Origin of the sequence: Pseudomonas sp. LAMO17WK12:I5 (genome assembly GCF_900215165.1) — a bacterium.
GTDB classification, from domain to species: Bacteria; Pseudomonadota; Gammaproteobacteria; order Pseudomonadales; family Pseudomonadaceae; genus Aquipseudomonas; species Aquipseudomonas putida_A.
The window spans coordinates 1-114,091 of record NZ_OBDS01000006.1 but is presented as its reverse complement, the minus strand read 5'-3'; the positions used below and the strand labels follow the sequence as shown (position 1 = coordinate 114,091).

Sequence of the window (114,091 nt, the reverse complement as noted above, 5' to 3'; positions counted from 1 at the left end):
GTTGATCTCGTTGAGCTGGAACCAGAAGGTGCCGATCAGGTTTTTCGAGATCTGCCCGGTGGTCAGTTCGGTGAAATAGCGGGTTTCGATCAGGTGCGCGGTGTCGAAATCAACCTGCGCGCCTTCCACCGCCGCACACAGAATCTTCTCTGGCGCCGGCAGCGTGCCCTGAGTCTTGCTGCGCAGGATCGACGGCGCTATCGCCAGCATCTGCGCGACTTTCGGATTCGACGGTGTGCCGCCGGGGATCTGATAACCCTTCACGTCCCAACGCTGCACCGCGCCCGGGTTGGCGACAATCCAGGCGCGCGCCTTGGCCAGCAACTCGTCACGATCCGCCGCCAGTTCATCGATCAGACCGGCCTGCAATGCCTGTTGCGGGCGCAACTTTTTGCCTTCGAGCAAGTACGGCAAGGCTTTTTCGATGCCGAGCATACGCACCATGCGCACCACCCCGCCGCCGCCCGGTAGCAGGCCCAGTGTCACCTCCGGCAGACCGAGTTGCACCGCCGCATCGTCCAGCGCCACCCGGTGATGACAGGCCAGACAGATTTCCCAGCCACCGCCGAGCGCGGCGCCGTTGATCGCCGCGACCACCGGTTTGCCGAGGGTTTCCAGGGTGCGCAACTGCCCCTTGAGGCTCAGCACCATGTCATAGAACGCTTTGGCCTCGGGTTTGCCGACCTTGATCAGCTCATTGAGGTCGCCGCCGGCAAAGAAGGTTTTCTTCGCCGAGGTGATGATCACCCCGGCGATGCTGTCTTTTTCCGCCACCAGCCGCGCAACGCAGGCGCCCATGGCATCGCGGTACACGGCGTTCATGGTGTTGGCGCTCTGGCCCGGCATGTCGATGGTCAACACGACGATGGCGTCCTGGCCTTTTTCGTAACGAATGGCTTCGCTCATAACAAGGTTTCCTTGAATTCGGGGCTCAGAGGCGTTCGATGATGGTGGCAATGCCCATGCCGCCGCCGACGCACAGCGTCGCCAGGCCGTAGCGCAGGCGCCGGGTTTCCAGTTCATCGAGCAAGGTGCCGAGGATCGCGCAACCGGTCGCGCCCAGCGGGTGGCCCATGGCGATCGAGCCGCCGTTGACGTTGACTTTGTCCGGGTCCACCGCCATGTCCTTGATGAACTTGAGCACCACCGAGGCAAATGCCTCATTGACCTCGAACAGGTCGATGTCTTCCACGCGCAAACCCGCCTTGGCCAAGGCCTTGCGGGTGGCCGGTGCCGGGCCGGTGAGCATGATGGTCGGGTCAGTGCTGGTGACCGCCGTGGCGACGATCCGGGCCCGTGGTTGCAGGCCGAGCGCACGACCCTTGGCTTCGGAGCCGATCAACATCAGCGCCGCACCGTCAACGATCCCGGAGCTGTTGCCCGGCGTATGCACGTGGTTGATCCGCTCGACGTGGCTGTAGACCCGCAGCGCGGTGGCATCAAACCCCATCTGGCCGATCATTTCGAAACTTGGCTTGAGTTTGCCGAGGCCTTCCATCGTCGACTCGGCGCGAATGAATTCGTCGTGATCGAGCAGGATGATGCCGTTCTGATCCTGCACCGGCACCAGCGACTTGTTGAACGAGCCGTCGGCCCGCGCCCGTGCGGCTTTTTGCTGCGAGTGCAACGCGTAGGCATCGACATCCTCACGGCTGAAGCCCTCAAGGGTGGCGATCAGGTCCGCACCAACGCCCTGTGGGGTGAAGTGGCTGTGCAGATTGGTTTGCGGATCCAGTGCCCAGGCGCCGCCGTCACTGCCCATCGGCACCCGCGACATCGACTCGACGCCACCGACCACTACCAGATCCTCGAAGCCCGAGCGCACTTTCATCGCGCCGAGGTTGACCGCTTCCAGACCCGAGGCGCAAAAACGGTTGATCTGCACGCCGGCCACGCTAACGTCCCAATCCGCCACCTGCACCGCAGTCTTGGCAATGTCCGAGCCCTGATCGCCAATCGGCGTGACGCAGCCGAGCACGACGTCATCGACCTGGCTGGTGTCCAGCGCAGTGCGGCTTTGCAGCGCGGTCAACAACCCGGCGACCAGATTCACCGGTTTGACGCTGTGCAGCGCGCCATCGGCCTTGCCTTTGCCGCGGGGCGTGCGTAACGCATCGAAAATCAAAGCTTGGGTCATGACGTCCTCGAACCTGTGCGGTGAGTGAATTTCGTAGTGTCACTGTTGTCCCGAGCGCGCATGGATTCAATGACCACAGCGCTCAATGACGTTGACGTGCACGCTCAGACGGACGGTCATCCACCCTCAGGTGAACCGGTTCAGGTCAGCGAGTTGTCTAGCAAGCGGGCGGCGAAGAAGCTGGCAATAAGCCTCATGCCGTTTTTATCGCAAACGGCAGCAAATACATATGAAATGGATCTAAGCCAAGCGTGACGCGGGCTCTAAGGTAGTAAATGTACGTCAGGGTCGTCGGGTTTTGCCGGGGCCGACGTTCTTCAACAGGAAGTGCAGCGTTTGCCGTCATGGATATGCAGGCAGACATCAGGAAATAACAATAAAGGCGGTCAAGCCATGTTCAAACAACCGAAAGTTCGTCAAGCAGGACTCATTCTTTTCGCCACCACGCTGCTGTTGATTTTGCCCAATCTGACCAAGGTGATTGGCTGACTCAAGCGGCAGGCGTCCGTTATCGCCAGACAAAATGTGACTGGCCCGCTACCCGGGCCAGCGTGGCTGTGCGAACCTTTGCGCACTTCCACGACAGGGACGGCGATCATTTGAAAACGCTCATTGTGTTCTGGGCCTTGCTGCTGAGCATGCCCTTGTCTGCGGCGCAGCTCACGCTGGAGCTGGGCGCGAACAGTCGCACCTGGCAGACCGAAGAGTTGCTCAAGCATCCGCAAGCACAAACTCTGACCATCAAGAACGATGTGTCCTACAAGAAAGACATGACGTATCGAGCCGTGCCCGTGGCGGCGCTGCTCACCGGGATCAAACCGGCCGATCACCTGCAAGCGGTGGCACTGGACGGGTTTGCCGCCGAACTGGCCGCTGCGCCGTTGCTCAACAGCAAAGGCGCGCAGGCCTGGCTGGCGATCGAGGACCCGACGCAGCCGTGGCCGCCGCTGTCCGAGGGTAAACACAGCGCCGGGCCGTTCTATCTGGTGTGGACTGACCCGCAAGCCGGCAACATCAGCCCTGAGCAATGGCCGTTCCAAGTGGCGAGCATCAAGCGCATGGCGCCGGTGGCCGAGCGCTTCCCGGCGCTGTTGCCGGATCCCAAGCTGAAAGCGGATGACCCGGTGAATCAGGGTTTTGCGCTGTTCCAGAAGAACTGCCTGGCCTGCCACCGGTTGAACGGTGCGGGGGATGCGCAGTTCGGGCCGGATCTGAATATTCCGTACAACCCGACCGAGTATTTCGGCGCGGATTTTCTCAAGCGCTACATTCGCGATCCGCAGAGTTTGCGCCAGTGGCCTCAGGCGAAGATGCCGGGGTTTTCGGCAGAGGTGTTGCCGGAGAGGGATTTGCAGTTGTTGATCGGCTATTTGCAACACATGGCTGGGCGCAAGGTTAAGCCCTGATGCAACTCCCCATGTGGGAGCGAGCCTGCTCGCGAAAGCGGAGTTTCAGACACCACATTGCTGACTGATAAACCGCTTTCGCGAGCAGGCTCGCTCCTACAGGGTTTTGTGTGAAGCAAATTACTGTTGTTGCACGGAGATAACCGGCGTCGGCGACACGAACACCTTCGCATGCATCTGCTCACAACCACCGCCCCGGCGCATGCCGCGCACCGGGCAGGCATCCAGATAATCCAGGCCCACCGCCAGTTTCAGATGGCGCTCCGGGCGGGCCAATTGGTTGGTCACATCAAAGCTGTACCAGGCGTCATCCAGCCACGCTTCGGCCCAGGCGTGACTGGCCAGGTGCTCGGCGTCCTCGCTGTACAGATAACCCGACACATAACGCGACGGAATCCCCAGGCTGCGTGCACAAGCGAGAAACGCATGGGTGTGATCCTGACAAACCCCGGCGCGCCCGGCAAAGGCTTCGGCGGCGCTGGTGTCGACTTCAGTCGAACCCGGCGTGTAGCTGATGTGCTGGTTCAAACCATGCATCAGGTCGATCAGCGCAGTGCGATCGCGCCGCTGTTTGCAGGATTTGTCGGCAAACGCCCGTAGCGCTTCGTCGGCCTCGGTCAGCCGGGTGAAACGCAGGAACGGCAGCGCCGACTGGCTCTCATGCTCAGCCTCGCGCAATTCGTCGATATCGACCTGGCCACGGGCGCCGATAATGATCGCTTCGTGCGGCTCGTCCATGGTCAGCACATGCAGGATGTTGCCGAACGGATCGAGCTGGGCGCGCACCGGACGCGGCAGGTCGAGCTGCCAGCTCAACACGTGCTGACGCTCGCTGTCGTGCGGGGTCAGGCGCAGATACTGGATGCTCGCCCGCACCTGATCTTCATAGTGATAGGTGGTCTCGTGGCTTATGGAAAGTCTCATGCAGCCTCCAGGTATGAACTGTGAATCGCGTTGCCCAACTGGCGCACCAGCGGGATGAATTCGGTGAGCCAGGCGTGCAGGCCTTCGGCGAGGATTTCGTTGATACCGGTGTAGCGCAGACGCGCGTCCATTTCGGCAGCAAGGCGTTGTGCCGGACGGCCATTGGCGCCGGGCAACTGGGCGAGGATCTGGTCGATTTCCTCGGTGCAGGCGCGCAGTGAGCGCGGCACATCGGCGCGCAACAGCAGCAGCTCGGCGACATGCCGGGCGCCGGGGGCGTCGCGGTAGATCTCGGTGTAGGCCTCGAACGATGACAGCGCTCGCAACAGTGCACTCCACTGGTAATAGGCGTGCGCCGTACCGTCACTGACAGCCTCGGCCTGATCGCCGGCCATTTCATAGCGCGCATCGAGCAGGCGCAGCGTGTTGTCCGCACGCTCGATGAACGTCCCCAGACGAATGAAGCGGAACGCATCGTTGCGCATGATCGTGCCGTAGGACGCGCCACGGAACAGGTGCGAGCGCTCCTTGATCCACTCGCAGAAACGGCTCATGCCGTAACGGCTGAGGCCCTGTTCGGCAATGCCGCGAATTTCCAGCCAGGTAGCGTTGATGTTCTCCCACATGTCCGCGGTGATGCGCCCGCGCACCGCATGCGCACTGGCCCGCGCCGCGCCGAGGCAGCTGTAGATGCTCGCCGGGTTGGCCGCGTCCAGGGCGAAGAAGTGCAGCAGGCGTTCGGCATGCAGTTCGCCGTGACGCTCCAGGTAATCGTCGAGGGTGCCGGTGATCAACAGCGGCATGGCCAATTCGTGCAAACCGTCGCCGCGACCGTCCTGCGGCATCAGCGACAGCGAATAGCTGATATCGAGCATCCGTGCGAGGTTTTCCGCCCGCTCCAGGTAACGCGACATCCAGTACAGATCCGAGGCAGTTCTACTTAACATGGCAAGCTTCCTTCAATCCTCGACCACCCAGGTGTCCTTGGTTCCGCCGCCCTGGGAGGAGTTCACCACCAGGGAGCCTTCACGCAGGGCGACACGGGTCAAACCGCCGGGCACGACCCGGGTTTCGCGGCCAGACAATACAAACGGACGCAGGTCGATATGACGCGGCGCAATGCCGTTTTCGACAAAGGTCGGACAGGTCGACAGCGACAGCGTCGGCTGCGCAATGTACGCGTGGGGCTTGGCCTTGATCCGCTCACGGAACGCATCGATCTGCGCCGTGGTTGACGCCGGCCCCACCAGCATTCCGTAACCGCCGGAGCCCTGGGTCTCCTTGACCACCAGATCCGGAAGATTGGCCAGCACGTGGGAAAGTTCCGAGGGGTTGCGGCACTGCCAGGTCGGCACGTTCTTCAGGATCGGTTCTTCATCGAGGTAGAAACGGATCATCTCGGTGACAAACGGGTACACCGATTTGTCATCCGCCACGCCGGTGCCAATAGCATTGGCCAGCACCACGTTGCCCGAGCGATAGGACGAGAGCAGCCCCGGCACACCGAGCATCGAGTCGGGGTTGAATGCCAGCGGATCGAGGAACGCGTCGTCGAGACGGCGGTAGATCACGTCCACCGCTTTCGGCCCGTCGGTGGTGCGCATGTACACCTTGTCGTCACGCACGAACAGGTCGGCGCCCTCCACCAGTTCAACGCCCATTTCCCGCGCCAGGAAAGCGTGTTCGAAGAACGCACTGTTGAAGCGCCCCGGCGTCAGCACCACCACGCTCGGGTCGTCAATCGGGCTGGAGCTCTTCAGGGTGTCGAGCAACAGATTCGGGTAGTGGTCGATGGGCGCGATGCGCTGGGCGGCGAACAGCTCCGGGAACAGACGCATCATCATTTTGCGATCTTCGAGCATGTAGCTGACGCCGCTCGGAGTACGCAGGTTGTCTTCGAGCACGTAGTAAGTGCCATCGCCGTCGCGCACGAGGTCGACGCCGGAGATGTGCGAATAGATGTCGCGGTGCAGATCCAGGCCCTGCATCGCCAACTGGTACTGCTCGTTGGCCAGCACCTGTTCGGCGGGGATGATCCCGGCCTTGATGATGCGCTGCTCGTGATAGAGGTCGGCGAGGAACATGTTCAACGCCTTGACCCGCTGGATGCAGCCACGCTCGACGATCCGCCACTCGCTGGCGGGAATGCTGCGCGGAATGGTGTCGAACGGAATCAGGCGCTCGGTACCCTGCTCGTCGCCATAGAGCGTGAACGTGATCCCGGCCCGGTGGAACAGCAGATCGGCCTCGCGTCGCCGTTGTGCCAGCAACTCGTCAGGCGTGTCGGCCAGCCAGCGGGCGAACTCCCGGTAATGCGGGCGGACCTGGCCGCCGGCATCGTACATTTCATCAAAATAGGTGCGGATCATGCCGTACTCCTTGTCACCCGGACCTACAGGCCTTCGCAAGGCCCGTGCCATCGGCATAAACGCTTTGATTTCAATCGGTTGGATAATCACGCCGCGAGCACCGCACCATTCCTGTGCGGCAATGGCCCCAACCGGATTGCTCCCGCTTCATTGCGACGCATTGCATCGCCTATCACCAGCATAGTCAGAGTTGATTTCACCGCTCGCACCGAGCTGCGGATAATCGGCGCATTCGCTGAAAACTTCCCCGGTGAAGGTTTCAGCTCCACTGACCCGGACTGCCCGCGCAGTCCCCGCAGGCCGTAACCCTGACCGGTTTCCTCTCCTTATCGGTCTTCCCTTTAGCCACCCTCTCCGGTGGCTTTTTTTTGCCCGGGATTCTTGTTTCAGGGTTTTGCCACGGGCTATCCGGCGGCCAGAAACGACAACGGCCAACCCGAAGGTCAGCCGTTGCTCAATACCTGAAACCAGAGATCAGTTCAGACGATGGCGGTTACGCACCTCCTGCTTGACGCCCCAGCCCTCGATGATGCCGCCCAGCGGCTCGACCACGGCAGAGAAGCCCTGCTCGAAATCGCCAATGTCGTCATAGGTTGCGTACATCACTTTGCTCAGTTCCAGCGACCAGGCGCCATCGTCGCGCGCACTGACCTGGGCATTGATGGATTCACCACGAAATTTGCCTGCCGCCCTGCGCGCCCGCTCCTCGTCCGGGAAAATGGCGTAGAACTCGATCGGATGGAACCGGGAAAAGTCGAAACCGCCTTCTTTCATGCGGCGCAGAACATTGCTGCTGATGTCTTCTTGATAGGCTGTGCTCATGAATCGTCCCCCTCGGATAGATGGATAGACTTTCCGTATTCCCGCCCCGGGCCTTACAGGCCAAAGTACTTCGGCAACGTGGTTGCACGCGGGAAACAAGCATGTAGCTGACAAGACCAGACCTTAGCGATTGTTTCGCTGATCTCGCTTGCAGAGTAGCCCCAAGATAGAGCTGCTGCCAAGGCCTGGTGCTTCAAGTGACAGGAAGAATTTCAGATTGGCGTGATACTGCGGATTTCGATGCTGTTCTGGGTTTTCAGGCTTTTCACGCCAGCATCGGTGGTGCGCCCTTCAAGATCGTTCATATCCAGTTCGGCGGCCACCGGCAGGAGCCGTTCCTTGATCAGGCGTGCAGCCTCGTCGTCGCTGGGGCATTCCGCGCGCTCGAACACCTCATCGACAATTTCACCATGATCGTCCACGAAAGTGACTTTCCACTTTTGCATCGGTGCCTCCTCGATCAAACCCGCAAATGGGCTTACTACCATCTCGACTTTTGGCGAGATTGATCGTTCAAAAGGATTGCAGCGGACCAACATGAAAAAAAATTAACCGATGGGGAAACAGGCTTGTGTGGCGAGGGGATTCATCCCCGATGGGCGCGAAGCGTCCCTGAATTCGGCGAACGCATAGTGTCAGTTCCAACGCGTCTGCCGATTTTACGACTGCTGCGCAGCCGGTCGGTGATAAATCCCCTCACCACAGGGGATCTATCACCGATCCGGGAATAGTGCGTCAGTCGTTGCTTGGCTTGTTGATCGCCTGCAGCACGTACTGCGGCAGCGCGAATGCGCCGATGTGGATTTCCGGGTTGTAATAGCGGGTGACGATGCCGCTGCCGATGAACCGCTGTTGCAGGGTTTCACGGCTCAGCTTGCGGTAGGCCGGGTTGGTCGAGCCCCAGGCGAAGGTCATCGAACCGCCGATGTAGGTCGGCACCGCTGCCTGATAGAAGTGCCAGTCCGGGAACAGGCTGCGCAGGCGACCGGCAGTGGTTTTGACTTCATCGATCTGCATGAACGGCGTGCCGTTCTGGGTCACGAGGATCCCGCCTTCGTTCAGGCAACGGTGGCAGGCCTGATAGAAGTTCTCCGAGAACAGCACTTCGCCCGGGCCGATCGGGTCGGTGGAGTCAGAGATGATCACGTCGAATTTTTCCGTGGTGGTGGCGACGAAACGCATGCCGTCGTCGATCACCAGGTTCAGCCTTGGATCGTCGTAGGCACCCTTGGAGTGGTTCGGCAGGAATTCCTTGCACATGTCGACCACGGTGCCGTCGATCTCGACCATGGTGATGTGCTCGACGCCGGCGTGCTTGGTCACTTCGCGCAGCATGCCGCCGTCGCCGCCGCCGATGATCAGCACGCGCTTGGCAGTGCCGTGGGCGAGGATCGGCACGTGGGTGAGCATTTCGTGGTAGATGAATTCATCGGCTTCGGTGGTCTGGATCACGCCGTCCAGCGCCATCACCCGGCCCATGCGCGGGTTCTGGAAAATCACCAGGTGCTGGTGTTCGGTGCGCACTTCGTGCAGCAGTTTTTCCATGCGAAAACGCTGGCCGTAGCCTTCGTAGAGGGTTTCCAGGTACTCGCTGGTTTTGGTGACGGTCATGGTCAAGTGCTCCGATGAATGCGCGGGCGCCAATCGTGGGGGACGATTTCCCGGGAAAGGCGCGCATTCTACGTTGCCGAAGATGACAGGTCGAACCTTCCTCCGACAGAGCACACTCTGGAGGTATCGCAAGACCAATGTGGGAGCGGGCTTGCTCGCGAAAGCGGAGTGTCATTCAACCTGTGTTTCGACTGAACAATCGCCTTCGCGAGCAAGCCCGCTCCCACAGGGGATCAGCGTGTTTTCGGGAAAGCGTCAGACCCGCACATTGCCCCGTGGCCCGGCGATCGCCCAGATGATCAGGCCCAGTACTGGCAGGAGGATGATCAGCAGAACCCAGAGGATTTTCATCCCGGTCTCGGCGCCGCTTTTCAGTACGTTGATGATCGCCCAGATATCGAGGGCAAGAATGATCAGACCAATCAGACCGTTGAACGTGGAACCCATGGTGTCGCTCCAGAATAGTGGCATGCACTTTTAGGATAGACGGTCGCGCGCAGGGTTCCCTTTTATTGCGTTCAGACGTGAACGGCGACTTTCAGCGCTTCCAGCGAAGGCGCGGCAGCGATGCCGACTTCGGCGCACAGCTCCAGCACCCGTGGCACGTCGTTGCCGTAGACCAGCACCACTTGCAGCTCATCATCGAGCAGTTGGCTGAAGTTCATCAGCGTGTAACCGCCGTTTTCCTTGTTCAGGCTGCTCATCTGCACCTGGATGCGGTTGAGCGCAGTCAGCGCTTCGGTCTTGGCCAGTTGCTTGGGCTTGAGATTGAAATCGACGCCCGGGCCGAACGAGGCGACGATCTGCGCGAACAGGTCAGCGTAGGTATCAGCCTGGAACAGCACGGTTTCCGGCAGGCTGCCGACCACCACCCACTCGCCCAGCGGGATCGGGAAGGTGTCGTCGTAGTTGATGTCCGGGTTGGCTGCCAGAAAGGCGTCGGCATCAGCGTAGGCCTGCGCCGCTTCGTCCGCCACATTCAGGATCTCGTCCTCGCCCATGCAGCCGGAGCTGATTTTGCTGATGAGTTCGACGAGTGCGGCTTTCATGAGGGCGGATCCTGTGGAAGGTTGAATTTGAGGGCGCGGAGGATAGCGCACAAAGCAAAAGATCGCAGCCTGCGGCAGCTCCTACAAGTTCCGCGCCCATTTGGCGAACGAATGTGAGACCTGTAGGAGCTGCCGCAGGCTGCGATCTTTTGACCTTATCAGGCCAGCAGTTTTTCCAGCTGTGCCGTGGTATCGACCGCGCCCATGGTGCGGGCCGCGTCCAGCGCGGTGATGCCGTTGGCATCCTTGGCTTGCGGATCGGCGCCCTTGCTGATCAGGTATTCAACGATTTCAACACGGTTGAACATCGCCGCCATCATCAACGCGGTGCGGCCGTCGAAGGACGAACCTTCGATCTCGGCGCCCGCTTCCACCAGCGCCTTGACCACCGCCAGATCGCCCTTGAACGCGGCGCCGGCAATCGGGCTCTGGCCGTTGCCGTTACGCATTTCCGGGTCGGCCTTGTGCTTGAGCAGTACCTGGACCGCGTCAACGTGGCCGTAATAACTGGCGAGCATCAGCAGCGTGTCGCCCTTGCTGTTTTTCAGGTTCACCGGCAAACCGGCGCTGATCAGCCGATCAAGCATCAGCGCATCACCCTCGCGCGCCTTGTTGAAAACCTGCTCGGTGAATTCGGCAGCTTCTTCAGGGGTCATCTGGCGGCTCTGGTCAGACATAGGGCAACTCCACTTTCGGTTATTCGCAAAGCCGACAGTTTCCCGAGCGCGACGATAGCTGTCACCCCCTTTTTCTCAAGTCAGGCCATAGCCAATCTCAATAGCGGTATTTGCCTTGATGAATATCGGCCAGAATTTCGTCCGTCACTTGCACGTAAGTCTGGGTGCCAGGCAGCCACGCGTAAATCGGATCATCACCTGTCTGGCCGGGGTCGAAGCCCTCGTTTTTCAGCCGGGTCTTCTGGTATTTGAAGGTCCCGGTGGTTTCCATTTTCACCTTCACCCGCAAGAACAGCGGCACCGCATAGGCCGGCATACGCTGGCGGGCGAACGCCAGCAATTCGGCGAAATCCAAGGTCGCGAGGGATTCGGCGGGCGTGATTGCGGCCATGCCGGCGCGACCGTTGGTGTTGCGCACTTCGACGCCGTAGGCGACGGCCTCAGAGATATGCGGATGCTGCAGCAGCAGGTTTTCCACTTCAGTGGTCGAGACGTTTTCGCCCTTCCAGCGATAGGTGTCGCCGAGTCGATCGACGAACTGCGCGTGGCCGAAGCCAATATTGCGCAGCAGGTCGCCGGTGTTGAAGAAGCGGTCGCCCTTGCTGAACACGTCGTGCAGTACCACCCTGGCGGTTTTCTGCGGGTCGGTATAGCCATCCAGCGGTGCCTTTTCATCAATCCGCGCCAGCAGCAAGCCCTGCTCGCCCTTGCCGACCTTGCGCATGAAACCATCGGCGCTGCGCAACGGCTCACCGCTGTCGTGGTCGTACGCCACCAGCTCCCAGGCCATCAGCGAAAAACCGATGGTGTTGTCGAAGTTGAGAATGTTGCTGAAGCCGATGTTGCCGTCGCTTGCCGCGTACAGCTCACAGATGTGCTCGACGGCAAACCGGGTCTTGAATTCGGCCCAGGCGCCGGGACGCAAGCCGTTGCCGATCATCTTGCGCACCGGGTGACGGCTGTCGTCGGCGCTGGCCGGTTGATCGACCAGATAACGGCACAGCTCGCCGACATAGCCGATGGTGGTCGCGCGATAACGGCGCACGTCATTCCAGAACTGGCTGGCGCTGAACTTGCGACGGATCGCGAACCCGGAGGCGCCGTTGATCGCCGAGCCCCAGCACACGCATAGGCCGGTGGCGTGGTACAGCGGCAAGGTGCAATAGACGACGTCGTCGGGGCTCATGTTCAGGGCGATCATGCCGAAGCTGGCCGAGCTGCGCATCCAGCGGCCGTGCTTGAACACCCCGGCCTTGGGCAGGCCGGTGGTACCCGACGTGTAGATGTAAAAGCACGGATCGTTGAAGAACACTTCGCCGCTGCTGGGCGGGTTTTCAGCGCAAGCGTCGGCACTGGCGCTGATCAGGTTGATGTAGCCCTCGGGCGCAATACCCGGGTGGCTATAGGTGTCACGGTCAGCGATGAACCAGGTGCGCGACGCGGCGATCGACACTTGCTCGCGGATTGCAGAAAACGCTGGCTGCAGTTCCTCGCCAAGCACAATCGCCACCGGCGCCACCAGGTTCACGCTGTGGATCAGCGTGTCGCGGGTCTGCGAAGTATTGAGCAGCGCACTGACCGCGCCGAGTTTGGCCAGCGCCAGAATGGTCACCAGCAGCTCGGGACGGTTTTCGATGAACACCGCGACCACATCGCCCTTGCCGATCCCCTGCGCGCTCAGATAGTGGGCGATGCGATTGGCCCACTGGTTGACCTGCGTATAGGTCAGCAAGACATTGTCCTGCAGGATCGCCAGACCCTCGGGGTTGCGCAGGGTTGCTTGCTCGAAGGTCCAGCCGAGGCCACACGTTTGGGTCGGATCCGTGACATTGGCGACTTTCATGCCCTTGACCACCCGTGGAATGGTTTTGGCGATGGTCGGCAGTTTGCGGAGCATCATGCCCCAGGTAATCGTGTCGCTCGACGCGTGACGCATGGCTGCTCCCCGGTCGGCCTGGTCGGCCGTTTTTTTATTGTTCGGGCTGTGGGCATGACCTGCGTGGTGGGCAAGGTCGAGATCGAAAATACGTCAGCGCTTCGCGGGCTGTACACGCGGTTTTTGCAATGTTTTGTATCCGCCCTGTCACGCCTGGTGGCAGTGATTGCGCCTTTGCCGTTTGGTTCCGTTCAACTCATGAGAATCCCGCAAAATGCAGGATGCACGATGGCCATTCATGCAGATTGCACGAGCCATGCAAATTTCACGATTTTTAACTTATTGATTTATATACGTTTTTATTTTTCGGCGTGCTGGCACAATCGCTGCAACCTCCTCTGCATGCTTGCCATTCAAGTGCATACGGAGCTGAAAGACATGAGCCTGATCCAAGAAAAATTTACCTCGCTGTTCTCCAACTTCAACGTCACCACTGCGCCACGTCCCGATGGCGGGATCCTGCTGACTCTGCGCAGCAGCGAAGGCAAAGTGTTCAAGCGCGCCCTCACGTATCAGCAAATGCACAACGCCGACCAACTGTCGTGGGCGATCAGCGCGATCCGTCGTGACCTGGCGGAAGAAGCCAGTGAGCTGCCGCAGATTGCGATGCTGCAAAGCCAGCAGCGTTTTGCTCTGCCGACGTATCACTCGCTGTAAATATGTAAACGCATTAAACAAAAAAGGCCGTGGAGCATCTGCTCCACGGCCTTTTGTTTGTACGCGATTCTTATGTAGGAGCTGCCGAAGGCTGCGATCTTTTGATCTTGATCTTTTAAATCAAAGTCAAAAGATCGCAGCGTTCCGCAGCTCCTACAGAGACTTGTGTGGTTAGAAGGCTTCGGGTTCGATGCCGGTGAAGCTGTCGACGGTGATATGGCTTCCCAGCTCCCCACCCTCGCGCGCCAGGCCGCAGGTCTGCAGGCCTGCCGATTGAGCGGCATCCAGCTCCTCAACAATGTCGGACAGAAACAGAATGTCCTGCGGCTCGACACCAATCGCCTGTTGAATGTTGGTGTAAGACTGCGCCTCACGCTTGGGCCCCGACGTGGTATCGAAATACCCGCTGAACAGCGGTGTCAGATCTCCCGCCTCGGAGCAGCCAAAGATCAGCTTCTGCGCCTGGATCGAACCCGACGAATACACAAACAGTTGATAACCGGCCTGATGCCAGCGCTTGAGCGCTTCAACGGCATCCGGGTACACGTGGCCCTTCAACTGCCCGGCGTGATAACCCTGCGCCCAGACCATGCCTTGCAAGGCTTTGAGCGGCGTGGCTTTGCGATCTTCCTCGATCCAGCTCAAGAGAATTTCAACAACCCGTTCAACATCGGCCTGCGGTGCATTGCTGTCGCGGCGCACGGCGTCGAGTTGCTCAGCCACATCGGCACGTTCGGCGTTCTGTCGCACGAAGTCCGGCAGGTGTTTGGCCGCATACGGGAACAGCACATCAAAAACGAAACTCACCGCGCTGGTGGTGCCTTCAATGTCAGTGACAATGGCTTTGATCGGCATCGGCTCAGTCCTCCAGACGTGGGAAGCGCCCGGCGATGTCTTCGCCGGTGAAATTCGCGACCCAGCCTTCCGGGTTGTTGAACAGGCGAATCGCCACGAAGTGCGGGTGCTCGCCCATGTCGAACCAGTGCTTGGTACCGGCCGGCACCGAGATCAGGTCGTTCTTCTCGCACAACACCGCGTAGACATACTCGTCGATGTGCAGGGTAAACAGGCCACGACCGGCAACGAAAAAGCGCACTTCGTCTTCGCCATGGCGGTGTTCTTCAAGGAACTTGGCGCGCAGTTCGGCTTTTTGCGGGTGGTCGCTGTTGAGGCTGATCACATCGACGGTGATGTAACCGCGCTCGGTCATCAGTTTGTCGATCTGCTCCTGATAGGCGCTGATCACTTCTTCCTGGCTGGCACCGGGCTGGATCTTCGCCGCGGCTTGCCAGCGGTCGAAGCGCACGCCCTGCTCGGCGAGCGTCGAGGCGATGTCTTCGAAATGGGTCAGCACCTTGTTCGGAATCTCGGGGCTGGATACGTGATAGACGGACAGGCTGCTCATGGGCAATTCCTCGGTATCGGCCTTGCCGTCCGGCTCTTGCAGACCGGTCGGGCAGTGCATTTGATCAGGCAAATGGGCGGCTTCTGGTGAAGTCAGCTTTGGCGGTTCATGACGCTGCGGGTTTTCAACTCGCATTCAAACAGGAATTCGAAGGCCTCGATCTGCCGCAGGGCATCGCTCATCTGCGCGCCCCAGGTGTAGAGGCCGTGGCCGCGAATCAGATAACCGACGCAATCGGGATGGGCGTCGAGCCAAGGCTGCACCTTGGCGGCGAGGCGCGCAATGTCCTGATCGTTGTCGAAAATCGGCACGCGCACCCGCGATTCGTGGGTGGAGATGCCGCTGAAGGCTTTTTGCAGCTCGTAGTCTTCGAACTCGATGAAGTCTTCCGGCGTCAGGCGCGACAGCACTGTGGCGTTCACCGAATGGGTGTGCAGCACCGCGCCGATTTCCGCGCGCCAGCTGTAGAGCTGAGTGTGCAGCAGGGTTTCGGCCGAGGGCTTTTTGCCCGGTTCCAGGCTGTTGCCGGACAAATCCGTGGCGAGCACGTCGTCCAGGCCCAACTGGCCCTTGTGCTTGCCGGACACGGTCAGCAGCGCTTCGCTCGGCGACAGACGCGTCGAGTAATTGCTGCTGGTGGCCGGTGACCAGCCGCGACCATAAAGAAAACGCCCGGCGTCGACGATTTGCTGGGCGAGTTGTTCACGCGTAAGGCTCATGGCCTGTCCTCTTGCATACGTGTGGCAATGATAACGGCAGCAGCGAGCGCCGCGAGACTGGCAATACTAAAGGTCAATGTGGCGCCGAGGGCATTCCAGCTGTAACCGGAATACAACGCGCCGAGCGCGCCGCCAGTACCGGCCAGCGCGGCGTACAGCGCCTGGCCCTGACCTTGCTGACGCGCACCGAAACTACGTTGCACGAAGGCGATGGCAGCCGCATGAAAGCTGCCGAAAGTCGCCGCGTGCAGCACCTGCGCGAACAACAGCACCCAGAGGAATTCGGCGAACGAACCTAGCAGCAACCAGCGCAGCGCCGCCAGCAGAAAACTCGCCATCAGCACCCGGCGCAAGGAAAACCGCGCGAGAATCCGGCTCATGGCCATGAACATCAGCACTTCGGCGACCACGCCCACGGCCCAGAGCATGCCGATTGTGCCGCGTGTGTAACCGAGGCGTTCAAGGTGCAAGGTCAGAAAGGTGTAATACGGGCCGTGGCTCATCTGCATCAGCGCGACACAGGCGTAAAACGCCAGCACACCGGGGCTGCGCAGCTGCTTGAGAAAGCCCTCCCCGCTCGGCCGATTACCTTGCGGTGGCTGCGCGTTCGGCACCCACAGGCTGCTGAGGACGATGCCGGCCATGATCAGCACCAGCGCCGCCGGGTAGATGTCGAGGCTCAGCCATTCGAACAAACGGCCCAGCGCGACCACGGTGATGATGAAACCGATCGAGCCCCACAGGCGAATCTGGCTGTAGCGCGCGGTTTGCCCCTGCAAGTGCGCGAGCGTGATGACTTCGAATTGCGGCAGCACCGCATGCCAGAAGAACGCGTGCAACGCCATGACCATCGCCAGCCAGGCGTAGGTCTTGCTGACGAAAATCAGCGAGAACGTCAGCAGCGTACACACCGCACCGAAGCGCACGATGGCCAGGCGTTTGCCGGTGTAGTCGCCGAGCCAGCCCCAGATGTTCGGCGCCACACAGCGCATCAGCATCGGGATCGCCACCAGCTCGCCGATGCGCGCGGGGCTGAAGCCGAGGTGATCGAAGTACAGCGCCAGAAACGGCGCTGTCGAACCGAGCAAGGCGAAATAGAACAGATAGAAACTGGACAGCCGCCAGTACGGGAGCGCCGCCACGGTCAGACCGCGACGGCTTGGCGATCAACCATCAAAGCTGACCCAGCACCGGGGTGCTGACGCGCACGTCGGCGTTCTGCCCACGATGACGCAGCAGGTGATCCATCAGCACGATGGCCATCATCGCTTCGGCAATCGGCGTGGCGCGGATGCCGACGCACGGGTCGTGACGGCCCTTGGTGATCACGTCCACCGGGTTGCCGTGGATGTCGATCGAACGGCCCGGGGTGGTGATGCTCGACGTCGGCTTCAACGCCAGGTGCGCGACGATCGGCTGACCGGACGAGATGCCGCCGAGGATGCCGCCAGCATTGTTGCTGAGGAAACCTTGCGGGGTCAGTTCATCGCGATGCTCGGTGCCGCGCTGGGCGACGCAGGCGAAACCGGCGCCGATTTCCACGCCTTTCACCGCGTTGATGCTCATCAGCGCATGCGCCAGTTCAGCGTCGAGGCGGTCGAAAATCGGCTCGCCGAGGCCCGGCATCACGCCTTCGGCGACTACGGTGATCTTCGCCCCGACCGAGTCCTGATCGCGGCGCAACTGGTCCATGTAGGCTTCCAGTTCCGGGACCTTGTCCGGATCCGGGCTGAAGAAAGCGTTCTCTTCCACCGAATCCCAGGTCTTGAACGGGATTTCGATCGGACCGAGCTGGCTCATGTAGCCACGGATGACGATGCCCTGGCTGGCCAGATACTTTTTGGCAATCGCACCTGCCGCTACACGCATCGCAGTTTCCCGCGCCGAGCTGCGACCGCCACCACGGTAGTCGCGCTCGCCGTATTTGTGGTGGTAGGTGTAGTCGGCGTGCGCCGGGCGGAACAGATCCTTGATCGCCGAGTAGTCCTTGGACTTCTGGTCGGTGTTGCGGATCAGCAGGCCGATCGAGCAACCGGTGGTGCGGCCCTCGAACACGCCGGAAAGGATTTCGACCTCATCGGCTTCCTGACGCTGGGTGGTGTGGCGGCTGGTGCCTGGCTTGCGCCGATCAAGGTCGCGCTGCAGGTCTTCGAGGGAGATCTCCAGGCCCGGCGGGCAGCCGTCGACAATGGCGACCAACGCCGGACCATGGCTCTCGCCAGCGGTGGTGACAGTGAACAACTTGCCGTAGGTATTGCCGGACATGCAGGACGCTCCGTGAAATCAAACCCGAATTCGTGATGCGCGCCAGTATACGCAGGCTAACCGAGTAGTTCATCCTCGAACCTTAGTGGTGTTGGTGAGTCCAACCGGCACCTTGGCGAATGATGGCGTGATGATGCTGCGAGTTCTGATCTTGAGTCTTACCCTGTTTACCGGCTTTGCCCACGCGACTGTCCTGCAGCGCCCGATCTCTCTGGATACCGGGAGCGGTGAACTTTTCGGCTCGCTGTTGCTGCCAAAATCCGACAACCCAGTGCCGGTTGTCCTGATCCTTGCCGGCTCCGGTCCTACAGATCGTGACGGCAATAACCCCGATGGCGGGCGCAATGACAGCCTCAAGCGGCTGGCCTGGGTGCTGGCCAAGCACAACATCGCCAGCGTGCGCTACGACAAGCGCGGGGTGGCTGCGAGCCGGCCGGCCACACCTGACGAGCGCAATCTGTCGGTGGAAGGCTACGTCGACGACGCCGTGGCGTGGAGCCAGAAGCTGAAAAGCGACCCGCGTTTCGGCCCGTTGATTCTGCTCGGTCACAGCGAAGGTGCACTGATTGCCACCCTCGCCGCCCCGCGTGCCGACGCCGCTGCGCTGATTTCGCTGTCCGGCAGTGCCCGCCCGGTGGATCAGGTGATCCGCGAGCAACTGGCGCGCAGCCTGCCGCCACCGTTGATGTTGCGCAGCAACCAGATTCTCGACAGCCTCAAGGCCGGTCACACCGATGCCGACGTGCCGGCGCCACTGCAACCGATTTTCCGGCCGAGCGTGCAGCCGTATCTGATTTCGCTGTTCCGCCAGGACCCGGCCAAGGCTTTTGCGCAACTGAAGATGCCGGCGCTCATCGTCCAGGGCAGCAACGACATGCAGGTCGGCGTCGGCGATGCGCAGGCGCTGAAAGCCGCCAAACCCGACGCCGAACTGGTGGTGATCGAAGGCATGAACCACGTCATGCGCATCGTCCCCGCCGATGTGAAGCGGCAATTGGCCTCGTACAAGGACCCGAATTTGCCACTGGCGGCGGAGCTGGGCGGCAAACTCATCGAATTTATTGCCGGACTTCGCAGCCGTTAAACGGTGTTTACCCTCCAGTCCTGAAAAAAACGGCCGATAAGCCTTTGTCGCCAGCGTACCGGCTGGCGACAAGCAGGGCTTGGACAGGATCTCGCCGTTATGACTGATACCCCGACTTCACCCGACACCACCGCTGAAAAAGACGCACCGCCAGCGGTCGAGCTGCCATGGGCGGACGTCAGCGTCGAGCACCACAAGATGCTCCGCCTGGCGCCGTTGCAGACTGACCGTCACACCGGTGGCCGGCCGTTGCGCTTTGTCGAGTTCGGCTACGCCGAGCGCAACAACAAAGAACACAGCCTGATGCGCATGGCGATCAAACTGCCCGGTCAGCGCGTGCGCAAAGAGCAGAACCACCTCGACGTGTGGGTCGATCACACCAGCAAACGTGTGCACTTCGGCCCCGACAGCGGTTTGCAGATCGAACCGTTGAACCGTGGCATCGGCCGTTTCATGGCCGCGCAAGGCATCAACTGGGCGAAAAAACGCTGGCCCGCCTACACCGTCGACGGCATGGACCTGAACAACAAGGACGCGCTGAACGAAGACACCCGTCTGCGTCGCGATCACTTCTTGCGCGTGCATGGTTTTGACGTGGTCTACGCCGACGCCCAGCATTTGAAGGGCAGCGTCAAAGAGGTGCAGGTCGGTGACCTGCTGGGCGACTGGAACAGCGAAAAGCTGCAGATCGTCGAGATTCTCGAAGCGGCGCAGATGCTGCAACAGGCCGAGCAGAACCTGGCCGAGCAGGAAGTGAAGCTGAAGAAGCAGGAAGAGAAGGTCAGCAAGTTCAAGCGTGAAGACGCTGGATTGCGCTTTACCATTACCTGTCTGGTGGCGTTTGCGGTGTTTCAGGCAGGGTTGTTGATCTGGATTGCCACGCACCGCTGAAATCAGCGTTGACCTGTGGCGAGGGAGCTTGCTCCCGCTCGACTGCGAAGCAGTCGTAAAACATGCACATGCGGTATGTCTGGTGCACCGTCATTGCATATTTTGGGTCTGCTTCGCAGACCAGCGGGAGCAAGCTCCCTCGCCACAAAAGTCAGTCAGGTCAGACGCGGGAAGCGAACAAGGCCTGATGATCGCGGCACTGCTCCGCCGTCAGCATGAACACGCCATGTCCGCCGCGCTCGAAATCGAGCCAGGCGAAGTCGACTTCCGGGTACAACGCTTCGACGTGTACCTGACTATTGCCCACTTCAACGATCAACAGCCCCTTCTCGGTCAGGTGATCCGCCGCTTCGGCGAGCATCCGCCGTACCAGGTTCAGACCGTCATCTCCGCAGGCCAGACCCAGCTCCGGTTCGTGCTGGTATTCGTCCGGCATGTCGGCGAAATCTTCGGCATCAACGTACGGCGGGTTCGACACGATCAGGTCGAAACGCTGCCCCGGCAGGCCATCGAAACCATCGCCCTGCACGGTGTACACACGCTCATCGACGCCATGGCGCTCAATGTTCTGGTTGGCCACTTCCAGCGCTTCGAACGACAGGTCCGCCAGCACCACTTCGGCGTTCTGGAACTCGTAGGCACAGGCGATACCGATGCAGCCCGAGCCGGTGCACAGGTCGAGGATGCGTGCCGGCTCGTCGCCGATCCACGGTGCGAAGCGGTTTTCGATCAGCTCGCCAATCGGCGAACGCGGGATCAGCACGCGCTCATCGACGATGAACGACATGCCGCAGAACCACGCCTCGCCCAGCAGGTACGCAGTCGGGATGCGCTCTTCGATGCGGCGCTTGAGCAGGCGTTGCAGGTTGACCAGTTCGTCGTCTTCCAGCGCACAGTCGAGGTAGCTGTCGGCGATCTCCCACGGCAGGTGCAAGGCACCGAGCACCAACTGCCGGGCTTCATCCCAGGCGTTGTCGGTGCCATGGCCGAAAAACAGATCCTCCCCATGGAAGCGGCTGACGGCCCAACGGATGTGGTCGCGCAGGGTACGAAGTCGGGAAGTGATCACGGGGCAGAACTCCAGAAAAAACGACTGGCGATTCTACCAGCCAAAACGCGTCACGACGACGCGGGAAACATTCGCGGCCGACAGTAGGACTTTTCTGTTTTTTGCATCAGCTATTGAACAGAACGTGTAACTTGACAAGGCTGCAGGCCAATAACGACGCTGCCTACGATGGTAGCGGTTCACAGAACCGCTCAGCCAGAGGACAATGCCGCAAAAGCCCCACCCCAAGGAGCCCCGAATGTCCGTTCCAAAAACGATGTTTCAACTCAGCGGCCGCGGTTACGCAGCGGCCACACTGAGCCATGCCACCGTGGTCATCATCGATGCCCAGAAAGAGTACCTCAGTGGCCCGCTGGCCCTGAGCGGCATGGACGCGGCCGTCGCGAACATCAAACAACTGGTCGCCGCGGCCCGTGCAGCCGGTCGGCCGATCGTGCACGTGCGTCATCTCGGCACCGTCGGTGGCCTGTTCGACCCGCAGGGCGAACGCGGCGAATTCATCCCCGGCCTTGAGCCACAGGGCGACGAAACCATCATCGGCAAACTGCTGCCGAGCGCGTTCCATGGCACCGAACTGCTCGACCGTTTGCAGAATCTTGGCTCGCTGGACCTGATCGTCTGCGGTTTCATGAGCCACTCCAGCGTCAGCACCACCGTGCGCGCGGCGAAGAACCTGGGCTTCCGTTGCACCCTGGTCGAAGACGCCTGCGCCACCCGTGACCTGCCGTTCAAGGGCCGCGTGCTCAGTGCCGCCGTGGTCCAGGAAGCGGAAATGGCGATCATGGCCGACAACTTCGCCACCCTTGCCCTGACTCAAGATCTGATCTGATCTGCTCTGATGAGCGGCTCACCGCGCCGCTCATCCGCAAAAGCCTCGCATTTGCTTCAATTGCCTTAGCCTCAGGAACAACCCGGTCAACTCCCGGTCGAAGGGCCGATACCCATTGAGGAAGGTCGGAATGAAGTTATCCGATGGATTTGACGCACGCCGCTTGCGGCCCAAAGGCCAAAGCAACTGGCGTTTTCGATTCGGCGCAGCGATCGCCGCCATTCTGGCGACGTTCGGTGTGCTGCTGGCGATGGCCGGTGCCGCCAGCCTGCTGGGACGCCCGCCGGCGCTCGGCGATTTGAATGCCACGCCGATGGGTTCGGCGATCATTCTCGCGATCGGCTTGTTGTTCCTGTATTTCGGTGTGGCGCTGTGGCGTCGATGCCGGCGTCGCGCCAGGCAATCGCGGGAGCTGAACATGTCCCCGCACCTGATGAAAAAACACGACTGACTCCACGGCCTGGCTTTTTGCCGGGCCGTTTTGTTTCGACTTGGGTAAACTGGCCGCCCTTCGCGGAGGCTGACATGCAAGACGACGATTTTTCCCTGTTCAAAAGTGCGATCCAAGGCGTCAAGCCGATCAAGCACGACCGCGCCGACACTGGCAAACCCAAGGCTGACCGCGCGCAGATCGCCAAACTGCGCCAGTCCGCCACCGTGCGCACCGACACCACCACCGTGGATGGCCTGTCCGATCAGTTCGTGATCGACGTCGGCCCCGAAGACGAGCTGATGTGGGCCCGCGACGGGGTGCAGGAAAGCCAGATGCGCAAGCTCAAGATCGGCCAGATCCCGTTCGAAGGCAGCCTCGACCTGCACGGCATGAACGTCGAAAAAGCCCGCGAGACCCTCTGGGCCTTTCTCGCCGAAGCGACCAAATTCGAAATCCGCTGCGTGCGCGTCACCCACGGCAAGGCCGTGCGCCTGGACGGCAAGCGGCCGATGATCAAAAGCCACGTCAACACTTGGCTGCGTCAGCATCCGCAAGTGCTCGGTTTCACCTCGTGCCAGGCGAAACACGGCGGTGCCGGTGCGGTGTACGTGATGCTCAAACGCACGATGATGGAAGGCCGCGACGAATAATCGCGTTACACCGAACTTGCAGGGTTGTGTCCGCCACCGTACCCTTGCCCTTTGCGAAAATCCCCACAGGTAGTTTCATGTCCCTGGAACAGAATTACACCGCGATTCTCGGCCAATTGGGCGAGGACGTGTCCCGCGAGGGCCTGCTCGACACGCCAAAGCGTGCCGCCAAAGCCATGCAGTACCTCTGCCGCGGTTATGAACAGACGCTCGAAGAGGTCACCAACGGTGCCCTGTTCAGCTCCGACAACAGCGAGATGGTGCTGGTCAAGGACATCGAGCTGTACTCGTTGTGCGAACACCACCTGCTGCCGTTCATCGGCAAGGCGCACGTTGCGTACATCCCGAGCGGCAAGGTGCTGGGCCTGTCGAAGGTCGCGCGGATCGTCGACATGTACGCCCGCCGTCTGCAGATCCAGGAAAACCTCAGCCGCCAGATCGCCGATGCGGTGATGCAAGTCACCGGTGCGCTGGGCGTGGCCGTGGTGATCGAGGCCAAGCACATGTGCATGATGATGCGCGGTGTCGAGAAACAGAATTCGTCGATGATCACTTCGGTGATGCTCGGTGAGTTCCGCGAAAACGCGGCGACTCGCAGCGAGTTCCTCAGCCTGATCAAGTAATCGGCTGCAGAAAAAAACCGGCGTTGATCGCCGGTTTTTTTTCGTCCGTGAAAAATCGGGTAAGCTGCGCGCCCTTCTCTCTTTGCACCGTGAGGCTTTCAACGTGTTCGTAAAAGCGCTTCGTGTCGGCCTTGGCCAACTGATCATCTTCATCGACTTCATCACCCGCCCGGGCAAGAAACAGCGCCCGGCGGAGGTACAGGCGCAAGTCAACGCCGCCGCCAAAGGCCTGACCCTGTATCAGTTCCACGCCTGCCCGTTCTGCGTGAAAACCCGTCGTACGCTGCGTCGCCTGAATGTGCCGGTCGCACTGAAGGACGCGAAGAACAATGAACAGGATCGCCAGACCCTGCTGGACCAGGGCGGCAAGATCAAGGTGCCGTGCCTGCGCATTGAAGAGAATGGGCAGACGACCTGGATGTATGAGTCCAAGGTGATCATTGATTATCTGGATAAGCGGTTTGCGGCGGTCTGATGATTATGTGGTGGGTTGATTGACGCCTTCGCGAGCAGGCTCGCTCCCACCCTTTGGAATGCATTTCCACTGTGGGAGCGAGCCTGCTCGCGAAGAGGCCTACTCAGCCACCACAAATTCCAGTCAAAAATAAACCGGCCCTCGAGCCGGTTTATTTTTTTCAGGCTGCTTTGTCTAGTTGCGCCTGCCTCACCACCGCCGCCAACCGCTTCAACCCTTCATCCAGTCGCGCCGGGTCGATGTGGCTGAAATTCAAACGCAGGTGCCCGAGGTTTTTATCCGGTTCGGGAAAGAACGGCTCGCCCGGCATGAACGCCACATCATTGGCCAGCGCCTCGTTGAGCAACGTCCGCGTATCCAGCGGTTGCTTCAGCGTCAGCCAGAAAAACAACCCGCCCTGTGGCATGTTCCAGTCCGCCAGATCGGAAAAATGCGTTTCCAGCGCTGACTGGAAAGCATCGCGCCGCTCACGGTAGAACCCACGCAACTCACTCAAATGCTGCTGATACTTTTCCGTGCCGATCCATTGCAGCGCCTGCCACTGGCCGATGCGGTTGGTGTGCAGATCTGCCGATTGCTTGAGCTTGAGCAGGTGTGGAAACAAGTCCGGGCTGGCGATCAGGTAGCCGACGCGCAAACCCGGCAGCAAGGTTTTCGACACGGTGCCGGTGTAGATCCAGCTGGCTTTCTGCAAACGCCCGGCAATCGGTTTGGCGCTGCCGCCATCGAACGTCAATTCGCGGTACGGCTCGTCTTCGATCAGGGTCACGCCGAATTCATCGAGCAATGCGGCGACGGCGGCGCGCTTGGCTTCGCTGTAGCGCACGGCGGAGGGGTTCTGGAACGTCGGGATCAGGTAGATGAACGCCGGGCGATGTTGCTCAAGGCGACTGCGCAGTTGGGCCAGATTCGGGCCATCGGCCTCTTGCGGCACGGTCAGGCACTCGGCGCCGAACAGCTGGAAGATCTGCAGCGCGGCCAGATAGGTCGGCGCCTCCAGCAGGATTTCGGTGCCTTTGTCGATGTATAACTTGGCCGCCAGATCCAGGGTCTGCTGGGAACCGCTGACCACCAGCACCTGACTCGCCGTGCACTCCAGCCCCAACGCTCGCGCCTGCGCCGCCAGCGCTTCACGCAGCGCCGGCTCGCCTTCGCTCATGCCGTATTGGCCAAGGGACAGCGGCATGTCGGCCCATTCGACTTTCGGCAGCATGGCTTCGGCCGGCAAGCCGCCGGCAAACGACATCACCTCCGGGCGCTGGGCGGCGGCGAGGATTTCACGGATCAGAGAACTTTTAAGACGCGAAACACGTTCGGAAAAAGCCATGGGAGTCACCGGTAGCGAGGCCTGGGAAAAATGAGTCAAACTGGTTGACTGAAACTACGACAGCTTGAGCGAGTACGTCAACATGCTTGACCTTAAAAACCCCGCCAGCCAGCAACAGGCGATGGAAGCGTTTTTCTTCGGCTATCAGGCGTTCACCGCCAAGGCTGATGAAATGCTCGAGCGGCGCGGCCTGTCCCGGGTGCATCAGCGGATTGTGTTCTTCATCGCGCGTTATCCGAATTTGAGTGTGAAGGAATTGTTGGGTTTGCTCGGCGTCAGCAAACAGGCGCTGAACATGCCGTTGCGCCAGCTGCAGGAAATGCACCTTGTGGAAAGCGTGGCGTCGGAGGCAGACAAGCGTAAGCGCCTGCTGGAGCTGACTACTGAAGGTGAGAAGTTTGAGCAGGCGTTGCGGCGTGAGCAGGTGAAATTGCTCGAGCGGGTGTTTGCTGAGGCTGGGGAGGCGGCGGTGAATGGGTGGTTGGCGGTGAATATGGCACTTGGGAACACTCAGTCACTTCTCGATTGACTGGACTGGCCTCTTCGGGAGCAAGCCCCCTCCCACAGGGCTCTGCTGATTACCCATTATTCGGGTCCACTGGAGATCCACTGTGGGAGGGGGCTTGCTCCCGAAGAGGCCAGAACAGGCGATATATCCCTATCGCCTGACCTTTCGTAAACAAAACCAAAAACAATATTTGCTTTATTTGTACACAAAAGCATAATCCACTGCGTGCGAGTTCCTGACCGCATGGTCAACAAATTCGCGTATGCCTCAAAGGGCTGCTGCCACCCCTCATGGGTCCGGCCCTGGAAATAACAATAAAACTCTTGAGGAGTACTCGCTGTGGAAAGCCGCAAATCCGAAGCATCGACGCTGGAACTCTCGCCGCCCTTACGCACAGGCGTGCTGGAGCGCATCTTCAAACTCAGCTTGCATGGCACCACGGTGAAGACCGAGCTGATTGCCGGTCTGACAACCTTCATCACCATGGCTTACATCATCTTCGTCAACCCGAACATCATGGCCGATGCCGGGATCGATCACGGTGCAGCCTTCGTCGCCACCTGCATCGCCGCCGCACTCGGCTGCCTGCTGATGGGCCTGTACGCCAACTGGCCGGTGGGCCTGGCACCGGGCATGGGCCTCAACGCCTTCTTCACTTACACCGTGGTCGGCACCATGGGCTACAACTGGGAAACCGCGCTTGGTGCGGTGTTCGTTTCCGGTGTGTTGTTCATGATCCTGACCTTCTCGCGGATTCGCGAATGGCTGCTCAACAGCATCCCGGTCAGCCTGCGCTTTGCGATGGGCGCTGGCGTCGGCCTGTTCCTCGGGCTGATTGGTCTGAAAACCGCTGGCATTGTCGTCGACAGCCCGGCCACCCTGATCAAACTCGGCTCCCTGCGTGAACCCGGCCCGCTGCTGGCGGCGATCTGCTTCCTGATGATCGCGATCCTCAGCTACCACAAAGTCTTCGGTGCGATCCTCATCAGCATCATCACCGTGACCCTCGCCGGTTGGGGCCTGGGCATCGTGCACTACGAAGGGATCATGTCGACCCCGCCAAGCCTGGCGCCTACGTTCATGGCAATGAACGTCGCGGGCGTGTTCAACGTCAGCATGATCAGCGTGGTGCTGGCTTTCCTCTTCGTGCACATGTTCGACACCGCCGGCACCCTGATGGGCGTCGCCCAGCGGGCCAATCTGGTCAACGCTGACGGGCGTATCGAAAACCTTTCCCGGGCGATGAAAGCCGACAGCGCCTCCAGCGTCTTCGGCGCGGTGGTCGGTGTCCCTCCGGTAACAAGCTATGTGGAAAGTGCCGCTGGCGTAGCCGCTGGTGGTCGGACTGGTCTTACCGCAGTCACCGTGGGTGTGCTATTTATAGCCGCGATGTTTTTCGCACCGCTGGCCGGGATGATTCCGGCTTACGCCACCGCCGGTGCGCTGATTTATGTCGCGATGCTGATGATGGGCGGCATGGCCCACATCGAATGGGATGAAGCCACTGACGCCATCCCGGCGATCGTCACCGCGATCATGATGCCGCTGACCTTCTCGGTCGCCGACGGCATCGCGCTGGGCTTCATCACCTACGTGGCGTTGAAGGCCGGCACCGGCAAGTACAAGGAAATTTCCGTCAGCCTGTGGGTGCTCTGCGCGATCTTCATCGCCAAGTTCATCTTCTTGTAAGCGTCACGCGGTTCAAGCGTCAAACCAGCCTCACCCTCGCGGGTGGGGCTTTTGCACATTCTTGAGTACAACAAAAAAGGAGCAAAGTGATGAGTCTGGAAACCTGGCTGCTGTTCAGCGGCGCGGCATTGGTGGTGATCCTGATTCCGGGGCCGCTGTCATTGCTGATGATCAGCAACAGTCTGAACTACGGCTTGCGCCGCTCTTACCCGGCATTTCTCGGCGGCGTGATCGCCTCGATCTGCCTGCTCAGCGCATCGGCGCTGGGACTGGGCGCCCTGCTGCTGGCCTCGGAACAACTGTTCAGCGCCCTGAAAATCGTCGGCGCGCTGTACCTGTTCTACCTCGCCTGGCAGAGCTGGCAGCAATCGCGTCAGCCGTCGGTAGGCGCCGAAGTGCCGCAAGCCGCACCGCTGCCGCGTTTTCGCACCCTGTTCGGCCGCGCTTTTGTCTTGGGCGCGAGTAACCCGAAAGACATCCTGTTCTTCGCCGCATTTCTGCCGCAGTTCCTCAGCGCGGAGCAGCCCTTCCTGCCGCAGTTGCTGATCATGATTGCAACCTGGACGGTGCTCGACCTGTGCTGCAAGCTGGCTTACGGGCTGGGTGCGCACGGTGCGGCGCGGTATCTGCGCAGCGGCAAGGGACAGAGCTGGTTCAACCGGGTGAGTGCCGGATTGTTCAGTGGTGCGGGCGCTGCGTCGCTGCTAAGCCGCTGACAGCAAAAGCTTCGCGAGCAAGCCCCCTCCCACATTTGGAATGCATTCCCTTGTGGGAGCGAGCTTGCTCGCGAAGGCGTCAGACCAGACACCACTTTCTCAGGGCCGAAAAAAAGCCCGCAGTGTGAGCGGGCGAAAGACCAAAGAAGCTATATGCGCAGTCGCTTCCCGGTAGGGGCTGCTGCTTGGGGTCAGCTGCCCCGATAGGTGGAATAGCTGTAAGGCGAAATCAGCAGTGGCACGTGATAGTGATCCTGTTCGGCGGAGATGCCGAAACGCAGCACCACCACGTCGAGGAACGCCGGTTCCGGCAGTTGCACGCCACGGGCGCGGTAATAATCGCCGGCGTGGAACTGCACCTGATAGACCCCGGTGCGGTAGTCATCGCCTTGCAGCAACGGCGCGTCGACCCGGCCATCGCTGTTGGTAACGGCACTGGCGACCAATTCCAGATGCGAACCTTCAACGCGGTACAGCTCGACCTTGATCGAGCTGCCCGGGCAACCATGTGCAGCGTCCAAAACGTGTGTTGTCAAACGTCCCATTGATTCTGCGCGCCTGGCCGCAAAGAGCAGTCAGACTTCGCGCCTCCCGAAGTCAGATAAAAAGGAGACCGCACCGATTCGGAGCACGAAAAGTTGCGGCGAGCGACTGATTAAGACACTTTTCAAAAAAATTGTACACAATAAAAACGACATTTTTCACCTCACCCCCGCCATTCGGGCGTTTACTGCCGATCTGCCCCAAAAGCGCCTGACTATTGAACCTCACATCCATTAGCTGACTGATCAGGCAGGTTTCTTGCAGGTTTACGCCATTACTAGCAAAAGATGACAGTCGGTGAAAAATGCGAAAATTCAGGCTTACAAATTGCGAATAAAGTTGTATACAATCAGCCCATCGCTGTGACGCCAGCCTGTGCAGGCCGTTACACAAACCTGTCAACGAATAAGAAGGAAGACTGCAGTGAGCGCTGACTACCCACGCGACCTGATCGGTTACGGCAGTAACCCTCCTCACCCACACTGGCCGGGCAACGCGCGCATCGCCCTGTCCTTCGTGCTCAATTACGAAGAAGGCGGCGAGCGCAACATCCTGCACGGCGACAAAGAATCCGAAGCTTTCCTCTCCGAGATGGTCGCTGCTCAGCCGCTGCAAGGCGCGCGCAACATGAGCATGGAATCTCTTTACGAGTATGGCAGCCGTGCCGGCGTCTGGCGGATCCTGAAACTGTTCAAGGAATTCGACATTCCGCTGACCATCTTCGCCGTGGCCATGGCCGCCCAGCGCCACCCGGATGTGATCCGCGCGATGGTCGAAGCCGGTCACGAGATCTGCAGCCACGGCTACCGCTGGATCGATTACCAATACATGGATGAGGCGCAGGAGCGCGAGCACATGCTCGAAGCGATCCGCATCCTCACCGAACTCACCGGCGAGCGCCCACTGGGCTGGTACACCGGCCGCACCGGCCCGAACACCCGACGCCTGGTGATGGAAGAAGGCGGTTTCCTCTACGACTGCGACACCTACGACGACGACCTGCCCTACTGGGAACCGAACAACCCGACCGGCAAGCCGCACCTGGTGATCCCGTACACCCTCGACACCAACGACATGCGCTTTACCCAGGTGCAGGGTTTCAACAAGGGCGACGATTTCTTCGAATACCTCAAAGACGCATTCGACGTGCTCTACGCCGAGGGCGCCGAAGCGCCGAAGATGCTTTCGATCGGTCTGCACTGCCGGCTGATCGGCCGTCCGGCGCGTCTGGCGTCGCTCAAGCGCTTCATCGAATACGCCAAAAGTCATGAACAGGTGTGGTTCAGCCGTCGCGTCGACATCGCGCGTCACTGGCACGAAACCCACCCGTACCAAGGGGCCGCCAAATGAGCCGCTTTCAAACCCTGCAACCGTCGACCCTGAGCCGCGACGCTTTCGTCAAAGCCTTCGCCGACATCTATGAACATTCGTCATGGGTGGCCGAAAAGGCCTACGACCTGGGCGCGGACGCGTCGATCGACGAGATCGAAACCCTGCACCAGCGCATGAGCGACATCCTGTTGAGCGCCGATCACGCCAGCCAGCTTGCGCTGATCAACGCTCACCCGGACCTGGCCGGCAAAGCTGCCGTCCAGGGCCAACTGACCGAAGCCAGCACCAATGAACAGGCTGGCGCCGGTATTCACCAATGCACGGCCGAAGAGTTCCAGCGCTTCACCGAGCTGAACGACGCCTACAAGGCCAAGTTCAAGTTTCCCTTCATCATGGCGGTAAAAGGCAGCAACCGGCATCAGATCCTCGCGGCGTTCGAAACGCGCATTCACAACTCGGTCGACACCGAATTCAAATGCGCGCTGGCGGAGATCAACAAGATCGCCCTGTTCCGTTTACTGACTCTTTAGCGAAGCCTGACCCGAGTACATCAGACGCGGAGAGTACCCAGGGTCTTGCAAGCATCCCCAGCCAACTTATTAAAGGCAGACAAGAAGAATGAAAGCTTACGCCGTACCTTTCGAGAAGTTCGTCAACCTGGCCGATGCCCGTCTGGGCACCAAAATCATTTCGGTCACCGATGACTGGTTCGCAGACGCCAATCGTCTGTTTCAGCCGACCCCGGCCGTGTGGAAGGAGGGTGTGTTCGACGACAACGGCAAGTGGATGGACGGCTGGGAATCGCGTCGCAAGCGCTTCGAAGGCTACGACAGCGCGGTAATCCGCCTGGGCGTACCGGGTTCGATCAAAGGCGTGGACATCGACACTTCATTCTTCACCGGCAACTACCCGCCATCGGCCTCGCTGGAAGCGTGCTTCCTGGCCTCGGGCGAGCCGGACGAAAACACCCAGTGGACTGAAGTGCTGTCGGCCGTCGAGCTGCAGGGCAACAGCCACCACTACCACGAAATCAGCAACGACCAAGCGTTCAGCCACCTGCGCTTCAACATCTACCCGGACGGCGGCGTGGCCCGTCTGCGCGTGTACGGCATCCCGTTCCGCGACTGGTCGGCTGTTGGCGACAACGAACAGGTCGACCTGGCTGCAGCCCTCAACGGTGGCCGCGCCCTCGCCTGCTCCGACGAACACTTCGGCCGCATGAGCAACATCCTCAACCCGGGCCGTGGCATCAACATGGGCGACGGCTGGGAAACCGCACGTCGTCGTACCCCGGGCAATGACTGGGTGATCGTCGCGCTGGGCCACCCGGGCGAGATCGAAAAAATCATCGTCGACACCCTGCACTTCAAGGGCAACTACCCGGACACCTGCTCGATCCAGGGCGCGTTCGTCAAGGGCGGCACCGACAGCCAGATCGAAACCCAATCGCTGTTCTGGCGTGAACTGCTGCCGAGCCAGAAGCTGGAAATGCACGCCGAACACACCTTCGTCGAGCAGATCAAGGCGCTGGGACCGATCACCCACATCCGTCTGAACGTGTTCCCGGATGGTGGTGTGAGTCGCCTGCGCGTTCTCGGCAAGGTCACTAAATAAGCAGTGAAACCATTCGCGAGCAAGCTCGCTCCCACATTGATCGCAATTCCTGTGGGAGCGGGCTTGCTCGCGAAGGCGTCAGAACAGTCAACACAGAATTCGGATAAGAAGAACAGCATGCGCACACTACAGATTGAACCGCTGACCAAAGAAGCCTTCGCCCCCTTCGGTGACGTGATCGAAACCGACGGCAGCGACCACTTCATGATCAACAACGGTTCGACCATGCGCTTCCACAAACTGGCGACGGTCGAAACCGCAACGCCTGAGGACAACGCGATCATCAGCATCTTCCGCGCCGACGCGCAGGACATGCCGCTGACCGTGAGCATGCTGGAACGCCATCCGCTGGGCAGCCAGGCTTTCATTCCGCTGCTCGGCAACCCCTTTCTGATCGTGGTCGCGCCACTTGGCGATGTACCTGTATCAGGCTTGGTCCGCGCCTTCGTCACCAACGGCAGGCAGGGCATCAATTACCATCGCGGCGTCTGGCACCACCCGGTGCTGACGATCGAAAAGCGGGATGACTTCCTGGTGGTTGATCGCAGTGGCACAGGCAATAACTGCGATGAGCATTTTTTCAAAGAGGATGAGCGTTTGATCCTCGCCCCCCACCAATAAGAGAAGGTCTGATCACTCGACAACAAGAGTGACAGGCGAGAGGTAAAGACTGTGGAAGCACATCTGTTGGAATGGCTGAACCTGAGCGTGCGCTGGGTTCACATGATCACTGGCGTGGCCTGGATTGGCGCGTCGTTCTACTTCGTCTGGCTGGAGAACAACCTCAACCGCGTCAACCCGAAAACCGGTCTGGCCGGTGATCTGTGGGCGATCCACGGCGGCGGTATCTATCACCTGGAAAAATACAAACTGGCCCCGCCGGCGATGCCGGAGAACCTGCACTGGTTCAAATGGGAAGCCTACTTCACCTGGATGTCGGGGATCGCGCTGCTGTGCGTGGTGTTCTACTCCAACCCCGTGCTCTACCTCGTGGCACCCGGCAGCGGCCTGACCGGCCCTGAAGGCGTGGCCATCGGCATCGGTTCGCTGATCGCCGGCTGGTTCATCTACGACTTCCTCTGCGATTCGGCCCTTGGCAAGAAACCCGCCCTGCTCGGCTTCATCCTGTTCGTGCTGATCATCGGCGCGGCGTATGGCTTCAGCAAGGTGTTCAGCGGTCGGGGTGCGTATCTGCACGTCGGCGCGATCATCGGCACCATCATGGTCGGCAACGTGTTCCGCATCATCATGCCGGCGCAACGTGCTCTGGTTGCGGCGATTGCCGAGAACCGCACGCCGGACCCGGCGCTGCCGGCCAAGGGCTTGCTGCGTTCGCGTCACAACAACTACTTCACCCTGCCGGTGCTGTTCATCATGATCAGCAATCACTTCCCGAGCACTTATGGCAGCCAGTACAACTGGTTGACTCTGGCCGGGATCGCGGTGTTGGCGGTGTTGGTGCGTCACTACTTCAACACCCGTCACGACAGCCACAAGTTTGCCTGGACCCTGCCGGTGGCAGCGGTGGGCATGATCAGTCTGGCGTACGTCACCGGCCCTGCGCCGATGTCGACCGCGCCGGACGTGGCCAAGGCGCCAGCGAAAATCGAGTACCAACCGCTGCCGGAAACGGCACTGGGCGGTGGCGCGAAACCGGCTGAAGCGGCGGCACCTGCAGCGCCAGCTGCTCCGGCTGCGGCACCGGCGCAGGCGTCCAACGCCGGCCCTGGTTTCGACAAGGTGCATAACGTGATCCAGGAACGCTGCGCGGTCTGCCACTCGGCGAAACCGACCAGCCCGCTGTTCAGCGCCGCCCCGGCCGGGGTGATGCTCGATACCCCTGAGCAGATCCGCCAGAACGCGGCGCGAATCCAGGCGCAAGCCATCACTACACAGATCATGCCACTGGGCAACATCACCCAGATGACCCAGCAGGAACGTGACCTGATCGGTGCATGGATCGCGCAGGGAGCCCAGACCAACTAAGCAACACAAATTGTGGCGAGGGAGCTTGCTCCCGCTGGGTCGCGAAGCGGCCCCTCTCTTTGCCTGAAGAGCAGGGACTGCTACGCAGTCCAGCGGGAGCAAGCTCCCTCGCCACAGACCTGATGCAAAAAAACAGCTGTGAGCCACCCGGCAGCTGTTCAATCACAAGAATAAAAAAGATCCGAGGTGTTGCATGTCCGAGCTGTCCAAAGCGCGCATCCCCGACGCACCCGCCATTCAGCGTTTGCCCTTTTTGCAACTGATCCTGGTCGGTTTGCAACATGTTCTGCTGATGTACGGCGGTGCCATCGCGGTGCCGTTGATCATCGGACAGGCCGCTGGCCTGAGTCGTGAAGAAATTGCCTTCCTGATCAATGCCGACCTGCTGGTCGCCGGTATCGCCACCATCGTCCAGTCGCTCGGCATCGGCCCGATGGGCATCCGCATGCCGGTGATGATGGGCGCCAGTTTTGCCGCTGTCGGCAGTATGGTCGCCATGGCCGGCATGCCCGGTATCGGTCTGCAAGGGATCTTCGGCGCCACGATCGCCGCCGGGTTCTTCGGCATGCTCATCGCGCCGTTCATGTCCAAGGTTGTACGTTTCTTCCCGCCTTTGGTGACCGGCACGGTCATCACCTCGATCGGTCTGTCGCTGTTCCCCGTGGCCGTGAACTGGGCCGGTGGCGGTGCCGCTGCGGCGCAATTCGGTTCACCGATTTATTTGGCCATCGCCGCTCTGGTGCTGGCCACCATTCTGCTGATCCACCGCTTCATGCGCGGCTTCTGGGTGAATATTTCCGTGCTGATCGGCATGTGCCTGGGCTACGTGCTCTGCGGTGCGATCGGCATGGTCGACCTGAGCGGCATGGCCAGCGCGCCATGGGTTCAGTTCGTCACCCCGCTGCACTTCGGCATGCCGAAATTCGAACTGGCACCAATTCTGTCGATGTGCCTGGTGGTGGTGATCATCTTCGTCGAGTCCACCGGGATGTTTCTGGCGCTGGGCAAGATCACCGGTCAGGAAGTCTGCCCACGGATGCTGCGGCGCGGCCTGCTGTGCGATGCCGGCGCTTCGTTCGTCGCCGGTTTCTTCAACACCTTCACTCACTCCTCGTTCGCGCAGAACATCGGCCTGGTGCAGATGACCGGCGTGCGTTGCCGTTCGGTGACCATCGTTGCCGGCGGTTTGCTGATCGTGCTGAGCCTGCTGCCGAAAGCGGCGTTCCTGGTGGCGTCGATTCCGCCGGCGGTGTTGGGCGGTGCGGCGATTGCGATGTTCGGCATGGTCGCGGCCACCGGCATCAAGATCCTGCAAGAAGCCGACATCGGTGACCGTCGCAACCAGTTGCTGGTCGCGGTGAGCATCGGCATGGGTCTGATCCCTGTGGTGCGTCCGGAATTCTTCGCGCACTTGCCGATGTGGATGAGCCCGATCACCCACAGCGGCATCGCCATGGCCACCCTCAGCGCGCTGACCCTGAACCTGCTGTTCAACATCCTCGGCGGCAAAGAACGCGCAGCGATCAACGACTGCCACGCGCATCAGCATTAACAGCAACACCGATTTAACCCTGCAGGAGTGAGCCTGCTCGCGATAGCGGTATGACATTCAACACTTGAGTTGACTGAAAGAACGCCATCGCGAGCAGGCTCACTCCTACAAAGGGAAACAGCTCTGCGCCTTAAAAATAAAAACAAGAGGGAGCAACCGATGATTCGCACGCAAACCAGCGTTCTGTTGAGTGGCGGCCTGCTGGCCGCGAGTCAGGCCATGGCCGGCGATTTACTGCTGTGGCAGACCAACAGCCTGAGCTATCTGTACGGCAAGAACTTCGCGATCAACCCGTCGATCCAGCAGACGGTGACGTTCGAGCACGCCGACAAGTGGAAGTACGGCGACAACTTCCTGTTCGTCGACAAGATCTTCTACAACGGCCAGGAAGACCGCAACAAAGGCCCGCACACCTTCTACGGCGAATTCACCCCTCGCTTCTCGTTCGGCAAGATCTTCGACCGGAAAATCGAGTTTGGCCCGATCAAGGACGTGCTGCTGGCGATGACCTACGAGTACGGCGAAGGCGACAGCGAGGCCTACCTGATCGGCCCCGGCTTCGACCTGAAAGTACCCGGCTTCAACTACGTGACCCTGAACATCTTCCGTCGCCACACCGAAGGCCCGCGCCCCGGCGACGGCGTCTGGCAGATCACCCCGGGCTGGTCGTACAGCGTGCCGCTGGGCAATTCCGACCTGTTGATCGACGGCTATCTGGACTGGGTCGTCGACAACGATCAGAACTCGCGCGGCACCTACCACGCCAACCTGCACATCAATCCACAGATCAAATACGACCTCGGCAAAGCCCTCGGCTGGAGCCACAAGCAGCTGTATGTCGGCACCGAATACAGCTACTGGAAGAACAAATATGGCGTCGAAAGCAGCCACAACCTCGACACCAACCAGAACACCGCCAGCCTGCTGGTGAAGGTGCATTTCTGAGATGGCCCGCAACCGTGCCCCATACCTGTCGTCGGTGCTCTGTTGCGGGGCACTTGAGAGCTGGCCGAGGAGTCAGTATTCTCCGCGGCCTCTTGAATTCGGTCTAAAAAAAAGCCCGGATTTAATTCCTGACCGACAAGCCAACTTATCCCGGCCCCGGTCAGTACCGAGGCATCCCGAAAACACGCGCAATCGACTGTTTTTCAGCAGCCGAACGGGCGTTTTTTTGCTTTTCGAAAGCGTTGGCCCAGCTCTTGCTATCACCAGCGAAGCTGACCGATCGGATGACTTTTGCAGCGACGAAAAAAGGCGCCACACCAGAGCGCCGATCTTAAAAAAATAAACGTGGAACACCTACTTTGGGAGCAACCGAATGAAACGTATGTGCACCAGCCTGATGCTCGCGGGATCGATGCTGGCCGGCGGCGAGGCCATGGCCGACGGCCTACTGCAATGGCAGAACAACAGCCTGACCTACCTCTACGGCAAAGACTTCAAGGTCAACCCGGCGATCCAGCAGACCGTCACCTTCGAGCACGCCGATGCCTGGAAGTACGGGGACAACTTCCTGTTCGTCGACAAGATCTTCTACAACGGCAAGCCGGATGGCGGCGTCGGCAACAACACTTACTATGGCGAATTCAGCCCACGCCTGTCGCTGGGCAAGATCCTCGACCAGAAGATCGAATTCGGTCCGGTCAAGGATGTGCTGCTGGCGATGACTTACGAGTTCGGTGAAGGCGACGTCGAGTCGTACCTGATCGGCCCGGGTTTTGACCTGGCGATTCCAGGCTTCGACTACTTCCAGCTGAACTTCTACCAGCGCCACACCGAAGGCTCGCGCGCCGGTGACAACGTCTGGCAGATCACCCCGGTCTGGTCCTACACCATTCCGGTTGGCGACTCGAACATCCTGATCGACGGTTTCATGGACTGGGTGGTCGACAACGACGTCAACAGCAAAGGCGAATACCACGCCAACCTGCACTTCAACCCACAGGTCAAATACGACCTGGGCAAGGCGCTGAATTTCGGCGAGAAGCAGCTGTATGTCGGTGTTGAATACGACTACTGGAAAGACAAGTACGGGATCGACGACACCCGTGCGTTCACCACCAATCAGAACGTGACCAGCTTCCTGGTGAAGTTCCACTTCTGATCTTAAAAGCTTCGCGAGCAGGCTCGATCCCACATTCGACCGAGTTCCAATGTGGGAGCGAGCCTGCTCGCGAATGGCTTCAGCACAAATATCAGGTGGGCGCGACCGCCTCGGTGATCCCGAGAAACCGGCACAACTCCTCACGCTTGGCCAACGCGTCGCGCCGTCCCAGGTCGATCAGTTCGCTGCAATACCCCGCCTCGAACAGCAGATAACTCAGCACCCCTGCCCCACTGGTCTTGGTCGCCCCCGGCCCACGCAAAAACAGACGCAACGCCGCCGGCAATTCCTGGCGATGTCGCGCTGCGATTTCATCGATCGGCTGACTCGGCGCAATCACCAGCACCTCCACTGGCGCCACGCCCAACTCACGAGTCGGCACGCCCTCGGGCATCAGGTGGCTGAACTGGTTCAGACGCTGCAGCAACTCGATGTCGCTCTCCAGACTGTCAATGAACGTGCTGTTGAGCATGTGTCCGCCAATCTGCGCCAGCGTTGGCTGCTGACCGGTGTAGGCGCGCTCCAGCGGCTGCTGCGGATCAAACCCGCGCGGGTTGCCGCTGACGCCCACCACCAGCACCCGACTCGCACCCAGGTGCAGCGCCGGGCTGATCGGCGCCGACTGGCGTACCGCACCGTCGCCGAAATATTCCTCACCGATTTTTACCGGGGCAAACAGCAACGGGATCGCCGAACTTGCCAGCAGATGGTCCACCGACAATTGCGCCGGCACGCCGATCCGCCGATGGCGCAACCACGCATCGATCGTGCCGCCGCCCTGATAGAAGGTCACCGCCTGCCCCGACTCGTAGCCGAACGCAGTCACCGCCACCGCATGCAATTGCTTGCGGGCGATGGATTCGGCGATACCGGGCATGTGCAGTTTTTCATTTAGCAGCTCGCGCAGCGGCGAACTGTTGAGCAGCGCCACCGGCAGTTGGCGACCGATGCCGAGCAGGCTGTGACTGACAAAGCGGCTGGCCTGACGGATCACCCCCGGCCAGTCACTGCGCAACACCCGATGGCTGCGAAAGCCCTGCCAGAACAGCGTAAGGCGTTCGATGGCGGCGCGAAAATCGGTGGCACCACTGGCGAGGCTGACCGCGTTGATCGCCCCGGCCGAGGTGCCGACGATCACCGGAAACGGATTGTCCGCGCCCAGCGGCAGCAATTCGGCAATCGCCGCCAGCACCCCCACCTGATACGCCGCCCGAGCCCCGCCGCCGGAAAGAATCAAACCTGTGACCGGTTCCGCTGGGCTCATCGCAACGCTCCATGGTGCTTGAAAGGGTGAGTGAATCAGCCGCGCCGTTTCGGGTAAAGCTTCGGCTCGCCCGGTGGACGACTCTTGAAGCGGCGATGCGCCCACAAGTATTGCTCAGGGCAGGCGCGCAGCGCACTTTCCACCCACTGGTTGATGCGGAGGCAGTCGGCCTCTTCGGTTTCACCCGGGAAGTCTTCCAGCGGCGGATGAATCACCAGCCGGTAACCGCTGCCATCCGCCAGACGTTCCTGAGTGAACGGCACCACCAGCGCCTTGCCCAGGCGGGCGAACTTGGTGGTCGCGGTCACGGTCGCCGCCTGAATGCCGAACAGCGGCACGAAGATGCTTTGCTTGGCGCCATAGTCCTGATCCGGTGCGTACCAGATCGCCCGGCCTGAACGCAGCAGCTTGAGCATGCCGCGCACGTCGTCACGCTCCACCGCCAGCGAATCGAGATTGTGCCGCTCACGGCCCCGACGCTGGACGAAGTCGAACAACGGGTTCTTGTGCTCGCGGTACATGCCATCGATGGTGTGTTGCTGACCGAGCAGCGCGGCGCCGATTTCCAGGGTGGTGAAGTGCGCGGCCATGAGGATCACGCCCTTGCCTTCGCGCTGGGCCTTTTGCAGATGCTCCAGGCCTTCGACATGCGCCAGTTTGGCCAGACGCTCACGGGACCACCACCAACTCATCGCCATTTCAAAAAAAGCGATGCCGGTGGAGGCGAAGTTTTCCTTGAGCAAGCGTTTACGCTCGGCGGCGGATTTTTCCGGGAAGCACAGCTCGAGATTGCGCTTGGCGATACGCCGCCGGTCGCCGGCCACGCGATACATCAATGCGCCCAAAACACGACCGATCGTCAGTAAAACCGCATATGGCAACTGCACGACCAGCCACAACAGCCCCAGACCGCACCAGAGCGGCCAGAAGCGGGGAGAAAGAAAGGCTCTTCGAAAACGCGGGCGATCCATTAAAGCTTCCGTAAATTCAGTGGCCGCGCATTCTACATCGTTCGACCCGGCTTGCGGCTCGCGGGCGTTCTCGTTATAAGTCTCGGCACTTTTAGTGACAAGCCGTTGTATGCCGATATGAGCCAAAACGAATCGCCAGACCGAGATCCCGTGTTCCAGTTGAAGGGCAGCATGCTGGCCATCACGGTGCTGGAACTGTCCCGCAACGACCTCGACAGCCTTGATCGGCAACTGGCCGCCAAAGTCGCCCAGGCGCCGAATTTCTTCAGCAATGCACCGCTGGTCCTGGCGCTGGACAAACTGCCGCCCGGTGAAGGCGCGGTCGATCTGCCCGGCCTGATGCGCGTATGCCGCCAGCATGGTCTGCGCACCCTGGCGATCCGCGCCAGCCGTATCGAAGACATCGCTGCCGCCATCGCCATCGACATCCCGGTGCTGCCGCCGTCCGGCGCCCGCGAGCGACCGCTGGAAGCGCCGGAACCGGAAGTCAAAAAGAAGCCGGAAAAGCCGCCGGAGCCAACGGTCAAACCGACCCGCGTCATCACCACGCCAGTACGTGGTGGCCAACAGATATATGCCCAGGGTGGCGATCTGGTGGTGGTGTCCTCGGTCAGTCCGGGGGCGGAACTTCTGGCCGATGGCAACATCCATGTATACGGCCCGATGCGCGGTCGCGCACTGGCCGGCGTCAAAGGCGACACCAAGGCCCGGATTTTCTGTCAGCAATTGAGCGCTGAACTGATCTCCATCGCCGGGCATTACAAGGTCTCCGAAGATTTGCGCCGCGATCCACTGTGGGGCTCCGGCGTCCAGGTCAGCCTGTCGGCCGACGTGTTGAACATCATTCGGCTTTAACGGATACTGCCGCATTTTCCAAGCATCTCTAAAACGTAGCGAAAACGGCTCAAACGAAGTAGGAAAAAGGAACAAGCAGCGTTTGCCCCCGGCAATTGCGACTTGCGCCGAATTCCAGCCAAGGCTGTCCGACTGCAGTAGTTTTCAAGAGATGTTTTTCAGGGGCTAAAAAGTCCTTCTTCCTTAGGGGTGAAACACCTTGGCCAAGATTCTCGTGGTTACATCCGGCAAGGGTGGTGTGGGTAAGACCACCACCAGCGCCGCTATCGGTACCGGCCTCGCACTGCGCGGCCACAAAACAGTGATCGTCGACTTCGACGTGGGCCTGCGTAACCTCGACCTGATCATGGGTTGCGAGCGTCGCGTGGTGTACGACTTCGTCAACGTGGTCAACGGCGAAGCCAACCTGCAGCAGGCCCTGATCAAAGACAAGCGCCTGGAAAATCTCTACGTGCTGGCCGCCAGCCAGACCCGCGACAAAGACGCGCTGACCCAGGAAGGCGTGGAAAAAGTCCTGATGCAGTTGAAGGAAGACTTCGACTTCGTGGTCTGCGACTCCCCGGCGGGCATCGAGAAAGGTGCGCACCTGGCCATGTATTTCGCCGACGAAGCGATCATCGTGACCAACCCGGAAGTGTCCTCGGTACGTGACTCCGACCGCATGCTCGGCCTGCTGGCCAGCAAATCGCGTCGTGCCGAACTCGGCGAAGAGCCGATCAAGGAACACCTCCTGCTGACCCGTTACAACCCGCAGCGCGTCAGCGATGGCGAAATGCTGGGCGTCGAAGACGTGAAGGAAATCCTGGCCGTGACCCTGCTGGGCGTCATCCCTGAGTCGCAGGCGGTCCTGAAGGCTTCCAACTCGGGCGTCCCGGTGATTCTCGACGACCAGAGCGATGCCGGTCAGGCCTACAGCGATGCCGTTGATCGTCTGCTGGGCAAAGAAAAAGAACATCGTTTCCTCGATGTTACGAAGAAGGGATTCTTCGAGCGCCTGTTTGGAGGTAGGTAATGAACCTTTTTGACTTCTTTCGTGCCAACAAAAAGCCAAGTACCGCCTCGGTAGCGAAAGAGCGTCTACAGATCATCGTGGCGCATGAGCGCGGCCAGCGCAGCACGCCGGATTACCTGCCAGCCTTGCAGAAGGAACTGGTCGACGTGATCCGCAAGTACGTCAACATCGGCAACGACGACGTACATGTTGCACTGGAAAGCCAGGGCAGTTGCTCGATTCTGGAACTCAACATCACCCTGCCCGATCGCTGAGTCGATCCGGCAGGAACGACGGCGGCTCAGGGCCATTCCCATCGCGGAATGGCCCTGAGCCGCCGTTGGCATTTGTTACGAGGCTGTTTTAATGCCGTTGTCCAACATCCGCATCATTCATCAGGACGCCGCCGTACTGGTGGTCGACAAACCGACGTTGCTGCTCTCGGTGCCCGGTCGCGCCGACGACAACAAGGACTGCCTGATCACCCGCCTGCAGGAAAACGGCTACCCGGAAGCGCGCATCGTCCATCGCCTGGACTGGGAAACCTCCGGCATCATTCTGCTGGCCCGTGACGCGGATACTCACCGCGAACTGTCGCGGCAGTTTCACGATCGTGAAACAGAGAAAGCCTACACTGCGCTCTGCTGGGGTCAGCCGGAGCTGGACAGCGGCAGCATCGACCTGCCGCTGCGCTACGATCCACCGACCAAACCGCGGCACGTGGTCGACCACGAATTCGGCAAGCATGCGCTGACCTTCTGGCGCGTACTGGAACGTTGCGGCGACTGGTGCCGCGTCGAACTGACGCCGATCACCGGTCGCTCGCACCAGTTGCGTGTGCACATGCTGTCCATCGGTCACCCGCTGTTGGGCGACGGGCTGTACGCCCATGAGCAGGCCTTGGCGGCCTGGCCGCGTCTGTGCCTGCACGCCAGCATGCTGAGCTTCACCCACCCGCAAACCGGCGAGCGTTTGCGCTTCGAATGCCCGGCACCGTTTTGAGCGCTGCCTGAGTGGCAGTGCTGTTTATTTGGACAAGGATTCTGTTTTCGGATGAGTTGTATTGATTCCCTGGTAACCCCCCTCACGAAAGTTCGTCATCAACTGCTTTACCTGGTTTACGGCAATCAGGATGTGTACCGGCGCGAAGCCAAGTTCAGCATCCTGACCGTCCTGTCCCAGGCTAAAAACGGCGAGCGACCGGCGATCCGCATTCTCACTGATCGCCCCGACGACTATGCGGGCTGGCCGGTCGACACGGTGTTGCTGGATGAAGCGACTCTGACCCGCTGGCAAGGCACCCACGGCTATCACCACCGCCGCAAGGCCTGCGCCATCGCCGCGGGCATGCAGTGGGCGGAAAAAACCCTGTTCGTCGACACCGACACCCTGTTCACCCGCCACCCGAGCCAACTGTTCAAATTCATCGAGCCGAATCGCTCGGTGATGGATCGCTTCGAGTACGACTGGAAAGATGTGCACCAGCGTCCCGACTATCAAAAACTCGGTCGCGACCTGCGCAACCACGGCGTGACGCCGGATAACGGTTTCAAGCTCTACAACAGCGGCTTGTGCGGCGTGACCGACAGCGACTCAGCGCTGTTCGAAGAGTCGATCCGCCTGATTGATGAGTGGACACTCGGCGGCTTCGAAATCCACACCATCGAACAGATCGCCCTGTCGTATGCCATGCGCGAGCGTCAGGTGGTGGAAGCGCGCAAACACGTCTACCACTACTTCGCGGAAAAACGTTTCTTCCACGCGATGCAGACGTACTTCTTCTCCCAGCACGGCGAGCAGTTCAGCCAGCGCCTGGTGGATCTGTGCAGCGATGTGCCACGGGTCAAACCGTTCCCCTCGGCCTGGCGCCGATTGAAAATCAAATGGAAGCTGCGCCACCAGAAAGGTGCCCTGCGCAAGGTCGGTCGTGATCTGCTGTACGGCAGCGCCGCGCCGGAAGATCCGTACTACAGCGTTTGCCGACACGAATGGTGGGAATGCGCCTCGCGGGAAATTCTGCGTTGGGACGAGAGCCAGCAGAAAAAACTGCTGAGCCAGAAGTCCTGGCCGCAACAGCTGCCGCGTCCGGATAAACCGGAAGATGAAAAAGTCATCATGAACTATTTGAAAAAACGCGTAGCCGCCCGCTGATCCACATTACTCCCTGTGGGAGCGGGCTTGCTCGCGAAAGCGGTGGGTCATCCAAAAATCTGCATCTGACCCACCGCTTTCGCGAGCAAGCCCGCTCCCACCCCGATCCTGCCCGGATTCAATTCCCGGGCCGATGCGTTAAACTCGCGCCCATTGCTGTCTGGAGCTTCTTATGCGCGAAGAGTTGAACCAAGGCCTGATCGACTTCCTCAAGGCCTCCCCTACCCCGTTCCACGCCACCGCCAGCCTTGTTCAGCGTCTGGAGGCCGCCGGTTACGTGCGCCTCGACGAGCGCGAGCCGTGGACCACCGAGGCCAACGGCCGCTACTACGTCACCCGTAACGACTCCTCGATCGTCGCGATCAAAATGGGCCGCAACTCGCCACTGCACGACGGGATCCGTCTGGTCGGCGCCCACACCGACAGCCCGTGTCTGCGGGTCAAGCCGCAACCGGAACTGCAACGTCAGGGCTTCTGGCAACTGGGCGTTGAAGTCTACGGCGGCGCGCTGCTGGCGCCGTGGTTTGACCGCGACCTGTCGCTGGCCGGGCGCGTCACCTTCCGTCGCGACGGCAAGGTCGAAAGCCAACTGATCGACTTCAAGGCGCCGATCGCGATCATTCCCAACCTGGCGATTCACCTGAACCGTGAAGCCAATCAGGGCTGGGCGATCAACGCGCAGACCGAGCTGCCGCCGATCCTCGCGCAATTCGCCGGTGACGAACGTGTCGACTTCCGCGCCGTACTGACTGATCAACTGGCCCGCGAACATGGCCTGAACGCCGATGTGGTGCTGGATTACGAGCTGAGCTTCTACGACACCCAGAGTGCGGCGATCATCGGCCTGCATGGCGACTTCATCGCCGGTGCGCGCCTGGACAACCTGCTGTCGTGCTACGCCGGCCTGCAAGCCCTGCTCACTGCCGACACCGAAGAAACCTGCGTGCTGGTGTGCAACGACCACGAAGAAGTTGGCTCCTGCTCGGCCTGCGGTGCCGATGGCCCGATGCTCGAACAGACCCTGCGCCGCCTGCTGCCGGAAGGTGACGAGTTCGTCCGCACCATCCAGAAATCGCTGCTGGTCTCGGCCGACAATGCCCACGGCGTGCACCCGAACTACGCCGAGAAGCACGACGCCAACCACGGTCCGAAACTCAACGCCGGCCCGGTGATCAAGGTCAACAGCAACCAGCGCTACGCCACCAACAGCGAAACCGCCGGGTTCTTCCGCCACCTGTGCATGGCCGAAGAAGTGCCGGTGCAGAGCTTCGTGGTGCGCAGCGACATGGGCTGCGGCTCGACCATCGGCCCGATCACCGCCAGCCACCTGGGCGTGCGCACCGTCGACATCGGCCTGCCGACCTTCGCCATGCACTCGATCCGCGAACTGTGCGGCAGCCACGATCTGGCGCACCTGGTCAAAGTGCTGAGCGCGTTCTACGCCAGCCGCGAGTTGCCTTAAAAGCTTCGCGAGCAGGCTCGCTCCCACAGTTTGGAATGCATTCCAGGGTGGGAGCGAGCCTGCTCGCGAAAGCGGTAGTCCAGACAACACAATTTCATCATTGGACTGACTCAATTCTGATACACATCAGAACCGCTCCGCCAAAAGCGACCTAGACTTAAATCATCCCCTTCGACAAGGCAGTCACCATGATTTCGATGTCCTCCTTCCACGCCATGCTCATTCCGATTCTGTCCGGGATGATCCTGCTGGCGATCGGCTTCAACTTCCGCGACAAGAACGCCGGTGTGTTTGCCATGTGGGTCGGCATGCTGATGATCCTGGCGACCGTGGTCTACAAGATCCTCGCCAAACTCAACGAATAAATCCGCGCCCGGCTCGCATTGATTCTGGCTGCCTCGTACACTCGCTCAATTCGCCCCTTTGCGAGGTTGACCGCCTAGTGTTCGCTCGTCTGTTTGCTCTGCCCTGCCTGCTCCTTGTCTGCCTGATGACGCTGCTGCCGTTGGCCCCTGCCCAGGCGGTCGGTCTGCCGGGGCTGCTGAACACCACCAAGACGCAGCCGGAGGCGCAAGAGCCGCTGGGCCAGTCGCTGGATGAAGTCATCAAGTCGCTGGAAAACGACAAGCAACGCACACAATTGCTCAGCGATCTGAAAAAGCTGCGCGACGCCACCAAGAAAGCCCAGGCTTCACCGGAAGAAGGCGTGCTGGGCCTGATCGGCGGCACCCTGGCCAGCTTCGAGAAACAGTTCTCCGGTGACGACAGCCCGCTGACCCGCTGGTCCGACGAGTTCGATCTGGCCAGGGACGAACTCGACAACCTGATGTTGCCGGCCAGCGAATGGCTGCCGATCATCTTCGGCTTCGCGGTGATCCTGATGGTCTGGAGCCTGCTCGCCGCCGCGCTGATCTGGCTCGGTCACCGGGTGCGCATGCGCTTCGGCCTGACCGAAGAACTGCCGCAACACCCCAAGGCCCTCGACATGCTGCGCTTCGCCCTGCGCAAGCTCGGGCCGTGGTTGATTGCATTGGTCATCACCGTTTACATGAGCTACGCGCTGCCGTCGTCATTGGGTAAAAGCCTGGCGATGGTGCTGGCTTATGCGCTGGTGGTCGGCACCTGTTTCTCGGCGATCTGCGTGATCGCCTTCTCGCTGCTCGACGGCCCGCACCGGCACCGGGCGCTGTACATCCTGCGGCATCAGGCCTTCCGTCCGTTGTGGCTGATCGGCAGCTTCGCCGCATTCGGTGAAGCGCTGAGTGACCCGCGCCTGGTCGAAGGCCTCGGCGTGCACCTGGCGCACACCACCGCGACCATCACCAACGTGCTCGCGGCGCTGTTCACCGGGCTGTTCATCCTGCGTTTCCGCCGGCCGATCGCGCACCTGATCCGCAACCAGCCGTTGTCCCGCCGCCTGACCCGCCGCGCCCTCAGCGACACCATCGATATCCTCGGCACCTTTTGGTACGTGCCGGCGCTGGTGCTGGTCGGCATCTCGCTGTTCGCCACCTTCGTCTCCGCCGGCGACACCAGCACCGCTCTGCGTCAGTCGCTGATCTGCACGGTGTTGCTGGTGATGTGCATGGTGATCAACGGCCTCGTGCGCCGTCATTCACTCAAACCGCAGCGCGGGCCGAAGCGTCATGCGCTGTATTCGGAGCGTCTGAAAAGCTTCTTCTACACCCTCGCCCACCTGCTGGTGTGGCTGATCTTCATCGAGCTCGGTCTGCGCGTGTGGGGCAAATCGCTGATCGGTTTCGCCGAGGGCGAAGGGCATGACGTCAGCGTCAAACTGTTCAGCCTGATCGGCACGCTGATTTTCTCCTGGCTGATCTGGATCCTCGCCGACACCGCCGTGCACCACGCCCTCACCCGCTCGCGCAAAGGCCTGGCGAATGCCCGCGCACAAACGATGATGCCGCTGATCCGCAACGTGTTGTTCGTGGCGATTTTCATCATCGCGCTGATCGTCGCCCTGGCGAACATGGGCATGAACGTCACGCCACTGCTGGCCGGTGCCGGTGTGATCGGTCTGGCCATCGGTTTCGGTGCGCAGTCGCTGGTGGCGGACCTGATCACCGGTCTGTTCATCATCATCGAAGACTCGCTGGCCATTGATGACTACGTCGACGTCGGCGGCCACCTCGGCACCGTCGAAGGCCTGACCATCCGCACCGTGCGCCTGCGCGACATCGACGGCATCGTCCACACCATCCCGTTCAGCGAAATCAAAAGCATCAAGAACTACTCCCGGGAATTCGGCTACGCGATCTTCCGCGTCGCGGTGCCGTACAACATGGAAATCGACGATGCGATCAAACTGATGCGCGAAGTCGGCCAGAAAATGCGCACCGACCCGCTGCAACGGCGGAACATCTGGTCGCCGCTGGAGATTCAGGGCGTGGAAAGTTTCGAATCCGGCAGCGCGATCCTGCGCGCCCGCTTCAAGACCGCACCGATCAAACAATGGGAAGTTTCCCGAGCGTTCAACCTGTCGCTCAAACGCCATCTGGACGAAGCCGGACTCGATCTGGCGACGCCACGCATGAGCGTGCAGGTCATCACTGCCGGCGGTGGCCAGCCGAAGGAATAGCACTTCGCGCAGACACTCGGGTCACAGGCAGGGAAGCCAGAAAAACAATAACCATGGAGACACCCGATGCAGCTGACACGTATCGCCCAGTCCGTTCTGCTCACTCTGCTGGCCGGCACCGCCAGCGCCGCCACCCTGGACAGCACCCGCGAACAGATCGCCACGCAAGCCAAGGCACTTGAACCGCAACTGCTGGAAACCCGCCGCGACATCCACGCGCATCCGGAACTGGGCAACACCGAGAAACGCACCGCGGAACTGGTCGCCAGACAACTGAAGGCCATGGGCCTGGAAGTCAAAACCAACGTCGCCCGCACCGGCGTGGTCGCGATCCTCAAGGGCGCCCTGCCCGGCCCGACCGTGGCCTTGCGCGCCGACATGGACGCGTTGCCGGTCAAGGAAGTCGCCGACCTGCCCTTCGCCTCGAAAGCCAAAGGCACTTATCTGGACAAAGAAGTCGACGTGATGCACGCCTGCGGCCACGACGCCCACACCGCGATCCTGCTGAGCACGGCGAAAATTCTCACTGGCCTGCGCGACACCCTGCCCGGCACCGTGGTCTTCTACTTCCAGCCCGCCGAAGAAGGCCCGAGCGACTTCATCCCCGACGGCAAAAACACCTGGGGCGCGAAAATGATGGTGCAGGAAGGCGTGATGAAATCCCCCAAACCCGACGCTGTCTTCGGCCTCCACGTCTGGGCCGGCGTCCCCGCCGGCCAGATCGCCTACCGCCCCGGCGCCACTCTGGCCAGCTCCGACGACCTGCGCATCAAAATCCTCGGCAAACAGACCCACGCCGGCCGCCCGTGGGACGGCATCGACCCGATCACCGTCGGCGCACAAACCATCGTCGGCCTGCAAACCGTGGTCAGCCGCCGCACCGACATTTCGTCCTACCCGTCGGTGGTCAGCATCGGCACCATCAACGGCGGCACCCGCTACAACATCATTCCCGAATCCGTGGACATGAGCGGCACCATCCGCTCCTACGACTACGGCATCCGCCAGAAACTCCACGCCGACGTACGCCAGACCATCGAAAAAATCGCCGAAAGCGGCGACGCGAAAGCCGACGTCACCATCATCGAAAAATACGACCCGACCATCAACAACCCGGCACTGACGGAGAAAATGCTGCCGACGTTGAAGTGGGCAGCCAAGGATGACGTGGTCAATGCGCCGCTGGTGGGCGGCGCGGAAGACTTCTCGTTCTTTGCCAAGGAAGTGCCGGGGCTGTTTGTTTTTTTAGGGGTGACGCCACGGGATCAGGACATGAGCAAGGCGGCGCCGAATCATAATCCGGGGTTCTTTGTGGATGAGTCGGCGCTGGTGGTTGGGGTGAGGACGATGGCGTCGTTGGCGACGGATTATTTGTATGGAAATGCTGAGGCGGCCAGATAGAGATGGGGTGATTGTGGGGCCGCCTTCGCGAGCAAGCCCGCTCCCACAGTGGGATTGGGTGTGTTCAGTGGGAGATTGGTCGAATGTCAGGCCGCCATCGCTGGCAAGCCAGCTCCCACAGTTGGATTGAGTGCAGGCAGTTGGAGATTGGTCGGCTGGGAGGTCACCATCACTGGCAGGCCAGCTCCCACAGAGAGATTGGGTGCAGGCAGTTAGAGATTGGTCGGCTGTCAGGCCGCCTTCGCTGGCAAGCCAGCTCCCACAGTTGGATTGAGTGCAGGCAGTTGGAGATTGGTCGGCTGTCAGGCCGCCATCGCTGGCAAGCCAGCTCCCACAGAGAGATTGGGTGCAGGCAGTTAGAGATTGGTCGGCTGTCAGGCCGCCTTCGCTGGCAAGCCAGCTCCCACAGTTGGATTGAGTGCAGGCAGTTGGAAACTGGTCGGCTGTCAGGCCGCCTTCGCGAGCAGGCTCGCTCCCACAGTGGGATTGGGTGCAGGCAGTTGGAGATTGGTCGGCTGGGAGGTCGCTATCGCGAGCAGGCTCACTCCTACAGAAAAGCAAAAGCCGACCGCCGGCTCTTCACCACTCAAATGGCCGAGTGTCAGCTCGCCGAAAGCTCTTGATCTTGACTCACCGGCCCGTCGGCAGGCTGAGCGGAGGGATTGATCCGGGGGTGGGAGCGAAGCGACCGTTCGACGAAGTCGAACACATCGAGAGGAGGTGCAGCGAAGCAAACCGGAGGCGATGCGCCCGGATCGATCCCGGAGCGAAGGAACCCCGAGCTTTAGCGAGCGGGCCGAACGTCAGGGCACAGACCTTTGGTTCCTTTGGGGCGTTTGCCAAAGGGACTCGCTGTAAAAGCGAAACCGCCAGTGGCAACACCCGAAGCAACGGATATACACCCAAAACCCCAAGAACCTGGTCGGCCCAAAGGCCGCCAAGGTCAAACAACATCTACACCAACGTGAATCGCATCATGCCGCCAAAACTCCAGATCACAATCAATCAACCGCTCATGCTGATCATAATTGACCCGAGCAATCCGTAACCCCGGACTCCCGACAGAAACCCGCAAAGCCGCCGCCGCATCCACCGACAACGACGTCGGCACAATCTCGAACCGCACCCGCCCATAGCGCAAATCGTAATGCCGCGCATAAAGCTCGGTCATCGACTGATTCAAATCAAATCCCAGAATCCCCGGAAAATACTGCGGATTCAGATAGTGCTCCACATACAAAACCAGCCGCCCGTCAATCCGCCGCGACCGACAAATCTGAATCACGCTCGACAAAGCAGGCAACTGCAACAACGCACACACCGCCACCGACGCCGGCTGCAACCGCGCCGAAATCACCTCGGTCGACGGCACCCGCCCCTGCGCACTGACCATCGCGTGAAAATGACTGCGCTGCATCAGGTTGTACGCCAGACGTGGCGGCGAAACGAACCAGCCACGGCGCTCCTCGCGATAGATCTGCCCCTGCGCCTCCAACTGCAACAAGGCCTCACGCACCGTAATGCGCGTGGTGCCGAACAACTCACTGAGCTTGCGCTCGGCCGGCAACTTGCTCCCGGACGCGAGCAGGCCGTGATCAAGTTGCTCCTGCAGCACCTGACTAATCGCTGTCACCGCTTTTGTTGCCTCATCGCGCATCAACGTTACCTATCTGGACTAGACCAGCACTGTTTCGGGGCAAAAACCGTACGGCCTGCAAGCCGTTTCCTTGTATTGCAAGCCTAGGCAGTGCAGATGACCGAGAGATGACAAACCCGCCCGACGGTCGCCCTCATGACTTGCAATACATCGGCCAAGTGCCTTGTCCGCCGGGGCTTTGACCTTGGTCTACGCTTACCGGGCAAGCGCCGAAACCGGGCCAATAAAAGGCCTGCCGGGCGACCGCCGACATCAAAGTGTCATCCAGCCCCCTTAAATTGGCTCAGGTATTGCTGACCTAGACCAACACAAACCGCAATCGCAGCGTTGAACACGACCAAGGAGCTTCGGAATGAAACAGCTTTTCCTGGCAACACTGTTAGGCTCGACCATTGCAATGTGCACCTCCGCCATGGCGGCGGGTACCGACCTGAAAACCCTCGAAGCCGCTGCGAAAGCGGAAGGCGCCGTCAACAGCGTCGGCATGCCCGATGACTGGGCCAACTGGAAAGGCACCTGGGAAGACCTGGCCAAGACCTATGGCCTGAAACACATCGACACCGACATGAGCTCGGCCCAGGAAATCGCCAAGTTCGCCGCCGAAAAAGACAACGCCACTGCCGACATCGGCGACGTCGGCGCCGCCTTCGGTCCGATCGCGGTCAAGCAGGGCGTGGTGCAACCGTACAAACCAAGCACCTGGGATCAAGTCCCGGACTGGGCCAAGGACAAGGACGGCAACTGGGCACTGGCCTACACCGGCACCATCGCCTTCATCGTCAACAAGAAGCTGCTGCACGGCTCCGAAGTCCCGACCAAATGGGCTGACCTCAAGGGCGGTAAATACAAGGTTTCCATTGGTGACGTAAGCACCGCCGCGCAAGCCGCCAACGGCGTACTGGCCGCTGCCCTGGCCAACGGTGGCGACGAGAAAAACATCCAGCCGGCCCTGCTGCTGTTTGCAGACATCGCCAAGCAGGGTCGCCTGTCGATGGCCAACCCGACCATCGCCACCATGGAAAAAGGCGAGATCGAAGTCGGCGTGGTCTGGGACTTCAATGGCCTGAGCTACAAGGCCAAGATGGCCAACCCGGATGACTACGTGGTGCTGATCCCGTCGGATGGCTCGGTGATTTCCGGCTACACCACCATCATCAACAAGTACGCGAAAAACCCGAACGCCGCCAAGCTGACCCGCGAATACATCTTCAGCGACGCCGGCCAGACCAACCTCGCTCGCGGCAATGCTCGTCCGATCCGCGCCGAACACCTGCAACTGCCGGAAGACGTGAAGGCCAAGCTGCTGCCAAACGAGCAGTACAAGAAGGTCACGCCGATCAAGGACGCCGACGCCTGGGAAAAAACCTCCAAGGCCCTGCCACAGAAGTGGAACGAAGAAGTCATCGTAGAGATGAAGTAATCCTGTAAATCCCCACTGCTGGATCCATTGGAGATCCAAATGTGGGAGCGGGCTTGCTCGCGAAGGCGGTGGATCAGTCAAGTATCTATCGACTGACACTCCGCCTTCGCGAGCAAGCCCGCTCCCACAGGGGATCCAGGTTGAATCTGAAATTTCCTGTTTTCGCGGAGTTTTTGCCCCTATGAAGCACAACGTCATCCTTGTCGTGCTCGACGGTCTCAATTACGAGGTCGCGCGTCACGCCATGGGGCATCTGCAGGCTTACGTTGGCGCAGGACGCGCCGCGCTCTATCAGTTGGAGTGCGAGTTGCCGGCCCTGTCCCGACCGCTTTACGAATGCATCCTTACCGGCGTGCCGCCGATCGACAGCGGCATCGTCCACAACAATGTTGCGCGCCTGTCCAACCAGCGCAGCATCTATCACTACGCCCGCGACGCCGGCCTGAAAACCGCCGCAGCGGCCTATCACTGGGTCAGCGAGCTGTACAACCGCTCACCGTTCGTAGCGGCCCGCGACCGTCATACCGACGATCCAGCGTTACCGATCCAGCACGGGCATTTCTACTGGAACGATCACTACCCGGATTCGCACCTGTTCGCCGACGCGGAACACCTGCGCCTGCGCCATGCGCCGAACTTCCTGCTGATCCACCCGATGAACATCGACGACGCCGGCCACAAGCACGGCCTCGATTCCGCGCAATACCGCAACAGCGCGCGCTCGGCGGACATCATCCTCGCCGACTACCTGCAAGGCTGGCTCGACGCGGATTATCAGGTGCTGGTGACTGCCGATCACGGCATGAACAACGACCGCTCGCACAACGGCTTGCTACCGGAAGAGCGCCAGGTGCCGCTGTTCGTCCTCGGCAACGCCTTCAGCCTGAATGCTGACGCCGCGCCGAAGCAGACCGAGATCTGCGGCACGGTCTGCGAACTGCTCGGCGTCCCTCACGACAAACCTGTGTGCCGGGAGCTGCTCAAGTGAATGCCATGACTCGCGGCAAATGGCTGGCGGCCCTGTGTCTGGTGCCGTTCGCGCTGTTCTTTATCGTGTTCGAAATCGCCCCGCTGGTCTGGGTGATGATCAACAGCCTGCAATCGGAAGAGTTCGGCTGGGGCTTCGCCAACTTCAGCAAGATCTTCAGCTCGAAGTTCTATTTGCAGGCGATTCAGTACAGCCTGGAGATCAGTTTCTGGTCGAGCGTATTCGGCATCATCATCGCCGTGCTCGGTGCGTATTCGTTGCGCCGGGTCGACTCGAAACTGCGCAACTTCGTGAATGCCTTCGCCAACATGACCAGCAACTTCGCGGGGGTGCCGCTGGCGTTCGCGTTCATCATCCTGCTCGGCTTCAACGGCAGCATTACCATCATGCTCAAGCAGGCCGGGATCATTCAGGACTTCAACCTGTACTCGAAAACCGGTCTGATCATCCTCTACACCTATTTCCAGATTCCCCTCGGCGTGCTGCTGCTCTACCCGGCGTTCGACGCCTTGCGTGAAGACTGGCGCGAGTCCGCCGCGCTGCTCGGCGCCAACGGCTGGCAGTTCTGGCGCCACATCGGTCTGCCGGTGCTGACCCCGGCCCTGCTCGGCACTTTCGTGATCCTGCTGGCCAACGCCCTCGGCGCCTACGCCACGGTGTACGCCTTGACCACCGGCAACTTCAATGTGCTGCCGATCCGCATTGCGGCGATGGTTTCCGGGGACATTTCCCTCGATCCGAATCTGGCCAGCGCCCTGGCTGTGGTGCTGGTGGCGTTGATGACCATTGTCACCGTCGTGCATCAACTGCTGCTGAAGAGGAGCTACCATGTCTCGCGCTGAATCCGGCCCGGCCGGCGTCTACCACCGCGTCGTGGTTTATCTGCTGTTCGCGATTCTGCTGCTGCCGCTGGTGGGCACGCTGATCTACTCGATTGCCAGCAGTTGGTCGGCGACCATCCTGCCCAGCGGTTTCACCTTCAAGTGGTACCTCCAGTTGTGGAGCGACCCGCGCTTCCTGCATGCCTTCGGCCAGTCGCTGCTGGTGTGCGTCGGCGCGCTGGTGCTGTCGGTGGTGCTGATCCTGCCGCTGCTGTTCGTGGTGCATTACCACTTCCCGAAACTCGATGCGCTGATGAACATCCTGATCCTGCTGCCCTTCGCGGTGCCGCCGGTGGTGTCGTCGGTGGGTCTGTTGCAACTGTACGGTTCCGGGCCGCTGGCGATGGTCGGCACGCCGTGGATTCTGATCGGTTGCTACTTCACCGTGGCGCTGCCGTTCATGTACCGGGCGATCACCAACAACCTGCAGGCGATCAACCTGCGCGACCTGATGGACGCTGCGCAACTGCTCGGCGCCAGCACCTTTCAGGCGGCATTTCTGGTGGTGCTGCCGAACCTGCGCAAGGGCCTGATGGTCGCGTTACTGCTGTCGTTCTCGTTCCTGTTCGGTGAGTTCGTGTTCGCCAACATCCTCGTTGGCACGCGCTACGAAACCCTGCAGGTGTACCTGAACAACATGCGCAACAGCAGCGGCCACTTCACCAGTGCGCTGGTGATCTCGTACTTCTTTTTCGTGCTGGTCCTGACCTGGATCGCCAACATCTTGAACAAGGACAAAAGCGAATGAGCTATGTCAGCGTCCAACACCTGCAGAAAAACTACGCGGGCACGACCGTGTTCAGCGACATCAACTGCGAGATCAACAAGGGTGAATTCGTCACCCTCCTCGGCCCATCGGGTTGCGGCAAGTCCACGCTGCTGCGCTGCATAGCCGGGCTGACGCCGGTGGATGGCGGCAAGATCCTGCTTGATGGCGTCGACATCGTGCCGCTGAGCCCGCAGAAACGCGGGATCGGCATGGTGTTCCAAAGCTACGCGCTGTTCCCCAACATGACCGTCGAACAGAACGTCGCCTTCGGCCTGCGCATGCAAAAGGTCAATGCCGACGACAGCCACAAACGTGTCGCCGAGGTGCTGAAAATGGTTGAGCTCAACGACTTCGCCAGCCGTTATCCGCATCAGCTCTCCGGCGGCCAGTGTCAACGCGTGGCCCTCGCCCGCTCGCTGGTGACCCGTCCACGCCTGTTACTGCTGGATGAACCGCTGTCGGCGCTGGATGCGCGTATCCGCAAACACCTGCGTGAACAGATCCGACAGATCCAGCGCGAACTCGGCCTGACCACGATTTTCGTCACCCACGACCAGGAAGAAGCATTGACCATGTCCGACCGGATTTTCCTGATGAACCAAGGGAAGATCGTGCAGAGCGGCGATGCCGAAACCCTCTACACCGCACCGGTCGATGTCTTCGCCGCAGGCTTCATCGGCAACTACAACTTGCTTGACGCCGACAGCGCCTCGAAGCTGTTGCAACGGCCGATCAACCACCGCATCGCGATTCGCCCGGAAGCCATCGAACTGAGCCTCAATGGCGAACTCGATGCACAGATCCGCAGCCACAGCCTGCTCGGTAACGTGATCCGCTATCGAGTCGAGGCGCGTGGCGTGGAACTGGTGGTGGACGTGCTCAACCGCTCGGCGGCGGATCTGCATCCCGACGGTCAGCGTCTGGCGCTTTCCATCGATCCGACGGCCCTGTGTGAGGTAGCCTGATGACTTTGCTGACGTTGAAGAGAGAACTGCACTGATGGCCCTGGCAATTTTTGATCTGGACGAAACCCTGATCCACGGCGACTGCGCCACCCTCTGGAGCGAGCAGATGGGGCGCCTGGGCTGGGTCGATCCCGAGTCGTTCATGCGCAAGAACAACGAGCTGATGGACGCCTACAGCCATGGCAAATTGCGCATGGAAGAGTACATGGAATTCAGCCTCGAACCGATGATCGGGCGCACCCCGGAAGAGGTCGAACACCTGGTCGGCCCATGGGTGGAAGACTTCATCGAACCGATCATCTTCAGCGACGCGACCAAAACCATCGCCGCCCACCGCAAGGCCGGCGACCGGATTCTGGTGATCTCGGCTTCCGGCACGCACCTGGTCAAACCGATCGCCGAGCGCCTGGGCATCGACGAAATTCTCGGCATCGAACTGGACGTTGCGCACGGCGTTTACACTGGCCAGACCGTCGGCACGCTGACCTACCGCGAAGGCAAGATCACTCGCCTGCTGGAATGGCTGGACGCCGAGGAAGAGAATCTGGAAGGCGCGAGTTTCTACTCCGACTCACGCAATGACTTGCCGTTGCTGCTGAAGGTGGATTTCCCGCATGTGGTGAATCCGGATCCGGCGCTGCTGGAGCATGCCGAAAAATCCGGCTGGCCGATCCATCTCTGGAAGTAAACATAGATCCAACTGTGGGAGCGGGCTTGCTCGCGAAGGCGGAGTGTCAGTCGATAAATTCGTGTCTGATTCACCGCTTTCGCGAGCAAGCCCGCTCCCACAGGGGTTTGTGTTTTCAGCTCAGACTGTCGTCAATCACCAGCACCACTTTCCCCGACACCGTATTACTCGCCAGCTCGGCAAACGCCGCTTCGGCGTCTTTCACCGGGAAGGTTTTCGCCAATTGCGGACTCAACCGCCCTTCGGCAAACAGCGGCCACACATGCTGGCTCAAATCGCTGAACAGGTCGGCCTTGAACTGATCGTCGCGACTGCGCAACGTCGAACCGAGCAACTGCACGCGCTTGGCCAGTACCTGTGCCAGGTCCAGTTTCGCCTCACGTCCGCCCATCAGGCCGATCAGTACCCAGCGTCCGTCCAGCGCCGTCAGCTTGAGGTTCAGTGCCGCATAGTTGCCGCCGACCGGATCAAGGATCACGTCAAACGGCCCGAAGTCGCGCAGGCTTTCCAGATCATCGGTGCGCACCACGCCGCCCTGGGCTCCCAGCGCCTCACAGTAGGCCAATCGCTCAGCCGACCCGACGCTGACCCAACAGGGATTGCCGAACGCCTTGCACAGCTGAATGGCGGCTGAACCAATTCCACTGGCCCCGGCGTGCAGGAGAACCTTCTCGCCGGGTTTCAGCGCCGCCAGTTGAAACACGTTGAGCCAGACCGTTGCATAAACCTCGGGTAATGCCGCGGCCTCGATCAACGAAACACCCTCGGGCACCGGCAGCACGTGCCGTCCATCGACCACCACCTCCTCGGCCATTCCGCCCCCGGCCAGCAAGGCGCAGACCCGGTCGCCGACCTGCCAGGACGAGCCGGCGCCGACTTCGCTGATCACCCCGGAACACTCCAGACCGAGCACCTGACTGGCGCCCGGCGGCGGTGGATAAAGCCCGGCTTTCTGTAATAAATCGGCGCGATTGAGGCCCGCAGCCGCCACGCGAATGCGCACTTGTCCTACGTCACATGCCGGACTCGGCTCTTCAAGCCATGCCACTTGACCTTCAACGCCTTGCAATGCCTTCACAGTGCCTCCATAGTGAGTCTGGACTGAGCCCGAAGCTGTAGCGCCGGGCTTTTTGCATTATGCGACCGGCTCTCGTAGAACCGGCGACTTCAAAGACGGCCTAATATGCGTTATCAATTGTCCCCGCGTCGAATCAGCATGAAGCATTTGCTCCCCAGCACCGCCCTCGCTCTTTTCATCGGTATCGGCTTGTTGCCGGTGTCGGGCACTACATTCGCAGCCAACAGCTGGGACAAGTTGCAGCCGGATCGCGACGAAGTGATCGCCAGCCTCAACGTCGTCGAGTTGCTCAAGCGTCACCACTACAGCAAGCCGCCGCTCGACGATGCGCGCTCGGTGATCATCTACGACAGCTACATCAAGCTGCTGGACCCGTCGCGCAGCTACTTCATGGCCAGCGACATCGCCGAATTCGACAAGTGGAAGACCCAGTTCGACGACTTCCTCAAAAGCGGCGACCTCAACGCCGGGTTCACCATCTACAAGCGCTATCTGGACCGCGTCAAGGCGCGCCTGGACTTCGCCATTGCGGAGCTGAACAAGGGCGTCGACAAGATGGACTTCACCACCAAGGAAACCTTGCTGATCGATCGCAAGGACGCCCCTTGGCTCAAATCCACCGCTGAACTCGACGACCTGTGGCGCAAACGCGTCAAGGACGAAGTGCTGCGGCAGAAGATCGCCGGCAAGGATTCCAAGCAGATCCAGGAAACCCTGACCAAGCGCTACAAGAACCAGTTGGCGCGCCTGGACCAGACTCGTGCGGAAGACATCTTCCAGGCGTACATCAACACCTTCGCCATGTCCTACGACCCGCACACCAACTATCTGTCGCCGGATAACGCGGAGAACTTCGACATCAACATGAGCCTGTCCCTCGAGGGCATCGGCGCCGTGTTGCAGAGCGACAACGATCAAGTGAAAGTCGTGCGCCTGGTGCCGGCAGGCCCGGCCGACAAGACCAAGCAGGTTGCACCGGCCGACAAGATCATCGGCGTTGCCCAGGGCAACAAAGAGATGGTTGACGTGGTGGGCTGGCGCCTGGACGAAGTGGTCAAGCTGATCCGCGGCCCGAAAGGCACCGTGGTGCGCCTGGAAGTGATTCCGGCCAGCAATGCGCCGAACGACCAGACCAGCAAGATCGTGCCGATCACTCGCGAAGCGGTGAAGCTTGAAGACCAGGCAGTGAAAAAATCCGTGCTGAACCTGAAACAGGACGGCAAGGACTACAAGCTCGGCATCATCGAGATCCCGGCGTTCTACCTCGACTTCAAGGCGTTCCGTGCCGGTGATCCGGACTACAAGAGCACCACCCGTGACGTCAAGAAACTGCTGACCGAACTGCAGAAAGAGAAAGTCGACGGCGTGGTCATCGACCTGCGCAACAACGGCGGCGGCTCCCTGCAGGAAGCCACCGAGCTGACCAGCCTGTTCATCGACAAAGGCCCGACCGTACTCGTGCGTAACGCCGATGGCCGCGTCGATGTGCTGGAAGATGAAAACCCGGGCGCGTTCTACAAAGGCCCGATGGCACTGTTGGTCAACCGCCTGTCCGCCTCGGCTTCGGAGATCTTCGCCGGCGCCATGCAGGACTACCATCGTGCATTGATCATCGGTGGCCAGACCTTCGGCAAAGGCACCGTGCAGACCATTCAGCCGCTGAACCATGGCGAACTGAAACTGACCCTGGCCAAGTTCTACCGGGTTTCCGGGCAGAGCACCCAGCATCAGGGCGTACTGCCGGACATCGACTACCCATCGATCATCGACACCAAGGAAATCGGCGAAAGCGCCCTGCCGGAAGCCATGCCGTGGGATACCATCAAGGCAGCGATCAAGCCGGCCTCCGATCCGTTCAAGCCGTACCTGGCGCAGCTCAAGTCCGAGCATGACGCACGCAGCGCCAAAGATGCCGAGTTCGTGTTCATCCGTGACAAGCTGGCCCTGGCGCAGAAGCTGATGGAAGAAAAAACCGTCAGCCTCAACGAAGCCGACCGCCGTGCCCAGCATGCGGACATCGATGCCAAGCAACTGGCCATGGAAAACATCCGTCGCAAAGCCAAAGGCGAAGAACCGCTCAAAGAGCTGAAGAAAGAAGATGAAGACGCGCTGGCTGCAGCTGAGCCGGACAAGGTCAAACCGGAAGACGACGCCTACCTGAGCGAAACCGGGCGCGTGCTGCTGGATTACCTGAAGCTGAGCAATCAGGTGGCCAAAAAGTAAGATGATGGCAATTTAGTGGTGACGCTCCCCGGAGCGTCATCAAACAGTCATCATTCTGTCGTGAAATAAAGGACTGGGAGCGCCTCTTCAAGCAAGAGCGCTACCAGTCCTTTTTTTATCGCCAGAGATTGCCATGACCACGACCGAACAGCTGAGTGCCTTGAGCTCGATCCTGACTCAAAGCGGTTTGCACAGCCTGTTCCAGCCGATCATCTGTCTCTCCGAGCGTCGTATTCTCGGCTACGAAGCCCTCACCCGTGGCCCGTCCAACAGCCCTCTGCACTCGCCTATCGCGTTGTTCGCGGTGGCGCGTCAAGCCGGCCGTTTGAGTGAACTGGAGATTGCCTGCCGCCAGTCTGCCTGCCGTCGTTTCAACGAGCAGCAACTGCCGGGCAAGCTGTTCCTCAACGTTTCACCGGAATCCCTGCTCGAAGCCGCGCACCAACCGGGGCGGACCCTGCAACTGCTGCAAGACTTCGGTATTCCACCCAGCCAAGTAGTGATCGAACTCACCGAACAGACGCCAATCGACGATTTCCAGTTGCTGCAAACCGCGCTGCATCACTATCGGGCGATGGGATTTTCGATTGCACTGGATGACTTGGGTGCCGGCTATTCGAGCTTGCGTCTATGGTCGGAGCTGCGTCCGGACTATGTGAAAATCGACCGCCACTTCATCGACGGCATCCATCAGGACGCATTGAAACGCGAGTTCGTCGGCTCGATCCTGCAAATCGCCAAGGCCTCGCGGGCGCAGGTGATTGCCGAGGGGATCGAGTTGCCGGAAGAACTGGCAGTGCTGACCGAGATGGGCGTCGATCTGGTGCAGGGTTATCTGCTCGGTCGTCCACAGGAGCATCCGCCCCGCGATGCCCGGGCCTTGATGCCGAAACACGACAGCAGCGCCGTGGCATTGAACGACGAAGGCAGCGACCTCAGCGCCCTGCTCAACGACCAACCGGCGGTGCATCGCGACACACCGACCGCCACGGTGCTGGAAGCTTTCCGCCGCCAGGCCAATCTGAACTCACTGGCGGTGCTCGACGAACAGGGCCAGCCGTGCGGCATCGTCCATCGCCATTCGTTGTCCGACGCACTTCTCAAACCGTTCGCCACCGACCTGTTCGCACGCAAACCGATCAGCCGCCTGATGAACGACGACTTCCTCGCCGTGGAAATGAGCCAGTCGCTGCAACAGGTCAGCCGCCTGATCACCAGCCGCGCCCGGCAGCGCATCGAAGAAGATTTCATCATCACCCTCAACGGCGGTTATCTCGGCCTCGGTCGGGTGATCGACGTGCTCAAACTGATCACCGAACTGAAAATCCAGCAGGCCCGCTACGCCAACCCACTGACCCTGCTGCCCGGCAACGTGCCGATCCAGCAATGCCTGACCCGCCTGCTGCAACAGGGCCGCGAATCGATCATCTGCTACGTCGACATCGACAGCTTCAAACCCTTCAACGACATCTACGGCTACGGCCGTGGCGACGAAGTCCTGCTGTGCCTGGCGCAATGTCTGAACGAACGCGTCGACCCGTCCCGCGACTTCGTCGGCCACATCGGCGGCGACGACTTCCTTCTGGTACTCGGCCCGGAAGACTGGCGCAAACGCCTCAACCAACTGCTCGACGACTTCCAGAGCCAATGCCGCCGCTTCTATCGCCCTGAGCATCTTGAGGCCGGCTGCTTCATCGCGCCGAATCGCCAGGGTGTGCGGCAGGAGTTTCCACTTCTATCGTTATCGATCGGCGTAGTCCACCTGCAACCCGAGGCCTGCGCAGAACTGGATGCCAGCCAACTCGCGGAAATGGCTTCGCAGGCGAAGCATCATGCGAAGAATGTTCCGGGGTATAGTGTGCATGTGATTGATAGCCTTGCTGCTGCCGACCTTCAACTGCCGCAACTGATTGGCCAACGCTGACTCTCCAAACAACATCATCCCCTGTGGGAGCGGGCTTGCTCGCGAAGGGGCCAGTAGCATCACTCAAGATTCCGCTTCTAATGCCGGCTACCACGTGGAGCAGTCTTCCTGACTGGCGAGATACAACTCATCAATCCAAACTTCGGAGAGAATAGAGTACACATGCTCAAAAAAACTCCTGGGATCTTTTATTTCATTCCAGCCAAGTGGAAGCAATGAATGAGAAAAAGGATCATGTTTAAAAACCTCAGAGAGCTTACTCGCTTCGCCATCCAGAGCCTCACCCAATACAAAAAACAAGACAAACTTGTGCCGATGAGTCAAACCCGAAAATCTTCTCACAATAAATTTATAAATTAATTCCGCTCTATCTGAAGGACACTCAGGATCGTACTCTGCCAACTCTGCGCCCAGCGTCTCTTCGCGATCGTATATATCAAACCCACCAAGAAAGTGCTTCAACTTAGGGCTGTATGGAACATCAAGATAGGGATGCATCAACATCAAACGTGCTCCACCGGATATAGAGCGAAAGGTTGCAATGTTTCAAAGTCAAATTTCATTTCAAACCCATTCATTTTTTGAATGTAGCGGGGTTCTGATGGATCTGATGGGTTAGGTTCGTACCCTTCCCCCACATTTTCGGCAGCCATTCTCACAACCAAATTACCCATGCTGTCTTCTCCCGTGAATCGCGACATCTTCCGTGCCTCTCTTGTCATCGCTTCATTTAAAGCATTCAACTGCGCTCGATGGGTTAAAAACCGCGAACTGTAAACACCTCTGAACATCTTCTATTACCACTCCACACCAGCATCATCAGCTAACGCACTTACCAAGTAGCTTGATCTTCCAAACCAGCCTTCTTCAACTCGGCACCCCATTCAACCATAGCTATCCGATATATATCTTCAAAAAAAACCCTTGAATCGACCATTTCATCCCAACCATCCGGAAATGAACAATAAGCCTCAGGATCATACTGGAATAAGGATCTAAAATCGTACCTCTCGTCTTGCAACGCAAACTTGAGACACTCCACAAGCAAAAATTTTTGACGATACGACCTATTCATAGGTATGCAATACTTTAAAATAAGTTCCTCCCTATCTACGACTGTGTTCGGATTATATCTTTCAAGCTCCACCCCCAAGGTTTCTTCGCGATCATACACATCAAAACAACACAAAAAATATGCTGGGGTCGGTAGATAAGGCTTCGACGTTTCAGGATCAATGTACATAAAATCACTCCGTTGGATAAAGAGTAAATGGTAGGTTTGTTATGGGGTCGAACTTCATTTCGAACCCTCCCATATTGGTAATTAATCGAGGGTTTTCTTTATCCCTTCTATTTGGCTTATAACCTTCCCCAGCGTTAGGAAGCCTCATTTTTACAACGTTAGCTCCCTGACTATCCTGTCCGGTGAAACGAGGGAGTCCGCGTTCAACCCTGGTGGTCGCGAGAACATAGGCTTCAAGCATTATTTCCCAACTGTAAAATCTGGAGCTCGGATTACCTACACCAGCATTTCGACCTCTTCTTGGTTGACCCGTAATCGGGTCCGTCCCATCAATAGCCCTTTTTTTAAATTTTTCATTTGGCAGCTCAGGGCCATGCTTACCAACCATGTGCATCCCCTGACTGTCATTTAACCTCTCAACCTCTTTCTTCGCGGCCTCTCTTGCGCTTAATTTCGGCTTCGGAAGTTCAGGCTCTTCTTCATCAACCTTAGCTCCATCACTCGCACCAGGTACCGTACAGCCCGGCCTATTCGGCGGCGGGCAGTTAGAGTTCAACCCCAACGGATCCACCCACCCCGTCGGATTCGGCACGTACTGGTACTGATTCAACCCACCCGCCAACTTGATGGGATCCGGCGTCAAATACCGCCCCAACCTCGGGTCGTAATACCGATGCCGGTTGTAATGCAGCCCGCTTTCCGCATCGAAATACTGCCCCTGAAAGCGCAGCGGCTGGTCCAGGTAGTCCTCGCCCGCGAGGGTGATCGCCGACACCTTGCCGTAGGCGTCGTATTGCGCCGACCAGACGATTTCGCCGCTGTAGTCGGTGAGTTCCTGCGGCGTGCCGAGGTGGTCGAGTTGGTAGTAGAACGGGCAAGCGCGTTTCGGGCCTTTGCCGTCGAGCAGCGCCAGGGGGCGGAAGGTGCCGGGTTCGTAGACGTAGCTGCGGTGGTGGGTTTTGCTGCTTTCGGCGACGAGGTGGTCGCCTTGCCAGAAGAATTCGGTGGTCTGGCCGTCGACGGTTTTGCGGATGCGTCGGCCGAAGGCGTCGTATTGGTAGGTCGCGGTTTGGCCGTCGGCGCGGGTCAGGCCGATCAGGCGGTGCTGGCAGTCGTAGCGGTATTCGGTGACGAGTTGCTGGTCGCGGCCACGGCGTTCGCGGATCAGGTTGCCGAAGGCGTCGTAGTCGTAATGGCGGTCGCCCTGCATCAGCAGGCGATTGCCCTTGATCCGGGTCGGGCCGGGGCGATCTTGCATCAGCAGGTTGCCGGCTGGGTCGTGGGCGAAGGATTCGGGTAGTTCGTCGCGCGAGTGGCGGACGCGGATCAAGCGGTCGAGGGCGTCGTAGCCGTAGGTGCGCTGGCCGTGGCGGCTGTCGGCGATGTGCTCGAGGTTGCCGTTGGCGCTGTAGGCATAATCCCGGCGATACAGCGAGTCGTGCTGATGGCCTACAGCGTGGGCGAGTAAACGTCCCTGATCGTCGTAGGCATAATCGCTGAGCAGCAGGCCTTGCTGGCGTTGTTGCTCACGACCGCATTCAAACTGATGGCTGGTCAGCCGCGTGCCATTGAGGTCGATGGCGGTCAGCGCGCCGCCCTTGGCGTAGTGATAGTCGAGCTTGCTGTTGTCCGGCAGACGCTGGCGCTTGAGCTGGCCGCAGGCGTCGTAGGTGTAACGCAGGGTGCCCCAGCCCTGATGCTCGGTGATCAGCCGGTCCTGCCGGTCGTATTCGAAGGCCAGTGGATGTTGCTGGCCGTCATCAACCCCGGTCAAACGGCCCAGTCGGTCGTAGGTGTAAGCCACCTCAACCCCGTCGGGCAGGGTTTTGAGCAGCAAGCGCCCGGCCGCATCACGCGCGTAGGTGGTGACCAGCGTCGAGCCGTCATCGCCGAACTCGGTTTTTTCCAGCAGGTGCCCGTTGCGGTCGTAGGCGTAGGCGGTGCGCCGGCCGTCGACGCCGGTTTCCTGTCGGATCAATCCGGTTGGCGTGTAGTCCAGGCGGTACTTTTCCCCGGATTCGTTCTCGATTTCCGTGAGCAACAACTGCGCATGGTCGTAGCGGTACTGCACCCGCGTGCCGTCGGGGTTGATCTTGCGCGAGACGAGGTGCAGGTCGTCGTCATACTCGTAGCGGGTGATGCGCCCGAGTTCGTCGCGTTCGGCAGTGACTTGGCCGTAAGCGCCATAGCTGTAGGCGCGGGTGGCGCCTGTAGGAAATGTCGTTTGAATTAGTCGGCCAACCGCATCCCACTGCTGACGGGTGATCGCGCCGTATTCGTCGCAAGTGGTCGTCCGTCGCCCCCGCTCGTCGTAGGAAAAGCGCCGTACTCCACCGTCGGGCAGGGTTTCCTCGATCAGTTGCCCGAGGTCGTTCCACGACAACTTGTGCCTGCTGCTGTCCGGGTAGCGGATCGACAGCAACTGCCCGCGCGTGTCGTAGTAGTAATGGGTGACCTGTCCGTCGGGATCGACCGTCTCGGTGACATCGCCCTCGGCGTTGCGCCGAAACGTCCACACCGCCTCGCCGCGAGAACGGCTGTGCAGGAAACCGTTGCGGTACTCGTAGGACGTTGGCTCATCGTCCGGCGGAAGCAGCGCGATCAGCCGTCCGACGTCGTCGTAGCGGTATTCGGTGACCGCGCCCAGCGGATCCTGCTCGGCGATCAGCCGGCCCTGGTCGTCATAGGCCTTGAGGTGCTCACCGCCATCGGCCTCGACCTTGCGCACCAGCCGTGCGCTGTCGTCGTGGACGTAGGTTTCTTCGCTGCCATCGACGTAGTGCACCGCGACGCTGCCGTCATCGGCCCAGACGTAACGGGTGTCCATCTGCGCGAACGACGCCCAGTGGCGCACGCAGCGCGCCGCCTTGCCCGAGCGTTCCCATTCCCAGAAGAAGCTCGCGCCGCCGGTCAGTTGCCGCTGCAGGATGACGTGCTGATCGTCGTAGTCGTAACGCTCGCTGTCACCGACGGCGTTGGTCGCAGCCAACAAACGCTGACGCGCGTCGTAGCAATAACTGACCAGCGTTTGCTCGGTGCGCCAGCCATCAGCCTCAAGCACCTGGTAATCAACCGCCACCAGATGCGCCCGGTCATAACGCAACAGCAGCGACCGACCCGCGCCATTGTCCAGGCGGAAAACCCGCTGTTGATGATCGCGATGCACCGTCAGCCGATTGCCATACGCATCACTGACCGCCACCAGCCGCCCGGCACGAAAGTGATAAAACCGCGCTGTATCCCCGGCCAGCGCGAGGATTAGTTCCTCGGGTTCATCCCCGAGAAAAATCGCCGCCCGCGACAGGCTGTTGTGAATCTGCGGGCGCTCCACGCTGGGCAACGGAAACCGCGTGCGGCGGTTCTCGTGATCGACCCAGATCACCGCCTCGCCATCGAACTCCAGCCGATGCGCCAGCGAATGGCTCCAGCCAAACCCCAGCCCGACATCAACCTCCACCGCGCTGGTGCGGTACAACCGGGTGAACTCGAACGGCAACACCCCATCGAGCGTGCCGTCGGTCAGGGTCAGCAGTTCTTCACCGGTGACTATCGACACCGGACAGCCGTTGGTGCAGGTCAGCGGCGCGCAGTCGGCGCTGTCGCCGTTGGGGTTTTTCGCTTGATCGGGAGCGTTATCGTGATGCTCGTTTTTCTTCAGGGCGGCATTGCGCTTCGCATCCCAGCGCAATTGCATGCGGCCCTTTTTCACCCCGGCGGCAATGCCCCGCGCGGCGACAGTTTTGTATTGATCGACGTAATGGATGAACGTGTTGACGATGCCGAACATCGCCTTGACCAGGCGTTTCACAACCGAGAGCAACTGGGCGGCGCGATCCGCCAGGCGTAGCGTCAGATAAGCGATCCCGGCGCCAGCCCCGACGAATGTCAACACAACGCCGATCAGCACATCGATCAGCACCTGCACGATCATCATCGACGCCGTTTCAGCGGTTTTGCCGGCGATCTGGCTGGGCGGCAGCATCTCCAGCCAGAGACTCGCCGCACGCAACAGCAAACACAGCGCCGCTTCATCACTGACCAGCAACTGCAGTTTCTGCATGACATCCGGAGCTGATTCTGCGAGATGAATCAGATCAGCCGCGCCGCTTCCCAGCCGCTCGGCAAATGCGCCTGGATCCTTGAGAATCTCCGACAGCATGCCGATGCTGTCCCATACCCCCTCGATCGCCGCCCAGCTCCCGGCGAGCATGCCGTTGCCCGCCGCCGTCGCCACCGACTGCGACCACTGCGGCTTGAACCCCTGCCACTCGCTGCGCAACCAGCCATCCAGCTCGCCGGTCAAGCCGTCGTAGGACTGGAACAGTGCCTCGATCTGCTCCGGGGTAACGTCGCTGTGCACCTGCACGCGATAGAACTTGCCTGGCGTACCGCTGAATGTTCCCCGGCCTTGCGCATCCAGTGCGACGGGGGAGGTTTGGCCATCATCCACCGCGACCACATCCACCACGATGTCGCCCAGCGGAATGTCGTACACCGACTCGAACTTGCTCTCGATCGTCAGCACCCCGCTTTTCGGGCACTGCACGACGCCGGAGGCAAACTCACTGTCTCCTGTGCTGACAGCGGTGATGCGATCACCGAAACGGATGATCCGCTCCATGCCCATCAGCGACGGCAAATCCGCCGCATGGCTGACCTGATCGGCCGCTCTGCTGAACCAATGTTCAAGCTGCTGGCGATAGAGGCTGAGGGTGTCGGGGAAGCTGTCGAGTTCCTGCTCGATACGGCTGACGGCTTCCATCAGCGCACGCGACGATGCGGGGTGGAATGAAAAACCGGGTCAAACATGAGCGTTCCCTCGCGCAAAAATTAGGCGCGGGGACTTTGCGGGGGATCAATCAGGAAAGAAGTCAGGCGAGTAGGTGTTTGCTGTAGGACTAATCCGCAAAAGGGTGATTACTACAAAACGTATAGCGATAAACGCAAACGTGGCGTGAGGTTTCCCTCACGCCACGTTTATCGAGCGATACAAAATGATTTACCGGGTTTAATCCCGAGCGCTCAACTCTTTGAGTTTGAGCTCGGCCAACGGGTGGCCGGCCTTGGCGGCCAGCGTCCACCAGCGTGCTGCTTCGGTCGGATCCGGCGCTTTGCTCGGCGTACCGGCCAAGCTGATCACGCCGACCTGATAGGCCGCTTTGCCGTCGCCGGCAAGCGCCGCCAGACGCAACAGCCGCACACCCTCTTCGCGGGCACCCAGGCCAACCCCGCGAAACGTCAGAATGTGCCCATAAAAGCTCTGCGCGCCGACATCGCCAAGATTGGCCATGCGCGCAAACTGCCCTTCGAGCCAGCGCCAGCCTCTGGGCTGGCGAACAAACCAAGACCAGTGAAACAGCCTACGGGCCAACCAGTAACTGGCCGACGCCTTGAGTCGTAAGAACACTCAGGCCTCCGCCGATTCCGGGTACTCGTATTCGAAAACCCTGACCACTTCCGACGCATGCCAGGAGGCAGCCGCAACGCCATCGGACGGCCCGGAAAAGCGTCCAAGACGCTCGACGCATTCAAAAAAACCGGTACGTGGCAAACGGCTGGCACCCTGGCTGATCACCAGCGAACTGCGCAATGGCTGTTCAGCCTTGGCGTCGAGTGCGGCCAGATGCTCAAGTGCCGCGGTCAGCGTCTGCATCGCCGGCGTCGGCAGTTGCAAACGTTCGAGCAAGGCTCGATAAGTCAACAGATGGCGCTGCCTGCGCGCCTGATCCAGCTCCCCGAGCAATCCGTCCCAATGTTGACGACTGATGCGTACGCTCACGATTCATCCCTCCAACCCGGCACCGTCAGTTCCCAGGCCAGGCTGCGACGAATCGCGGCGTCAGGTTGACGCTCGCCGCTTTCGATCATGGCCAGATAAGACGGGCTGATGCCTACCGTGCGGGCCAACGCCTCGATGGCGATGCCCTTCCCTTCGCGCAAACTGCGTAGTTGATCCAGACCTGGAAGAATCGGGTCCGGCGTTGCGGCGGCCGGCGCTGGCGCCTGCTGCTGCGGTGTTTCGTTGATGCCTGCTGCTTTCAGTAGAGCCTGATACTGAACCCATGGCAGAACCGCATATTCGGGTTCGCCATCGCGTGCAATTATCTGAATATCCATGACTACCCCGTAGGACAACAACACTTAGCGAGTCGGCACTTTTCCCTAGAAGTGTAATCCTAACAGCGGCCAAGGTCGCGGGGGGTATCTATCTGTCTGCAGGCGGGGTGAATCAGGGCTTTTTCGGGCCCTGAAGCTGAAGTTGCTCGGGGGTATCAGGCAGGCGCTCGACCACCGCGAGTTTTTCCGGCTGCTGCCGGTTGCGCCAGAGCCGAAAAGCATTGAGCTCATCGTCGAGGGTTTTCATCAGCCAGGCCAGCACAGCGATGTCATCGAGCATACCGAACACCGGGATGAAATCCGGAATCGCATCCACCGGGCTGAGGAAGTACATCAGGCCCGCCACCACCGAGACGATGGCTTTCGGGCTGATCGCTCGGTATTCGCCACGCCAGTATGCAAGACACAGTGCCTGGAGCAAACGCAGATCTTCCTTGAGTTTGCCAAGGCGATTGCCTTGCGCCGCTCCTTTGCTCGCCACCGCGAACAACAGGGTCGGCAGACGCCCACGCGCCAGCAATCGACCGGCGAGGGGCAGAAATCGGGCGAAATTCCACGGCGCTTTCATCTATTTCTCCCGTTGAAATGTTATCCACACAAATTGTGGATAACCTTGTGAACAGAGCTGCATTTCAGCGCTGAAAGCCCCGTTTTATAAGGGCTGCGCTCAGATCGGGCGTTTTTTACTCACATAAAAAACCCCAATATTTCATTGACTTGGCGGCTCAGGGCGTCTAGCGCTGGCAGCCTCAATCTCTAGGACTGCTGTAAGCGCCATCCGTTCGCTCTGTTTACCGCCAGCATCGTCCAGATGCAACAACGCCCCGCATATGCGAGGCGTTGTCTTCGAAGCTACAGCCGATTACTTGGCGGCGGCGTCTTCTTTGGCTGGATCCTTGATGGCCAGCAGTTCCAGGTCGAAGACCAGCACCGAGTTGGCCGGGATTGCCGGGCTTGGCGATTGCGCGCCGTAAGCCAGATCGCTAGGGATGTACAGTTTGTACTTCTCTCCAACATGCATCAGTTGCAGACCTTCAACCCAACCCGGGATCACACCGCTGACCGGCAGATCGATCGGGCTGCCACGCTCAACAGAGCTGTCGAACACGGTGCCGTTGGTCAGCTTGCCGGTGTAGTGAACGGTCACGACGTCGGTAGGCTTAGGCTGCGGGCCGTCGGCTTTCTTGACCACTTCGTACTGCAGACCGGAAGCGGTGGTGGTGACACCAGGCTTCTTGCCGTTTTCTTCGAGGAATTTCTTGCCGGCGGCTGCCGACTCTTCGCTCATCTTGGCCATGCGCTCTTCAGCACGCTTTTGCAGCGCGGCGAAGGCTTCGACCAGTTCTTCGTCTTTCAGCTTCTGTTCTTTCTTGCCGACGGCATCTTCGATGCCCTGGGCTACCGCTTTGGAGTCCAGATCATCCATGCCTTCCTGAGCAAGGCTCTTGCCCATGTTCAGGCCGATACCGTAGGAAGCTTTTTGCGCCGGGGTTTTCAGCTCTACGCTGGTCTGCGAATCACAACCCGCGAGGACCAGGCTAACCAGGGCTACCGCCGCCGCCAACCGATGCTGTTTCATGCTATTTCCTTGTTCATGCGCCGAAAGGGCAATCGAGTAAAGCCGCGAGCTTATCAGGCCGCCACGACCAATGGCTACCGGCATGAGAGCAGGAAATGTCCGATAAGTTCAGGGATTAAAACGCATTCGGGCCAAGGGACGATGAAGCTTCTGTCATCTGAAGCTGACAAGGGCTGATGAGACTTCCTACGACAGTTGGCGTAATGGCCACTTGCCGCACCTGCAACAGCTGAGGCATAACAAGGCAACAACTCGACAAGGATGTTTATCTTGCGCCTCTTATACCGTGTGCTGGCACTGATCATTGTGCTGCTGGGCCTGGCTCTGGCAGTGATTCTGTACTTCGTCGCCAACCCGAAACTTCCATTCTATATCCCGGCCCAACAGGTGCATTACCTGCAGCAGTGGAGCGAGGAGGAACGCCAGACCTACTACTTCACGCCGCAAGGCACACAGGTCAAAGGCCTGCGCTATGAATGGTTCGAGGCGCTGGAACTGCCCTTCTCGCAGCAGCGTTTCGCGTCCCCGGAATACCTCGCACGCTTCGGTTTTCTGGTTGATCCACAGCAGAAAGCCACGTCGAAAAACCCCGGCAATCTGCCGGTCGGCTTTGCCCGCCACGCGAATCCCGGTGGCAGCGAGCAATATCTCGATATCACCTGCGCTGCTTGCCACACTGGCGAATTGCGCTTCAAAGGCCAGGCCGTGCGAATTGACGGTGGTTCGGCGCAGCATGTCTTGCCTTCCAGCGTTCCTACATTGCGCGGTGGCAGTTTCGGACAAGCCTTGGTCGCGAGTCTGGCCTCGACTTACTACAACCCATGGAAATTCGAACGCTTCGCCAGAAATGTTCTGGGCGATGATTACGAGGCGCGCCGCGAACAACTGCGCAAAGACTTCAAGCAATCGCTGAACACCTTCCTCAAAGTCGCCTGGAACGACACGCATCGCGGCCTCTACCCTACCGAAGAAGGCCCGGGCCGCACCGACGCATTCGGCCGTATCGCCAACGCCACCTTCGGCGACGCGATCTCCCCCACCAACTACCGCGTGGCCAATGCACCGGTGGACTACCCGCAACTGTGGGACATGTGGACGTTCGACTGGGTGCAGTGGAACGGCTCGGCGCAGCAACCGATGGCGCGCAATATCGGTGAGGCACTGGGGGTCGGCGCCACGTTGAATTTCTTCGACAGCAATGGCCAGCCGCTGCAGGGCGATACCCGTTACGCCTCCAGTGTCCGCGTGCGTGATCTGCACAAAATCGAAGAAACCCTGCAACACCTGCAACCACCCGCCTGGCCGGAAGATGTCTTGGGTGCGGTGGACAAACCACTGGCTGCCAAGGGCCGCGCGCTGTTTGCCGAGAACTGCGCCGGTTGCCACGTGCCACGCGAGACTCAGGAGGGCGAACGCTGGGTGCAGCATTTGCACATGCTGCCGGTGGAGGTAATCGGTACCGATCCGAATGCGGCGACCAACATAGCCAACCACCGTTTCGACCTGACGCCGCTGCAATGGGACCTGAAAGAGCTGGAGCAGATGGATGTGAAACTGCATCCGACGCCCACCGAACCACTGAATCTGAGCCAGATCTCGGTGGCCAAGGGCCTGGCCTACGTCACCGCGTTCGTCGAGGATCGCGCCTATCGCGAGGCCGGCGTCACCCCGCAGGAAAAACCCCAACTCGACGGCTTCGGTCTGCCGATCGGCGTGCGCGAAAAAGTCGCTTATAAGGCCAGACCATTGGCCGGGGTTTGGGCCACCGCGCCATTTCTGCACAACGGTTCAGTACCGAGCCTTTATCAACTGCTGTCACCGCAGGATGAGCGTGCCACAACGTTTTATAAAGGTTCGTTCGAATACGACCCGCGTCATCTGGGCTATCGCACCGAAGCCTTTACCAATGGTTTCCTGTTCGACACGCGAATTTCCGGCAACCACAACAGCGGTCATGAATTCCGCGCCGGCGAGCGTGGCAATGGGGTCATCGGCCGACTGCTGCAACCAGAAGAACGCTGGGCCTTGCTGGAGTACCTGAAAGTACTGGGCGGACCGTTGGAGGCGCAATTGCCATGATGATCAACCCGTACAAAAGACCGTCGATGTTCGCCCGCGTCTGGTTATGGCTGGGGCGCCTGCTAGGCAAAACCCTGCTGACATTGCTGATTATCGGCCTGCTGGGCTGGGCCATCGCGAGCGCATGGTTCGTCTGGCAACACAGAGGCCCGGTATCGGCGCAGGAACAGATTCCCGCCGGTGAAGCGGCGATGACCCAGGACGTGATCCAGACCGCCGTACGCATCGTCGATCAACACCGCGAAGGCACGCGCTATCTGCGTGACGCGCATGCCAAGGCCCATGGTTGCGTGAAAGCCGAGGTGACAGTGTTGCCGGAACTGGCAGCAGCGCTGCGCCAAGGAGTGTTCAGCGAACCGGGCAAAACCTGGCAGGCGATGATTCGGTTGTCCAATGGCAACGCCTACCCGCAGTTCGACAGCATCCGCGATGCCCGGGGCATGGCAATCAAACTGCTCGATGTTCCCGGAAAACAACTGCTAGGCGTCCCCCTGCAGCGCCACGAGCAAGACTTCGTGATGTTCAGCCACCCGAATTTCTTTGTCAGCGATGTCGCCGAGTATCGTCAGAATGTGGCGGCTCAGGCTGACGGCAAAAAAATCATGGCGTTTTTCCCCGGTTGGGACCCGCGCATCTGGCAGATCCGCCACCTGTTCATCGCCTTGGCGACCCTGGCGCCGCCACCAGACAGCCCGACGGCGACAACGTACTTTTCGGTATCGCCCTACAAATTCGGGGAGGCCAATGCGAAGTTCCGGGTCGCGCCGGATCCGGACAATTGCCCGGCGTATGCCCTGCCCCCGCAAAACCACGACCTGCCGAATTTCCTGCGCAGCGCCTTGAACCAGCAACTGTCGACGGATCGGGTGCCAGCGTGTTTTGTGCTGCAGATCCAGCGTCAGGATGCGAACAAGTACATGCCGATCGAGGACACCAGCATCGAATGGCGCGAGCAGGATTCACCGTTCGAAAGTGTGGCGCGAATCACTCTGCCTGCGCAGGACTTCGACACACCGGCGTTGAATCTGGCGTGTGACAACCTGTCGTTCAACCCGTGGTTTGGTATCGAGGCGCATCGGCCAATTGGCGGGATCAACCGCTTGCGCAAAGCGGTGTATGAGGCGGTGAGCGATTATCGGCATAGCCGCAATGCTGAACAGTGAGAATTCCTCTGTAGGAGCTGTCGAGTGAAACGAGGCTGCGATCTTTTGATCTCTAAAAGCAAGATCAAAAGATCGCAGCGTGCCGCAGCTCCTACAGAGGAGATCGAGTGATTTCACAAATCGCAGACAGCAAAAAGCCCGCACTAGGCGGGCTTTCTGTGGTGACCTGGCGTTCAGCGGGTCCAGGTGACCGAATATGGCGCAGCGGACGGGACTCGAACCCGCGACCCCCGGCGTGACAGGCCGGTATTCTAACCGACTGAACTACCGCTGCGCGAAACGCTTGAAACGAATGGTGGGTGATGACGGGATCGAACCGCCGACATTCTGCTTGTAAGGCAGACGCTCTCCCAGCTGAGCTAATCACCCTTCGCTTCGTTACGGGGCGCATTATGCCACAAGTTTTCGTAATGTGTTGATTTAATTGAAGTTTTTTTCAAAAAAATCCGAAAACCGGTGAAACGACACAAACCCGATGGAACAAGGTACAAACTTGAGACAGAAAAAAACCCGCTTCAGCGGGTTTTTCCGTGGTGACCTGGCGTTCAGTGGTCCAGGTTACCGAATATGGCGCAGCGGACGGGACTCGAACCCGCGACCCCCGGCGTGACAGGCCGGTATTCTAACCGACTGAACTACCGCTGCGCTAAACTCTTGAAACGAATGGTGGGTGATGACGGGATCGAACCGCCGACATTCTGCTTGTAAGGCAGACGCTCTCCCAGCTGAGCTAATCACCCTTCGCTTCGGTGTGGCGCGCATTCTACGGAGCGACCCAACCTCTGGCAAGCACTTTTTTAATTAATTTTCTCAGGCCTTCCAAAGGCTTAGAGAAGGGTTGGCCTATGACCCGGCGAAGACAATAATGCCCCCCTTTGTATAAAGGAGAGACTCACCCCATGTGGTTCAAAAACCTGCTTATCTACCGCCTGACCCAAGACCTGCCTGTCGATGCCGAGGCGCTGGAAACTGCACTGGCCACCAAACTGGCGCGTCCATGTGCAAGCCAGGAGTTGACCACCTACGGTTTCGTCGCGCCGTTCGGCAAAGGCGAAGATGCGCCACTGGTGCACGTCAGCGGTGACTTCCTGCTGATCGCTGCGCGTAAAGAAGAACGCATTCTGCCGGGCAGCGTCGTGCGCGACGCGGTCAAGGAAAAGGTCGAAGAGATCGAAGCCGAGCAGATGCGCAAGGTCTATAAGAAGGAACGCGATCAGATCAAGGATGAAATCATCCAGGCGTTCCTGCCGCGCGCCTTTATCCGTCGTTCGTCGACCTTCGCCGCGATTGCGCCGAAACAGGGCCTGATCCTGGTCAACTCGGCCAGCCCGAAACGTGCCGAAGACCTGCTTTCCACCATGCGTGAAGTGCTCGGCACCCTGCCCGTGCGTCCGCTGACCGTGAAAACCGCACCGACCGCCGTGATGACCGAGTGGGTCACCACCCAGCAAGCCGCCCCGGACTTCTTCGTTCTGGACGAATGCGAGCTGCGCGACACCCATGAAGACGGCGGCATCGTGCGTTGCAAGCGTCAGGATCTGACCAGCGAAGAAATCCAGCTGCACCTGAGCACCGGCAAAGTAGTCACCCAATTGTCGCTGGCCTGGCAGGACAAACTGTCGTTCATGCTCGACGACAAGATGACCGTCAAACGCCTGAAGTTCGAAGACCTGCTGCAGGATCAGGCGGAACAGGACGGCGGCGACGAGGCTCTGGGCCAACTGGACGCCAGCTTCACCCTGATGATGCTGACCTTCGGCGACTTCCTGCCGGCACTGGTGGAAGCGTTGGGCGGTGAAGAGACTCCGCAGGGGATCTAATCCTGACGAGTTTCAAAACTGTGGGAGCGAGCCTGCTCGCGAATGCGGAGTGACAGTTAACATTAATGTGTCTGGCACGCCGCTTTCGCGAGCAGGCTCGCTCCCACAATTGTTTTTGTGGTGTTCATTCAATAATAAGGAACAGGCCATGCGCGCACTGGCTGCACTCAGCCGCTTTGTCGGCAACACTTTCGCTTACTGGGTTCTGATTTTCGCCGTGATCGCGTTCCTGCAACCGGCGTGGTTCCTCGGCCTCAAAGGCGCAATCGTGCCGCTGCTGGGGCTGGTGATGTTCGGCATGGGCCTGACCCTCAAACTCGATGACTTCGCTGCCGTCGCCCGCCATCCGTGGCGCGTGGCTTTGGGCGTGGTCGCACATTTCGTGATCATGCCCGGCGTGGCGTGGTTGCTCTGCCAGATCTTCCACCTGCCACCGGAAATCGCGGTCGGGGTGATTCTGGTGGGCTGCTGCCCAAGCGGCACCTCCTCCAACGTCATGACCTGGCTGGCCCGCGGCGATCTGGCACTGTCGGTGGCGATTGCCGCTGTCACCACCCTGCTCGCTCCGCTGCTGACCCCGGCATTGATCTGGCTGCTGGCTTCGGCATGGCTGCCGGTGTCGTTCATGGAGTTGTTCTGGTCGATCTTGCAAGTGGTGCTGCTGCCGATCGTGCTCGGCGTGGTCGCGCAACGCGTGCTCGGCGACAAGGTGCGCCACGCGGTGGACGTGTTGCCACTGGTGTCGGTGGTCAGCATCGTGATCATCGTCACCGCCGTGGTGGCCGCCAGTCAGGCGAAGATTGCCGAATCCGGGCTGCTGATCATGGCCGTGGTGATGCTGCACAACAGCTTCGGCTACCTGCTGGGTTACTTCACCGGGCGCCTGTTCAAGTTGCCACTGGCGCAGCGCAAGTCGCTGGCGCTGGAAGTCGGCATGCAGAATTCGGGGTTGGGCGCGGCCTTGGCCAGCGCGCACTTTTCGCCGCTGGCGGCGGTGCCAAGCGCGTTGTTCAGCGTCTGGCACAACATTTCCGGGGCGTTGCTCTCGACGTACTTCCGGCGCATGAGCGAGAAAGAAGACCGTGAGGCGCTAGCGCAGCAGCCGGCCGACTGACCGGCAAACTTGATCCCCGGATTAATGCTCGGCAGACTGTTGCGCTACGCGGGGACGACCCTGCGGCTCGATCGAGTTATCAATCTGGGGACGGCCCCGTCAATCGATGGAGGTCTCTTATGTCCTGGATCATTCTGTTTTTCGCCGGCCTGTTCGAAGTCGGCTGGGCCGTCGGCCTGAAATACACCGACGGCTTCACCCGCCCGCTCCCCACCGTCCTGACCGTTGCGGCCATGGCCATCAGCCTTGGCCTGCTGGGTCTGGCAATGAAGGAATTGCCGCTGGGTACGGCTTATGCAATTTGGACCGGGGTCGGCGCCGTGGGCACGGTGATTGCGGGGATCATTCTGTTTGGCGAGTCGATGGCATTGATTCGGCTGGCCAGTGTGGCGTTGATCATTACCGGGTTGATTGGCCTCAAGGTCAGCGCTTAAGCAACTAGCGCTTTCGCGAGCAGGCTCGCTCCCACACTGGAGTGCATTTCAAATGTGGGAGCGAGCCTGCTCGCGAAGGGGCCCTTGAAGTCACCGATTACCTGACGGTGCCGCGCAACGCCCCCACCAAACCCTGTAATTTCGCCGGCTGCGCCGCCTCAACCTCGACCGCCGAGCCCGCCACCAACGTCACCCGCGACCACAACCGCTTGAACAGCCCCTTGTTCGGATCGCGGCTGAAGAAACTCCCCCACAACCCTTGCAACGCCAGCGGAATCACCGGCACCGGCGTCTCTTCGAGAATCCGCGTCAGCCCGCCCTTGAACTCGTTGATCTCGCCATCGGTGGTCAACTTGCCTTCGGGGAAGATGCACACCAGCTCACCGTCCTTCAGATACTGGGCAATCCGGGTGAAGGCCTTTTCGTAGATCTGGATGTCTTCGTTGCGTCCGGCAATCGGAATTGTTCCCGCCGTGCGGAAGATAAAGTTCAGCACCGGCAGGTTATAGATTTTGTAGTACATGACAAAGCGAATCGGCCGACGCACCGCACCGCCGATCAGCAGCGCATCGACGAACGACACGTGGTTGCACACCAGCAGCGCCGCGCCCTCGTCCGGGATCGCCTCGAGGTTGCGGTGCTCGACGCGGTACATGGAATGGCTGAGCAGCCAGATCATGAAACGCATGCTGAACTCGGGGACGATCTTGAAGATGTAGGCGTTGACGCCGATGTTCAGCAGCGACACCACCAGGAACAGCTGCGGAATCGACAGTTTGACCACACTCAGCAACACGATCGAAACGATCGCCGAGACCACCATAAACAGAGCGTTGAGAATGTTGTTGGCGGCAATCACCCGCGCCCGCTCGTTTTCGGCGGTGCGCGACTGGATCAGCGCGTACAGCGGCACGATATAGAAACCACCAAAAATACCCAGGCCGAGAATGTCGACCAGCACCGCCCAGGTATGCGCAAAGCCCAGCACTTCAGTCCAGCTGTGGCCGGTGACGCTCTCGGGGATTCCGCCGGAATGCCACCACAGCAACAGGCCAAACACAGTCAGACCGAACGAGCCGAACGGCACCAGACCGATCTCGACCTTGCGCCCGGAGAGTTTCTCGCAAAGCATCGAACCCAGCGCAATCCCCACCGAGAACACGGTGAGAATCAGGGTGACCACGGTTTCGTCGCCGTGCATCCATTCCTTGGCGTAGGCCGGGATCTGCGTCAGGTAAATCGCCCCGACAAACCAGAACCACGAGTTGCCGACAATCGAACGCGACACCGCAGGCGTCTGGCCCAGTCCGAGTTTCAGCGTGGCCCAGGACTGGCTGAAGATGTTCCAGTTCAGACGCATTTCCGGCGAGGCCGCCGCCGCGCGCGGAATGCTGCGACTGGCGAGATAACCGAGCACCGCAATTCCGATAATCGCGGTTGACACCAGTGGCGCGTAATGGGTCGAGGACATGATGATCCCGGCGCCGATGGTTCCGGCAAGGATCGCCAGAAACGTGCCCATCTCCACCAGACCGTTGCCGCCGACCAGTTCATCCTCGCGCAACGCCTGCGGCAGGATCGAATACTTCACCGGCCCGAACAGCGCCGAATGCGTGCCCATGGCAAATAGCGCCACCAGCATCAGCGACAGGTGATCGAACAGGAAACCGATCGATCCGACGGCCATGATCGCGATTTCCGCGAGTTTGATCAGACGAATCAACGCGTCCTTGGCGAATTTTTCCCCGAACTGCCCGGCCAACGCCGAAAACAGAAAGAACGGCAGGATAAACAGCAGCGCGCACAGGTTGACCCAGATCGAACGGTCACCTTCGATGGTCAGCCGATACAGAATGGCGAGGATCAGCGATTGCTTGAACACGTTGTCGTTGAACGCGCCCAGCGACTGCGTGATGAAAAACGGCAGAAAGCGCCGAGTGCGAAGCAGGTTGAACTGTGAGGGGTGACTCATCTTCCGTGTTTCCCTGAGGTCGGTAGAGAATGGCCTGGATCTGCTTATTGGAATCTCGATCGGCGATCCAGGCCACACCTTACCTAAACTTTTCAGGTTATTTCTTCAACCCTGCAATACAAGGTGAGACAAACAGCTCACCGCGCCACGCGCCTTGCACGGTGCGTTTACCGACGATCAGCCACATCACCGCCAGCAGGCTCACCAGCATGCAGCCGACCACGCTGAAAAAACCGAGGTTCAGCGTACTGGCGAGCTTGAGGGTCGCCAGCGAATACACGCCCAGCGGGAAGGTGAACCCCCACCAGCCGAGGTTGAACGGGATGCCGTCACGCAGATAACGCGCGGTAATCAGCAGCGCCATCAACATCCACCACAGGCCGAAGCCCCACAGGGTGATCCCGGCGACCAGCCCGAGGCCCGCAGCGATTTCACCGATGCCCGGCAGGCCGTTGGCGGCGAAGATCGCCGGTGCATCAGCGCCCAGCAGCAACATGCCCAACGCACCGGTACCGATCGGGCCGAGGGCCAGCCAGCTCGAAGCGGCCATGTTTTCGTGGGGCAGTTTATGCAGGGCCATGCGCAGCAGCAGGATGGTCAGAATGCTGAACGCCACCGGCAGGGAAAATGCCCAGAGTACGTAGCTGGTGGTCAGCACCACCAGTTGCGCGTGGGCATCAGCCAGATGCGGCGCGAGCAAACCGCCGCTGGCCGCCGCCACTTCTGCAGCGACCACCGGAAGCAGCCAGACGGCAGTCATCTGGTCGATGCTGTGTTCCTGACGGGTAAACATCATGTAGGGAATCAACACGCCGCAGGCCAGCGACATCGCCACGTCGAGCCACCACAGCACTTCGGCCAAATGAATCACGCCTTCGCCCCAGCGTGGCAGGCCGAACAGCAGAAAGCCGTTGATGATGGTCGCCAGGCCCATGGGGATGGTGCCGAAGAACATCGAAACGGTGGAATGGCCGAAGATCCGCCGCGCTTCATCGAAGAAGAGAACCCAGCGCGCGGCATAGGCAAAGGTAAACAGGGTGAACAACAGAATGTTGAACAGCCACAACCCTTCGGCCACCGCGTGCAACCCGGGGATCGCCACCGGCAGTTGCGCCAGCGCCAGGGCCAGCACGCCGGTGCCCATGGTCGCGGCGAACCAGTTCGGGGTGAATTGACGGATCACTTCACGCGGATGCTGAAGCTGACTGAACGGCTTGATGCCGGGTTTGGCTATGTTGGGGCAAGTCATCATGAACTCCTGTCCTCAGGTGAGGTTGAGTCCATGGTAGAACCGAATCGAATATCTATATAACGGGTAATTTCTCTATCTGTTATCTACTTTACAGATAAGCAGTCAAACACTGCCTTCGCTTTCGATCACCAGAATCCGCGCCGCGCCTTGCGGATGCGCCACGTGCTCGGTACCGACTGAGGCGTAGAAGATATCGCCGACCTCAAGCAGCGCCTGCTTTTCTTCACCCTGTTCGCGATAGCGCATCTGCACCTGACCATCGAGCACCACAAACACTTCCTCACCATCGTTGACGTGCCATTTGTACGGCTGATCAGTCCAGTGCAGGCGCGTGGTGATGCCATTCATGTTGGCAATGTCCAGCGCACCCCAGGCACGCTCGGCGGTGAACGACTTGCTGCGGATAATCTTCATCTGTCGATCCGTGAAAAGAAGGCCGGACAAAGGTAGCTGAAACCATCACGTTTATGGAGTGCTGCAAGCCTTCACTGCTTGCGGGCGCAGGCTGAGCAACAGCGCGGCGACGGCCAGGACGATCAATCCGGCGCCGTAGCCGTCGGTGGTCGCCAGCAACCCATAGGCTCGGGTCAAATGCCCAGCCAGCAACGCCGGCAAACAGAACGCCAGATAACTCAACGCGTAGTACGCCGACATCAAACCGGCCCGTTCATGCGGCAGGGCCAACGGCACCAGGCTGCGCACCGCGCCTAGGAAACCCGAGCCAAAGCCGCAACCGGCAACCAGTGTGCCGAGGAAAAACAGCGCCAGACTGGCGCTGTGCACGCCGAGCAAAATCAGCAGCACGCCGATAGGCAGCAGACTGGCGCCGATTTGCAGGGCTTTGCCGGCGGGACGATTGCGCAAAGTGAAGATCATCAGCGCCCCGGTCACGGTCAACGCCGAAACGGTAGCGCCGCCGATCAGGTTCGAAGTCGAACCGGTAGCAGTGCGCACCAGCGACGGTGCCAGTGAGGCAAAAAAGCCGCCGAGGGCCCAGGTTGCGGTGTTCAGCGGCAGCACACGCCATAAGGTCGAACGCGCCTGAACCGGCACATGCAGGGTCGGCCGCAGTGAAGCCCAAGCCCCGGATTGCGGGGTGACGCTTTCCGGCAGACGCCAGACATACACCGCCTGCAACACAAACAGCGCCAGCAGCAGCCAGTAAGTCAGTTGCAACGGCGCCGGGGCGAACTCGGCCAGCAAGCCGCAGCCCATGCTGCCCAGCGCCATGCCGAGCAACGGTGCGACGCTGTTGATCAACGGCCCTTGCTGACGGTCGGTGTCGAGCAGCGTCGCGCTCAAAACAGCGGTGGCCATGCCGGTGGCAAAACCCTGCAATACGCGGGCACTGATCAGCCAGGCAACACTGTCGGCGCTGATAAACAGCAACATCGCTAGCGCATTGAGCAGCACGGCAGTGAAAATCACCGGTCTACGTCCCAGGTGATCGGACAGCGATCCGACCGTCAGCAGCGCCGCCAGCAGACTCAGCGCATACACGCCGAAAATCAGGGTCAGCACCGCTGCCGAGAAGTGCAGTTGATCCTGATACAGGTGATACAACGGCGTCGGCGCCGTGGAAGCGGCGAGAAAACTGAGTAAGGTGATCGCCAGAAAAATCAGGCTGCCACGGTTGGAAGCAAGGCTGGTCATGGGCACACTCCGCAAAAGCTAATTTTTTGCTTTTGCGGAGTGTGCTCCCGGCTTTGGCTTAAAGCAAATTCTTTGTGTTAAGGTCTGACGCATGGCTACTAAAGAAGGTTTACGCCCCGGCGGCCGCAGTGCCCGGGTGCAAGAGTCGATTCATTCGGCAGTCCGCGCGCTTCTGCAAGAACAGGAGCGCAGCAGCGTGACCGTCCCGCAAATCGCGGCGCGCGCCGGGGTCACGCCGTCGACGATCTATCGGCGCTGGGGTGATCTGGCGGCGTTGCTCGCCGACGTAGCCCTCGCTCGCATGCGCCCGGACAGCGAACCGGCGGTGACCGGTGACCTGCGTGGTGACATTCGCGCCTGGGCTGAACAGTATCTCGACGAGATGAGCTCAGAGCCGGGGCGCAACATGATGCGCGATGTGCAGGCCAGCGCCACGCCGGGGTACTGCGTGACGATTCTTGGTGGGCAGTTGCAGACCATCATTGACCGCCACCCCGATGAAGCAGCGCCGAGCGTTGATCGGTTGATCAATCTGGTGGTGGCGCCGGTGGTGTTCCGGATTCTGTTTTCGGCGGCGGCGCTGGAGGTGGATGAGCTGCATCGGTTGATCGATATCGCACTGCAACAGGACTGACGCTTCCGCGAGCAGGCTCGCTCCCACAGGGGATTGCATTCCAAATGTGGGAGCGAGCCTGCTCGCGAAGAGGCCCGACCGGTCACCCCAAAAACCACCCGGTTTCAAACCTGCGACACCCCGCCACGCCACGACCTTGGTCGACACTGACTAACCGCCATACTCATGCGAGACTGTCCGCCCGGGCAGGACTGCCGGGGAGTCTTTTGTCGGGAGTGTTGCATGTCGCTGTCCACCGGGCTGATCGCCGCCGTCGCCCTGGCCTATATGGCCATCATGTTCGCCATCGCCTTCTACGGCGACCGTCGCAGCACACCGTTGCCGCCGCGGATGCGCGCGTGGGTGTACAGCCTGTCGCTGGCGGTTTATTGCACCAGTTGGACGTTCTTTGGCGCGGTTGGTCAGGCGGCGGAACAGCTGTGGTCATTCCTGCCGATCTACCTCGGACCGATCCTGTTGCTGCTGGGCGCGCCGTGGGTCCTGCAGAAAATGGTGATGATCAGCAAGCAGGAGAACATCACCTCGATTGCCGACTTCATCGCCGCGCGCTACGGCAAATCTCAATCGCTGGCGGTGGTGGTGGCGCTGATCTGTCTGGTTGGCGTCCTGCCCTATATCGCTCTGCAACTCAAAGGCATCGTCCTTGGCGTGAACCTGCTGATCGGCGCCGGGGCCGACGCCATGGGCACCCGCGCCCAGGACACCGCGCTGATCGTCTCGCTGGTACTGGCGCTGTTCACCATCGTCTTCGGTACGCGCAACCTCGATGCCACCGAGCACCACCGCGGCATGGTGCTGGCGATTGCGTTTGAATCGCTGGTCAAGCTGTTCGCCTTTCTTGCCGTTGGCGCGTTCGTGACCTACGGGCTGTACGACGGTTTTGACGACCTGTTCAATCAGGCGATGCTCGCGCCACGCCTCGAGGAATACTGGAAGGAAACGATTAACTGGCCGTCGATGGTAGTGCAGACCGGGGTGGCGATGATGGCGATCATTTGCCTGCCGCGGCAGTTTCACGTCACGGTGGTGGAGAACATCGACCCGCAGGACCTGCGTCTGGCCAAGTGGGTGTTCCCGGCGTATCTGGCGCTGGCCGCGCTGTTCGTGGTGCCGATCGCCCTCGCCGGGCAGATGATGCTGCCGAGTCACGTGTTGCCCGACTCGTTCGTGATCAGCCTGCCGTTGGCCCAGGCCCATCCGGCATTGGCGTTGCTGGCGTTCATCGGCGGTGCGTCGGCGGCCACCGGGATGGTGATTGTGGCCAGCGTGGCACTATCGACCATGGTTTCCAACGACATGCTCTTGCCGTGGTTACTGCGACGTAACAACGCCGAGCGCCCGTTCGAAGTGTTCCGCCAGTGGATGCTCTCGGTGCGCCGCGTGAGCATCGTGCTGATTCTGTTGCTGGCCTACGTCAGCTACCGCTTGCTCGGCTCCACCGCAAGCCTCGCAACCATCGGCCAGATCGCCTTCGCCGCTGTCACCCAACTGGCCCCGGCGATGCTCGGCGCGCTGTACTGGAAACAGGCCAACCGCCGTGGGGTGTTCGCCGGTCTGGCCGCCGGTACGTTCCTCTGGTTTTACACGCTGATCCTGCCGATTGCGGCCCATAGTCTCGGCTGGTCATTGAGCACGTTTCCCGGTCTGGCGTGGCTGCACAGCAACCCGCTGAACCTGCCGATCACCCCGCTGACCCAAGGCGTCGTGCTGTCACTGGCGGGCAACTTCACGTTGTTCGCCTGGGTTTCGGTGCTGTCGCGTACGCGGGTTTCGGAACACTGGCAGGCCGGGCGCTTCATCGGTCAGGAAATCAGCGCGCGGCCGAGTGCGCGTTCGATGCTGGCGGTGCAGATCGACGACTTGCTGCAACTGGCGGCACGCTTTGTCGGTGAAGAACGTGCGCGGCAAAGCTTCATTCGTTTCGCCTACCGCCAGGGCAAAGGCTTCAACCCGAACCAGAACGCCGATGGCGAATGGATCGCCCACACCGAACGCTTGTTGGCCGGTGTGCTCGGTGCTTCGTCGACGCGCGCGGTGGTAAAAGCCGCGATCGAAGGTCGGGAAATGCAGCTGGAGGACGTGGTCCGTATCGCTGACGAAGCCTCGGAAGTCCTGCAGTTCAACCGCGCGTTGCTGCAGGGCGCGATCGAGAACATTACCCAGGGCATCAGCGTGGTCGACCAGTCGCTGAAACTGGTGGCATGGAACCGGCGTTATCTGGAGTTGTTCAACTACCCCGACGGTTTGATCAGCGTCGGCCGGCCGATTGCCGACATCATTCGCTACAACGCCGAACGTGGCCTGTGCGGCCCCGGCGAGGCGGAAGTCCACGTCGCCCGGCGCCTGCACTGGATGCGTCAGGGCCGTGCGCACACCTCCGAACGCTTGTTCCCCAACGGCCGGGTGATCGAGCTGATCGGCAACCCGATGCCCGGCGGCGGTTTCGTCATGAGTTTCACCGACATCACCGCGTTCCGCGAAGCGGAGCAGGCACTGACCGAGGCCAACGAAGGCCTGGAGCAACGGGTCAGCGAGCGCACGCAGGAGCTATCGCAGCTCAACGTCGCACTGACCGAAGCCAAGGGCCATGCCGAGGCGGCGAACCAGTCGAAAACCCGCTTCCTCGCCGCCGTCAGTCATGACCTGATGCAGCCGTTGAACGCCGCTCGCTTGTTCTCTGCCGCCCTCTCCCATCAGGACGACGGCTTGAGCAGCGAGGCGCAGAAACTGGTGCAACACCTCGACAGTTCGCTGCGCTCGGCAGAAGACCTGATCAGCGACCTGCTGGATATTTCCCGCCTGGAAAACGGCAAGATCAACCCCGATCGCAAACCGTTCGCGCTCAATGAGCTGTTCGATACGCTCGGCGCCGAATTCAAGGCGCTGGCCCAGGAACAAGGCCTGACTTTCCGCGTGCGCGGCAGCCAGTTGCGCATCGACAGCGACATCAAATTGCTGCGGCGGATTCTGCAGAACTTCCTGACCAACGCTTTCCGCTACGCCAAAGGGCCAGTGTTGTTAGGCGTGCGCCGACGTGGCGGCGAGCTGTGTCTGGAAGTGTGGGATCGCGGGCCGGGGATTCCGGAAGACAAACAGCAAGTGATTTTCGAGGAGTTCAAACGCCTCGACAGCCATCAGACCCGCGCCGAAAAAGGTCTTGGGCTGGGCCTGGCGATTGCCGACGGTTTATGTCGCGTGCTCGGCCACACCCTGCGCGTACGTTCGTGGCCGGGGCGCGGCAGCGTGTTCAGCGTCAGCGTACCGCTGGCCCGGGCGCAGTCGGTGCCGCTGCCGGTGCACACTGCGGTCGAGTTGAATGGCAAGTTGCACAGCGGTGCGCAGGTGCTGTGCATCGACAACGAAGACAGCATTTTGATTGGCATGAACAGCCTGCTGAGCCGTTGGGGCTGTCAGGTATGGACGGCACGCAATCGCGAGGAATGCGCGGCGCTGCTTAACGAGGGTGTGCGGCCGCAACTGGCACTGGTCGACTATCACCTCGATCACGGCGATACCGGAACCGAGCTGATGGCGTGGTTGCGCACCACGCTGGGTGAGCCGGTACCGGGTGTGGTGATCAGCGCCGATGGTCGCCCGGAGACGGTGGCGCAGGTGCATGCGGCAGGGCTGGATTATCTGGCCAAACCGGTGAAACCGGCGGCGTTGCGGGCGTTGCTGAGTCGGTATGTGCCGCTGTAACCGTTTGACTTGAGTGTTGCAGCGCTACCACTGACGCCTTCGCGAGCAAGCCCGCTCCCACCTTTGGAATGCATTTCACTGTGGGAGCGAGCCTGCTCGCGAAGCTCTTCGGGTTATTCCGGGAGCTCGACCAGCCCATCGACATCGGTCATCGCCCGCTCCAGCAGATCCGCCGGCAAACTCTTGCTGGCCCGCGCGCCCAGCAATTTGAGCTGCTCACTGCGGCTGACCAGGTTGCCGCGCCCTTCCGTGAGTTTGTTGCGCGCCGAGCTGTAGGCCTTGTCCAGCTGTTGCAGGCGATTGCCGACTTCGTCCAGATCCTGAATGAACAGTACGAACTTGTCGTACAGCCAGCCGGCACGCTCAGCGATTTCCCGGGCGTTCTGGCTCTGCCGCTCCTGCTTCCACAGGCTGTCGATCACCCGTAACGTCGCCAGCAACGTGGTCGGACTGACGATCACGATGTTGCGGTCGAACGCTTCCTGGAACAACGCCGGCTCGGCTTGCAGGGCGGCGGAAAATGCCGCTTCGATCGGCACGAACAGCAAGACGAAATCGAGGCTGTGCAGGCCTTCCAGACGCTTGTAATCCTTGCCGGCGAGGCCCTTGACGTGGCTGCGCAGAGACAGCACGTGCTGCTTGATCGCGACCTGGCCGAGGGTGTCATCTTCGGCGGCAACGTACTGCTGATAGGCAGTGAGGCTGACCTTGGAGTCGACCACCACCTGCTTGTCGCCCGGCAGGTAAATGATCACATCCGGCTGGAAGCGCTCGCCGTCCGGCCCCTTGAGATTGACTTGGGTCTGGTACTCGCGGCCCTTCTCCAGCCCCGCGTGTTCCAGCACCCGTTCAAGGATCAATTCACCCCAGTTGCCTTGGGTCTTCTGGCCTTTGAGGGCGCGGGTCAGGTTGGTCGCTTCGTCGCTCAGGCGCAGGTTAAGCGCTTGCAGACGCTCCAGCTCCTTGGCCAGCGAGAAGCGTTCGCGGGCTTCGGCCTGATAACTTTCTTCCACGCGCTTTTCGAAGGACTGGATGCGTTCTTTCAACGGATCGAGCAACTGCCCGAGGCGCTGTTGACTGGTCTCGGCAAAGCGCTGTTCACGCTCATCGAAGATCTTCCCCGCCAGCTCGGCGAACTGCGCGCGCAGCTCATCGCGCGAGCCTTGCAGGTCGTTGAGGCGTTGTTGATGGCTTTCCTGTTGCTCGCGCAGTTCGGCGTTAAGCGACGCGGCCTGTGCGTCGAGACGCCGCAATTCAGCTTCTTTGTTGGCGCGCTCGATGTTCCACGCGTGGGAAGCGTCACGGGCATCATCGCGCTCGATCTGCAGCAGCTCGACTTCGCGGCGCAGGGCCGCCAGCTCCGCCTGTTTGGCGGCATTGGCCTGGCCGAGGTCGACGATTTCATCGCGGCTGGCTTCAAGTTGGGCGTTGAGCCCGTCCTGCGCCAGTTGCGCCATGGCCAGACGCTCTTCGAGCAAGGCGACCTCGGCTTGCCGATCACTGGCCCGCCGTTGCAGTTGCCAGGCCAGCGCCAGCAGCGGCAATCCCGCGCCCGCCAGACCCAGCAACACGCTGGTCAAGTCCATAGCCATAGCCACTCCTGCCGATTCGATAAAGCCTGAAGGTTAACCAAGCCGTGGGGCGTTGGACAGCTCAGTCTTCGAGCAGTCCGAGTTCCCGTTGTGCACGCCGGTCGCCGGCGCGGGCGGCCTGGCGCAGCAGATCCTGCCCGATGCGCCGATCACGGGCATTGCCGCACTCGCGGCACATCAATTGGCCGAGACGACTTTGCGCGGCGACCACGCCTTCGCGCGCCGGTTGCTTGAGCAGACGCCCCGCCAGATGCTTGGCATTACGGCTATCGCCCAGGCGCGGGCTGTCGAGCAGCCATTCGGCCACACGCACGGAAAATCGCTTGGGAGGGGTAACACGAGGGTGTTCGGAGGTAACAGAGTCTGATACTGAGCGAAACTTCATAAAACACTGTGGGACAGATCGGAAGGCGCGCCACTCTACTCTCTTTTTCGTACAGGTAAAGTCGAAAAAAACCCGGCACGCCCGTCCTAGAGCAAGCGCTAGGGACAATCCACAGAAGCTGTGGATAACTCAGTGGACAACCGCTCCCGAACCTCCGCAAAGCCTTGTGGAATGGGGCTCGCAGTCAAACTGACGATTTTTTCACCAACAAAAAAAGACGATATTTTTCATTGACTTAAACTTTTGATACAGGCAGCCATCGGGGTCAGGATTGATATGACAGCAAGGTTACCGTCTGCGCAACTAATGTGCACAAGTACCTGTTACCCGGTTATATCGATGCGCTTTTTTGGCCCTTTTGGCGCCTCGGACTGGGGATAAGCGGGCTGACGATGGACATGGCTGCACGCTTTTGTGGCGACGGATGGTTTCTTCGCGAGCAGGCTCGCTCCTACAATCGGCCCCGTTCTCCTGTGGGAGCGAGCCTGCTCGCGAAGGGGCCAGCCCTGTCACCCGTGATCCGCGCCACCGACCGAAATCTTTTTTTGCCGCCGGGTTTGCATTGCCCAGGACGTTCCGTTACTATCCGCGGCGTTAGTACCAAGCTGAAAGTCAATTCCGGTCGAACACATCCCCACGGTCAACCTTCTTCCCAGAAGCCCTTCACCGAAAAAAGCGGGAACGACCCCTCGATGGTTTCCAGGTAAATCTTGCGCCGACACTGCCTTTGAATGAATGCAAAGGGTGTTGCGAAGACCACTTACTCTGACCGAACCAGCCTGCAAATTGATCAGGATCTTCACCCCGGGCCCAGAACCTTTGCCCTCGATGTGTTGCCTGTCCTCCTAAGTACCTACCTGCCAGCCCAAGCGCGCCAACTTAATAGCGCTTCAAACTGGCTGCTTTGTTCCAGTCGGGTTCTTTGTTCGACCAATGGTGGTCGACATTACTGGAACGTTTTAACGTTGCACGGTTCTTATCCGTGTCATTTGTAGGAACACCTAATAACTATGTCTACTCAAATCCAGACTCAGGATGCCATTCGCACCCTAACCAACGCTTTTGCCCCAATGAACTGCCTGATCATGGCCGCTCGCAAAGGCTGCTTCAGCTTCACCGTGGTCAATGAACACGGGATCGCTCGCCACAGCGAGCGTCTGTACCCAGATCAGTACTCCAGCGCCGAACCGCTGCAGGCCATTATTGATCGTACGCGTCAGGCCTTGATTGCCTGAGAGCCGAAAAGGCTGCAAAAGCAAAAGCCCCGCACAAAAATGCGGGGTTTTTTATTGCCCGATATTTCGCTTTTAGCCCTTCGCGCCTAAGCACCTTCGGATATAACGCCTGTGGCTCGCTGCCGGAAATATTTTAAAAACAGGCCTTTACGTCGCGAATATGACACTACACTTCAACTCAAGCGGCTTGATCCGCTTTCGGCGAGCCTGAGTCGATCCACTGCTGCCAAGGCCCTTTCAGGTATCGCCGGCCAATTACAAGATCCGAGGGTTTTATGGGTATCGCTGCCAGCGAACTGTGCCGCTATGTGATCCGTCCCACACTGATCTATCTGGGACGCCACTGCGCAACTGCCGAATCCCTGCTACTGGGCATTGCAGCCAGCCAGTCCGCCCTCGGTTCCGCCCTGCATGACCGCCGTGGCCACGGCCTCTACCGGATTGCCGAGCACCGCCACCAGGCCCTTTGGGATCACTATCTGGCACTCGATCCGGAGCGTGCGAGCCTGGTTCGCGGCCTCGCCAGCCAACATGCTTTTTTGAGCGGCCCGCACCTGGAATTGACCGTCAACCTGCGTTATGCCACCGCCATCGCCTGGTTGCTGGTAGAAGAACAACACACCCCCCTCCCCGCCCCGGACGATCTGCTGGGCATGGCGCGAATCTGGCGTCAGACCTTCCAGCCGCAAGGTCGTCTGCGCGACTTCACCTACGCCTGGCAAACCTGTGTTTCACCGGTGAATCAGGTCGCGTGTTGACTGGCGAGTTTCAGAAGATCGCTCAACAGGTCGCGAATCTGGTCGGATTGTCCTACAAAACCGCTCTAACTCAAGCCATACGGACTATAGCGCTGGGACGAAAATGTTGGTAATTTTCGCCCCGGTGATCACCAGGAGTTCTAATAATGAAAAAAGTCATGCTCAAAACCACCCTTAGCCTCGCCGTTACCATGGCATCCACCCAGATCTTCGCAGCTGGCTTTGCCATCAACGAACACAGCATCAGCGGGATGGGCACTGGTTACGCTGGGCGATCCTCTTCTGCCGACGACGCAAGCACTGTTTATGGCAACCCTGCCGGCATGTCGCGCCTCACGCGCGAACAAGTCACTGGCGGTGTTGCATTTCTCGATGCCAAGACCGATATCAGCGACGCCAGCTCCAGCCCTAACGGCGGCAGCAACAAAGGCGACATGGTGCCCTTCACCTCCGTACCTATGGGCTTCTACGTCAAACCGATCGACGAGCATTGGGCATTCGGCCTCGGCGTGTACGTGCCGTTCGGTCTGATTACCGACTACGAAAAAGGCTTTGGCGGCCGTTACTTCGGCAGCAAGTCCGAAGTACAAGTCATCACTTTCCAGCCAACTGTCAGCTACAAGTTCAACGACGTGGTGTCGATCGGTTTCGGTCCGACCATCAACCGCATCGACGGCACGCTGGAATCCAACCTGTCGATCACTCAGGCTGCGCCGGACGGCAAGGTCAAGATCAAGGGTGACGACACCGCGCTGGGCTACAACATCGGCGTGCTGGTACAGGCCACCGACACCACTCGTCTGGGTCTGACCTACCACTCGAAAGTCGATTACAAGCTCGAAGGCAACACCAAGGTCAACTACGGCGTATTGGGCGCCGTCGGCCTAAGCGCCCAGCAGAAGTACGACGCTTCGCTGAAGATCACCACCCCTGAATCCGTGGACTTCTCGGTCACTCAGGCGATCAACGATCGTTGGAACGTCTACGCCGGTTCGACCTGGACCCGCTGGAGCCAGTTGAAGAAGATCACCGTTGAAAACTCGGGCGTACAGCCGCTGCTGGCCGGTCAGTTCGGCGAGATTACCGAAGAGCAGAACTGGCACGACTCCTGGGCTTACGCCGTGGGTACTTCGTATCAGTTGAACAAGGAATGGGTACTGCGTACCGGTCTGACCTTCGACCAGTCGCCGACCAACAACGTCGACCGTTCGCCACGCATTCCTACTGGCGACCGCACCATTTTCAGCATCGGTGCCGGCTGGAGCCCGACCGAAGACCTGACCATCGACGTCGCTTACTCGTACCTGAAGGAAGAGTCGGTCAAGATCCACAACCAGAACGATCGTGGCCAGACCTACGATGCCAAGTATGAAAACTCGGCAAACGGTTTCGGTGTTGGCGCAACTTACCGCTTCTGATGCTGCACGGCGAGGCTAACCCCTCGCCCACAGAAAAGCCCCGCTCTCTTTACAGAAAGCGGGGCTTTTTAATACCTGTTCAAACACCCCAGATCAAATGTGGGAGCGGGCTTGCTCGCGAATGCGGTCTGACATCCAGAACAAGTGCTGAATGATCCGCAGCCCTCGCGAGCAAGCCCGCTCCCACAAAAAGCGTGTGTTATCAATTGAGAGGTTTTGAGGCGATAGCCTTTTCAACCGCCGCAATAAACTCCGGATCATCGGGTTTGGTCAGACTGGAGAAATTCGCGATCACCTTGCCCTGACGATCAATCACGTACTTGTAGAAATTCCACTTCGGCGCACTGCTCTGTTCGGCCAGCACCTTGAACAGGTGAGTAGCATCGTCGCCACGGACCTTCTGCGGTTCGGTCATGGTGAACGTCACGCCGTAGTTGGCGTAGCAGACCTTGGCGGTTTCGGCGCTGTCCTTGGACTCCTGCTTGAAGTCATTGGACGGCACGCCGAGCATTTCCAGGCCTTGCGCCTTGTAATGCTGATTGAGCGCTTCGAGGCCCTCGAACTGCGGGGCGAAGCCGCAGAAACTGGCGGTATTGACCACCACCAGCGGCTTGCCGGCGTAGCGCTGGCACAGATCGACGGATTCCTTGGCGCGCAACTTGGGCAACGAACCTTGCAGCGCCTCCGGACAGTCAGCGGCCTGGGCCAGTCCGGTCAACGCCATCAGCAACGCGGGTACAGCACACCAGCGCATGAGCATGTCGGGGCATCCTTTGAGCAGTCATCAGACTCCCGACGTTACTCGCCATCCAAGCCTACAAGCAAGCGCCCAGGCCCAACTGCATTAACGCCAGGCCGCCCTGATGCCAGCCCCACCACACCAGCGCCAGCAACAGCGCGCCGAGTGCGGTGAAGGCGATTTGAGGCCAGGAGCGTTTCATACGGCGCCGACAGCCGGCTGCAGACGTGCCACAGGACGCTCGCGTACCGGCCAGTTCAGCGCGGCTGCCAGCAGACTCAAGAGAATCGCCACTTGCCAGATCAAGTCATAACTCCCGGTACGGTCATACACCACCCCACCCAGCCAGCCGCCGAGGAACGAGCCGAGCTGATGGAACAGGAACACGATACCGCCGAGCATGGACAGATTGCGCACGCCAAACAAGGTCGCCACCGTGCCGTTGGTCAATGGCACCGTCGACAGCCAGAGGAAGCCCATGGCCATGCCGAACAGGTACGCCGAGGTCGTCGTCACCGGCAGCCACAGGAACAGCACGATCACCACCGCACGCAGCAGGTACAACGCCGTCAGCAGACGCGGCTTGGACATGCGCCCACCGAGCCAGCCGGCAGTATAAGTGCCGAAGATATTGAACAGCCCGATCAGCGCCAGCACCGTGGTACCGACCGTCGCCGGCAGATGCTGATCGACCAGATAGGCCGGCAGGTGCACACCGATGAACACCACCTGGAAGCCGCAAACGAAAAAGCCGAACGCCAACAGCCAGAACCCCGAGTGGGAGCAGGCTTCGCGCAATGCTTCGGACAAGCTCTGCTCATGGCCGAGCACCGGCAGCGGCTTGTCCTTGAGCATGCTCACCAGCGGCACGATCAGCGCCACCAGCAGGCCAAGCACCAGCAGCGCCGCCGACCAGCCGAGCCAGCCGATCAAGCCCAAAGTGCCCGGCAACATCGCAAACTGGCCAAATGAGCCGGCGGCACTGGCGATGCCCATGCCCATGCTGCGTTTTTCCGGCGGTACGGCGCGGCCAACCACACCGAGAATCACCGAGAACGAAGTGCCGGAGAGACCGATGCCGATCAACAGACCGGCACTCAGCGACAGGGTCAGCGCCGAATCGGACAGCCCCATGCACACCAGGCCCGCGGCATACAGCACGCCGCCGACCAGCACCACTTTCGCCGCCCCGAAACGGTCAGCCAGCGCGCCAGTGAACGGCTGCGCCAGGCCCCAGATCAGGTTCTGCAAAGCGATCGCGAAGGCAAACACTTCGCGCCCCCAGCCGAATTGCGCGCTCATCGGCGACAGGAACAGACCGAAGCCGTGCCGCACGCCCAATGACAACGCCAGAATCAGCGCACTTCCCAGCAACACCCAACCGCACGTACGCCACATCGATGTCATTGTTATTCTCCGTTCGCGGGTATATACCCGCTTAAAACCGGAAAAACCGGCCTTCAGGCCAGTTCGTCCAAAAGTCGCAGCAAGGTTTCACGCTTCTCGGCGCCCAGACGATCGATCAATCGCTGTTGCGCCGCTTCCCAGGCCGGCAGCGCCGCCGCGAGGCGCTGTGCACCGGTTTCGGTGAGACGGACGATGCGGTTACGCATGTCCTCACCCTCGGCCAGCGCCACCAGGCCCTCGCCTTCGAGCACCCGCAGGTTACGCCCCAGGGTGCTGCGATCCAGGCCCATGGCTTCGGCCAGTTCCGAGATGCTCGGTTGATCCAGACGCTGCAGATTGCACAGCAAAGAATACTGGGCAACGTTGATCCCGAAGCCGTCGAGAGCGCCGTCGTAATGCCTGCTGACGCCACGAGCGGCGCGACGCAGGTTGGTGCACAAACACTGAGAAGGAAGCATGATGCGTGTATATACCCGCGACTGTGTTAAATCAAGTTACACATGAGTTTTACCACTACATTTGTAGCGCCTGACAGGCCGCTTTCGCGAGCAGGCTCGCTCCCACAGGGGAATGCATTCCAAATGTGGGAGCGAGCCTGCTCGCGAAGAGGCCGGCGGTGTCTTGGCAATATGTCAGACCAACACCACCCCAACCAACACCACCATCTCCAGCAATTCCAGCAACGCCCCCGCCGTATCGCCCGTAGTCCCGCCCAGCCGCCGCATCATCACCCGCCGCAGCCAGACAAACCCGACCAACGCGACAACCAGCGCAACAATCGCTTTCACCCCGGCAATCAGCAAACACGCCAGCGCACTCGCCCCGAGCACCCACCAACCAGCTCTACGCGGCAAATGATCAGCCAACGCCTGCCCCAACCCACCCGCGCGCACATACGGTGTGGTCAGAAACAGTCCCAGCAGCGCCGCACGCCCCAACAACGGCACGATGATCAACATCACCGCATCCCCCTGCTCGATCAGCGCCAGCAACGCGCAGAACTTCAGCAGCAACACCAACACCAGCGTCACCACGGCAATCGGCCCGCTGCGCGGATCCTTCATGATCGTCAGCGTGCGCTCGCGATCACCGAAACCGCCAAGCCAGGCATCGGCGCTGTCGGCCAGTCCGTCGAGGTGCAGCGCGCCGCTGAGCAGCACCCACACCGTCAGCAACAGCGCCGCATGCAGGAGCAATGGCGCGCCGCTCAATGCCAGGTTCAATACCCAGAGGATCACTCCGAACAGCAGCCCCACCAGCGGATAAAACAACAGCGAACGCCCGAGCTGTTGCGGCTCCGGCATCCCCGGCAGACGAATCGGCAAGCTGCTGAGAAATTGCAGGGCGATCAACAGTGGCAGCATCTCAGTAACCTTCCTTGAGCACGCCATCGGCTTCGACGCTGAGCGCAAACAGCGCCGCATGCGCAACTTCGACATTGAGCAACTGTTCTCGCGGCAAACCTCGCGCCTGCGCCAGCAACAGGCGCATCACGCCGCCATGACTGATCAGCAAAATGCGTTCACCGGCATGGGCCTGATGCAAACGCGCAACCGCGCCCAGCACGCGAGCCGCAAAATCGCTGACCGGCTCACCCTGCGGCGGGGTGAAGGCATAGGGATCAGCCCAGAACAGCCCCAGCGCTTCGGCATCAGTCTCCATCAACGCCGCTGCGCTCTGGCCTTCCCAGGCACCGAAGTGCAGTTCCTGCAGATCCGTTTCCAACTGCACCGGCAAATTCAGTTGCTCGCCCAGCTCTGCGGCAAACCGTGCACAACGCTGCAGCGGCGAACTGATCAGCCGATCCCACGGCCCGCCCGCGACCACCGCGGCACGCATCTGCGCCCAGCCTTTTTCGGTGAGCGCATCATCGAGACTGCCGCGCAAACCGCCGCCCAGCTCAGTCTCACCGTGGCGCAGCAGGTCCAGACGCAAGGTCATGCCGGACGATCCGCCACTGCGGCTTCGGCGAACGTCGCCATCTGCCCATGCAGGTCGCAGGCCAGACGCAACAGCGGCACGGCCAATGCCGCGCCGCTGCCCTCGCCCAGACGCAGGCTGAGCTCCAGCAACGGTTCGGCGTTAAGGGTTTCCAGCACATGGCGATGGCCCGGCTCGGCCCCACGATGACCGAACAGCAGCCACTCGCGGCAGGCTGGATTCAGCCGCACCGCGACCAACGCGGCGACCGTGCAGATAAAGCCGTCGACCAGCACCGCGACGCCTTCCTGCGCACACGCCAGGTACGCGCCGACCAGTGCGGCGATTTCAAACCCCCCGAGGTTGAACAGGGTTTGCAGCGCATCGCCACGTTGCGCCGCGTGCAGCGCCAGTGCGCGTTCGATCACCTGTGCTTTATGGCTGACCCCTTCGGCATTCAACCCGGTGCCAGGACCGGTCAGGTGCGCCACCGGGCAATCGAGCAAGGCACAGGCCAGCGCACTGGCGGCAGTGGTGTTGCCGATGCCCATTTCGCCGCCGATGAACAACTGCGTGCCAGCCGCTTTGGCGCGCAGCACGCTATCGCGACCGGCCTGCAAGGCGAGTTCGCCCTGTGCCTGGGTCATCGCCGCGCCCTTGGCGAAATTCGCCGTGCCAGGGCCGATGTTCAGATGACGCACGCCCGGCAGATTCAACGTCGGTGTCACGGTGCCCAGATCGACCACTTCCAGCTGTGCATCGAGCTGCCGCGCCAACACGCTGATCGCCGCACCGCCGCTGACGAAGTTGAGCAACATCTGCCCGGTGACTTCCTGCGGGAATGCCGAAACGCCTTCCGCGACCACCCCGTGATCACCGGCAAAAATCGCGATCCAGACCTGCTCCAGCGTCGGCTTGATCTGTCCCTGCAATCCGGCCAGTTGCACCGCCACGCTTTCGAGGCGACCGAGGGAGCCGGCCGGTTTGGTCAGTTGCTGTTGGCGCGCCGCCGCCTGTTCAACGATCTCGGCATTCACGGATTGGCACGGGTTCAACCACCACGCTTGAGTCATAACGCAGGTCCTTTCAGGGTCAGGGGCAGGCCGGCGACGGTCAGCACGACTCGCTGACAACGCTCGGCCAGAGCTTGATGCAGCCAACCGGCTTCATCGACGTAGCGGCGAGTCAATTCGCCCAGCGGCACGACACCCATTCCGGTCTCGTTGCTGACAAAAATGATTTCCCCCGGCAATGACGCCAGGCAGTCCAGCAGGGTTTCACGCTCGGCGGCGAGACGCGCGGCGTCATCGAGCATCAGCAGGTTGGTCAGCCACAGGGTCAGGCAGTCGACCAGCAGGCAACGCTCGGCACTGGCGTTCTCGCGCAGGACGCGGGCCAGTTCCAGCGGCTCTTCGATCAGCGCCCATTCGGCCGGACGCCGGGCGCGGTGATGGGCGACGCGTTCGTTCATCTCACCGTCCAGCGGCTGGCTGGTGGCGATGTAAGTGACGGCCAGATGGCTGTCGCTGGCGAGTTTTTCCGCCAGGCGACTTTTGCCGGAGCGGGCGCCGCCGAGGATCAGTTGGAGCATGGGGACATCCTGAAAATTATGTGTTGAGGCAATCGCCCTCTTCGCGGGCAAGCCCGCTCCCACAGTGACCGCAGTGGCTGAAACACCTCACTCCCCTGTGGTGGATGGAGATGTTCTGTCATTTATGTATTGAGGCAACCGGCCCCTTCGCGAGCAAGCCCGCTCCCACATGGGAATGCGTTCCAACGTGGGAGCGAGCCTGCTCGCGAAGAGGCCGTAACAGCCAGCCTAAATCCCGCAGAGCTGACGCAGCAGCCCGGTATCCAGATGCTTCTCCACCAGATCCGCCAGCCGCTCGATATCGCGCTCGCGCAAGCCGTGGTAATCCACCTCCTGCACATCGCTCAACCCGGCCCAGCGCAGCAACGCGGCACTGGCTTGCGGTGATTCGAACAAGCCGTGCAGATAAGTGCCGAACACCTGCCCGTCCAGACTCTGCGCGCCGTCGCAACGACCGTCATCCAGATGCACCGCCGCGTTCTCCAGCGCCGGCCCCAGCGTCACGCCCGCATGGATTTCATAGCCACTGACCTCAGCGTTTTCCAGCGCCAGATGCCCACGGACATTGCGCAATTGCTTCTCGGCTTCCAGCGTGGTTTCGAACGCCAGCAAACCGAGGCCGGCACTCGAACCCGGCGCGCCTTCCAGGCCCAGCGGATCGTGCACTTGCTCGCCGAGCATTTGCAGACCGCCGCAGATCCCCAGCAACTTGCCGCCATAGCGCAGGTGCCGATTAATCGCCGCGTCCCAGCCGTTGGCACGCAGATACGCCAGATCGCTGCGCACGCTTTTCGAGCCGGGCAGGATGATCAGGTCGGCGGCAGGGATCGCCTGCCCCGGGCCGATGAATTGCAGATCGACCTGCGGATGCAGACGCAACGGATCGAAGTCCGTGTGATTGCTGATGCGCGGCAGCACCGGCACCACCACTTTCAGCACTTGCTCAGCCTTGTCGGTCTGGCGCTGGTCGATGCCGTCCTCGGCCTCCAGATGCAGGTCCATCACGTACGGCAGCACGCCGACCACCGGTTTGCCGGTGCGCTGTTCCAGCCAGTCGAGGCCCGGTTGGAGCAAGGCGATGTCACCGCGAAAACGATTGATGATGAAACCTTTGACCCGCGCCTGTTCGCTCGGCGACAGCAACTCCAGCGTGCCGACCAGATGCGCGAAAACGCCGCCGCGATTGATGTCGGCGATCAGCAGCACCGGGCAATCCACCGCTTCGGCGAAGCCCATGTTGGCGATGTCCCCGGCACGCAGATTGATCTCGGCCGGCGAGCCAGCGCCTTCGACCATCACCAGCGGATATGCCGCGCTGAGCCGCTGGTGCGAGGCGAGCACCGCTTGCATGGCGATGGCTTTGTAGTCGTGATACGCCACCGCGTTCATGCTGGTGACCGCGCGGCCATGGATGATTACCTGCGCGCCGGTGTCGCTGTTGGGCTTGAGCAACACCGGGTTCATGTCGGTGTGCGGTTCGAGATGCGCGGCTTGTGCCTGCACCGCTTGCGCCCGGCCGATCTCGCCGCCGTCGGCGGTCACCGCGCTGTTGAGCGCCATGTTCTGCGGTTTGAACGGCACCACCGCCACGCCCTGACGGGTGGCCCAGCGGCACAGCGCCGTCACCAGCGTGCTTTTACCGGCGTCGGACGTGGTGCCCTGAACCATCAAGGTTGTCATTGGGTTTCCTTGGCGAAAGCTTGCAGCGCTTGTTCGAGACGCGCTTCTTCAGCGGCGTTGGCAGGCAGGCCGAAACGCAGGCTGCTGTTGTGGGTGAAGATGCGCAGGAGGATCCCGCGTCGGGCCATGAACTCGTGCAACGCAGGCGCGTGCTCGGTGATCAGCCACTGAAACAACGCGCAACCGCCCTGAGGTTTGAAGCCATAGCGCTCCAGCAGCAGCGCCAGACGTTCACTGGCTTCATCGCTGCGAATGCGTTGCCGGGTGTGCGCTTCAGTATCTTGCAGACAGGCCTGACCGAGCACCCGCGTCGGCCCGCTGACCACCCACGGCCCAACCTGTTCGGCGAGCAATCTGAGCAACTTGCGCTCGGCCAGCACGAAGCCCAGACGCACCCCGGCCAGACCAAAAAACTTGCCGAAGGAACGCAGCACAATCAATCCGATCTGGTTGGCATGCGGCGCCAGACTCAGCTGCGGTGTGTTATCCATGAACGCTTCATCGACCACCAGCCAGCCGCCACGCTGGGCCAGCCGAGCGTGCCAGTCGAGCAGCCGCGCCGGGGTCAGGCTCAGGCCAGTGGGGTTGTTCGGATTGACCACCACCAGCACGTCGAGGCTATCGAGAAAGAATTCGACTTCCTGCTCCAGCACTTCGCGCACGATGTAACCGCTGCGGCGCCAGGCCTCGGCGTGCTCGGCATAACACGGCGACAACACACCGACCTTGCCGGCGCGGCGCAAACGCGGCAGCAACTGAATCGCCATCTGCGAACCGGCCACCGGCAGCACCTGCGAAGCGCCGTAGTAATCACACGCGGCCTGTTCCAGCCCGTCATCGGTTTCCGGCAAGCGTGCCCAGGCGCGCAGCGGAATTTCCGGCACCGCAAACGGCCACGGCGCGAGGCCGCTGGAGAGGTCGAGCCAGTCAGCCTCGGCAATCCCGTAATCGAGTGCAGCCTTGCGCAGCCGGCCACCGTGCTCAAGCATAGAATTCAGCCCCCACGCAGAGAATCAGCAGCCATAACCATACCCCGCGCTGGACCAATTGCCAGCCGCGATCAATCGAATCGGCATCGGCCGGCGAACCTTCGCCCAGTTGCGGACGCTCATGCAGTTCGCCGTGATAGATCGCCGGGCCGCCCAGTTCGACATTCAATGCACCGGCACCGGCCGCCATCACCGGACCGGCATTCGGGCTGTCCCATTGCGGGCCCTGGCTGCGCCAACATTTCCAGGCGAGCCGGGTGTTGCCCAGCAGCGCGTAGGTCAGCGCCACCAGCCGGGCCGGAATATAGTTGAGCACGTCGTCGATTTTTGCCGCGCACCAGCCGAAGCGTTCGAAGCGTTCGTTGCGATAGCCCCACATAGCGTCGAGCGTATTGCTCAGGCGATAGAGCACTACGCCCGGCGCGCCGGCCACGACAAACCAGAACAGCGCGGCGAACACCGCGTCACTGCCGTTTTCCAGCACCGATTCAGTCGCGGCGCGAGCGACGGCGGTGCTGTCCAGTTCGCTGGTCTGGCGACTGACCAGATAGCCGACGCGTTTGCGCGCCTCTTCCAGATCATCAGCGCGCAAGGCGGCGGCTACCGGCGCGACATGCTCACCGAGGCTGCGCATGCCGAGGGCGCAATACAGTGCAAGAATCTCGACGATCCAGCCCACGTAAGGCGCCCAGGAAAACGCGGTGGCGAGCAAGGTCAGCGGCAGCACCGCGATCACCCAGGCGGTGACCCCGTGACTGCGCCAGCCACGCCCGCCCGCATTGAAACGGCGCTCGATGCGCCCGGCAAAATTGCCGAACGCCACCAGCGGATGCCAGCGTTTCGGTTCACCCAGCAGCGCATCCAGCGCGACCGCGGCGACACTCAACAACGCCACACTCATTGACTCACTCCCCAATAATTTTCGTACAGCAACTCATTGAGCGGCCGCGCCTGCGCCCACCCTTCGAGTACCAGCATCGGCGCCGGATAGAATTCCTTGACCGGCCCCAGACACAACACCGCCAACGGCTTGGCCCCGGCCGGCAACTGCAGCAGATCGGCCAGTGCCTGCGGTTCGAACAGCGACACCCAGCCCATGCCCAGCCCCTCGGCTCGGGACGCCAGCCACAGATTCTGAATCGCGCAGGACAGCGAGGCCATGTCCATTTCCGGCAGCGTACGACGGCCGAAAATATGTTTTTCGCGATCGTCCATCAGCGCCGCGACCAGGACTTCGGCGCAGTCGTTGATGCCTTCGACCTTGAGCTTCATGAACTCGTCACTGCGCTCGCCGAGGGCTTCGGCGGTGCGGATGCGTTCTTCTTCGACGAGGTTCTGGATCTGCCCGCGCAGGGCGCGATCGCTGATGCGGATGAAGCGCCATGGCTGCATCAGGCCGACGCTGGGCGCTTGATGCGCGGCTTCCAGCAGACGGCGCAGCAGCTCCGGTTCGACCGTGCCGCCGGTGAAGTGGCGCATGTCGCGGCGTTCGGCGATGGCTCGGTAGACGGCTTGGCGCTCGGCTTCGGAGAATGTGTTGTCGGTCATGGACTCTTCGCGAGCAGGCTCGCTCCCACATTGGACGGGGTGCTTGCTCAAGAAACGCGATCCCCTGTGGGAGCGAGCCTGCTCGCGAAGGCGGCCTGACATTCTGGCGCAAACAATGCGGCCATCGCCTTCGGATTCGACGGAAAGTAGAAATGCACGTACGACGCCGTCATCCGCCCTTCCCGATAAACCGCCTCGGCCCCGCGCCCGCCATTCGGGCTGATGCCCCGGGCAATCGGCGTCAGTTCGGTGCTGGTCAGGGAATGGTGATAGGTGTGCCCACGCAGCGAGCCCTCCGGCAGATCCACCGCTTGCAGTGCCAGTGCCGCCAGACGTTTTTGCATCACCGCCTCACCGCGCAGCAGCCCCACCAGTTCGGCGCGGGTGCCGTCAACGTCGGTCAACGCGTCGAGCAGATAGAGCATGCCGCCGCACTCGGCGAGCAGTGGTTTGCCGGCGGCGTGGTGCGCACGGATTGCATCAAGCATTGCCACGTTTTGCGATAGCGCGACATGGTGCAATTCCGGATAACCGCCGGGCAGATACAGACTGTCGGCCTCGGGCAGTTGGGTATCGCGGATCGGCGAGAAGAAACTCAACTCGGCGCCCATCGCCCGTAGCAGGTCGAGACTGGCGCCGTAGGTGAAGGCAAAGGCCTCATCGCGAGCGACAGCAATGCGCACGCCGTCGAGCAGCGGTTCAGCGCTGATCATTTCAGGCGCGGCGAATTCCACGGCCGGTGGCAGCGCTACCTCGCAACTGCTGGCCAGTGCTTCAGCCGCCGCGTCGAGACGCAGATCCAGATCATTCAGTTCACTGGCCTGCACCAGACCGAGATGGCGGCTCGGCAACTCGATCCCGGTCTCGCGGGACAATGCGCCGTACCAGCGCAAACCTTCGGTGAGGCTGCCTTCGAGCAATTGCGCATGACGCAAGGTGCCGACACGGTTGGCCAGCACGCCGGCAAACGGCAGGTCCGGCTGGTAACGCGCCAGCCCCAACGCCAATGCGCCGAAGGTCTGGGCCATGGCGGTGCCGTCGATCACGCCGAGTACCGGCACGCCGAAATGCCGCGCCAGATCGGCGCTGGACGGCGTGCCGTCGAACAGGCCCATCACGCCTTCGATCAGGATCAGATCGGCTTCGGCGGCGGCTTCCCACAACAGCCGGCGGCTTTCCTGCTCGCCGACCATCCACATGTCCAGTTGATACACCGGCGCACCGCTGGCGCGCTCGAGAATCATCGGGTCGAGGAAGTCCGGGCCGCACTTGAACACGCGCACCTTGCGCCCCTGGTTGCGATGCAAGCGAGCGAGCGCGGCGGTGACGGTGGTCTTGCCCTGACCGGAGGCCGGCGCGGCGATGAGTACCGCCGGGCAGTGACGTGGTTGATTCAAAGTTCGACGCCTTTCTGCGCTTTGATGCCGGCCTGGAAGGCGTGTTTGAGCATGCCCATTTCGGTGACGGTATCGCCCATCTCGATCATTTCCGGCTTGGCCGCGCGACCGGTGACGATCACGTGTTGCATCGGCGGACGCGCCTGCAAGTCGCTGAGCACTCGATCCAGATCGAGGTAGCCGTGCTTGAGGGCGATGTTCAGTTCGTCCAGCACCACCAGGCCGATCGACGGATCGCGCAGCAGCTCGCGGGACACTTCCCACGCGGCTTCGGCGGCGGCGATGTCACGCTGGCGATCCTGGGTTTCCCAGGTGAAGCCCTCGCCCATCACGTGAAAACGCACTTGCTCGGGGAAGCGGCGGAAGAACAGTTCTTCGCCAGTGCTGTTGCGGCCCTTGATGAACTGCACCACGCCGCACTGCATGCCGTGGCCCATGGCGCGGGCAAGCATGCCGAACGCCGAGCTGCTTTTGCCTTTGCCATTGCCGGTCAACACCAGCACCAGGCCGCACTCGTCAGGCGAATTGGCGATGCGCTCGTCGATCACGGCTTTTTTGCGCTGCATACGCGCCAGATGGCGTTCGTCACGCTCGGGGGAATCGGTCATGGGGAGCTCTCCGTTGAGGCTGGATAACGGCGGGCAGGCACAAGAATAGACGGCAAAAAGCCTGGCATCGCCCACCGTGATGCCGCTGGATGGATCAGGCCGGTCTCCGGGCTCATGAGCGGCGCATCGCCTGACTGCGCGCCTTCCCGCGTCTGTCGACACAGTGGCTCAAGGCGCAGTTTTCACTCATTTACCGTTGCGGGGGCAGCGCCGGGATCGTGATCGTGCTTCGCCTGAAGACAACCCTCACCGGCTTCCCTGTTTCACTCTGTCGACATGCGTCACAGAGCACCTGAAACAAGCGGCGAAGGTTAGAGGGTTGGGGGTGGAGCGTCAATTAAAGAGGGGGCCGTCGGGCGAATAACTGCCGTCGATCAATTATCTGACGCCAATCTTGTGCCACACTGAGACAAGTGATATCAAAGAGCCATGCTTTTGATTGAAAAGCACATCACAACAATAAGGATGATGACGATGCAAGGCATGATCATCAGCAACCCGCGCCTGGAATTCCTGCGCCCGATGCTTGAACGCTGGTTTGACTGTATCGACCGCTACAACGCTGTACGCGGCGACAACGACACCCCTTACTGGCATGACGAGAAAGCCAATCTCGGCTTGCTCTCCGCGGCAGCCTGGATGGCCGAACTGGTGACCCTTTGCGATACCTCGACCCGAAAGCAGAACGAGGATGGCGAACGCAATGCCCGCGCCGATCTGTTCATCGCCGGCGCTGAAGACCGCGCCTACCTTCAGGCCACCCAGCGCTGGCCACGGGTCAACAATCTCAACCTGACCCAGGCCCTGCTGGACATCACCAGCGACGCCAAACGCATTAGTTTTGCCAGCGACCTCAAGCTCGGCTGCCTGTTCGTCGCCCCGCAAAAAGCCCAACACAGCGCCAGCCCCGAAGAGTTGCAGGACATGGTCGACGACCTGCAAAAGGAACACTGCTGCGCAGTGGCCTGGTATTTCCCCTACGCCTACCGCAAGTTGCGCAGCGAAGCGGGTAACTATCACCCAGGCATCGCCGTGCTGTTCAAAGAGGCCCGTGGTTGAGCGGTTGAACCATCGGGTGCGCGCACTCCTCTATGATTAGGCATGCATTCATAGGGAAGATCAGTAATGCGCAAAACCCAACTCGCTCTCGTCATCGCCCTCGCCGGAGGGCTCGCCGCCTGCGGTGAATCCTCCAGCCTGCAAGTTTCTGACGGCACCGGTCCGTCACCGAAGCTGCCTGAACCAAACAAAACCCTGATCCCGACGGTGAACATCGCCCCGGCGGTCGGCTGGCCCGCCGGCGGTAAACCGACCGCCGCAGCCGGCACGCAGGTCGCAGCATTCGCCGAAGGCCTCGATCATCCGCGCTGGCTCTACGTGCTGCCCAACGGTGACGTGCTGGTGGCGGAAACCAACGCCCCGCCCAAACCCGATGACAGCAGCGGTATTCGCGGCTGGGTGATGAAGAAAGTCATGGGCAAGGCCGGCGCTGGTGTGCCAAGCCCGAATCGCATCACCCTGCTGCGCGATGCCGACCACGACGGCGTGGCCGAGACCCGCACGGTGTTTCTGCAAAACCTCAATTCGCCGTTTGGCATGACCCTGGTCGGTAACGATTTGTACGTCGCTGACACCGATCGCCTGCTGCGCTTCCACTACGAATCCGGCGCGACCGAGATCAAGACGCAGCCGATCAAAGTCACCGATCTGCCGGGCGGCACGCTGAACCATCACTGGACCAAAAACGTCATCGCCAGCAAGGACGGCAGCAAGCTGTACGTCACTGTCGGCTCGAACAGCAACGTCGGCGAGAATGGTCTGGATAAAGAAGAAGGTCGCGCGGCGATCTGGGAAGTCGATCGCGCCACCGGCAACCACCGGATCTTCGCCTCGGGCATCCGCAACCCCAACGGCCTCGCGTGGGAACCGACCACGGGTGCGCTGTGGACAGCGGTCAATGAGCGTGACGAGATCGGCAGCGACTTGGTGCCGGACTACATCACCTCGGTCAAGGACGGTGGCTTCTATGGCTGGCCCTTCAGCTATTACGGTCAGCACGTGGATGTGCGGGTGAAGCCGCAAAATCTGGATCTGGTGGCCAAAGCTATCGCCCCGGACTACGCCGTCGGCCCGCACACTGCCTCGCTGGGCCTGACCTTCGCCGAAGGCAACAGCCTGCCGGCGCAGTTCAAGGAAGGCGCGTTCATCGGTCAACACGGCTCGTGGAACCGCAAACCGCACAGTGGTTATAAAGTGATTTTCGTACCGTTCGCGGTCGGCAAGCCGAACGGAGCACCGGTGGATGTGCTGACCGGTTTCCTAGACAAGGACGAGAACGCTTTGGGTCGCCCGGTAGGCGTGGTGATCGACCAGCAAGGTGGTTTGCTGGTGGCGGATGATGTGGGGAACAAGGTTTGGCGGGTTTCGTCTGCCAAGTAACTTTTGCCTGACCTGAAACAACTGTGGGAGCGAGCCTGCTCGCGAATGCGTAGTGTCAGCCTCCATTGGGTTGACTGATACACCGCTTTCGCGAGCAGGCTCGCTCCCACATTGGAATGGCTGCGATTTTTACTACGGGTTATGCGCCAGATGCTCCGGCTGCAGCACCCGCTTGGCGCTCAGATACGCCTTTTGCCAGTAAGCCTTTGACAGGCTGTCCAGCTTCACCGTGCCGCCGGTGGCCGGCGCATGCACGAAGCGCCCTTCGCCGACGTAGATCCCCGCATGGCTGACCTGCGAGCCGCCATTGGTGGCGAAGAAGATCAGGTCGCCGGTCTGCAAACCCTCTTTGCCGACATTCGGCGCCTGCATCACGATCATCTCGCGCGTCGAACGCGGCAAAGAGATACCGGCGGCATCGCGGTAGACGAAACCGATCAGGCCACTGCAATCAAACCCGGAATCCGGTGTGTTGCCGCCCCAGCGATAAGGCGTGCCAACCAGGCCCAGCGCGCGAAACAGCACGTCTTCAGCAGCCGGCGAAAAAGCCTGGGAAGGCCCGAACACCACCGGGGCGCGTACCACGGGCGCAGGCGGCGGAGTGCGGCTGGCGCAGGCGCTGAGCAGCGCTGCGAAGAAAATCACTGTGAGGCGGGCCGACATCGTCATAAGCAGAACATCCTGATCTGGCTGCGGCTTTCTCTGCCGAATGGACAGAAACAAAACCGCCTGCGCAGCACGCAGGCGGTTTGCCATCAATATAGATACAGGATTCTAGCGGCTACGCGGCAAACTTCAAGTAAGACTTTAACTTCACCTTGTAAAGTCTAGGTCTACTCCCTTGCCGGGCACCGTTTTTGTCGCCACGGACGTGGCGACAACGGGGGAATTACTTGCGAGCGGTGACCACGGTCGGAGCCATCGCGAGGGCGCGCTTGGCTTCGATGAAGGTCTTGCTCCAGTAGCTGTCACCCAGGCTGTCGATGCGAACACCGCCGCTGCGACGACTGCTGGAGTGGATGAACTGATTGTCACCCAAGTAGATCCCGGCGTGGCTTACACGACCGCGACGACCATTGGTAGCGAAGAACAGCAGATCGCCCGGCTCAAGGTTGCCGCGCGAGACCAGAGGCGCATCCACGTTGATCATTTCACGGGTGGAGCGCGGCAGATTCATGCCGGCTTCTTCGCGGAACAGATAACCGATGAAACCGCTGCAGTCGAAGCCGGCTTCAGAGGTGCCGCCGAAACGGTAACGGGTACCGATCAGGGACATGCCGCGTTCAAGGATACTGTCGGCCAGAACCGGAAGCTCGTACGGCTTCTTGTTGAAGTCCGAGAGTTCTTTTTCGGTGTCCAGCTCTTCCTGGTAAATAACAGAAGACTGGGCAGTGGCAGAATTTTTAACCTGCTGAGGCTGCTCTTGAACTGGAGAATGAGCAGCGCAACCGAACAACAGGGTGACGAGTGCGAGAGGCACGAGGGGTGCGAAGCGATTTAGCATGGGCACGACCGTGGCTGAAGTTGTAAAGAAGCCGAGACTATGCCCGCTATCGGCCTCATTTGCAAATTCAATCGATCTTTTTGTGACTTCCCGGTTTCTCGTTTACATCTAAGCGCTTAAGCCCATTTGACTCGATACGCGGTCTGCATACGTTGCGGAAACGCGGATTTTCTGGCGCCTGAAATATGTCGAAACGTGCTGAAAGCCTCGTATTTCAAGGGCTGGCTACCAACCAAGGGTCTCTTTCAGGAACGGAATCGTCAGCTTGCGTTGCGCCTGCAGCGAGGCCTGATCCAGCTGTTCGAGCAGGTCGAACAATGCACTCATGCTGCGGGTGCCGCGAGTCAGAATAAAGTGTCCGACTTCATCGGTCAGATGCAGACCGCGACGCGACGCGCGCAATTGCAGAGCACGCAATTTGTCTTCATCGGAGAGCGGCCGCATCTGGAAGATCAGCGCCAGGGTCAGGCGCGATTTGAGGTCAGCCAGTTTCACCGGCAGCTCGCGCGGCGAGGTTGAAGCGGCAATCAGCAAACGTCGACCGCTGTCACGCAGGCGGTTGAACAGATGAAACATCGCCTCTTCCCAGTCCGGCTTGCCGGCAATCACCTGCAAGTCATCCAGGCAGACCAGTTCGTACTGCTCAAGGTTGTCGAGGATTTCGATACCACGATCCATCAGCTCGGCCAGCGGCAGATACACCGCCGGTTCACCCATCTGCTCGAAACGCAGACACGCCGCCTGCAACAGATGCGTACGCCCTACCCCATGCTTGCCCCACAGGTAGATGAGGCTTTCGGTCCAGCCGGCGTCGGCTTCGCATAGGCGCTCGACATAGCCGAGTGCAGCGGCATTGGCGCCTGGGTAGTAGTTGATGAAGGTGGCGTCGTCACGCAGACGCACACCTAGGGGCAGCTGAATCGGTTTCATGCTGACTGAACAGTTCTCAAGGAACCGTTAGTGGCCTCTGTGTAAAGTTTGCGAAGTTTATACCCGTGAAGCTGAGCGCACAATGCGACAGACCCCAAGCAAAATCAAAGGTTTGCGTTAACACGCTGGTTTTATGACAGTTTCTCTGACGCGGTATCGAACGAACCCGCCGCAAAACCCGGGCCAACCCGGCACAATGCCGGGCCGCCCGTGATCGGATTACAACTCGGGCTCATCTGCCCCGCTGTAAATATCCGAGTCCTTGTACAAATCGTGCACGTGACGCACCAGCACCATGATCACCGCCGCCACCGGCAATGCCAGCAGCACTCCGGTAAAGCCGAACAGCTCGCCGCCGGCCAGGATTGCGAAGATCACCGCCACCGGATGCAGGCCGATCCGGTCGCCGACCAGCAGCGGCGTCAGCACCATGCCTTCCAGCGCCTGCCCGACCATGAACACCGCAACGATGCCGATCATCGGGTACAGGTCGCCACCGAACTGGAACAGCCCGGCAATCAGCGCCGCGCCAATACCGATCACAAAACCCATGTACGGCACGATTGCCGCGAGGCCTGCGATCAGGCCGATCAACAGCCCCAATTCCAGACCAACAATCATCAGACCCGCTGCGTAGATCACGCCCAGCGCCAGCATGACCAGCAACTGTCCGCGCACGAACGCGCCGAGCACTTCGTGGCACTCACCGGCGAGCGAGACGATGGTTTCTTCACGATCACGCGGCAACAGGCTGCGGATCTTGGCCATCATCACGTCCCAGTCGCGCAGCAGATAAAAACTCACCACTGGAATCAGCACCAGATTCGCCAGCCAGCCGATCAGCGCCAGACTCGAGGCCGTCGCCTGACTCAGCACCACACCGACGATGTCAGTGGTCTGCCCCATGTGTTCGCTGATCGCCGCCTTGACCTTGTCGAACTTCCAGAAGCCGTCAGACAGGCCCAGCTTCGATTGCGCCCACGGCAGCGCCGTATGCTGCAGCCAGTCAAGCATTTGCGGCGCCAACTCATACAAACGCACCAACTGCTTGGCAAGCATCGGCACCAGCACCAACAGCAACGTGGTGACGATCAGAGTGAACAAGGCGAACACCGCGATCACACCCCAGGTTCGCGACAAACCGAGTTTCTCCAACCGATCCACCAGCGGATCGAACAGATACGCCAGCAGCAACGCCACCAGAAACGGCGTGAGGATCGGATGCAGCAACCACACAAACGCGCAAAGCAGGACTACCCCACCGAGCCAGAACCAACGCCGCGTATCGGCCATTTACCACTCCCACTGCTTCTATATAAGGAAAGACTTACCAGCGAAACCGCAACGAAGGTGCTACCGGTGCAGGCGCTGGAGCCGCAACAGGCGCTGCACCTGCCACCGCTGGCTGCGGCGCTGCCACTGGCGTCGGTGCTTCGGCCGGCAACTCCTGCAACTTCGCCAACGACAACTGCGCGCGCAACTGATCGGCACTGCCGTTGACCCGATACACGATGCGATCACCATCGACACTTTGCAGACGCACACCAAACGGTTCGAGTAACCGCAGCAGTGTGGCGTAATGCTCAAGACTCATACCCTGCACTTCCAGGGTCTGTTGGCCCGAAGCACCAGGCTTGGCGACAAATCGCGGCGCCAGACGCTCGGCCACCGCCAGCATCACCGCATCGGCCACGGCAACCTGATCGGCGCCCTGCACACTGCCGGCCTCTTTCTGATCGCCCAGCCACAGATGCCACTTGGCCTGCCACAGCCCGCCCTCTTCGTGCGCATGCACCGCCAGCAACGCATCCGCGCCGTAACGCTCCGAAGCGCCGCGCAATGGCGCGGGATCGCTGCCATCCAGCACTGGCGCGGTGGCCACCAGTTGCTCACTCAGATCCGCTAGCGGCAGACGCAGCGGCAAGCCACGATGCTGAGCCGCAGAACGCAATGGAGCAGCCGCTGCCTGACCGTCGCCGACCAGGCTCGAACCTTCAGTCGAATCGTTCAGCCACCAGCTCAGAATCGACGGCCGACTCGCCCCCCACAATGACAGCCCGGCCCGGCGCAGCGCCTGCTCGGTGGTGGCCGGATCGAAATCGACCTTGAGCACCTCCGGCGGCCCGGCATCGAAACCGAACTGACTGATGATCTGCTGCGGATCCTTGCGAATCGCTGCCAGCCCCGGATTCTGCGGAGCCTTGGGGTCACCGGTCAGGCGCAACACCAGCGTATCGAGCGCCGCCTGCGTGGCGCGATCACGCTCTTCCGGCGCCTGACTGCTGACCGGCTGGCGCACTTGATAGAGACCCTTGAGGTTTTCGGCATGACTCGCCAGGCTGACCAACGACAAACAACCCACAACCAACAATTTACAAAAACGCATTGAAAATTCCCGTCGACAGGAGCGGCTGGAACAGGCCGCGTGAACCGGTTAAGCAAGGCTGTGACAATCTGCCATCGCAAAACATTCACACGCTAGCGTTAAGTTTTTGCACAGTGATAACGATAGACGGTTAATCGGCACACCTTATACAGGCAGCCGCCCGGCACAATTGCAAAAAATTTCAGTCGATTATGCCCCTGCCCGTCGGCGCGAGGATGGCCGCTGCCCCTCAAGCCTGATAAAATCGCGCGCCTTCGCAGACCGGCAACAGCCGGGCACCCCGAAATTCGCGTAAGGCCATCGCCCTCTCGATTTCGATGTTCCCGCTGAACTCGGTCGTTACCCCTGAATCCCCTCCCCTAAAGGCCTGGATCATGAGCAAGCAACCCTCCCTGAGCTACAAGGACGCCGGTGTAGACATCGACGCCGGTGAAGCATTGGTCGAACGCATCAAGAGCGTCGCCAAGCGCACTGCGCGCCCGGAAGTCATGGGCGGCCTGGGCGGTTTCGGCGCCCTCTGCGAGATCCCGGCCGGTTACAAACAGCCGGTGCTGGTTTCCGGTACTGATGGCGTCGGCACCAAGCTGCGCCTGGCGCTGAACCTGAACAAGCACGACAGCATCGGCCAGGACCTGGTCGCCATGTGCGTCAACGATCTGGTGGTGTGCGGCGCAGAACCGCTGTTCTTCCTCGACTACTACGCCACCGGCAAGCTGAACGTCGACGTAGCTGCCACCGTGGTCACCGGTATCGGTGCAGGCTGCGAACTGGCTGGCTGCTCCCTGGTCGGCGGCGAAACCGCTGAAATGCCTGGCATGTACGAAGGCGAAGACTACGATCTGGCCGGCTTCTGCGTCGGCGTCGTGGAGAAAGCCGAAATCATCGACGGCTCGAAAGTCGCCACCGGTGACGCACTGATCGCCCTGCCATCGTCCGGCCCGCACTCCAACGGCTACTCGCTGATCCGCAAGATCATCGAAGTATCCGGTGCCGACATTGAAACCGTTCAGCTCGACGGCAAGCCGCTGACCGAACTGCTGATGGCCCCAACCCGCATCTACGTGAAGCCGCTGCTCAAGCTGATCAAAGACACCGGTGCGGTCAAAGCCATGGCCCACATCACCGGTGGCGGCCTGCTGGACAACATTCCGCGCGTTCTGCCAAAAGGCGCTCAGGCCGTGGTTGACGTGGCCAGCTGGACTCGCCCGGCGGTCTTCGACTGGCTGCAAGAGAAAGGCAACGTCGACGAGACCGAAATGCACCGCGTACTGAACTGCGGCGTGGGCATGGTGATCTGCGTGGCTCAGGAGCACGTTGAAGTGGCCCTGAACACCCTGCGTGACGCCGGCGAACAGCCTTGGGTCATCGGCCAGATCGCTGCCGCTGCCGAAGGCGCTGCCCAGGTTGATCTGCAGAACCTTAAGGCTCATTAATGTCCGCAACCTGTGATGTCGTGGTGCTGTTGTCCGGCACCGGCAGTAACTTGCAGGCTCTGATCGACAGCACGCGGACCGGCGACAGCCCGGTCCGCATCGCTGCGGTGATTTCCAACCGCGCCGACGCCTACGGCCTGCAACGCGCCAGTGACGCGGGTATCGCCACCCGCTCGCTGGATCACAAGGCTTTCGAAGGTCGCGAGGCCTTCGATGCTGCCCTGATCGAACTGATCGACGAATTCAAACCGAAACTCGTGGTACTGGCCGGCTTCATGCGCATTCTCAGCGCTGATTTCGTGCGTCACTACCAGAGTCGCCTGCTCAATATCCACCCGTCGCTGCTGCCCAAATACAAAGGGTTACACACTCATCAGCGCGCGCTGGAGGCCGGCGATGCGGAGCACGGCTGCTCCGTGCACTTCGTCACCGAGGAACTCGATGGTGGACCACTGGTCGTACAGGCAGTAATACCGGTAGAGTTGCACGACACGCCGCAGACACTTGCGCAGCGAGTGCATGTCCAGGAACACCTGATCTACCCGATGGCTGTACGCTGGTTTGCCGAAGGCCGACTGGCACTCGGTAAGCAAGGTGCTTTACTGGATGGCCAGTTACTCGCGGCCAGCGGCCACTTGATTCGACACTAGGAGATTTTATGCGTCGCGCCCTGCTCTTCGCTTGCGCTCTGCTCGCCCTGCCTTTCGCGCAGGCGGCAGACCTTCAACCGTTCTCCGCCAGCTACACCGCCGACTGGAAACAGTTGCCCATGAGCGGCACCGCCGAACGCAGCCTGACCAAGGAAGCCAACGGCGTCTGGAAACTCAGCTTCAAGGCGTCGATGATGATCGCCAGCCTGACCGAAGAAAGCACGCTGACCCTGGACAAGGACACCCTGCTGCCACAGTCCTACCACTTCGAACGTGGCGGTCTGGGCAAAGCAAAAAAGGCTGATCTGGACTTCGACTGGAACAGCAAGATGGTCACCGGCACTGACCGGGGCGACGCGGTGAAGATCCCGCTGAACCGTGGCATGGTCGACAAGTCGACCTATCAGCTGGCGCTGCAGCATGACGTGGCCGCCGGCAAAAAGACCATGAGCTATCAGGTGGTCGACGACGGTGAAGTCGACACCTATGACTTCCGTGTACTGGGTGCCGAGAAAGTCGACACCAAGGCCGGCAAGATCGATGCAATCAAGGTCGAGCGCGTGCGTGACCCGACACAAAGCAAGCGCATCACGGTGCTGTGGTTCGCCAAGGACTGGGATTACCTGCTGGTCCGCCTGCAACAGGTTGAAACCGACGGCAAGGAGTACAACATCATGCTCCAGGACGGTACGGTCAACGGCAAAACCGTTAAAGGCAGCTGATCCGCCGCTACAACGAAAAGCCCCGCAGATGCGGGGCTTTTTTGTGCCTGCTGTCGCGTCCTGAATAAGGTTTACACCTTCTGACCAATCTTCAGGAGGATTCAATGGATACCGGAAAAAGGCGGAGCCAGCGCGATTACACGCTAGCTTTTAAATTGTCAGTTGTAGATCAAGTCGAAAAAGGCGAGTTGAGTTATAAAGAGGCTCAACGGCGCTTTGGCATTCAAGGCCGGTCCACGGTACTGGTTTGGTTACGCAAGCATGGCCGACAGGACTGGAGCCAAGGCGCCTCAATCCGAGCGCCGCGGAGCAGGC

Annotated in this window: 112 protein-coding genes, 4 tRNA genes and 1 riboswitch (1 of these 117 cut by a window edge); of the genes, 54 read left to right on the top strand and 62 right to left on the bottom strand. The window is 60.5% G+C overall.

Going from position 1 to position 114,091, the window contains the following annotated elements; translation table 11 throughout:
* Together CRO59_RS12070 and CRO59_RS12065 are read right to left on the bottom strand one after the other, a co-directional pair.
* Positions 1-906 carry the 5' portion of a 3-hydroxyacyl-CoA dehydrogenase NAD-binding domain-containing protein gene (locus CRO59_RS12070; RefSeq protein ID WP_097087579.1) on the bottom strand. The gene continues 1,242 nt to the left of window position 1, outside the view, so 906 of the gene's 2,148 nt are visible here — the first part of the coding sequence; its start codon is at positions 904-906; the stop codon falls past the left edge of the window.
* 25 nt (positions 907-931) lie between these two features.
* Positions 932-2,137: an acetyl-CoA C-acetyltransferase gene (locus CRO59_RS12065; RefSeq protein WP_027613317.1), complete on the bottom strand. Its 1,206-nt coding sequence runs from the start codon at positions 2,135-2,137 to the stop codon at positions 932-934.
* Between the two features lie 60 nt (positions 2,138-2,197).
* On the opposite strand from CRO59_RS12065, the gene CRO59_RS12060 reads away from it, so the two are divergent.
* Both CRO59_RS12060 and CRO59_RS12055 read left to right on the top strand, forming a co-directional pair.
* Positions 2,198-2,392, top strand: a complete 195-nt coding sequence (locus tag CRO59_RS12060) for a hypothetical protein (RefSeq protein ID WP_143503299.1) — start codon at positions 2,198-2,200, stop codon at positions 2,390-2,392.
* Positions 2,393-2,775: 383 nt separating this feature from the next.
* On the top strand, positions 2,776-3,543 hold the full coding sequence (locus CRO59_RS12055) for a cytochrome c (protein WP_096797033.1): 768 nt from the start codon (positions 2,776-2,778) through the stop codon (positions 3,541-3,543).
* 120 nt (positions 3,544-3,663) lie between these two features.
* Here the strand turns inward: CRO59_RS12055 and CRO59_RS12050 are convergent, their stop codons facing one another.
* The 10 genes from CRO59_RS12050 to CRO59_RS12005 form a co-directional block, all read right to left on the bottom strand.
* Positions 3,664-4,467 carry a transglutaminase family protein gene (locus CRO59_RS12050; RefSeq protein WP_027613320.1) on the bottom strand — a complete coding sequence of 268 codons (804 nt, stop codon included), beginning with the start codon at positions 4,465-4,467 and terminating at the stop codon, positions 3,664-3,666.
* Positions 4,464-5,414, bottom strand: a complete 951-nt coding sequence (locus CRO59_RS12045) for an alpha-E domain-containing protein (RefSeq protein WP_027613321.1) — start codon at positions 5,412-5,414, stop codon at positions 4,464-4,466. The genes CRO59_RS12050 and CRO59_RS12045 overlap by 4 nt, the downstream gene beginning before the upstream one ends.
* A gap of 12 nt (positions 5,415-5,426) precedes the next feature.
* A complete protein-coding gene (locus tag CRO59_RS12040; protein WP_027613322.1) occupies positions 5,427-6,836 on the bottom strand; it encodes a circularly permuted type 2 ATP-grasp protein in 1,410 nt (469 codons plus the stop codon).
* Between the two features lie 474 nt (positions 6,837-7,310).
* A complete protein-coding gene (locus CRO59_RS12035; protein WP_007960698.1) occupies positions 7,311-7,658 on the bottom strand; it encodes a ribonuclease E inhibitor RraB in 348 nt (115 codons plus the stop codon).
* Between the two features lie 212 nt (positions 7,659-7,870).
* The gene (locus CRO59_RS12030; RefSeq protein WP_027613323.1) at positions 7,871-8,104 is read right to left on the bottom strand and encodes a hypothetical protein; all 234 of its coding nucleotides are present in this window, start codon (positions 8,102-8,104) and stop codon (positions 7,871-7,873) included.
* Positions 8,105-8,393: 289 nt separating this feature from the next.
* Positions 8,394-9,269 carry a polyamine aminopropyltransferase gene (gene speE, locus CRO59_RS12025; RefSeq protein ID WP_003223223.1) on the bottom strand — a complete coding sequence of 292 codons (876 nt, stop codon included), beginning with the start codon at positions 9,267-9,269 and terminating at the stop codon, positions 8,394-8,396.
* A gap of 255 nt (positions 9,270-9,524) precedes the next feature.
* Positions 9,525-9,716 (bottom strand): PLDc N-terminal domain-containing protein, encoded by a 192-nt coding sequence (locus CRO59_RS12020; RefSeq protein ID WP_007960694.1) that lies wholly within the window; start codon positions 9,714-9,716, stop codon positions 9,525-9,527.
* A gap of 71 nt (positions 9,717-9,787) precedes the next feature.
* Complete coding sequence (locus CRO59_RS12015) at positions 9,788-10,318, bottom strand: hypothetical protein (RefSeq protein ID WP_027613324.1); 531 nt, start codon at positions 10,316-10,318, stop codon at positions 9,788-9,790.
* Positions 10,319-10,476: 158 nt separating this feature from the next.
* A complete protein-coding gene (locus CRO59_RS12010) occupies positions 10,477-10,995 on the bottom strand; it encodes an ankyrin repeat domain-containing protein (protein WP_097087576.1) in 519 nt (172 codons plus the stop codon).
* 97 nt (positions 10,996-11,092) lie between these two features.
* Positions 11,093-12,931: a long-chain-acyl-CoA synthetase gene (locus CRO59_RS12005; protein ID WP_097087575.1), complete on the bottom strand. Its 1,839-nt coding sequence runs from the start codon at positions 12,929-12,931 to the stop codon at positions 11,093-11,095.
* A 378-nt stretch (positions 12,932-13,309) separates the two neighbouring features.
* Between CRO59_RS12005 and CRO59_RS29260 the strand changes: the two genes are divergently transcribed.
* The gene (locus CRO59_RS29260; RefSeq protein ID WP_027613327.1) at positions 13,310-13,588 is read left to right on the top strand and encodes a DUF3509 domain-containing protein; all 279 of its coding nucleotides are present in this window, start codon (positions 13,310-13,312) and stop codon (positions 13,586-13,588) included.
* Between the two features lie 171 nt (positions 13,589-13,759).
* Here CRO59_RS29260 and mtnC read toward each other — a convergent pair whose 3' ends face one another.
* From mtnC to aroC, 5 genes are all read right to left on the bottom strand, one after another.
* A complete protein-coding gene (mtnC, locus tag CRO59_RS11995) occupies positions 13,760-14,443 on the bottom strand; it encodes an acireductone synthase (RefSeq protein WP_027613328.1) in 684 nt (227 codons plus the stop codon).
* 4 nt (positions 14,444-14,447) lie between these two features.
* A complete protein-coding gene (locus tag CRO59_RS11990; RefSeq protein WP_097087809.1) occupies positions 14,448-14,993 on the bottom strand; it encodes an acireductone dioxygenase in 546 nt (181 codons plus the stop codon).
* 92 nt (positions 14,994-15,085) lie between these two features.
* Positions 15,086-15,712: a methylthioribulose 1-phosphate dehydratase gene (locus CRO59_RS11985; protein ID WP_097087573.1), complete on the bottom strand. Its 627-nt coding sequence runs from the start codon at positions 15,710-15,712 to the stop codon at positions 15,086-15,088.
* A complete protein-coding gene (locus tag CRO59_RS11980; RefSeq protein WP_097087571.1) occupies positions 15,709-16,854 on the bottom strand; it encodes an MFS transporter in 1,146 nt (381 codons plus the stop codon). The genes CRO59_RS11985 and CRO59_RS11980 overlap by 4 nt, the downstream gene beginning before the upstream one ends.
* Before the next feature lie 31 nt (positions 16,855-16,885).
* Positions 16,886-17,977, bottom strand: coding sequence for a chorismate synthase (gene aroC / locus CRO59_RS11975; protein WP_097087568.1), 1,092 nt, complete (start codon positions 17,975-17,977; stop codon positions 16,886-16,888).
* Between the two features lie 130 nt (positions 17,978-18,107).
* Between aroC and CRO59_RS11970 the strand changes: the two genes are divergently transcribed.
* Together CRO59_RS11970 and CRO59_RS11965 are read left to right on the top strand one after the other, a co-directional pair.
* Complete coding sequence (locus CRO59_RS11970; RefSeq protein WP_097087808.1) at positions 18,108-19,061, top strand: alpha/beta hydrolase; 954 nt, start codon at positions 18,108-18,110, stop codon at positions 19,059-19,061.
* 99 nt (positions 19,062-19,160) lie between these two features.
* The gene (locus CRO59_RS11965; protein ID WP_097087566.1) at positions 19,161-19,952 is read left to right on the top strand and encodes a hypothetical protein; all 792 of its coding nucleotides are present in this window, start codon (positions 19,161-19,163) and stop codon (positions 19,950-19,952) included.
* 160 nt (positions 19,953-20,112) lie between these two features.
* Here CRO59_RS11965 and prmB read toward each other — a convergent pair whose 3' ends face one another.
* On the bottom strand, positions 20,113-21,021 hold the full coding sequence (gene prmB, locus CRO59_RS11960; RefSeq protein ID WP_097087565.1) for a 50S ribosomal protein L3 N(5)-glutamine methyltransferase: 909 nt from the start codon (positions 21,019-21,021) through the stop codon (positions 20,113-20,115).
* 238 nt (positions 21,022-21,259) lie between these two features.
* On the opposite strand from prmB, the gene CRO59_RS11955 reads away from it, so the two are divergent.
* From CRO59_RS11955 to CRO59_RS11935, 5 genes are all read left to right on the top strand, one after another.
* Positions 21,260-21,850, top strand: a complete 591-nt coding sequence (locus tag CRO59_RS11955) for a cysteine hydrolase family protein (protein WP_003223193.1) — start codon at positions 21,260-21,262, stop codon at positions 21,848-21,850.
* A gap of 130 nt (positions 21,851-21,980) precedes the next feature.
* Complete coding sequence (locus CRO59_RS11950) at positions 21,981-22,301, top strand: hypothetical protein (protein WP_097087563.1); 321 nt, start codon at positions 21,981-21,983, stop codon at positions 22,299-22,301.
* Between the two features lie 74 nt (positions 22,302-22,375).
* Complete coding sequence (locus CRO59_RS11945) at positions 22,376-22,933, top strand: Smr/MutS family protein (protein ID WP_096797013.1); 558 nt, start codon at positions 22,376-22,378, stop codon at positions 22,931-22,933.
* 77 nt (positions 22,934-23,010) lie between these two features.
* Complete coding sequence (gene folE / locus CRO59_RS11940) at positions 23,011-23,556, top strand: GTP cyclohydrolase I FolE (protein ID WP_003442011.1); 546 nt, start codon at positions 23,011-23,013, stop codon at positions 23,554-23,556.
* Positions 23,557-23,659: 103 nt separating this feature from the next.
* The gene (locus CRO59_RS11935; RefSeq protein ID WP_007960660.1) at positions 23,660-24,031 is read left to right on the top strand and encodes a glutathione S-transferase N-terminal domain-containing protein; all 372 of its coding nucleotides are present in this window, start codon (positions 23,660-23,662) and stop codon (positions 24,029-24,031) included.
* 160 nt (positions 24,032-24,191) lie between these two features.
* Here the strand turns inward: CRO59_RS11935 and CRO59_RS11930 are convergent, their stop codons facing one another.
* Complete coding sequence (locus CRO59_RS11930) at positions 24,192-25,358, bottom strand: PLP-dependent aminotransferase family protein (protein WP_097087562.1); 1,167 nt, start codon at positions 25,356-25,358, stop codon at positions 24,192-24,194.
* 82 nt (positions 25,359-25,440) lie between these two features.
* On the opposite strand from CRO59_RS11930, the gene CRO59_RS11925 reads away from it, so the two are divergent.
* The 3 genes from CRO59_RS11925 to CRO59_RS11915 all read left to right on the top strand — a co-directional run bounded on the left by CRO59_RS11925 (position 25,441) and on the right by CRO59_RS11915 (position 28,271).
* Positions 25,441-25,887 carry a MarR family winged helix-turn-helix transcriptional regulator gene (locus CRO59_RS11925; protein WP_097087806.1) on the top strand — a complete coding sequence of 149 codons (447 nt, stop codon included), beginning with the start codon at positions 25,441-25,443 and terminating at the stop codon, positions 25,885-25,887.
* A 318-nt stretch (positions 25,888-26,205) separates the two neighbouring features.
* Positions 26,206-27,555, top strand: a complete 1,350-nt coding sequence (locus CRO59_RS11920) for an NCS2 family permease (protein ID WP_027613339.1) — start codon at positions 26,206-26,208, stop codon at positions 27,553-27,555.
* A gap of 89 nt (positions 27,556-27,644) precedes the next feature.
* Complete coding sequence (locus CRO59_RS11915; RefSeq protein WP_095139991.1) at positions 27,645-28,271, top strand: LysE family translocator; 627 nt, start codon at positions 27,645-27,647, stop codon at positions 28,269-28,271.
* A 191-nt stretch (positions 28,272-28,462) separates the two neighbouring features.
* Here CRO59_RS11915 and uraH read toward each other — a convergent pair whose 3' ends face one another.
* On the bottom strand, positions 28,463-28,816 hold the full coding sequence (uraH, locus tag CRO59_RS11910; protein WP_007913983.1) for a hydroxyisourate hydrolase: 354 nt from the start codon (positions 28,814-28,816) through the stop codon (positions 28,463-28,465).
* Between the two features lie 421 nt (positions 28,817-29,237).
* Here uraH and puuE point away from each other — a divergent pair, with 421 nt between their 5' ends.
* The 8 genes from puuE (at position 29,238) to CRO59_RS11865 (ending at position 37,402) form a co-directional block, all read left to right on the top strand.
* Positions 29,238-30,164 carry an allantoinase PuuE gene (puuE, locus tag CRO59_RS11900; RefSeq protein WP_039769896.1) on the top strand — a complete coding sequence of 309 codons (927 nt, stop codon included), beginning with the start codon at positions 29,238-29,240 and terminating at the stop codon, positions 30,162-30,164.
* Positions 30,161-30,676: a 2-oxo-4-hydroxy-4-carboxy-5-ureidoimidazoline decarboxylase gene (gene uraD / locus CRO59_RS11895; protein ID WP_097087558.1), complete on the top strand. Its 516-nt coding sequence runs from the start codon at positions 30,161-30,163 to the stop codon at positions 30,674-30,676. The genes puuE and uraD overlap by 4 nt, the downstream gene beginning before the upstream one ends.
* Before the next feature lie 88 nt (positions 30,677-30,764).
* Positions 30,765-31,760, top strand: coding sequence for an allantoicase (gene alc, locus CRO59_RS11890; RefSeq protein ID WP_095139993.1), 996 nt, complete (start codon positions 30,765-30,767; stop codon positions 31,758-31,760).
* 117 nt (positions 31,761-31,877) lie between these two features.
* On the top strand, positions 31,878-32,381 hold the full coding sequence (locus CRO59_RS11885) for an ureidoglycolate lyase (protein WP_041068829.1): 504 nt from the start codon (positions 31,878-31,880) through the stop codon (positions 32,379-32,381).
* A gap of 51 nt (positions 32,382-32,432) precedes the next feature.
* A complete protein-coding gene (locus tag CRO59_RS11880) occupies positions 32,433-33,746 on the top strand; it encodes a urate hydroxylase PuuD (protein ID WP_097087557.1) in 1,314 nt (437 codons plus the stop codon).
* Positions 33,747-33,939: 193 nt separating this feature from the next.
* Entirely contained in the window at positions 33,940-35,298 is a 1,359-nt protein-coding gene (locus CRO59_RS11875; RefSeq protein ID WP_097087555.1) for a nucleobase:cation symporter-2 family protein, read from the top strand.
* A 159-nt stretch (positions 35,299-35,457) separates the two neighbouring features.
* Entirely contained in the window at positions 35,458-36,243 is a 786-nt protein-coding gene (locus CRO59_RS11870; RefSeq protein WP_097087554.1) for an outer membrane protein OmpK, read from the top strand.
* Between the two features lie 373 nt (positions 36,244-36,616).
* The gene (locus tag CRO59_RS11865) at positions 36,617-37,402 is read left to right on the top strand and encodes an outer membrane protein OmpK (RefSeq protein WP_027613346.1); all 786 of its coding nucleotides are present in this window, start codon (positions 36,617-36,619) and stop codon (positions 37,400-37,402) included.
* A 91-nt stretch (positions 37,403-37,493) separates the two neighbouring features.
* On the opposite strand, the gene CRO59_RS11860 is transcribed toward CRO59_RS11865, so the two are convergent.
* Together CRO59_RS11860 and CRO59_RS11855 are read right to left on the bottom strand one after the other, a co-directional pair.
* Positions 37,494-38,666, bottom strand: a complete 1,173-nt coding sequence (locus CRO59_RS11860; RefSeq protein ID WP_097087551.1) for a patatin-like phospholipase family protein — start codon at positions 38,664-38,666, stop codon at positions 37,494-37,496.
* A gap of 35 nt (positions 38,667-38,701) precedes the next feature.
* Positions 38,702-39,637, bottom strand: a complete 936-nt coding sequence (locus CRO59_RS11855) for a lipid A biosynthesis lauroyl acyltransferase (protein WP_027613348.1) — start codon at positions 39,635-39,637, stop codon at positions 38,702-38,704.
* Between the two features lie 117 nt (positions 39,638-39,754).
* On the opposite strand from CRO59_RS11855, the gene minC reads away from it, so the two are divergent.
* The 9 genes from minC to CRO59_RS11815 all read left to right on the top strand — a co-directional run bounded on the left by minC (position 39,755) and on the right by CRO59_RS11815 (position 49,093).
* Positions 39,755-40,492 carry a septum site-determining protein MinC gene (gene minC, locus CRO59_RS11850; protein ID WP_027613349.1) on the top strand — a complete coding sequence of 246 codons (738 nt, stop codon included), beginning with the start codon at positions 39,755-39,757 and terminating at the stop codon, positions 40,490-40,492.
* A 199-nt stretch (positions 40,493-40,691) separates the two neighbouring features.
* A complete protein-coding gene (gene minD, locus CRO59_RS11845; RefSeq protein WP_007960626.1) occupies positions 40,692-41,504 on the top strand; it encodes a septum site-determining protein MinD in 813 nt (270 codons plus the stop codon).
* Complete coding sequence (minE, locus tag CRO59_RS11840) at positions 41,504-41,758, top strand: cell division topological specificity factor MinE (RefSeq protein ID WP_003223146.1); 255 nt, start codon at positions 41,504-41,506, stop codon at positions 41,756-41,758. Before minD ends, minE begins: the two co-directional genes overlap by 1 nt.
* A gap of 91 nt (positions 41,759-41,849) precedes the next feature.
* Positions 41,850-42,485: an RluA family pseudouridine synthase gene (locus CRO59_RS11835; protein ID WP_027613350.1), complete on the top strand. Its 636-nt coding sequence runs from the start codon at positions 41,850-41,852 to the stop codon at positions 42,483-42,485.
* A 51-nt stretch (positions 42,486-42,536) separates the two neighbouring features.
* Positions 42,537-43,634 carry a hypothetical protein gene (locus tag CRO59_RS11830; RefSeq protein WP_097087549.1) on the top strand — a complete coding sequence of 366 codons (1,098 nt, stop codon included), beginning with the start codon at positions 42,537-42,539 and terminating at the stop codon, positions 43,632-43,634.
* Between the two features lie 172 nt (positions 43,635-43,806).
* On the top strand, positions 43,807-45,096 hold the full coding sequence (locus CRO59_RS11825; RefSeq protein WP_003223140.1) for a M18 family aminopeptidase: 1,290 nt from the start codon (positions 43,807-43,809) through the stop codon (positions 45,094-45,096).
* A gap of 188 nt (positions 45,097-45,284) precedes the next feature.
* Positions 45,285-45,461, top strand: coding sequence for a hypothetical protein (locus tag CRO59_RS28755; protein ID WP_007965354.1), 177 nt, complete (start codon positions 45,285-45,287; stop codon positions 45,459-45,461).
* A 77-nt stretch (positions 45,462-45,538) separates the two neighbouring features.
* A complete protein-coding gene (locus CRO59_RS11820; RefSeq protein ID WP_027613353.1) occupies positions 45,539-47,692 on the top strand; it encodes a mechanosensitive ion channel family protein in 2,154 nt (717 codons plus the stop codon).
* Positions 47,693-47,758: 66 nt separating this feature from the next.
* Positions 47,759-49,093 (top strand): amidohydrolase, encoded by a 1,335-nt coding sequence (locus CRO59_RS11815; protein WP_097087548.1) that lies wholly within the window; start codon positions 47,759-47,761, stop codon positions 49,091-49,093.
* A gap of 943 nt (positions 49,094-50,036) precedes the next feature.
* Here the strand turns inward: CRO59_RS11815 and CRO59_RS11810 are convergent.
* Positions 50,037-50,750 (bottom strand): UTRA domain-containing protein, encoded by a 714-nt coding sequence (locus CRO59_RS11810; RefSeq protein ID WP_097087546.1) that lies wholly within the window; start codon positions 50,748-50,750, stop codon positions 50,037-50,039.
* 352 nt (positions 50,751-51,102) lie between these two features.
* Between CRO59_RS11810 and CRO59_RS11805 the strand changes: the two genes are divergently transcribed.
* The 6 genes from CRO59_RS11805 to CRO59_RS11780 all read left to right on the top strand — a co-directional run bounded on the left by CRO59_RS11805 (position 51,103) and on the right by CRO59_RS11780 (position 56,461).
* The gene (locus tag CRO59_RS11805; protein WP_027613356.1) at positions 51,103-52,170 is read left to right on the top strand and encodes an ABC transporter substrate-binding protein; all 1,068 of its coding nucleotides are present in this window, start codon (positions 51,103-51,105) and stop codon (positions 52,168-52,170) included.
* A gap of 181 nt (positions 52,171-52,351) precedes the next feature.
* Positions 52,352-53,158: an alkaline phosphatase family protein gene (locus tag CRO59_RS11800; RefSeq protein WP_097087545.1), complete on the top strand. Its 807-nt coding sequence runs from the start codon at positions 52,352-52,354 to the stop codon at positions 53,156-53,158.
* A gap of 5 nt (positions 53,159-53,163) precedes the next feature.
* Positions 53,164-54,000, top strand: coding sequence for an ABC transporter permease subunit (locus CRO59_RS11795; protein WP_163005303.1), 837 nt, complete (start codon positions 53,164-53,166; stop codon positions 53,998-54,000).
* Complete coding sequence (locus CRO59_RS11790; RefSeq protein ID WP_007965346.1) at positions 53,987-54,787, top strand: ABC transporter permease; 801 nt, start codon at positions 53,987-53,989, stop codon at positions 54,785-54,787. The genes CRO59_RS11795 and CRO59_RS11790 overlap by 14 nt, the downstream gene beginning before the upstream one ends.
* Positions 54,784-55,773: an ABC transporter ATP-binding protein gene (locus CRO59_RS11785; RefSeq protein WP_097087543.1), complete on the top strand. Its 990-nt coding sequence runs from the start codon at positions 54,784-54,786 to the stop codon at positions 55,771-55,773. The genes CRO59_RS11790 and CRO59_RS11785 overlap by 4 nt, the downstream gene beginning before the upstream one ends.
* A gap of 34 nt (positions 55,774-55,807) precedes the next feature.
* The gene (locus tag CRO59_RS11780) at positions 55,808-56,461 is read left to right on the top strand and encodes an HAD family phosphatase (RefSeq protein WP_097087541.1); all 654 of its coding nucleotides are present in this window, start codon (positions 55,808-55,810) and stop codon (positions 56,459-56,461) included.
* 115 nt (positions 56,462-56,576) lie between these two features.
* Here CRO59_RS11780 and CRO59_RS11775 read toward each other — a convergent pair whose 3' ends face one another.
* Positions 56,577-57,539 (bottom strand): zinc-binding dehydrogenase, encoded by a 963-nt coding sequence (locus CRO59_RS11775; RefSeq protein WP_097087540.1) that lies wholly within the window; start codon positions 57,537-57,539, stop codon positions 56,577-56,579.
* Positions 57,540-57,677: 138 nt separating this feature from the next.
* Here CRO59_RS11775 and CRO59_RS11770 point away from each other — a divergent pair, with 138 nt between their 5' ends.
* Complete coding sequence (locus tag CRO59_RS11770; protein ID WP_167734107.1) at positions 57,678-59,762, top strand: carboxy terminal-processing peptidase; 2,085 nt, start codon at positions 57,678-57,680, stop codon at positions 59,760-59,762.
* 133 nt (positions 59,763-59,895) lie between these two features.
* On the top strand, positions 59,896-61,686 hold the full coding sequence (locus CRO59_RS11765; RefSeq protein WP_096797030.1) for a bifunctional diguanylate cyclase/phosphodiesterase: 1,791 nt from the start codon (positions 59,896-59,898) through the stop codon (positions 61,684-61,686).
* An 87-nt stretch (positions 61,687-61,773) separates the two neighbouring features.
* Here CRO59_RS11765 and CRO59_RS11760 read toward each other — a convergent pair whose 3' ends face one another.
* From CRO59_RS11760 to CRO59_RS11720, 9 genes are all read right to left on the bottom strand, one after another.
* Positions 61,774-62,190 (bottom strand): hypothetical protein, encoded by a 417-nt coding sequence (locus tag CRO59_RS11760; RefSeq protein ID WP_027613364.1) that lies wholly within the window; start codon positions 62,188-62,190, stop codon positions 61,774-61,776.
* Positions 62,190-62,360 (bottom strand): hypothetical protein, encoded by a 171-nt coding sequence (locus tag CRO59_RS11755; protein ID WP_245223432.1) that lies wholly within the window; start codon positions 62,358-62,360, stop codon positions 62,190-62,192. The genes CRO59_RS11760 and CRO59_RS11755 overlap by 1 nt, the downstream gene beginning before the upstream one ends.
* Before the next feature lie 158 nt (positions 62,361-62,518).
* Positions 62,519-62,929 carry a hypothetical protein gene (locus CRO59_RS11750; RefSeq protein ID WP_096797032.1) on the bottom strand — a complete coding sequence of 137 codons (411 nt, stop codon included), beginning with the start codon at positions 62,927-62,929 and terminating at the stop codon, positions 62,519-62,521.
* A gap of 4 nt (positions 62,930-62,933) precedes the next feature.
* Entirely contained in the window at positions 62,934-67,691 is a 4,758-nt protein-coding gene (locus CRO59_RS11745; protein ID WP_097093086.1) for an RHS repeat-associated core domain-containing protein, read from the bottom strand.
* A gap of 246 nt (positions 67,692-67,937) precedes the next feature.
* Positions 67,938-68,336, bottom strand: coding sequence for an SEL1-like repeat protein (locus CRO59_RS11740; RefSeq protein ID WP_027613365.1), 399 nt, complete (start codon positions 68,334-68,336; stop codon positions 67,938-67,940).
* Positions 68,337-68,708 carry a hypothetical protein gene (locus CRO59_RS11735; RefSeq protein WP_003223109.1) on the bottom strand — a complete coding sequence of 124 codons (372 nt, stop codon included), beginning with the start codon at positions 68,706-68,708 and terminating at the stop codon, positions 68,337-68,339.
* Positions 68,705-69,046 (bottom strand): helix-turn-helix domain-containing protein, encoded by a 342-nt coding sequence (locus CRO59_RS11730; protein ID WP_027613366.1) that lies wholly within the window; start codon positions 69,044-69,046, stop codon positions 68,705-68,707. The genes CRO59_RS11735 and CRO59_RS11730 overlap by 4 nt, the downstream gene beginning before the upstream one ends.
* A gap of 112 nt (positions 69,047-69,158) precedes the next feature.
* A complete protein-coding gene (locus CRO59_RS11725; RefSeq protein ID WP_027613367.1) occupies positions 69,159-69,614 on the bottom strand; it encodes a YkvA family protein in 456 nt (151 codons plus the stop codon).
* Positions 69,615-69,908: 294 nt separating this feature from the next.
* Entirely contained in the window at positions 69,909-70,625 is a 717-nt protein-coding gene (locus CRO59_RS11720; protein WP_007966725.1) for an FKBP-type peptidyl-prolyl cis-trans isomerase, read from the bottom strand.
* 270 nt (positions 70,626-70,895) lie between these two features.
* On the opposite strand from CRO59_RS11720, the gene CRO59_RS11715 reads away from it, so the two are divergent.
* Positions 70,896-72,704, top strand: coding sequence for a di-heme-cytochrome C peroxidase (locus CRO59_RS11715; protein ID WP_097087536.1), 1,809 nt, complete (start codon positions 70,896-70,898; stop codon positions 72,702-72,704).
* On the top strand, positions 72,701-73,867 hold the full coding sequence (locus CRO59_RS11710) for a catalase family protein (protein WP_097087534.1): 1,167 nt from the start codon (positions 72,701-72,703) through the stop codon (positions 73,865-73,867). The genes CRO59_RS11715 and CRO59_RS11710 overlap by 4 nt, the downstream gene beginning before the upstream one ends.
* Before the next feature lie 197 nt (positions 73,868-74,064).
* On the opposite strand, the gene CRO59_RS11705 is transcribed toward CRO59_RS11710, so the two are convergent.
* The 4 genes from CRO59_RS11705 to CRO59_RS11690 form a co-directional block, all read right to left on the bottom strand.
* Positions 74,065-74,141 (bottom strand) — tRNA-Asp (locus CRO59_RS11705).
* A 19-nt stretch (positions 74,142-74,160) separates the two neighbouring features.
* Positions 74,161-74,236 (bottom strand) — tRNA-Val (locus tag CRO59_RS11700).
* A 199-nt stretch (positions 74,237-74,435) separates the two neighbouring features.
* Positions 74,436-74,512, bottom strand: a tRNA-Asp gene (locus tag CRO59_RS11695).
* Positions 74,513-74,531: 19 nt separating this feature from the next.
* Positions 74,532-74,607: transfer RNA gene (locus CRO59_RS11690), tRNA-Val, on the bottom strand.
* A 159-nt stretch (positions 74,608-74,766) separates the two neighbouring features.
* Between CRO59_RS11690 and rdgC the strand changes: the two genes are divergently transcribed.
* The 3 genes from rdgC to sugE all read left to right on the top strand — a co-directional run bounded on the left by rdgC (position 74,767) and on the right by sugE (position 77,235).
* A complete protein-coding gene (gene rdgC / locus CRO59_RS11685; RefSeq protein WP_003223096.1) occupies positions 74,767-75,687 on the top strand; it encodes a recombination-associated protein RdgC in 921 nt (306 codons plus the stop codon).
* A 148-nt stretch (positions 75,688-75,835) separates the two neighbouring features.
* Complete coding sequence (locus CRO59_RS11680) at positions 75,836-76,801, top strand: bile acid:sodium symporter family protein (RefSeq protein ID WP_096797726.1); 966 nt, start codon at positions 75,836-75,838, stop codon at positions 76,799-76,801.
* Between the two features lie 119 nt (positions 76,802-76,920).
* A complete protein-coding gene (gene sugE, locus CRO59_RS11675; RefSeq protein ID WP_003223093.1) occupies positions 76,921-77,235 on the top strand; it encodes a quaternary ammonium compound efflux SMR transporter SugE in 315 nt (104 codons plus the stop codon).
* Between the two features lie 97 nt (positions 77,236-77,332).
* Here sugE and CRO59_RS11670 read toward each other — a convergent pair whose 3' ends face one another.
* The 4 genes from CRO59_RS11670 to CRO59_RS11655 form a co-directional block, all read right to left on the bottom strand.
* Positions 77,333-79,207 carry an MFS transporter gene (locus CRO59_RS11670; RefSeq protein ID WP_097087533.1) on the bottom strand — a complete coding sequence of 625 codons (1,875 nt, stop codon included), beginning with the start codon at positions 79,205-79,207 and terminating at the stop codon, positions 77,333-77,335.
* Positions 79,208-79,304: 97 nt separating this feature from the next.
* Entirely contained in the window at positions 79,305-80,456 is a 1,152-nt protein-coding gene (locus tag CRO59_RS11665; RefSeq protein WP_097087531.1) for a TDT family transporter, read from the bottom strand.
* Positions 80,457-80,561: 105 nt separating this feature from the next.
* Entirely contained in the window at positions 80,562-80,873 is a 312-nt protein-coding gene (locus CRO59_RS11660) for a cupin (RefSeq protein ID WP_097087529.1), read from the bottom strand.
* A 51-nt stretch (positions 80,874-80,924) separates the two neighbouring features.
* A complete protein-coding gene (locus tag CRO59_RS11655) occupies positions 80,925-82,112 on the bottom strand; it encodes an MFS transporter (RefSeq protein WP_097087526.1) in 1,188 nt (395 codons plus the stop codon).
* A gap of 91 nt (positions 82,113-82,203) precedes the next feature.
* Here CRO59_RS11655 and CRO59_RS11650 point away from each other — a divergent pair, with 91 nt between their 5' ends.
* Together CRO59_RS11650 and CRO59_RS11645 are read left to right on the top strand one after the other, a co-directional pair.
* Positions 82,204-82,746, top strand: coding sequence for a TetR/AcrR family transcriptional regulator (locus CRO59_RS11650; protein WP_097087525.1), 543 nt, complete (start codon positions 82,204-82,206; stop codon positions 82,744-82,746).
* 222 nt (positions 82,747-82,968) lie between these two features.
* On the top strand, positions 82,969-86,445 hold the full coding sequence (locus CRO59_RS11645) for a PAS domain-containing hybrid sensor histidine kinase/response regulator (RefSeq protein WP_097087523.1): 3,477 nt from the start codon (positions 82,969-82,971) through the stop codon (positions 86,443-86,445).
* Positions 86,446-86,558: 113 nt separating this feature from the next.
* Here CRO59_RS11645 and rmuC read toward each other — a convergent pair whose 3' ends face one another.
* Positions 86,559-87,923, bottom strand: a complete 1,365-nt coding sequence (rmuC, locus tag CRO59_RS11640) for a DNA recombination protein RmuC (protein WP_177325662.1) — start codon at positions 87,921-87,923, stop codon at positions 86,559-86,561.
* A 175-nt stretch (positions 87,924-88,098) separates the two neighbouring features.
* A complete protein-coding gene (locus CRO59_RS11635) occupies positions 88,099-88,422 on the bottom strand; it encodes a sel1 repeat family protein (RefSeq protein WP_081730279.1) in 324 nt (107 codons plus the stop codon).
* 1,010 nt (positions 88,423-89,432) lie between these two features.
* Between CRO59_RS11635 and CRO59_RS11625 the strand changes: the two genes are divergently transcribed.
* From CRO59_RS11625 to CRO59_RS11615, 3 genes are all read left to right on the top strand, one after another.
* Entirely contained in the window at positions 89,433-89,657 is a 225-nt protein-coding gene (locus CRO59_RS11625; protein WP_007962908.1) for a hypothetical protein, read from the top strand.
* Between the two features lie 275 nt (positions 89,658-89,932).
* Positions 89,933-90,415, top strand: a complete 483-nt coding sequence (locus CRO59_RS11620) for a hypothetical protein (protein WP_007962906.1) — start codon at positions 89,933-89,935, stop codon at positions 90,413-90,415.
* 146 nt (positions 90,416-90,561) lie between these two features.
* Entirely contained in the window at positions 90,562-91,833 is a 1,272-nt protein-coding gene (locus tag CRO59_RS11615) for an OmpP1/FadL family transporter (protein WP_027614069.1), read from the top strand.
* A 202-nt stretch (positions 91,834-92,035) separates the two neighbouring features.
* Here CRO59_RS11615 and CRO59_RS11610 read toward each other — a convergent pair whose 3' ends face one another.
* The 14 genes from CRO59_RS11610 to cobO form a co-directional block, all read right to left on the bottom strand.
* The gene (locus CRO59_RS11610; protein ID WP_096797413.1) at positions 92,036-92,593 is read right to left on the bottom strand and encodes a glutathione peroxidase; all 558 of its coding nucleotides are present in this window, start codon (positions 92,591-92,593) and stop codon (positions 92,036-92,038) included.
* 55 nt (positions 92,594-92,648) lie between these two features.
* Complete coding sequence (locus CRO59_RS28940; protein WP_256214479.1) at positions 92,649-92,774, bottom strand: hypothetical protein; 126 nt, start codon at positions 92,772-92,774, stop codon at positions 92,649-92,651.
* On the bottom strand, positions 92,771-93,979 hold the full coding sequence (locus CRO59_RS11605; RefSeq protein ID WP_097087521.1) for an MFS transporter: 1,209 nt from the start codon (positions 93,977-93,979) through the stop codon (positions 92,771-92,773). The genes CRO59_RS28940 and CRO59_RS11605 overlap by 4 nt, the downstream gene beginning before the upstream one ends.
* A gap of 53 nt (positions 93,980-94,032) precedes the next feature.
* Positions 94,033-94,437, bottom strand: a complete 405-nt coding sequence (locus CRO59_RS11600; protein ID WP_007950413.1) for a MarR family winged helix-turn-helix transcriptional regulator — start codon at positions 94,435-94,437, stop codon at positions 94,033-94,035.
* Between the two features lie 174 nt (positions 94,438-94,611).
* Positions 94,612-95,343 (bottom strand): adenosylcobinamide-GDP ribazoletransferase, encoded by a 732-nt coding sequence (locus CRO59_RS11595; RefSeq protein WP_097087519.1) that lies wholly within the window; start codon positions 95,341-95,343, stop codon positions 94,612-94,614.
* Between the two features lies 1 nt (position 95,344).
* The gene (gene cobC, locus CRO59_RS11590) at positions 95,345-95,920 is read right to left on the bottom strand and encodes an alpha-ribazole phosphatase family protein (protein WP_097087516.1); all 576 of its coding nucleotides are present in this window, start codon (positions 95,918-95,920) and stop codon (positions 95,345-95,347) included.
* Positions 95,917-96,972: a nicotinate-nucleotide--dimethylbenzimidazole phosphoribosyltransferase gene (gene cobT / locus CRO59_RS11585; protein ID WP_097087514.1), complete on the bottom strand. Its 1,056-nt coding sequence runs from the start codon at positions 96,970-96,972 to the stop codon at positions 95,917-95,919. The genes cobC and cobT overlap by 4 nt, the downstream gene beginning before the upstream one ends.
* Entirely contained in the window at positions 96,969-97,490 is a 522-nt protein-coding gene (cobU, locus tag CRO59_RS11580; protein WP_097087512.1) for a bifunctional adenosylcobinamide kinase/adenosylcobinamide-phosphate guanylyltransferase, read from the bottom strand. Before cobU ends, cobT begins: the two co-directional genes overlap by 4 nt.
* 228 nt (positions 97,491-97,718) lie before the next feature.
* On the bottom strand, positions 97,719-99,170 hold the full coding sequence (locus CRO59_RS11575; protein ID WP_097087510.1) for a cobyric acid synthase: 1,452 nt from the start codon (positions 99,168-99,170) through the stop codon (positions 97,719-97,721).
* Positions 99,167-100,159 (bottom strand): threonine-phosphate decarboxylase CobD, encoded by a 993-nt coding sequence (gene cobD / locus CRO59_RS11570; protein ID WP_097087508.1) that lies wholly within the window; start codon positions 100,157-100,159, stop codon positions 99,167-99,169. The genes CRO59_RS11575 and cobD overlap by 4 nt, the downstream gene beginning before the upstream one ends.
* Positions 100,152-101,060 (bottom strand): adenosylcobinamide-phosphate synthase CbiB, encoded by a 909-nt coding sequence (gene cbiB / locus CRO59_RS11565; protein WP_097087506.1) that lies wholly within the window; start codon positions 101,058-101,060, stop codon positions 100,152-100,154. Before cbiB ends, cobD begins: the two co-directional genes overlap by 8 nt.
* Positions 101,057-101,707 (bottom strand): 5,6-dimethylbenzimidazole synthase, encoded by a 651-nt coding sequence (gene bluB / locus CRO59_RS11560; protein WP_027614059.1) that lies wholly within the window; start codon positions 101,705-101,707, stop codon positions 101,057-101,059. Before bluB ends, cbiB begins: the two co-directional genes overlap by 4 nt.
* Before the next feature lie 47 nt (positions 101,708-101,754).
* Positions 101,755-103,104, bottom strand: a complete 1,350-nt coding sequence (locus CRO59_RS11555; RefSeq protein WP_097087505.1) for a cobyrinate a,c-diamide synthase — start codon at positions 103,102-103,104, stop codon at positions 101,755-101,757.
* The gene (gene cobO, locus CRO59_RS11550; RefSeq protein ID WP_027614057.1) at positions 103,101-103,712 is read right to left on the bottom strand and encodes a cob(I)yrinic acid a,c-diamide adenosyltransferase; all 612 of its coding nucleotides are present in this window, start codon (positions 103,710-103,712) and stop codon (positions 103,101-103,103) included. The genes CRO59_RS11555 and cobO overlap by 4 nt, the downstream gene beginning before the upstream one ends.
* Before the next feature lie 79 nt (positions 103,713-103,791).
* Positions 103,792-104,023: riboswitch (cobalamin riboswitch) on the bottom strand.
* Positions 104,024-104,186: 163 nt separating this feature from the next.
* On the opposite strand from cobO, the gene CRO59_RS11545 reads away from it, so the two are divergent.
* Entirely contained in the window at positions 104,187-104,771 is a 585-nt protein-coding gene (locus CRO59_RS11545) for a hypothetical protein (protein WP_097087503.1), read from the top strand.
* A gap of 66 nt (positions 104,772-104,837) precedes the next feature.
* A complete protein-coding gene (locus tag CRO59_RS11540; RefSeq protein WP_097087501.1) occupies positions 104,838-106,151 on the top strand; it encodes a sorbosone dehydrogenase family protein in 1,314 nt (437 codons plus the stop codon).
* Between the two features lie 132 nt (positions 106,152-106,283).
* Here CRO59_RS11540 and CRO59_RS11535 read toward each other — a convergent pair whose 3' ends face one another.
* The 5 genes from CRO59_RS11535 to CRO59_RS11515 all read right to left on the bottom strand — a co-directional run bounded on the left by CRO59_RS11535 (position 106,284) and on the right by CRO59_RS11515 (position 110,971).
* Entirely contained in the window at positions 106,284-106,820 is a 537-nt protein-coding gene (locus tag CRO59_RS11535; protein WP_027614054.1) for a C40 family peptidase, read from the bottom strand.
* A 220-nt stretch (positions 106,821-107,040) separates the two neighbouring features.
* On the bottom strand, positions 107,041-107,655 hold the full coding sequence (locus tag CRO59_RS11530; RefSeq protein WP_007962885.1) for a C40 family peptidase: 615 nt from the start codon (positions 107,653-107,655) through the stop codon (positions 107,041-107,043).
* 225 nt (positions 107,656-107,880) lie between these two features.
* Positions 107,881-108,585 carry a DnaA regulatory inactivator Hda gene (gene hda / locus CRO59_RS11525; RefSeq protein ID WP_025111852.1) on the bottom strand — a complete coding sequence of 235 codons (705 nt, stop codon included), beginning with the start codon at positions 108,583-108,585 and terminating at the stop codon, positions 107,881-107,883.
* A 219-nt stretch (positions 108,586-108,804) separates the two neighbouring features.
* On the bottom strand, positions 108,805-109,878 hold the full coding sequence (locus CRO59_RS11520; protein ID WP_027614053.1) for an AI-2E family transporter: 1,074 nt from the start codon (positions 109,876-109,878) through the stop codon (positions 108,805-108,807).
* A gap of 34 nt (positions 109,879-109,912) precedes the next feature.
* The gene (locus tag CRO59_RS11515; protein WP_097087499.1) at positions 109,913-110,971 is read right to left on the bottom strand and encodes a DUF2066 domain-containing protein; all 1,059 of its coding nucleotides are present in this window, start codon (positions 110,969-110,971) and stop codon (positions 109,913-109,915) included.
* A 374-nt stretch (positions 110,972-111,345) separates the two neighbouring features.
* Between CRO59_RS11515 and purM the strand changes: the two genes are divergently transcribed.
* From purM to CRO59_RS11495, 4 genes are all read left to right on the top strand, one after another.
* Complete coding sequence (purM, locus tag CRO59_RS11510) at positions 111,346-112,404, top strand: phosphoribosylformylglycinamidine cyclo-ligase (RefSeq protein WP_027614051.1); 1,059 nt, start codon at positions 111,346-111,348, stop codon at positions 112,402-112,404.
* Entirely contained in the window at positions 112,404-113,054 is a 651-nt protein-coding gene (gene purN / locus CRO59_RS11505; protein WP_097087497.1) for a phosphoribosylglycinamide formyltransferase, read from the top strand. The genes purM and purN overlap by 1 nt, the downstream gene beginning before the upstream one ends.
* A gap of 8 nt (positions 113,055-113,062) precedes the next feature.
* A complete protein-coding gene (locus CRO59_RS11500) occupies positions 113,063-113,776 on the top strand; it encodes a DUF3108 domain-containing protein (RefSeq protein WP_007962880.1) in 714 nt (237 codons plus the stop codon).
* Positions 113,777-113,880: 104 nt separating this feature from the next.
* Positions 113,881-114,091 (top strand): helix-turn-helix domain-containing protein (locus CRO59_RS11495; protein ID WP_143503297.1); only part of this gene is annotated, 211 nt, incomplete at its 3' end.

Coding starts and splice junctions, on each gene's coding strand:
- CRO59_RS11650 (WP_097087525.1), top strand. CDS start 82,204: ATGGCTACTAAAGAAGGTTTACGCCCCGGCGGCCGCAGTGCCCGGGTG.
- sugE (WP_003223093.1), top strand. CDS start 76,921: ATGTCCTGGATCATTCTGTTTTTCGCCGGCCTGTTCGAAGTCGGCTGG.
- bluB (WP_027614059.1), bottom strand. CDS start 101,707: ATGACCGACAACACATTCTCCGAAGCCGAGCGCCAAGCCGTCTACCGA.
- CRO59_RS11760 (WP_027613364.1), bottom strand. CDS start 62,190: ATGTTGATGCATCCCTATCTTGATGTTCCATACAGCCCTAAGTTGAAG.
- minE (WP_003223146.1), top strand. CDS start 41,504: ATGAACCTTTTTGACTTCTTTCGTGCCAACAAAAAGCCAAGTACCGCC.
- CRO59_RS11670 (WP_097087533.1), bottom strand. CDS start 79,207: ATGAGTCACCCCTCACAGTTCAACCTGCTTCGCACTCGGCGCTTTCTG.
- CRO59_RS11665 (WP_097087531.1), bottom strand. CDS start 80,456: ATGACTTGCCCCAACATAGCCAAACCCGGCATCAAGCCGTTCAGTCAG.
- CRO59_RS11645 (WP_097087523.1), top strand. CDS start 82,969: ATGTCGCTGTCCACCGGGCTGATCGCCGCCGTCGCCCTGGCCTATATG.
- CRO59_RS11885 (WP_041068829.1), top strand. CDS start 31,878: ATGCGCACACTACAGATTGAACCGCTGACCAAAGAAGCCTTCGCCCCC.
- CRO59_RS11785 (WP_097087543.1), top strand. CDS start 54,784: ATGAGCTATGTCAGCGTCCAACACCTGCAGAAAAACTACGCGGGCACG.
- CRO59_RS11825 (WP_003223140.1), top strand. CDS start 43,807: ATGCGCGAAGAGTTGAACCAAGGCCTGATCGACTTCCTCAAGGCCTCC.
- CRO59_RS11795 (WP_163005303.1), top strand. CDS start 53,164: ATGACTCGCGGCAAATGGCTGGCGGCCCTGTGTCTGGTGCCGTTCGCG.
- CRO59_RS12065 (WP_027613317.1), bottom strand. CDS start 2,137: ATGACCCAAGCTTTGATTTTCGATGCGTTACGCACGCCCCGCGGCAAA.
- CRO59_RS12040 (WP_027613322.1), bottom strand. CDS start 6,836: ATGATCCGCACCTATTTTGATGAAATGTACGATGCCGGCGGCCAGGTC.
- uraD (WP_097087558.1), top strand. CDS start 30,161: ATGAGCCGCTTTCAAACCCTGCAACCGTCGACCCTGAGCCGCGACGCT.
- purN (WP_097087497.1), top strand. CDS start 112,404: ATGTCCGCAACCTGTGATGTCGTGGTGCTGTTGTCCGGCACCGGCAGT.
- CRO59_RS28755 (WP_007965354.1), top strand. CDS start 45,285: ATGATTTCGATGTCCTCCTTCCACGCCATGCTCATTCCGATTCTGTCC.
- CRO59_RS11765 (WP_096797030.1), top strand. CDS start 59,896: ATGACCACGACCGAACAGCTGAGTGCCTTGAGCTCGATCCTGACTCAA.
- cobD (WP_097087508.1), bottom strand. CDS start 100,159: ATGCTTGAGCACGGTGGCCGGCTGCGCAAGGCTGCACTCGATTACGGG.
- mtnC (WP_027613328.1), bottom strand. CDS start 14,443: ATGCCGATCAAAGCCATTGTCACTGACATTGAAGGCACCACCAGCGCG.
- CRO59_RS11535 (WP_027614054.1), bottom strand. CDS start 106,820: ATGACGATGTCGGCCCGCCTCACAGTGATTTTCTTCGCAGCGCTGCTC.
- CRO59_RS12030 (WP_027613323.1), bottom strand. CDS start 8,104: ATGCAAAAGTGGAAAGTCACTTTCGTGGACGATCATGGTGAAATTGTC.
- CRO59_RS11950 (WP_097087563.1), top strand. CDS start 21,981: ATGAAGTTATCCGATGGATTTGACGCACGCCGCTTGCGGCCCAAAGGC.
- rdgC (WP_003223096.1), top strand. CDS start 74,767: ATGTGGTTCAAAAACCTGCTTATCTACCGCCTGACCCAAGACCTGCCT.
- CRO59_RS11875 (WP_097087555.1), top strand. CDS start 33,940: ATGTCCGAGCTGTCCAAAGCGCGCATCCCCGACGCACCCGCCATTCAG.
- hda (WP_025111852.1), bottom strand. CDS start 108,585: ATGAAACCGATTCAGCTGCCCCTAGGTGTGCGTCTGCGTGACGACGCC.
- CRO59_RS12055 (WP_096797033.1), top strand. CDS start 2,776: ATGCCCTTGTCTGCGGCGCAGCTCACGCTGGAGCTGGGCGCGAACAGT.
- CRO59_RS12010 (WP_097087576.1), bottom strand. CDS start 10,995: ATGTCTGACCAGAGCCGCCAGATGACCCCTGAAGAAGCTGCCGAATTC.
- CRO59_RS11605 (WP_097087521.1), bottom strand. CDS start 93,979: ATGACATCGATGTGGCGTACGTGCGGTTGGGTGTTGCTGGGAAGTGCG.
- folE (WP_003442011.1), top strand. CDS start 23,011: ATGTCCCTGGAACAGAATTACACCGCGATTCTCGGCCAATTGGGCGAG.
- CRO59_RS11745 (WP_097093086.1), bottom strand. CDS start 67,691: ATGGAAGCCGTCAGCCGTATCGAGCAGGAACTCGACAGCTTCCCCGAC.
- minC (WP_027613349.1), top strand. CDS start 39,755: ATGAGCCAAAACGAATCGCCAGACCGAGATCCCGTGTTCCAGTTGAAG.
- CRO59_RS11545 (WP_097087503.1), top strand. CDS start 104,187: ATGCAAGGCATGATCATCAGCAACCCGCGCCTGGAATTCCTGCGCCCG.
- CRO59_RS11945 (WP_096797013.1), top strand. CDS start 22,376: ATGCAAGACGACGATTTTTCCCTGTTCAAAAGTGCGATCCAAGGCGTC.
- CRO59_RS11520 (WP_027614053.1), bottom strand. CDS start 109,878: ATGGCCGATACGCGGCGTTGGTTCTGGCTCGGTGGGGTAGTCCTGCTT.
- CRO59_RS11780 (WP_097087541.1), top strand. CDS start 55,808: ATGGCCCTGGCAATTTTTGATCTGGACGAAACCCTGATCCACGGCGAC.
- CRO59_RS11515 (WP_097087499.1), bottom strand. CDS start 110,971: ATGCGTTTTTGTAAATTGTTGGTTGTGGGTTGTTTGTCGTTGGTCAGC.
- CRO59_RS11965 (WP_097087566.1), top strand. CDS start 19,161: ATGACTGATACCCCGACTTCACCCGACACCACCGCTGAAAAAGACGCA.
- CRO59_RS11870 (WP_097087554.1), top strand. CDS start 35,458: ATGATTCGCACGCAAACCAGCGTTCTGTTGAGTGGCGGCCTGCTGGCC.
- CRO59_RS11990 (WP_097087809.1), bottom strand. CDS start 14,993: ATGAGCAGCCTGTCCGTCTATCACGTATCCAGCCCCGAGATTCCGAAC.
- CRO59_RS11575 (WP_097087510.1), bottom strand. CDS start 99,170: ATGACAACCTTGATGGTTCAGGGCACCACGTCCGACGCCGGTAAAAGC.
- CRO59_RS12005 (WP_097087575.1), bottom strand. CDS start 12,931: ATGCGTCACGCGTCGAGCGACACGATTACCTGGGGCATGATGCTCCGC.
- CRO59_RS11530 (WP_007962885.1), bottom strand. CDS start 107,655: ATGCTAAATCGCTTCGCACCCCTCGTGCCTCTCGCACTCGTCACCCTG.
- CRO59_RS11930 (WP_097087562.1), bottom strand. CDS start 25,358: ATGGCTTTTTCCGAACGTGTTTCGCGTCTTAAAAGTTCTCTGATCCGT.
- aroC (WP_097087568.1), bottom strand. CDS start 17,977: ATGTCCGGCAATACCTACGGCAAGTTGTTCACTGTCACCACCGCTGGC.
- CRO59_RS11730 (WP_027613366.1), bottom strand. CDS start 69,046: ATGGATATTCAGATAATTGCACGCGATGGCGAACCCGAATATGCGGTT.
- CRO59_RS11600 (WP_007950413.1), bottom strand. CDS start 94,437: ATGCTTCCTTCTCAGTGTTTGTGCACCAACCTGCGTCGCGCCGCTCGT.
- CRO59_RS11810 (WP_097087546.1), bottom strand. CDS start 50,750: ATGCGCGATGAGGCAACAAAAGCGGTGACAGCGATTAGTCAGGTGCTG.
- CRO59_RS11615 (WP_027614069.1), top strand. CDS start 90,562: ATGAAAAAAGTCATGCTCAAAACCACCCTTAGCCTCGCCGTTACCATG.
- CRO59_RS11805 (WP_027613356.1), top strand. CDS start 51,103: ATGAAACAGCTTTTCCTGGCAACACTGTTAGGCTCGACCATTGCAATG.
- CRO59_RS11500 (WP_007962880.1), top strand. CDS start 113,063: ATGCGTCGCGCCCTGCTCTTCGCTTGCGCTCTGCTCGCCCTGCCTTTC.
- CRO59_RS11680 (WP_096797726.1), top strand. CDS start 75,836: ATGCGCGCACTGGCTGCACTCAGCCGCTTTGTCGGCAACACTTTCGCT.
- CRO59_RS11985 (WP_097087573.1), bottom strand. CDS start 15,712: ATGAGCCTTACGCGTGAACAACTCGCCCAGCAAATCGTCGACGCCGGG.
- CRO59_RS11710 (WP_097087534.1), top strand. CDS start 72,701: ATGATGATCAACCCGTACAAAAGACCGTCGATGTTCGCCCGCGTCTGG.
- CRO59_RS11915 (WP_095139991.1), top strand. CDS start 27,645: ATGAGTCTGGAAACCTGGCTGCTGTTCAGCGGCGCGGCATTGGTGGTG.
- CRO59_RS11865 (WP_027613346.1), top strand. CDS start 36,617: ATGAAACGTATGTGCACCAGCCTGATGCTCGCGGGATCGATGCTGGCC.
- CRO59_RS11770 (WP_167734107.1), top strand. CDS start 57,678: ATGAAGCATTTGCTCCCCAGCACCGCCCTCGCTCTTTTCATCGGTATC.
- CRO59_RS12035 (WP_007960698.1), bottom strand. CDS start 7,658: ATGAGCACAGCCTATCAAGAAGACATCAGCAGCAATGTTCTGCGCCGC.
- CRO59_RS12060 (WP_143503299.1), top strand. CDS start 2,198: ATGGATTCAATGACCACAGCGCTCAATGACGTTGACGTGCACGCTCAG.
- CRO59_RS11625 (WP_007962908.1), top strand. CDS start 89,433: ATGTCTACTCAAATCCAGACTCAGGATGCCATTCGCACCCTAACCAAC.
- CRO59_RS11725 (WP_027613367.1), bottom strand. CDS start 69,614: ATGAAAGCGCCGTGGAATTTCGCCCGATTTCTGCCCCTCGCCGGTCGA.
- CRO59_RS11540 (WP_097087501.1), top strand. CDS start 104,838: ATGCGCAAAACCCAACTCGCTCTCGTCATCGCCCTCGCCGGAGGGCTC.
- CRO59_RS11815 (WP_097087548.1), top strand. CDS start 47,759: ATGCAGCTGACACGTATCGCCCAGTCCGTTCTGCTCACTCTGCTGGCC.
- CRO59_RS11925 (WP_097087806.1), top strand. CDS start 25,441: ATGCTTGACCTTAAAAACCCCGCCAGCCAGCAACAGGCGATGGAAGCG.
- CRO59_RS11635 (WP_081730279.1), bottom strand. CDS start 88,422: ATGAAGTTTCGCTCAGTATCAGACTCTGTTACCTCCGAACACCCTCGT.
- CRO59_RS12045 (WP_027613321.1), bottom strand. CDS start 5,414: ATGTTAAGTAGAACTGCCTCGGATCTGTACTGGATGTCGCGTTACCTG.
- CRO59_RS11610 (WP_096797413.1), bottom strand. CDS start 92,593: ATGCTCATGCGCTGGTGTGCTGTACCCGCGTTGCTGATGGCGTTGACC.
- uraH (WP_007913983.1), bottom strand. CDS start 28,816: ATGGGACGTTTGACAACACACGTTTTGGACGCTGCACATGGTTGCCCG.
- cbiB (WP_097087506.1), bottom strand. CDS start 101,060: ATGAGTGTGGCGTTGTTGAGTGTCGCCGCGGTCGCGCTGGATGCGCTG.
- speE (WP_003223223.1), bottom strand. CDS start 9,269: ATGACCGTCACCAAAACCAGCGAGTACCTGGAAACCCTCTACGAAGGC.
- CRO59_RS29260 (WP_027613327.1), top strand. CDS start 13,310: ATGAGCCTGATCCAAGAAAAATTTACCTCGCTGTTCTCCAACTTCAAC.
- CRO59_RS11830 (WP_097087549.1), top strand. CDS start 42,537: ATGAGTTGTATTGATTCCCTGGTAACCCCCCTCACGAAAGTTCGTCAT.
- CRO59_RS12015 (WP_027613324.1), bottom strand. CDS start 10,318: ATGAAAGCCGCACTCGTCGAACTCATCAGCAAAATCAGCTCCGGCTGC.
- cobT (WP_097087514.1), bottom strand. CDS start 96,972: ATGACTCAAGCGTGGTGGTTGAACCCGTGCCAATCCGTGAATGCCGAG.
- CRO59_RS11855 (WP_027613348.1), bottom strand. CDS start 39,637: ATGGATCGCCCGCGTTTTCGAAGAGCCTTTCTTTCTCCCCGCTTCTGG.
- CRO59_RS11800 (WP_097087545.1), top strand. CDS start 52,352: ATGAAGCACAACGTCATCCTTGTCGTGCTCGACGGTCTCAATTACGAG.
- cobO (WP_027614057.1), bottom strand. CDS start 103,712: ATGACCGATTCCCCCGAGCGTGACGAACGCCATCTGGCGCGTATGCAG.
- cobC (WP_097087516.1), bottom strand. CDS start 95,920: ATGACCTTGCGTCTGGACCTGCTGCGCCACGGTGAGACTGAGCTGGGC.
- CRO59_RS11720 (WP_007966725.1), bottom strand. CDS start 70,625: ATGAAACAGCATCGGTTGGCGGCGGCGGTAGCCCTGGTTAGCCTGGTC.
- CRO59_RS11860 (WP_097087551.1), bottom strand. CDS start 38,666: ATGAGCCCAGCGGAACCGGTCACAGGTTTGATTCTTTCCGGCGGCGGG.
- CRO59_RS11750 (WP_096797032.1), bottom strand. CDS start 62,929: ATGTACATTGATCCTGAAACGTCGAAGCCTTATCTACCGACCCCAGCA.
- CRO59_RS11970 (WP_097087808.1), top strand. CDS start 18,108: ATGATGCTGCGAGTTCTGATCTTGAGTCTTACCCTGTTTACCGGCTTT.
- CRO59_RS12020 (WP_007960694.1), bottom strand. CDS start 9,716: ATGGGTTCCACGTTCAACGGTCTGATTGGTCTGATCATTCTTGCCCTC.
- CRO59_RS11660 (WP_097087529.1), bottom strand. CDS start 80,873: ATGAAGATTATCCGCAGCAAGTCGTTCACCGCCGAGCGTGCCTGGGGT.
- CRO59_RS12050 (WP_027613320.1), bottom strand. CDS start 4,467: ATGAGACTTTCCATAAGCCACGAGACCACCTATCACTATGAAGATCAG.
- CRO59_RS11835 (WP_027613350.1), top strand. CDS start 41,850: ATGCCGTTGTCCAACATCCGCATCATTCATCAGGACGCCGCCGTACTG.
- purM (WP_027614051.1), top strand. CDS start 111,346: ATGAGCAAGCAACCCTCCCTGAGCTACAAGGACGCCGGTGTAGACATC.
- CRO59_RS11790 (WP_007965346.1), top strand. CDS start 53,987: ATGTCTCGCGCTGAATCCGGCCCGGCCGGCGTCTACCACCGCGTCGTG.
- CRO59_RS11595 (WP_097087519.1), bottom strand. CDS start 95,343: ATGCTGCCACTGTTGATCGCCCTGCAATTTCTCAGCAGCTTGCCGATT.
- CRO59_RS11955 (WP_003223193.1), top strand. CDS start 21,260: ATGTCCGTTCCAAAAACGATGTTTCAACTCAGCGGCCGCGGTTACGCA.
- CRO59_RS11655 (WP_097087526.1), bottom strand. CDS start 82,112: ATGACCAGCCTTGCTTCCAACCGTGGCAGCCTGATTTTTCTGGCGATC.
- alc (WP_095139993.1), top strand. CDS start 30,765: ATGAAAGCTTACGCCGTACCTTTCGAGAAGTTCGTCAACCTGGCCGAT.
- CRO59_RS28940 (WP_256214479.1), bottom strand. CDS start 92,774: ATGAAACGCTCCTGGCCTCAAATCGCCTTCACCGCACTCGGCGCGCTG.
- CRO59_RS11620 (WP_007962906.1), top strand. CDS start 89,933: ATGGGTATCGCTGCCAGCGAACTGTGCCGCTATGTGATCCGTCCCACA.
- cobU (WP_097087512.1), bottom strand. CDS start 97,490: ATGCTCCAACTGATCCTCGGCGGCGCCCGCTCCGGCAAAAGTCGCCTG.
- CRO59_RS11755 (WP_245223432.1), bottom strand. CDS start 62,360: ATGGGTAATTTGGTTGTGAGAATGGCTGCCGAAAATGTGGGGGAAGGG.